The organism is Planctomonas sp. JC2975 (assembly GCF_012985205.1).
GTDB lineage: Bacteria > Actinomycetota > Actinomycetes > Actinomycetales > Microbacteriaceae > Humibacter.
Genome location: NZ_JABEKS010000004.1, coordinates 171,047 through 282,572, shown reverse-complemented (window position 1 = coordinate 282,572; position 111,526 = coordinate 171,047). Strand labels below are relative to the sequence as shown.

Genomic DNA, 111,526 nt, shown 5'->3' with positions numbered 1-111,526 from the left:
TCAAGATCCGCGTGCTCCGCACCGGAATCTGCGGGACCGACCTGCACATCCTCCGCTGGGACGACTGGGCGGCCTCCGCTGTCGCGGCTCCGCTCATCCCGGGCCACGAATTCTTCGGCGACGTCGTCGAGGTCGGTCCGCTCGTGCATGACGCCGCCGTCGGCGACCTGGTGTCGGGCGAGGGCCACATCGTCTGCGGCACCTGCCGCAACTGTCGCGCGGGGCGTCGCCAGATGTGCATCCGCACCCAGGGCCTGGGCGTGCAGCGCAACGGCGCTTTCGCCGAATACCTCACCCTGCCCGCGACCAACGTGTGGGTGCACCACTCCGCGATCGAGCCCGAGGTCGGCGCGCTCTTCGACCCGCTCGGCAACGCCGTGCACACGGCCCTCGCGTTCCCGGTGGTCGGTGAGGATGTGCTGGTCACTGGCTGTGGACCGATCGGTCTCATGGCGATCGCGGTCGCCCGCCATGTCGGCGCGCGCTTCATCGTCGGCACCGACATCAACCCCGACCGGCTGGCGCTCGCCGAAGGGATGGGCGCCGGCTTCACCGTCGACGTGCGCACCGCGTCGATCCGGGATGCGCAGACCGCGCTCGGGATGCGCGAAGGCTTCGACGTGGGATTCGAGATGAGCGGTGCGCCGAGCGCGCTGCCCCAGATGATCGAGAACATGAACCACGGCGGCCGCATCGCGATGCTCGGCCTGCCGTCGTCGCAGATCGCCGTCGACTGGAGCATCGTCGTCACCCACATGCTCACGCTCAAGGGCATCTACGGTCGCGCGATGTTCGAGACCTGGAACGCGATGGGCGCGATGCTGCAGACCAGCGAGACGTTGCGCAACGCGATCGCGTCCATCGTCTCCGACCTGTTTCCGGCGAGCCGTTGGGAAGACGGCTTCGCGGCCGCGGCCAGCGCGCACGGCGGCAAAGTGATCCTGGATTGGACGGAACTCTGATGTACGGAACGTTTCGCGAACACGTTGCAGGCCAGCTCGCCCGATATTCGAATTCCCAATCCAACCCCGAGGAGTCCGGACGTGAATGAATGGATTCTGACGAGTAGCGACGCCCGGGTGTGGCACCTGCGAACACCCATCTCCAGCTATATTGTCGGCCTTGATGTGGAGGGAACACCTCTACAGAAGTACTGGGGCGCCCAGCTACCCGCGGGAGTGGAGAACGAGTTCGCGTCGAGCCAACCGACCAGGATGTTCTCCAGTTTCCAGCGTCCGAGCGAAATTGACGAACAGTTCCCCGTCGACGGCGGCGTGCACTGGGGAGCGCCCTCACTTCAGGTCGTCTTCGCCGGCGGGGTGCGGTCGGTGGAGCTGTCATTTGTACGCTCGGAAGTCGCAGGCCGCACGCTGACACTTCACCTTGTCGACCGCAGCTTCGGGCTGCAAGTGGAGTTGCTATACACCGTGCACCACGACAGCGATGTGATCGAACGTTGGGTGACCGTCACAAACGGGGGCCCCGAACCTATCCATATCCTGAGAGCCGATTCGGCTAACTGGGTCATTCCTGACCAAATCGATTACCGCCAGTCCACCGCCCACGGCTATTGGGCTGGCGAGAATCAGGTTGAGCGACGCGAGGTCGGCCGCGGTGAACACACCATCGGCAGCCGGCATGGCACAACAGGACACCAGGCCGATCCCTGGGTCATGATCGACGATGGCACCGCAACGGAACAGCACGGAGCGGTGCACTCACTTACGTTGGCATGGAGCGGGAGCTGGCACATCACGACAACGCGACGAGCCGAAGGCGGAGTGTCCATCACGGGCGGCTTCGGACACGATGGCCTTTCCTGGCGTTTGGAGCCCGGGGAACGGCTCGAAACACCGCGCTTTCTCGGGCTTTATTGCGCGGAGGGCTTCGGCGGCACAAGCCAGGGATGGCATCACTATGTCAGAGCTCACGTCCTACCGCGCCCAGAGAATGTGCGACCGATCGAGTACAACGCATGGGAAGCGACGTGGTTCGACGTTACTGAGGAGAATCAGAGCGACCTCGCTCGACGCGCCGCAGCCATCGGCGTCGAGACGTTCGTCCTGGACGATGGGTGGTTCGGCAGCCGGAACAGTTCAGCATCCGGGCTGGGTGATTGGGCGGTCAGTACGACCAAGTTCCCCAATGGCCTCGCCTCGTTCGTCACAACGATCAGGGAATTGGGGATGAATTTCGGCCTCTGGGTAGAGCCCGAGATGGTGAACCCGGACAGCGACCTTTACCGGCAGCGGCCGGATTGGGTGCTGCACTGGCCCGGCCGCCGACGTGACGAGCAGCGCAAACAGCTTGTGCTCAACTTCGCGCGCCCCGACGTGCGGGAGTGGGCCTTCTCCTGGCTTAGCGCGCTCGTATCTGAACACCATGTCGACTTCCTCAAGTGGGACATGAACCGTTCGTTCACCCAAGCAGGCTGGCCCGCGGAGCCGGACAGGCAGGATTGGGTTTGGATCGAACACACGCGAGGGGTCTATTGGATCATGGATGAACTGCGTCGTGCCTATCCCTGGCTGACGATCGAGTCATGTGCGGGTGGTGGCGGACGTGTCGATCTCGGCATCTTGGCGCGCACCGACCAAGTGTGGCCGAGCGACGCCACCGACGCTCTTGACCGGCAGGTGATCCAGCGCGGGTTCTCGCAGATCTACCCTGCTCAGGTGATGTACGCCTGGGTGACGGATGAGGTGAACCCGTTGACGGGACGACGAATCCCGCTCGATTATCGCTTCCACGTCGCCATGGCGGGCAGCATGGGCCTTGGTGGTGACTTGAGGTCGTGGAGTGAGAGCGATCTCGCCCGCAGCGCTGAGCACATCGAAGCCTACAAGCGCATCCGCAAGACGGTGCAGATGGGCACGCTCCATAGGCTCGGTGGCGAGCCGGGACGTGATTATTCCGCCCTACAGTACAGCGACGAGGATCAGGTCGTCGTGCTGTCCTACGAGCCGCATCGATCCCTTTCGGAGACGCCCCGACGGTTGCGGCTGCGTGGCCTTGACCCCAAGGCGACGTACCGCGACGAGTCAAGCGGCGCTGAATATCGCGGCGCGCTCCTCACTGGTTGGGGCCTCCCCTTTGTCTTTGACCCGGAGTCAACGCCCGACGTGATGGCCGCCTCCCAGCCGGACTACTCGAGCTCCCTAACGGTGCTCCGACGTCTCTGAAGGTCACGGAAACCAGCCGTCCACCAGGAATGTGCAGATCCGGCGATCCAGTCAAGCGATACGAACGACGGGAAGGCTCCACTCACGGGCGCCTTTCCCGCGACAACAGCATTGCCTCGGTCGGTCGCGTCCCTCCATCCCAAAATGAGTGACAGTGAGAGGCCGCCATGCTCGCGGCGAGTGCAAAAGATTACTTCGTGTTCATCGAGGCGACGCCGACAGCGAGGAGGTTGCCGGGCGCGGGTCCAATCGAGCGCCGCGAGCTGCGAGCCACACCTGAATCTTCTGTTCGCACCCTCAGCTTTGCCGTGCTCGACGCCGTCTGCAGAAAGCGAAAATATGAGTCTCGAACGGAGGCTGCCGCTGCAGTAATTGTTTCAAGGTGTCCAAGTTATCTCGCATACCGCGTTTGAAGAGTCGTTCGGCTACCGGCCCGAGAAAGCGGGCTGGCCCCGATAGCCCGGCCGCGCTTATAGTGCCCTCGAGCTGGAGTCGCGTCCCGTGCGACGCGTTTTAGACGCGGTATCTGTAGGTAAACGGCGTCGGCCCATCGATTGATGTGAGTGTGATTTCCTGCCCATCTATGTAGCTGGTGACTTCCACGGTGTTGACGACGTCGCCACTGGTCAGCCGGCAGAGCACGGCATATCGCGTTCGAGCGCCGCCGGCCCAACGCACGCGGTCAACTCGCTTCACCGCCGTGTACCACTGGGGTGTGTTGGCAAAGTCAGCGACGAACGCGAAAACTCATCGACGACCAATCCAGGCTCGCGATCGCCTCCCAGGTGTCCTGGGGTGAGACCTCTGAGGGTGCGATCGCCGTGGTCAGCAAAGGCATGGCCGCCCACGGTGTTCCCCAGCGGCTGCTCTCGGACAACGGGGCCGCGTTGAACCCGTCCCGGCGCGGGGTGCTGGGGCAGCTGGTCGCCTACCTGCGATCGCTTGGCGTCGAACCGATCACCGGCAAACTCTACAAACCGACCACGCAAGGCAAGAACGAGCGCTTCCATCAGACCCTGTTCCGCTGGCTCGACAAGCAACCGCTGGCCGAGACTTTGGAGCAGTTGCAGGTCCAGGTCGACGCGTTCGATGTGATCTATAACACCGAGGGCTGCCGGGTCGGGTCACTCCAGCGATGGCTTGGGCTTCGACACCGGTGGTCGAACCGCCGCGGCCGATCCCGCAGCCGGATGACGGGATACGGATGACGCGGATCCACGACAACGGCACCGCACGCTTGCCGGAGCGATCGCTTATCGGGTCGAGGAGGACAACCGGTTGCTGATCATCGACGCCGACTGCACGCTCCTGGCCGAGTATCCCTGGCCTGCTCCGGGCACAAATACGTCGGCAGCGGCAACCCCCGCGGACCCCGCGGCCCACGCAAAACCCACTGAGCGTTACCGATGTCTTGAGACATGAAGTGTTACCGATGTCCTGAGGCAGAACAGTCACCGATGTCTTGAGACATCACAAGGTTCTTGCTTCTCTCGGGAACCGCGCTTGCCCACAATTTGCCCACAACTGAATGAAACCGAATGGGTTTGAGGTGACTTCATTGACCTCGAAATCCGCGGAATTCCGCGGATTTTGCTTCTGTCTCGCGTGCTTCCGGAGGCCTGAGTAGAGCACACGGCTCATAATCGTGGTGTCGCGGGTTCAAGTCCCGCTCCCGCTACTCACCTGGTAAACACTGGGAACGGCAGTCCTCGAGGGGCTGCCGTTCTTGTGTTTCAGGATCGTTTTGCCCACATTGTGCCCGCACGTGGTTCGGCCACTTCGTCGAGCCGGCGAGTACCGTGGCCTGGGACGCACACGTGCATTCGCTTGCACTGCCCAGCTCTCGTCGGCCGGTGATGCACCGGGCTGGCGGGGCGTTATGGGTGATGAGTCGTCAGGCCGGCGGGTCCGTCTCGTCGTCATCCTCGTCGTCCGGATCTTCGGGACTGCCATCGATGTCGCCGCGGAGCGTGCCGGTGACGGCATCCACGGCAGCCCCGACGGTCGGCGCGAACCGGTCCGGCGTGAACCGATCCGTCACCCCGAAGTCGCGCAGCATGTCCTTCACGGGGTCCTTCATCTCCGCGAACACGAGCCGGATGTCCTTCGCCGCGAGGGAGTCGTCGAGTTCGACGAGCTCATCGATCGCGGTCGTGTCGATGTCGGTGATCGGCTCGGCGGCGAGGATGACGGTGTGGATGCCGGGTCCTGCGGCCGCCGTCCGCTCCCGCACGAAGGCGCTGAAGCTCGAGCCGTTCGCGAAGAACAGCGGGGCGTCGAACCGCACGATCACGACTCCCGGGACGCGCGCGGCGGCGGGGTTGCGGGACAGGTCGTGGTAGCCGCGGAGCCCGGGGACGCGGCCGAGCTCGGCACGATACGGCCGCCACGTGCGGATGATCACGGCGAGCAGCGACAGGATGATGGTGAAGACGATGCCGGGGAGCACGCCAACGACGAGGACGCCGAGGAACGCGGCGAGGGACAGCACGGCATCCACGCGGTCCATCCGGAACAGCCCGATCGTGCCGCGGACGTCGATGAGCCCGATCGCTGCCGAGATGACCACGGCCGCGAGCGTCGCCGTCGGCAGGTAGGCCGTGACTCCGGGGGCGACCAGGATGAAGACGACGATGAGCGCAGCGCCGACCACCCCGGTGACCTGGGTGCGGGAACCGGCCTGCTCCGCGACCGGCGTGCGCGACGACGACGCGGAGACCGGGAACCCGCCGAGCGCTCCGCCCGCGATGTTGGCGAACCCGATGCCCGTCATCTCCTGACTGCCGTCCACGGTCTCCCCGCGGCGTGCGGCGAACGTCCGTGACAGCACTGCACTGTCCGTGAACGCGACGAGCGCGATTCCCGCCGCGGCGGGAATCAGTGCGGTCAGGTCCGGCAGCCGGAGCCCCTCGAGGGCTGGCGAAGGGAGGCCTCGGGGAAGTGCCCCGACGACGGGAAGGACATCGCCCAGCTGCAGCAGCCACGTGACGAGGATGGCGACCACGACGGCGGCGAGCACGCCCGGAATCGGCGAGCGGAGCCACTTCAGCGCATAGATGAGCGCGAGCGAACCGAGGCCGAACGCGAGCGCGATCGGCACCACCTCGCCCCTGCCGACATCGTGGACGATCGCGATGATCTCCGCGAGCGGTCCGTTCGCGTCGGTCGAGAAGCCGAGGAGCTTCGGGATCTGAGAGATGACGACCAGGACGCCGATCGCGTTGAGGTACCCGACCCGGATGGGCTTGGAGAGGAGGTCGGTCACGAAGCCGAGACGCAGGATGCCGCCGAGCAGCAGGATCGCGCCGACGAGGATGCCGAGGAACCCTGCGAGAGCGACCACGCGTGTCTCGCTGCCGAGGGCCAATGGCAGGATCGCCGCGGCGATGATCGGGGCGAGCGAGGAGTCCGGGCCGAGGATCAACACTCGCGACGGCCCGAAGATCGCGTACGCGACGAGCGGGACGATCGTCGCGTACAGACCGGTCACCGGCGGGAGGCCTGCGACCTCCGCGTAGCCCATCCCGGCGGGGATGAGCAGAGCAGTGACCACGATTCCCGCCCGCACGTCGGGCCACAGCCACGCCCGCTTGTATGTGCGCAACGTCGCGATGCCCGGTGCCCAGCGCTCGAGCCCCTTCGCTGCCATGCATCTCTTCTTTCGACTCGCACGCTTCCGGCACCGCATGAGCGCAGTATTCGTTTTTCGGGCGGTAGAAGCGGAAGGGTGCCGAACCATCCGATTCCCGGTGCGGTTTGCACCCGGTTGCCGGCGGTGACGCGATCGGGCTGTGTTGGGGCGATGTTGAGTGTGGTGGTTGCGTCGTTGGTCGAGGGTTCCGTGGGCTGGCGGCTGCTGTTTCGGTTGCTTTCAGCGTCCCGTTGTGGGCGCCGTGTGGGTTTCGTTCTCTTCTGACGGTGTTCGTCCGGCCTGACGTCTATTCGTCGTTGTCGTTGTCGTTGCTGGTGTTGTCTTGGTTTGCGAGGGCGGTGAGGAGGGCTTGGCTTGGGATGTGGCCGGAGGCGATGAGTCGTCCGCCGTTGTTGCTGACGGCTGCGGCGAATGGGGCAGCCCAGGTGTTCTCCCAGACCAGAACCCCGGCGACGCTTCCTGGTTCCATCACCGCTGCCACGTCGACCAGGTCCTGTTCGGCGACTGCTTCCGCGAGGCTCGCTTCGAGGGTTCCGAGGATGCCCAGGCCCTCTAGACCTTCGGCCTTGATGATGTTGATCGATTCGTCTTCGCCCTTGTGCACGACCACGAAGTCGAGAATGCGTATGGTTCCCGAGGCGGCCAACTCGGCTAGGGTCGCGACAGCCTCCCCGGTCAGGGTGCTCTGGCCGGCAGGGAACTCGATCACGAGGAAGTCGATCGGTCCGAGTTCGGCGTCGGCTTCCGCCATCTCCAGGGCGATCTCTTCGGCCACGAGTTCGGCGTCGTCCTGGCTCAGACCGTCGTTGCTCGTGCCGTTGCTGCTTGTCTCCGTCATCGCCGTTTTCCTCCCGCTGCCCGTTGCACTGTTCAGTGGCATCCGCCCTCGCAGGTGAACGCGGGTCACCACCTCTGCCGGCACCGCTACACCGGTGGTGCCGACATCACGGTAGACACCACGATGCGCACGGAAAGGACAGCCCTGGCGGATCACCCGTTGCAGGCGATCAGCACAACCACAACCGGACACACCACAACCACCAACACGCCAACTGCTGAGTCACCACCGCGCAGTGCGAGGAGGTCGTTGAATCGGCCTGACTTTCGTTCCGTTCTTCTAGTGGGGATGGAACACGATGAACAGGACCTATTCGCCGGAGATGCGTGAGCGGGCTCTTCGGATGCTCGCGGAGGCACGGCCGGAGCACCCGACGATGATGAGCGCTGTGCGACACGTGGCCGGGCTGCTGGGGATGAGCGCGGAAACGCTCCGGCTGTGGCAGCGCCGTTACGAGGTCGATGCAGGGGTGAAGCCCGGGGTCACGACCGATGCCGCGGCGGAGATCAAGCGGTTGCAGAGGGAGGTCGCCGAGCTGCGGAAGGCGAACGAGATCCTGAAGGCTGCGAGCGTGTTTTTCGCGAAGGAGCTCGACCGCCCCTGACCGAGATGATCCGGTTCATCAATGAACACCGGGATCGTTTCGGGGTCGAGCTCATCTGCCGGGTCCTCCGACCTGCAGTCCAGGGGTTCCTCACCTCCCGCGGTTATCCCAGCGGTGGGTCGCGCCCCATCGGCGAGACAGTTGCGTGATGACCTGCTGGTGCCGGAGGTCACCCGGTTGCACGCGGAGAACTACGACGTCTATGGGCGCCGGAAGATGCACGCGCTGATGCGCCGGCAGGGCTGGAACATCGGCCGCGACCAGACCGAACGGCTGATGCGCCTGGCCGGGGTCCGCGGGGTGAAGAAGTCCAAACGGGTGTTCACCACGAAGACCGAAAAGGCCCTGTCGTTGCCGGCGGACCTCGTGAAGCGGCGCTTCCGCGCCGACGCTCCGCGGCGGCTCTGGGTCTGCGACATCCCCTATGTCGCACATGGTCCGGGTTCGCCTACGTCGCCTTCATCACCGACGTCTTCTCGCGCCGGATCGTGGGCTGGAACGTCGCCGCGACCCTCAAAACCGAAAGCCTGCCGCTGCAGGCGCTGGACATGGCCGCCTGGGACGCCGGCGGAGACCTGGCCGGGCTGACGCATCACTCCGACCACGGATCGAACTATATGGCGATGGTCTACACCGACCGCATCGTCGAACTCGGCGCCGCGCCCTCCACCGGAACCGTCGGCGACTCGTTCGATAACGCCCTCGCCGAGGCGGTCAACAACCTCTACAAGACCGAACTGATCCGCCGGCAAGGCCCCTGGCGAACCGTCGAACAGGTCGAGCTCGCGACCTTGGAATACGTGTGGTGGTGGAACAATCAGCGCCTCCACGGCGAGCTCGAGATGCGCACCCCGACCGAGGTCGAAACCGCGTACTACGCTGACCTCGAATCAGCCAACCCGGCACCTGCCGGACAAAGCACCCAACAGGAACGAAAGTCAGGCCGAGGCACTCGGATGAGACCTGGCCGGCGATGCCTGTCATCCGGTCGCGGGGGAGGGTGCGGGGTTGTTCGGTCATGATCCAGGACGGCGGTCGAGGCCGCTCCGCCCGTCGATGGGGACGTGGCTCGGCCAGTCACCGTCCGTTGTGGTGATTGCGAGGGTCGTGAGGACGAACTTCGGGTAGCGCTGACGCCACAATGACACTCTCCGCGGTCGACGGGCGCACGAATGAGCGCCGAACCCAGGGTCGTACGAGCGTGGTCGCCGTGTCTACGGTGCGATCGGATTGCGCTCCGCGTTCACGCGTTCTCCGCCTGCTGGCGAGCTGTGGCGTTCTGGGTGGCGGCCAGGCTGCCGAGGAGGCGGAGTCGTTCAGCGGATGGGGAGCCGGGTTCAGCGGTGTAGATCATCAGGATCTTGCCGGGTTCGGCGGTGATGGCGAGCTCCTCGTAGGCGAGGGTGAGTTCACCGACGTCGGGGTGGTGGAAGCGTTTCGTGCCCGATCCGTGGGTGCGAACGTCGTGAGCTGCCCAGAGGGCACGGAACACATCGCTGCGCGTGGCGAGTTCACCGACGAGGTCTTGCAGCGCGCGGTTGTGTGGATCACGCCCGGCTTCGGCACGCATGATGCCAACACACATCTGCGCGAAGAGGTCCCAGTCGGGATAGAAGTCACGCGAAACGGGGTCCAGGAACTGGAACCGCGCGAGGTTCGGTGTGCGCCCACCGTCACCGATCAGCGGTGAGTAGAAGGCGCGACCGAGAGGGTTGGTCGCGAGAAGGTCCTGCTGCGGATTGCGTACGAATGCGACGGCGTCGGTGATCGCATCCAAAGCCCAGTTCAGCGCTGGCCGCCGCACGGGTCTGCTCGACACCGCGGCTCGGCGGGCACGTCCGGAGGTGGGGATGCCGTCGGCCGCCCTGGCAAGGTCGAGCAAGTGCGCACGTTCCGTGTCGTTCAGCTGCAGCGCGCTGCCGATCGCGTCGAGCACCGAAGCGGAGGCGCCGGCGATGCTGCCGCGTTCCAGTTTCGAGTAGTACTCGACACTGACACCGGCTAGGGCCGCGACTTCGCTGCGGCGCAGCCCGGCGACCCGGCGGTTGCTGCCGGCAGGCAGGCCGGCGTTCTCCGGGGTGAGGCGGGCGCGGCGGGTCATGAGGAACTCGCGCACCTCGGCTCTGTTGTCCATACCAGTCAGGGTAGGTCGGGCTCGGTCGGGCTGGGGTCCTCTGCCAGTACACGTCTGGAGAGAAACTCCCGCGCGGCATCGAAAGCGCGTTTGCTGGAACCACCAGAAAGCGAAGGAGAACCCCATGCGAGGTGTCGTCATGCACGCACCCGGTGATGTCCGGGTGGAAGACCGTGAGGATCCCCAGATCCTCGAGCCCACAGACGCGATCATCCGCCTGTCTGCGACCTGCATCTGCGGATCGGATCTATGGCCCTACCGTGGCGCCGACCAGGTGCACGACGCGGTGATGGGACACGAGTACGCCGGCATCGTGGAGGAAATCGGTTCCTCGGTGAACACCGTCAAGGTCGGCGACTTCGTCGTCGGCTCGTTCTGGGCCTCCGACAACACGTGCGAGATCTGCCGGGCCGGATACCAGTCGCACTGCGTGCACCGTGTACTGATGGGAGCCATCGGCACCCAGGCTGAGCGGGCAAGAATCCCCCTGGCCGACGGCACGCTCGTCGCCACGCCGGGCATCCCCGATCCCGACCTGGTCCCCTCCTTCCTCGCCCTGTCGGATGTGCTGGGCACCGGATGGTTCGCGGCGGTCGCCGCGGAGGCCGGTGCCGGCAAGACCGTTGCAGTTGTGGGCGACGGAGCCGTCGGACTGTGCGGCATCCTGGCGGCCAAGCAGCTCGGTGCGGAACGGATCATCGCCATGTCCCGCCACGCCGACCGCCAGGCCCTGGCCCGTCAGTTCGGTGCCACAGACATCGTCGAGGAACGCGCAGAAGCCGGTGTCGCACGGATCAAGGCTCTCACCGGCGGTCTCGGCGCTCACTCCGTCGTGGAGGCTGTCGGCACACAGGAAGCGATGATGCAGGCCATCGACGCAACCCGACCAGGCGGGCATGTCGGCTTCGTCGGCGTCTCTCACGACGTCACCATTCCCGGCGAGACCATGTTCAGCACCGGCATCCACCTGCACGGCGGACCGGCCCCGGTGCGCCGCTTCCTCCCCGACCTCATCCAGCTGATCTGGGACCGTCGCATCGACCCCGGCAAAGTCTTCGACCTCACACTCCCGTTGGAGCAGGCGGCCGATGGGTATCGGGCAATGGACGAACGCCGCGCCACCAAAGTGCTCTTGACGGTCTGAGCTGCGGGCTGCTCGTCTTCACGAGCGAACGGAAAGAACGCCATGACCCTCGAGGTGGCCGCACGAACCGGCGACGATATCGACACGCGCAAGCGGCTTCCGCTGTCCGTCTACCTGCTGGCGGGCGGCACATTCCTGATGCTGACGACGGAATTCGTGATCGCCGGCATCCTGCCCGAGATCGCTCAGTCGTTGCATGTGTCGCTTGCTCGTGCCGGGAACCTGATCACGGTGTTCGCGCTCGGCATGATCATCGGCGCCCCGCTGATGACGGTCGTGACGCTGCGCCTGTCGAAACGTCTCACACTCATGCTCGCCCTCGTCGTCTTCGTCGCAGGCCATGTGCTTGTCGCAATCGCCGCCGATTTCACGATCATCCTGATCGCGCTTCGTCACCGCCCTCGCCACCGGCGCGTTCTGGGCCGTCGCCGCAATCGTCGCCACCCATGCGGCCGGGCCCGGTTCCGGTGCACGAGCAATGGGCGTCATCGGTACGGGAGGCTCACTCGCCACAGTGCTCGGCGTTCCGGCGGGTACCGTCATCTCCCAAGCCTTCGGATGGCGTGGAACGTTCTGGTCACTCGCGGTCGCGGCGACCGTTGTCGCCATCTTGATCGCGTGCATCATTCCGCACGACGCTGCAGCGTCTGGACGGGGCGCCCTGCGTTCCTCGATGAGCGGACTGCTGTCTGGACGTCTATGGCTGGCCCTGCTGGCTTGCCTCACGACCAGCGGGGGAGTGCTCGCCACCTACACGTTCATCACCCCGATCCTGACCCAGCAAGCCGGGATCCCGGCCGCCTACGTGCCCGCGGTGCTCACCGGCTTCGGCATCGGATCCCTCGTAGGAACGCTGCTCGGCGGCAGATTCGGTGACGCGCACCCGGGCCTGATCACGATCCTCGTGCCCGCCACCACGAGCGTGATCCTTCTCCTCATCGCCACCGTCGCCACCGCTCCCGCAGGAATGATCGGCCTGGTCGTGCTCCTTGGGCTATTCGGACTCAGCGCCAACGGAGTCCTCATCCACCTCGCGGTGCACCACGCGGGACCTGCAGCGCCACTGGGATCCGCTCTCTCCGTCTCCGCATTCAACGCCGGCACCGCCATCACGACCCCAATCGCCGGAGCCGCACTCGGCACGCCACTCGGAATCCACGGCCCATCCATCATCGGCGCCATCATCGTGAGCCTCACACTCATCCCCACGATCACGCTTGCCGTCCTCCGAAAACGATGACTTCCAGCGCGATGCGCGTGGATCCGTCACTTGCCTTGAAGGTCGCGTCCGGGCCGCAGGAGGCCTGATTCGTAGGCGTAGACGACGGCGTGCACGCGATCGCGGAGGCCGAGTTTGGCGAGGACGCTCGTGAGATGGGATTTCACGGTGGCCTCTCCGAGGAGGAGGGTGCGTGCGGTTTCAGCGTTGGACATGCCTTGTGCGACTGCGAGGAAGACGTCGCGTTCTCGTGGGGTGAGGTCCTGGAGCCGAGTCTCGGCCGATGGTGAGGGTGCTGCCGTGTAGGCGTCGATGAGGCGGCGGGTGATGGCCGGCGAGAGCAGGGCGTGGCCGGAGTGCACGGTGCGCACCGCGTCGCCGAGGGATTCGGCGGGGCTGTCTTTGAGGAGGAATCCCGCGGCTCCGGCGCGAAGCGCCCCGTAGACGTATTCATCTGTTTCGAACGTCGTCAGCGCGATGACCTGGGTGCGGCTGGCAGCGGTGATCCTTCTGGTGGCTTCGATGCCATCGAGCACGGGCATGCGCAGGTCCATCAGCACGACGTCGGGGTCATGCAGTCGCACCTGTTCGATGGCCTGGTCGCCGTCGGCGGCTTCTCCGACGACCTCGATGTCGGATTGCATCTGCAGTATGGAGCGCAGCCCGCCGCGAACGAGTCCCTGGTCATCCGCGATGACGACCCTGATCGGTGCGTCGACCGCGGCGGATGATTCGGTGTCGTGCGCTGCGCGTGCAGCGCGCGGTCCGGTCCCGGTCATCGCGATCCGTCTGCGGGAAGCGTCGCGAGGATGCGGAAGCCGCCGTCGGCGGTCCGTTCACCCTCGAACCGTCCGTTGAAGAGGCGAGCTCGTTCTCGCATGCCGATCAGACCGTGATGCCCGCTGCCGCGACCGGATTCCTCACCTGGGCCGTTCGTGACCTCCAGGTGAACTGCGTCATTCTCGTACCTCACCCTGGCTGTCACCGGCGCGCGAGCAGCGTGTGCGGCGGCGTTGGTCAGGCTTTCTTGGAGGATGCGGTACGCCGACACGTCGACGCCGAGCGGGAGCGGGCGTGGTGTCCCTTCCACAGTGAAGTCGATACGCATGCCGGTGCCGGCCAGTTGGGCGACGAGGCGATCCGCGCGTGCGAGTGAAGGCTGCGGTGCGAGATCATCGGTGTCGTCTGCGCTGAGCAAGCCAAGCATCCTGCGCATCTCGGCGAGCGCTTCGCGGCCGGTGCCCTCGACGGCACGCAGAGCAGACTCACTGGCGTCGGGATCGTTGCGCAGAGCGAGACGAGCCGAGCCGGCCTGGACCACCATGACGGTCACGCAGTGCGCAACGACATCGTGCAGCTCCCTGGCGATGCGGTCACGTTCCTCATTGATGGCGGTGGCCGTGCGCACGGCCTCGGCCGCTTCCACCTCCGCGAGGCTGTCGCGCAGTGCGCGACGCGTGGCAGCCCAGGAGCGCAGGACCAGACCGATGCCCCAGGCGGCGACCATGAAAGTGATATCCATCTCGAGATCGTTGAGGTTGAAGAAACCCGGGATCACCACCGAGTACACGGCCAGCAAGCCGAATGGCGGAGCGATGCTCCACCATTGCAGCGGGTCACGTGCGTGCCGCGCAGCGCTGTAGACGGTGATCAGGATCACCCCCAGGCTCCACAGCACCACGGGCGTGTCTAACACGATGCGGAACACGGACATCAGTGCTGTCGCTGCGATGAGCGCGCTGAAGGGCCACACTCTCCGCACCGCGACCGGCAGTGCCGCGACGACCACAGCCGCGACCTGGACCGGGATGACGGCGCTGGACTCGTAGACGTTATCGGGACGCGTCACCACCTCGACGACGGATCCGGTGGCCAGCACAGCGGCCAGCACACCATCAAGCACAAGGTCACGCCGCCGCGCGCGCGTGAGCGCAGGTTGCGCGACTGCCTCCAAGGCGGACACGGCATCAGTGTAGGACGGGCACTCGCACAGCCGGATCCCCCTACAGGAGGGCACACCCTCACCCAACGGTCGGAGACGACGCCGGCTGTAAGTCCACCACGATTCCACCTCGAGGCGGTCAACGAACCGACCCGAGGCGCTGGGCGACCCGCATCGCCTTTGACGAGCATCGACTCGTCGCGATCGACGCAGCCTGACGAAAGGAATTGTCATGAATACCAACACGGAACTCGAGAGGGTCTCCTCGACGCGCAGGGTGCTACTTGCACTGACCATGCTCGTCGCGCCACTCGCGCTGGTGATCGGCCATCTGATCACGGTCTCTGCAAGCGAGGATTCCGACGCCCTCATCCGAGACATCATCGCCGCCGGTCCGCGATACGTTCCATCCACGATCTTGATCGCCTTCGGTGTCCTTCTCCTGCCTGTTGCATTCGTCGGGCTCATGCGCTTTGCCCCGGGCCGCGGTGGCATCCTCGTCACGATCGGCGCCGCGCTGTCCACGATCGCCGCCCTCGGCGCCGGAGCGGGCAACGCAATGTTCGGCATGGTGCTCGGATCACTGCTTCCCGGACACCCTCAACTCGCGCGACAAGTCATCGAGGTCGCCGGTAACTCATCGGCGGCGACATGGGAATGGCAGGTCTTCTACCTCTTCCCCATCGGACTCGTCCTCATGGCCATCGGCCTCATCCTGGCCAGAAGACTCCCCGTCTGGATGCCCATCATCCTCGGGGTCGGCTCGATCCTGCTGCTCATCTCGGGAGCCGGCGGTCTCTACACCTTCGTCATGCTCCTTCCCCTCGCCGTCGGTCTGGCTGCTCCCGGTGTCACCCTCCTGACACGGTCACCTGCCGGGCGGCGTCGCGCAGCGGAAGCCGCCGCGCAGGTGCAACACGTCGATTCCGAATAGGGGCCCGCTGATTCGACATGCCTCGCACACATCTCGATGAACGCGCCGGCCGTCTTCGCAGAGACGGCCGGCGCGAAATCATGCGACGCAGCAAAGAGAGCTGGACGTCTTGCTTGTGTGGGTCGGCCCGCCATGTCCTCCCACAGGATTTGTCGGCCGACACTGGTTCGGGTAGTTCTCGGTGATGCCTCTGTCGGGTAGTGGTCTGGCGCGTCTTCTAGCGCGGTCCGGTCGCGACAAGTTGCCACCCTTCGGGCACCATCGCCCGAAGCGCCGTGTACGCGGCACCGTACTCATCACCTTCGACGTCTATCTCGCGAGTTTCGAGACTGCGGAGGTGACCGACGGCCACTACAACGCCATTCGTGCTCTGTTCGGTTTCCATGTGGCTGAAAACCCATCCATCGGGAACCTGAGCATTGATGAGCTCGGCCACTCGCGATAGCGAGTCGCCCTCAACGGTCACTTCACGAGTCTCGCGAGAGCGGATCGTGCCCGTAAGGCGCATGCAATCAGACTACCCCCTTATGGGGGACATTCACTGTTGGTCGATTCTTTCGGGTTCGTCCGAATCAGCGTCTTCGCACACCAGCCGATCCGGCTGGCAGCAAATCTCACCGGGGCATTCCGCTTCGCGGTCCGCTCGCTCACCGAGCCAAGCGCCAGCTCGTCCGCGCCGAACGCCAGTCGATCCGCTTGCGAGCGCTGCGACCGGTGGGGACGTCGTAGGTTTGCGAGCGTGACAAGCTCTTCGGGCGCACCGAACTTCGCTGAGCGCGCCCGGAACCTTCCCTCCGTTCGTAGGCTTCGCCGCAGTGCTGTTCTCGTCGCGGCGATCGGTGTTCCGGTGTCGCTTCTGTGGCCACTGTCTGCCGATCTCGCTGGCCTACCGGGGTGGGCGCTGGGGTTCGGTGGTCCAACAGCGATAGCGGAGGTCTTCTCCGCGGCCGGCTTTTGGGTCAGCTCGGAGAGAATCCAGAGCCGTGCGATCGCGACCTGGACCTCAACGATGACCGCCCCGACACCACACCCGGGCGTCCACCAACCACCCCGTTACGCGCGCGGGTGCCTTTGCTTACGGAGCCTTGGGATCCGGTTCGCTGGTGGACCAGTCCTTGTCTTCGGGATGGTCTGGATCCTTGACATGCGGGACACCGTTCCAGAACACCCGGAGATCTTTGCCGCCAGCGCCGAACGGGCCCGGCACAGCCAGATTGTCGAGGAATCCCTCGCTACGTTCTCCCACGGAGTCACGCTAGTGCGGTCCTGAAGCCGATGCCAGCACGGAGCAGGATCCCGCGGCAGCCCTTTTGACGTTTCCTTGATGGGCGCTCGTTGGGTGGCCGTTGCGCTGCGGCCACTGCGTCAGTCACGGTCGCTTGTGGATGGCTCCCTGGCCGGATCGGCTGGTTCCCCGCGGGTGAGTGCGGTGAGAGTGTCGAGGAGCGCTGAACGCTGTGCTTCATCGAGTGGTGAGAACAGCTCCCGCAGCGCAGTGGTTGCTTCGATACGCCCGTGCTCGAGCACGGCGCGGCCGTGCTGAGTGAGCGTGTATTCAAGTCGGCGCCCACGTCCGGCTGATCGGTCGATGAGGCCGCGCTCGATGAGTCGGCTTGCGAGGGTGCCGAAGGACTGATCGCTTTGAAATGTTGCGCTTGCGAGGTCGTGTCCGGATGCTCCCGGCATGCGCTCGACTGCGCGCAGGGCATCCCACTGAACGAGGCTGACCCCGATACCGCGTAGTGCCGTATCCATGGTGCGGTGGTTGCGGTACTGCGCTCGCTTGATCACGAGGCCGAGGGTTTCAAGGTCCGTTGTCACGGTGCTACCGTATCAACATTCTTAAATAAAGATGTTGATATGGAGTTTTCTGTGACGGCATTGTTTCCAGACAGCGTTCCCATCTTCGAGGCCGGAGACCCTCGGACCGGCTCCGCCCTGGTCTTACATGGCGGAGGTGGGCCGCAGACTGTAGCACCCATCGTTCGGCATCTCGCCGCAACGATGCATGCCGTCGCTCCCACCCACCCGGGCTGGGACGGAACCGCGAGACCGCACTCGATCAGCTCAGTCGCGCAACTCGCCTCCAGCTACCTCGCGCATCTGCTCGAACAAGGCGCGCATGACGTCGTACTGATCGGGTCCTCCATCGGCGGATGGATCGCGCTGGAGATGGCGCTCCAGGCCAGCTCCGAGGATCGGTATGCCGGGCTCATCGTCGCCGTGATCAATATCGATGGCGTTGGAGCGGTCGTGGAAGGCGAGACCATCGCTGATTTCTTCGCGCTCGACGCACGTGCACTTGCCGAAGTGGCCTGGCACAACCCCGAACGGGGCTATCGCGATCCGGCCACGCTTACCGATCAGCAACGCGTCACTCAACAAGCCAATGCGCAGACCATGGCCGCCATAGCAGGCGCACAGATGAGCGATCCCGACCTGCTCGCACGCCTCGGCCTCATCGACGTCCCCACCCTCTTTGTCTGGGGTGAAAGCGATCGCGTGGTCACCCCGGACTACGGACGGGCAGTCGCCAGCGCAATCCCAACGGCAGAATTCGCCCAGATCGCTGAAGCCGGACACCTCCCACACATGGAGGCTCCAGAAGCAACCTGGAGAGTCATCGACACCTTCCTCGACAACCATTCGCGGTAGTCACCGACCAGAGCGGCTACCCCCGATATCAGCGCCACCACGACGCTCGCGACGGCCAAACAGTCGCAAACCGATCGGTTCATGGGCGGTCCCCACAACCAGGCCATAAACATCCCGGTGTACACATCCGACGGGACTACTCGAATCGGAAACTTCTGCGTCGGAAACGGCTGCTAGCAACAGCGCCGCGGACCCGAGAGGCGCAAAAGGATCGGTTGTCGGACGGATGAGCCGGTGTTGACGTGCACGGCTGGGACTGTGAATCCTTGGACTGTCTGCGTTTCACCTTCCCGCGGCCACGACATCTCGATGGGGGACGGGCATGCCTCACTACATCATCTACTTCAACCAGCAGTGGGTCGGCGATCACAGCTATGAGTGGTTCGCGAGCCGGGGCTCGCTCGCGAACGCCGTCGTCGAGGAGGCGAAGGACGCCGGCGTCTATGTGTGCGCCGGCGGCGTTGACGAGAACGTCGACAATGCCTTCGGCGCCGACGCGACCGGCGGCGCACTCGAGATCGATCGAGGACTCATCGCGGCGACCGAGCAGCACATCGGCGGGCTGACGATCATCGATGTCGCCGACGATGACGCCGCGAAGATGTGGGCGGGAAAGATCGCCGTCGCGTGCGGCTGGCCCCAGCAGGTGAGGCGTCTGATCTGATGCGCCGGACGTGCGAGTAGGCACGAACGCGATCAGGTTCAGGCGACCAGTGCCACCACCGACGCGATCGCCAGCAGCACGAGGATCGCGATCCACCCCGTCCGCCAGCGGATGGTGACGTCGTCGGCCGCCGCCGAACCCTGCCAGGTTGCCCGTCGCCATCCGCTGCGGATGGCGTCGACGGTGGTGGCCGGCGCTTCCGCCAGCAGTTCGGCGTCGATGATCCTCGGAAGCGCCCGGCTCTCCTCATCGGCATCCAGCTCGTCGGCCAACTTTTCGTTCTCGGCCTGCTGTTCGCGGCCGTCGAGTTGGTCGGCTCCGAGGGATCTCACGCCCAGGCCGCGGGCATTCGTCTGGAAGTTGGGCACGTTCGCCGTACGTCCGCCGATACCGGCCGCCGCCCGGAAGCGTCCGGTCCGAGTCTCGACCACGAGCGTGTACCCGGCCCGAACGTCGGTGACCGAGTTCCACGGGATGCGGATATCGCGCACGGTGTTGACCAGCACCACCCCGTCGGGCCGCACGATGATCTCCGGCCGCACGAACAGCATCCACGCCGCGAGGGCCAGGAACAGCCCGATGGGGAGTGCCCGAAGGAAGGCGACCCATTCCTCCTGCACGAGAAGCGACCCGACGCTGAACACGGCCAGGGCCCACACCACCACCGCCACCCAGATGCCGGAGCGTGCCCGCAGCCTCACCTCTGCGACGTCGGTCATCCCATCACCACATGCCACACCACAATGCTGACGACGGCCATACCACGATCATCCCCCCGCCAGCCCCCTGGCATGCAGCGCCCGATCGCATTCCGAAACGTCCTCAACCCTGCGATGGATGCGACACGATCGGTTCGGGAGAGGCTACGACGGGTCGCGTGAAGAGATTGACTGTGTTGCCGTCGGGGTCGCGGAAGACTGCGGAGCGGTTGCCCCACGGCATGGTCGTCGGCGGGAGGGCGACGTCGTCGGGATTCGGGCGCAGTCGGGCGAATTCGTCGTCGACATCATCCACGAGGAACTCGATGATGATGCCGGAGGGGTGGCCGGGAGCGGGTGCGGCGGCTCCCAGCATGCCGACGGTCGTGACGTCGCCGATGGCGAGGGTGGCCCGATCGGTACGGATCTCGGCGAACACCGGCGCTGGTCTGGTCGCGGTGCGCTGGGTGACATGTTCGTAGAAGGCGGTGAGCCTCTCCACGTCATGGGTGATGATGCGGATGGATGCGAGTTCCATGAGTGCCTTTCGTGAAGCGGATACGGCTTCAAGGCTGGACGTCGCCGGCGACACCGTCGTGTCGGTGTTTGCGGATATTGCCGTCGGGGTCATTCCGGGCCGAGCGGGCGCAGGCGTCCGTACTGGATCCCCAGGTCTTCCACGCGGATCGCACGTGCCGGAGGTCGTTCGCCGGTGGCTTCGGCTGCCATGACACGGTCACCGCGGAAGGCGCGCACGCCGCCGCGCAGACGGCACCAGGCGACGAGATACCAATCCTGTCCCTTCCCGACGTAGCCCAGGGCCTCGATGTCACGAGTCGTCTCGGTTCCGCCCGCATCGCGATAGCGGATGCGCAGCACAGTTCTGCTCCGCAACGCGTCCGCAAGTAGTCGAGGTGCGCCGGCGCGGTCGTCGTCTTCCAACAGCTGGACGCGGTCCGTCAGGGCCACGACGCGACGCACGTCCTCATCGCTCATGACGGCGCGGATCTTCTGCGACGCGCTGCGGGCGGCACCCTGGAACGGGCTCGATGCCAGCTGCCCGAGCCCCACCATGATCGCGAACGCTTCATCGACGGACAGGCCGAGCGGCGGCAGGCTGTGGTGGGCATCGATCGTGTAGCCGCCGGTGCGCCCGGCATCCGCCCAGATCGGCACGCCCGAGGCCTGGAGCGAACCGATGTCGCGCTCGATCGTCCGAACGCTCACCTCGAACCGGTTCGCCAGCCAGCTCGCGCTGCGCCGACCCGGCGCCGCGGCACGGAGCTCCTCAACGAGCGCGTAAAGCCGATCCGTGCGGGTCACCGCAAAACTCTAAACGGCGTGACCGCCCGACCCGCTGGTCGCTTAGCAGCGGGGTTCTTGCACGGGTCGGGGTCGGGAGTCGGGGTCGGGAGCCTCAGTGGAGACTCGTGTCCACGTCTTCGATTGCTCCGTTGAATCGAGTTTTGCCGCGTGCGCTACCGTCGAAACGTGCGCAACTCACCTGGCGCCGATCTGCCTGACAGTCGCGGCCGCACCGGCCTGGACCAGGTCGGCCGCAACCTCGACCGGAACTCGGACGTCCTGATTCGCGATGTCGAGATCACATCGGACGGCTGGCACGTACTGCGGCGCACGACCTTCGACATCCGCGGGCGCAACGGCCTGTGGTCGACTCAACAGCGCGAAACATACGATCGAGGCAATGGTGCGACGATCCTGCTCTACGATCCGACACGTGGCACGGTCCTACTGACGAGGCAGTTCCGCTTCCCCGTCTATGTGAACGACCACCCGGACGGCATGCTGATCGAGACCGCCGCAGGCCTGCTCGACGAGGACGACCCGGAGACGGCGATTCGCCGGGAAACTCGTGAAGAACTCGGTGTTCAGGTGCGCGATCTGACCCACGTGTTCGACGCATACATGAGCCCCGGCTCCGTCACTGAACGCGTGCACTTCTACGCCGCTGCATATACCCCAGCCGATCGAGTCACCGCTGGGGGAGGGGTCGCGGACGAGGGCGAGGACATCGAGATCATTGAGCTGTCGTTCCGCGAAGCGCTTCAGATGATCAGCGACGGGACGATCGTCGACGGCAAGACGATCATGTTGCTGCAGTGGGCAGCACTCCAAGGAGTCATGGCCTGAGCGCCTTCCGCGACGGCGCCCTCGACTCCCGTGCGACCCGTCGGCTCACGCATTCAAGTCGGGTTCGGTTCGCGGTTCGGCTGGGTCGGATGCGGCTCGTGAGGCGGTGGCGTACCACCAAGCGCAGAGTGCGCCTGCGGCGAGCAACGCCGCGAAGATCGCGATGGTCGGGATGACGCCGACGAGCGCGCCGAGCACGCCGAGGGTGACGCCGCCGCCGGTGCGCAAGCCGTTCGAGAACATTCCGTAGACGCCGAGCGTGCGCCCGCGCTCTCCGGGGGCTGCCTCCAGCTGCACGACGCTCTGCGTGATCGATAGCGAGGCGATCTCTCCACAACCGGCAAGGACGAGGGCCGCCAGAGCAACCGCATAGCTGCCACTGATCGCGAAGACCAGGGTGGCGGCGCCGAAGACGACGGTCGAGAGCACGGCGGCGCGCACGGTCGGTCGCAACACGCCGGTCGCCTCGAGCAGGATCCCGCCGGCCACGCCGCCGAACCCCATCGCGAACAGCAGCATCCCGTATGCCAGACCGCCTTCACCGCCTGCGCCCAGACGCTCTGCGAAGACGGGCATGGACACCTGCAGGGCGTTCCCGATCGTGATCGCGGTGAGGCCCGAGAGGATGATCATGGCCATGATCGTGTGGTTCCTGCGGAGGCTGCGCAACACCCTGATCGTGTCGCGGAAGCCGACTCTGCGCCGCTCGTCGACGGTCCCCGAGTCCCGCGTGTGCCCGGTGAACGGAGTTCGCCACATCAGGATCGTCATGGGCAGGTAGATCAGCACGTTCACGAAGATTCCGGCCGTCGGCCCGAGCCAGAGCAGCAGAGCGGACCCCACGACGGGGCCGAGGAGGATACCCAGGCTCTGGAACGTTGCGTTCAGTCGCACGGCGCTCGGCAGCTCGGCCCGCCCGGCGTAGTCGTGCAGCATCAACTGTTCGGCCGGTGACCACAGCGACCCGGCGGTTCCGTGCAGCACCAGAAGAATGCACGCCTCCCACACCGTCAGGCTGTGCGTGAGGAACAGCACGCCCCACATAGCCGAAACGAACATGAACAGGAGCTGCGCCGCCTGGATCAGCTTGCGACAGTCGTACTTCTCGGCGAGAGTGCCCGTCCACACAGACAGCAGAAGGAACGGCAACCAGTGACTGATCACCTGGAACCCGACGAGCAACGGTGAGTGGAATGTCTGCCACAACACCCAATACGTGATCACATGCTCGGTGTTGTCGGCCATCATCGATAGCCCGGAGGTGAAGAGATACGGCCGCGAATCCTTGTTGCGCAGCGCGGCGAAGCGACGAGGGTTGGCGGGGCCCTGATGCACCCCTGCCTCCGAATCCTGCACGCTGCCCTCCTCGCCTCTACGAGCCTCATCGCGTCGCGAACCATATGTTGAATCATTGAACATATCGCACGGGCGGGCGATCTGGACATAGATGAGGCGTCATGATCGTGCCCGAACCCCGGGCTATGGACGACCCACCGCGAACGCTGCAGGCAGCCATCTGTTGCGGACACCCGCCCGCGATCCCTGACGCGACGAGGTGGCTACCGGTCGGGGAGGACATCCGATGGCCACTGAACCGGTGCCCAGTCTCCGTTGGTGTCGGTGGTCTGCCCCACCTCGATCAGGTGACCGTCGGGATCGCGGATGTAGCAGCGGATCTCGTATTCGTGTTGTTTCGGTGGGGTCAGGAATTCTGCGCCGCGGGCGCTCCATGCGGCGTACACGGCCGCGATGTCCTTGACGCGGATATTGAGGAAGCTGCTGACCAGGTCGGGGTCGCTCGGTGCCGCCAGGGTGACGGCCGGCTTGTCATCGGTGGGGCCCCCGCCGACGTTGATGATGATCCAGCTATTCGCCAGCGCCACGTAAGTGAGTCCCCCTGGACCGGAGTATGCCACTCGGCCACCGAGCACCTCGGTGTAGAAGCGTCGAGAGCGCTCGACATCGTTCGAGACGATGAAGTGGGCGAGCACGATCTCCTCGGGAGGCGGTGGGAGCTCGGACATGTGTACCTCCGGTGATTGCTGGTTGTCGTAGTTGCTGGGATGAGTGTCGACGGTCATGCGCCGCCGGTGATGTGCCGCCGGAGGAAGGCCCCCGCGTGTTCGGTGGCCTCGGCGGCTTCAGGTGGAGGGTCAACGGGTAGACGTGCGAGCCCTCCGCCTGCCGAGTCGCCGGCGACCGCCATCGACGCGGGATCGAGCCCGCGCTCCGTGCGAAGCCACCGCCACGCCGCGATCACATCGTCGATCGCCGCCTGGTACGGATGCTCGGGCGCAAGCCGGTACTCGAGGAAGAGCACCGTCATGCCGGCGGCTCGACCTATTCGCGACGCGAGCTCGCCGTCGCTTCGCACAGACCCGAACTGAAAGCCGCCACCATGCAGGAACAGGAGTACTCGGTCGGGGTCGGCACCGGGAGGAATCAGCCAATGAGCTGAAGCGCTCCCGACCGTGACGTCCGTGACCGTGACATCTGCGGGGATCGGATGCAGGACGTCCGCAGGAACGAATCCTGCGCGCTCCTCCTCAACGGAGGCCGGTGCGGGCCCACCGGCCCGCACCGCGCGCCGCGCGAACAGGGTGTCGAGTACCTTCTGCATTTCCTCGCTGGGCATCGCCGTCACCCCCGGTCGCCCTCCGCCTCGTGACTTCAGGTTCGAGGCTCGGTCTACCACCCGGTGCCGTGAACCGCGACACGTAAGTGCGACCCCTGTGGTCATGCACGGCCCGTGTCACATCGACGGACGCAACCCGATCGGCCAGCGGCCGGTCAGGGGCGGGCCGCCGTGTTGCGACGCGGGTCAGAATGCTGTCGTGGCGCAGACACTGGATGAGACGGGCCGGCACGGGCCGATCGAGCTGGTTCGCACGTTGACTCGGTGGGCCGGCTCAACACCATGGGTGTCATGGTTGGAGTTGTCCGGTTCTCTTGGCCGTGGCGGCGGCGATGAGGGTTCCGACGTGGATGCGGGTATCGGCGTGAGCGAGCCGAACCGTCTCGACGATGTCGAGGCAGCGATCGGTGAGTTCGGTCAGAAGGTCGCCGGGTACCGTGAACCCTTCGGATCCGAGTCCACTCACCTGGTCACGGTCTACCGTGACGGGCGCCAACTCTCTCTCGTCGTCATGCCGTCGACCGCACGCGCAGGGCTTCCGCCCGAGGCTGTCGCCCTCGTGGACAAGAACCGTCGATTGCAGGCGCCGATCGATCGCGCACGCTGGGATCCGGACGATGCCCAGAAGCGACGGTGGACCTTCGCTGCCTGTCTGGCTGCCGCCGATGCGATGAAGCACTCGGCGAGAGGCAACCGGTGGCGGGCGTTACGCAGCCTCGACGAGGGGAGGGATCTGTACTTCCGGCTCCTGGCAGCAGACCAAGGCGTGGTCTTCCCGCAGTTCGGCGCGGTGAGCCTCGAAAACGCACAGCGACCGATCCCGTCCACGCTGGCAATGACCGTACCCGTCGATCTCGAGCCCAGCTCGATCGCATCCGCGGTGCGAGCACTCGTCGAGCACCTCGACGGCTTCATCGACGCCCACCACCTTCGCGGACTCGCATCCGCCCTCGACTTTCCCCTCCACTGACCGATCCGTTCGCGGGCATACGCGACGTGTTTCGACGGGTGGCCAGTGGAATAGTGGGCAGATGCAGGAACGCAGCACGCAGTTCTTCGTGGACCTCGAGTCGAAGGTCTGGGATGCGCTGGTCAACGGGGACGCGACTGCGGATCGCAACCTGCTTTCCGACGACTTCCTCGGGGTCGACCCGACTGGATTCGCAACGCGAGCCGATCACGTCGCCCAAATCGCCGAAGGGCCGAGCATCGCGTCCTACGCCATTGCGGATGCCAAGCTGATCGCCGTCTCCGCCGACACGGTGATGCTCTCCTACCGCGCCGACTATCGGCGGCCGAACAACCGCGCGGGGGAGCGCATGTTCATCAGTTCGCTCTGGGTGCAGCGCGATGGCCGCTGGTGGAACACGTTCAGTCAGGACTCCCCGGCGCAGACCGCGTAGGGGATCCCTGTCGAGCAGCCCCCTCGGGGCGCTGATGGGCGTCGTCGTCGTGCGGAGCAGGGGTTGCCTCAGCTGAGGCGTCGTGTGAGACGGATGACAGGAAGTTCGCGGTCGGTCTTCTTGGTGTAGTCGGCGAAGCGCGGGGCCTCGTGGATGATCTGCTCCCATCCTGCTTCGCGTTCAGCACCGTGGAGCTCCTCGGCCGAGACGGGGATCTCCTCGCCGGCGATCACGACGCGCGCCTCGTCGGGTGCGGCGGCGAGGTTCCTGTACCACGAGGGGTGCTTCGTTGCGCCCGCGGCGGAGGCGCAGATCAACCACGTTCCGTCTGGTTCGGACCAGTACGCGACGGGAGTCTCATAGATGTTCCCGCTCTTTCGTCCGGCGGTGATGAGGACGAGGGCGGTGAAGCCCATCATCGTCGTCTTCCCACGTCGGATTCCTTTGGCTTGGCGGGCCATGAACCATTTCATGATGCGGTTCGGCTTCATGGTGATCCCGTGCGTCCCGTTCGGCGTCGTGAAACTCATGGTTGCTCCGGTCTTCGTTCGCATGGACTCAGAATCTGATTACCTGAATACTAAATTATTGACAATTCATATACAATCTGGAGGCATGTCAGATCTGTCGGACGCGCGCGATCTGGCGCGCATGGTGGTCCAGCTGTCTGAGCGTGCACGGGCGGACTTCGCCGCGGCGATCGCGGAGCTCGATGTTCCCGTTCTCCTGGCCCGCACGGTCCTTCTGGTCGACGGACGGACCCCGATGCGTGAGATCGCGAGCGAACTGGGCTGCGACCCGTCCTATGTGACCAGCATCGCCGACCAGCTGGAGACCCGCGGCCTGGTTGTCCGTACCGCTGGAAGAGACCGTCGAGTGAAGGTCCTCGAGCTCACGGATGCCGGCGCCGAGCTGAAGTCCGCAGTCTCAGAGGCCGTCGAGCATCACGGCCCTTTCGCCTACCAGCTCGACGTCACGCAAAAGCAGACCCTGCGCGAGCTGCTGACCATTCTGCTCGCCGGCAACGACGACGTGACGATGACGAGCTGCGCCATCGATCACACGGCCGAAGGAGTGACCCGATGATCTTCACCGACAGCGAACTGCGCTACCTCGCCACGCAGCGCCTTGGCCGGATCGCGACGCAGCAGCCGAACGGAACCCTGCAGGTCAGCCCAGTCGGATTCCAGTACAACCCCGCCACGCAGACCATCGACGTGTACGGATTCCGCATGGACGCCAGCCGCAAGTACCGCAACGTCGCCGACAACGGGCGCGTCGCGTTCGTGGTCGACGACCTCGCCTCCACCCAGCCGTGGCGGCCGCGCTGCGTCGAGATCCGCGGTCACGCCGAAGCGACCGTCGGCGCGAACGCGTCACCGATGATCCGCATCACCCCGGAACGCATCATCAGCTTCGGTCTGGACGAGAGCAACGACAACGCTCACGAGTTCCACATCGACTCACGCAACGTCGACTGACAGCGAAGCGTGAGCTGGGACGATCGGCTCTCCCGTGCGTGGTCGGTTCTGCCGTCCTGGTCCAAGGGCCTAGAGACGTTGTTCGTTTCGGACGCCCGTCGGGAAGAAGAGCTGTTCGATGGGCTTGCCGAAGAGGCCGGCGATGCGGAAGGCCAACGGAAGGGAGGGGTCGTACTTGCCGGTTTCGAGGGCGACGACCGTTTGTCGCGACACTTCAAGGTGTTCGGCAAGGCCGGCCTGGGTCCACTCGCGTTGTTCGCGTTCCGTGCGGATCCTGTTGTCCATCAGGCGACGGGTGCCTTGACGAGGAGGTTCGTGAACTCCCACGCGACGATCCCGAGGAGAGCGACCGGCCATCCGGCGTTCGGCACGTCGTATCCGGCGGAACTGAGGGTTCCGAGCGTGAGAGCGGAGAACACCGAGACCGTGAAGCCGACCGCGAGTCCGGGGAAGAAGAGCTTGACCTGATATTCGTCCATCTGACGCACCCTGAGCACGGTCACGACCACGATCCACAGCATGAACGCCACCGGCAGCAGCGCCCACACGATGCGCCACGGGTTGTCTCCGTGTCCCCACTGATAGAGCGCCAGGCTCGCGAGCAGATAGCATCCCGTGCCGATCCAAACCCGCACGCGGAAGGTCCGGCGGCGTCGGCGTTCGGTTGGCGTTTCCCTCTTCGTGTCAAGGTCGCTTGTCATACTCCGAGAGTACGGAGCGAGCCCGATCATGTCAAGGAACCTTGACATGATCGGTTCGATTCGGTGGCGTCCGTTGAAGGGCTCGGTGGTCGCTGCAGTGCTGGTTCGAGAACGCATATCGCCGCCGCGACACACCCACGTGTCGGTGGATCAGCGGCGCGGCCCGCGCCGTCCGTGGCGCGCGTCGGTCAGGGAGATCACTCCGTTGCGGGAGGCCCCTCGATTGAAGACGACCCATCGTTCGCCGTTCGGTGTCTCCAGCACCCACTGCTTCTCGGCTCGCGGATCCCGACTCCACGCTCGTGCCAGATCGTCGACCGTCAGGCCGGTGGCGGAGGCCCAAGTCTGGATGAGGTCACTCGGCACAGCCTCCATGATCTGCGTCGCGCCGTCCGCGATCCGCGGGACGCCACGATCGTGTGGCCGCGGCTGCCCGGCGAATCCTGGTTCTCGTGCGGGTCGGGTGGTCCCGTCGCCGGCGCCGGCGCGGGGGCGATCTAGTTCTCCGCCGGTCGAAACTTCCGGAGTGTCCGGCGCCGGCGCAGGCGCAGACGGGGCGGCATCGGTCTGACCGCTCAGGTCCTCCTCGTCTGGAGAGGCGAGTGCTTCCGCCAGCTGCTCACGGAGTTCCGAGATCTCGTCGAGGACCTTGTCCGTGTCTCGGGCCGTGAGCAGATAGATCATCACCGCGAAGAAGAGCGCCCACAGAGTCGCGACGAGGCCCGCCACCGTGACCAGGCTTTCGTCCCCGCCAACCACGGAAACGATCACGGCCACCACGACACCGGCGGCGAAAGTGACCAACGTGACGCGACCGGGGAACTTCGCCAGATGATCGACCAGCCATCGATAGAAGCGAGACCGACGCGTCGCGGAGTCATCCGACAAGACGACATCCTCACCCAGGTGAGCGCTCATGCGCATGACGGTACAACCCGTACAACTCCCATGCCCGATACGCCGCACTGGCCGCCCTCCACGGCGACGAGCTGAACCGCATTCGGTTGCGGGAGCGAGCCATCCCTTGGAGCTTGTGCTCGCGATCCTTGGCGCAGCCGATCAGAGGGAGTATTCGCGGGAGAGGAACGGATTCGCGCCGCCGACGTCCACCATCGCGTGTGAAATCCGGCCGTCAGCGCCGTTTCCTCGTTCGACGACCTCGGCGCCCAGCGTCCGAGGGCTGAAGTCGCGGGCATCCTTGCCGCCTGAGACCGTGAGGCGCGGGGTGATCACGGTCATGCGTCGATGGCACTTGACTCCGATGAGCTTGCGAAGAGCTCCTCGAGCAGAGCTGCAACCCGGCTCTTGATGTCATCGCGGATAAGACGGACCTGGTCGATGGGTTTGCCAGCGGGGTCGGTGAGCTCCCAGTCTTCGTAGCGCTTTCCGGGGAAGATCGGGCAGGCGTCGCCGCAGCCCATGGTGATGACGGCGTCGGATTCGCGCACCTGATCTGCGGTCAGAAGCTGCGGGACAGCTGCGGTGATATCGACGCCGTCTTCGGCCATGGCTTGGACGGCGACGGGATTGATGGCATCGCCCGGTTCGGAGCCCCCGGAGAGGACTCGGATGCGTCCACGCGAGAGGGTTCTGGCGTAGCCGGCGGCCATCTGGGAGCGGCCGGCGTTGTGCACGCAGACGAACAGGATCGTGGGTGTGTCGGTCATGAAGTCCTCTCGTCGAGTGTGGACCGGCCGCCCCGGATCTGTACCACGGCGGCCGGGTGAGGGTCAGCAGCAGCCGGGCGCGCAGCATCCCTCGTCGGGGTCGCAACAACCGTTCATCGTCGTCTCCTTTCATCGATGGGTGTCGATGGACACAGTCTGCGATTAAACATCGACGAATGTCAATGTTGTGCGAGACTGGGATCATGTCCGTCACCGAACTGCTGCCGATCCGCGATCTGCAGGCGTGCTGCGCGCCGATCACGCGGGAGCCGATCAACGTGGTCAACGCCCAGTCCCTGGCGAAGTCGTTGAAGGCGCTGGCGGATCCGGCCCGGATCCGCTTGATGTCGATGGTGGCGGCGCAGGCGGATGCTGAGGCGTGCGTCTGCGACCTGACCGACCCCCTCGGCCTGAGCCAGCCCACGGTTTCGCACCATCTGAAGGTGCTGGTCGACGCCGGCTACCTCTCCGTCAGCAAGCGCGGAACCTGGCACTACTATCGGCTCGTTCCTGGCGCGCTGGACTCGGTCGCCACGCTCCTGACGACGGTCTGAATGACCAGGCGACACCGGCTTTGGCGCGCATGCGTTGCTGAGTTTCTGGGGACCGGAATGCTCACGCTCGCCGTGGTCGGGTCCGGGATTGCCGCGACCTCGCTGTCCGCGGATGCCGGAGTGCAACTGGCGATCAACGCCGCCGCCACCGGGTTGGCGCTGTATGTGATCATCACGGTGTTCGCCCCGGTATCGGGCGCTCACCTGAACACGGTCGTGTCCCTCGTCGATGCCGTGTTCGGCGGACGACCGTGGAGACATCTGGCCGGCTACTTGCCGGCACAGTTCGTCGGCGGGATTCTCGGAGTCGTCCTGGCGAACACGATCTTCGGCCGGAGTCCGGTCTCCATCAGTACAGCCGATCGGTACTCCAGTGCGCATCTTGCTGCCGAAATCGTCGCCACCGCCGGACTCGTCCTCGTGATCTTCACCCTGTCCCGCGGCGCCGCCCACAAGAACGTCTCCGTCGCGGTCGCCGCCTACATCGCCGCGGCGTACTTCTTCACGTCTTCGACCAGTTTCGCCAACCCTGCCGTCACCATCGGACGCATCTTCACCGACAGCTTCGCGGGAATCTCACCGATCTCCGCGCTCGCTTTCCTGCCTGCTCAGGTCGTCGGCGCACTCATCGGCATTGCCGCAACCGTGCTGTTGTCTCCCTCGCGCCAGGTCGCCTCCACCTCACGTGCCGATCAGACACTCGAGGATGAGCGCGCGGTCTGAGTTCGACCTAGGCACCGGCATCCGCTCAGGCCACAGTCGCGGGCCAGCGAGCGGCGATCCATTCGTGCCAATCGGCGAATCCCGCTGGCGGACTGTCGATCGGAGCGGACGCGTCCACTTCGTCAGCGGAAGGGACGTCGAAGACGGCGGCGTACTCGGCCAGTTCGTCATCCGAGATCGGCCAGGTCACGTGCGGGGTATCCGCCAACCGTTTGTCGAGACGCCGGCGTTGCTCTGCAGGGGGAACGGCGAAGTAGAGGACTTGGACGCGCGCGCCGGCATCCGCTCCGGCCTGCCGCAGAGCGGATCGTTCGTCTCGCGCCCACAACCCGAAGTCGATGACGACGTTGATGCCGAGCTCGAGGGCTCGGAGGGCGATCTGGATCAGGCGGCCCTCGATGACATCGGATGCCGCCTCCGGATTGTCACGACCGTAGAGCGCCTTCATCCACTCGTCCTTCGTCAGCCGAAGCGCATCGTGCTCCGCCTCGATGCGACGGGCAGCAGTGGTCTTGCCGGTTCCTGGAAGGCCGACGGTCAGAAACAGCGTCGGCGGGTCGGTCGGTGACACGGCCACGAAGCTAGCAGGCGAGGTCACAGACGACGTGGAGCAGGCGTCGGACTCGCGATGGATTCGCTTCGCTCCACCCTGCACAGCGCGGGGAATCTGCCCTAGCGTGACTTCTGTGACGATTTCCCTCGGATACCAGATCCCCAACTTCACCTACCCGGGCGGCGTCGAGACGCTTTTCGACACAGTGCTCGCTCAGGCGCGCGACGCGGAGGCCAGCGGATTCGACACGGTCCTCGTGATGGACCACTTCTACCAACTCCCCGGCATCGGTACTCCTGACCAGCCGATGATGGAGGCCTACTCCACGTTGGCGGCGCTCGCGGCATCCACCAGCACGATCCAGTTGTCGGCGCTCGTGACGGGCAACACGTACCGGAACCCGACGATGCTGGCCAAGACCGTCAGCACGCTGGACGTCATCAGCCATGGGCGCGCCATTCTGGGCATCGGTGCCGGCTGGTTCGAGCTCGAGCATCAGCAGCTCGGCTTCGACTTCGACACCTTCACCGAGCGTTTCGAGAAGCTCGACGAGGCGCTGCAGATCATCCATCCGATGCTGCGCGACGAGCGTCCGGAGTTCACCGGCAAGTGGTACCGCGCGCACGGGGCCATGAACGTGCCGCGCTTCAGGGACAGCATCCCGATCATGCTCGGCGGCCAGGGCGAGCGGAAGACGTTCCGGCTCGCGGCGCGCTACGCCGACCACATGAACATCATCTGCGCCATCGAGGATCTGCCGCACAAGGTGCAGGTGCTCAAGCAGCGGGCGGAGGAGATCGACCGGGATCCTGCGACGCTGCGCACGAGCTACCTCACCAGCGTTGCCTTGGTGGAGACGCAGGCCGAGGCGGATGCCATCCTGGCGAGAGTTCCTGAGGAGCGACGCAGCCGCGCCTTCGTCGGAACCGCGGATGTTCTGGCCGAGCGCATCCAGGAGGCGATCCTCGGCGCAGGCGTGGACGGCGTCGTCGTCAACGCCCCGTTCAACGGCCATGTACCTGGCGTCGTGACCGCTCTGGGCGAGACGCTCGCGCCGCTCGTACACTGACGCGTCGCATCCTCGCGCGTAGGGTGGCGCTGACGGCCCGGTCGGGCTCGTCACCGGGACAGCATGCACTTGGGGGTGCCCATGCCCGCTCGATTCGTGTACTGGATGAACACGTCGCTCGATCTCTTCATCGAGCGGACGCCTGGTGAACAGGGCGGTGGCGACTGGTTACGCATCGACGAGCCGCTGCACCGCGAGTTCAACAGACGTGCGGCGGCGATGACGACGATGGTCGAGGGCCGCGTCATCTACGAGACGATGGAGTCCTACTGGCCGGCCGCGCGCACCGACGAGTCGGCGTCCCCGGTGATGCGCGAATACGGTGAGATCTGGACCTCGGCACCGAAGTTGCTGGTGTCGCGCACGCGCACCGATGCGCAATACAACACCCGGATCATCGGCGGCGACGACGCGATCCGACAACTCGCGGCCATTCGCGCCGAGTCCGATGGAGACATCGGCGTCGGCGGCGCGACGCTCGCGACGCAACTGCTCGACGCGGGCATCCTGGATGAACTGCTGCTGTTCCAGCATCCGGTCATCATCGGTGCCGGACGACCGCTGTTCGACGGCGGTCCTCGCACGATCCAGCTCGATCTGCTGGAACAGCAGGGATTCGGCAACGGCGTGGTGATGCACAGGTACGCCGTGCGGCACGACTGAGGGCCGATCTCGACTCCGGCACCCGGACATCCGATCATGCTTCGGCGACTCGAGCCATGGCGCCGATGTCACAGGTCGGGCCGCTGTCTCGTCGCTATTGCATGGACAGGCAACGGATAGTCGTAGTGGGCGGCGGCCCTTCGAGCAGACGGCGGAAATCGCTTCCCTCCCAAAGGGTAGACCACTAGGGTCTGATCAGCCTGGAACGGTGTCGGAACCGGATTCATCCCGGCTCGAAGTGCCGGTGCGGCGCCGGCGGCTCAGGAGGAATCGTGGTCGGCGGACGGTCTCGTGGCAATGGTCCCAGTGCGAAGCGCTCGGCCCGCTGGCGACGCGTCGCCACGGTCGGCGTCGCCGTGAGCATCCTTGCCGCGCTCGCCGGGTGCGTGCCTGCGAGCAACGCGTCGGCGCATGGGACGCCGACGCACAAGCCGCACGCCACCAAGACCGCGCGACCCACGGCATCCGCTCCGAACCCTGCGCTGTCGCATCCCGCGACCGTTGAGCCGGCGAGCACGCCGGAGCCCGCGCCGACCCTGCTGCCCGTTCCGGCCGGCACGGTCGTGGCAGAGGGCGACGTCGCCTCGCCGAAGGGGAGCATCCACTACCACTATCGGGTCGTCGCGAACGGCGACAACACCTACACGGCGCAGTACTCGGGCTTCACGTCGACCGTACCGATCCCGGTGTCGGTCACACTGATCGACATCGCGCCGAACGTCGGTGACGGCCTGACCTGGCATGGGGTCGGCGACCACGTGCTCGGTGGTCCCGTCACGACGGCGACGTCGTCGACCGGATCCCTGGGGTCGGAGGACCAGCCGTCCTATCTGACCTCCATCGTGACCTATTCCTCCGCTGCATCCGCGGACGGTGTGCCCGTGGAACTCGGACCGAACAAGGTGCTCGCGGTGAACACCGTGAAGTGGTCCGTTCCGGTACGGCAGTCGAACGTGCATCCTGCTGACGGGGGATCCCGCACCTTCGCCACCGGCAAGGTGACGGCCACGACTTCCGGCGGCGCGCCGAAGAGCTATGTCGTGGCGCCTGGCGACATCACGGATGTCGTCGCTGCCCGCTTCGGCATCTCGGTCGCCGACCTCATCTGGCTCAACGCGAACCTGCAGGTGTTCGGCGACCAGCAGTACCTCTACGAGGGCACCACGCTGAACCTGGACCCGGACGGGATCTGACGCGGCGTCGCCGCGCCTGCGTCGACGGGCGTGCTACGCGACCGCTTCCCTGCGGGCCGGCCGATCGGTCCGCTGCCCTGGCGCACGACCCGCACGGGCCGGGGTGCCGTCCTCGTTCACGACGAGGAGCCCCCGCGGGCTTTCGGCGGCGAGTTCCATGGCGCGCAGCCACTGGGGATTCAGCGATGGCACCCGCGACCCGCGGTACTTGAAGTACACGGGAACCTCGCGAGCCATCCACATCGATGCTCGCCCCCCGCCAACGGAGCTGTCGTCGATCCAGGTGAGCAGGAAGGACTCGTGGCGCCGGAACTTGTTGATGATCACGATCTCGAGGTGTGTCAGCAGGCGATCATCGAATTCGACGTCCTGCGGTCCGTACAGCATGATTCCCACGGCATCCTCGCTTCCGTAAGTTCCTCGATTCCTGGGCAACGGGATTCAGGCCGCAGCGGGCCGGCCGAGGAGACCGACGCGCCGAGCGTCTCGCTGTTCGTGCCGCCTGGCGGCGAAGAGGTCGCGCCAGCCGCCCCGCCACAACGGTCGTCTGCTCGGTACGAGTGCGAGCCCGCACGCTGCGTTGGACACCGCGCTGCCCGCCGGCTTCGGGATCGCGCCAGGCCCGTCGATCGGGTCGGATGCCTCGAGCATCGCCGTCATGGTCATTGCGGTCTCGCTCATCGTCGTCTCCGTTCAGGCTGCGTGGGTCAGGGGGTGCACTGTGGCGGGGCGCTCGCCCAGGGCATCCGGCTCCGGCACGATCGTGAGTCCGCTCGTACCGGACGCGCACGCCATCAACGACTCGAGCCAGGCCCGGTTGATATCGCTCACGGGCTCGTCGTACTCGAACGACAGTGGGATTCCATCGCTGAGCCAGACGGCGCTGCGCGCTCCCTCTTCACTGGTCCAGGCGAAGTGGAACGACTCGTGCCGTCGCATCTTGCCGACTATCACCCGCTCCAGATGCGCGAGCGTCCGATCGTCGAAGTCGGCGTGGAGCATGTTGTTGTAGTTGAACACTGCCATCGGGTGCTCCTCCTTCAGGGGCGGGCGGAGTTGCTCGCCGCTTCAATGCCAAGACATGTGTATCACGAAACCCAAGTGATTTACTAGATGTATCACTTCCTGATTTAGACAACTATGGTGAGAGTATGATGCTGAAGGAGATTCGATGATGACTGTCTTCCAGTGCGCGCCCGCCGCGATGCCCGACCGCCCGACCAGGGCCCTCGGTGCTGATGGTGCGACGTGGATAGAAGCCGACACGGGGCTCTGGGTCGGCACTCGGGAGGGGGACTTCGTCGGAACCATCGAGCACACGAGCGATCGCTACCTCGCGCGGAACTCGCGAGGGGAACTGATCGGTTCGGGTGCCACGGTGGCCGAGTCGCAGGACATCCTCGCGCTCGTTGACTGAACTGACCGCCGACCGGGGGAGATGTCGTGCCGCAGACCGTTGTCCGACATGAACGCGAACACCTGTATGCCGCCCAGCCGAAGACCGAGAGCGGTCGAGCGCTGAGCGACGCACTCCTCGCCCTGCGGCGCGCCGAGAACGCGCAGGCAGACCGTGCTCTCCACTCGACGCGGCTGGGCACACTCGACTTCACGGCGCTCCGCTATCTTGTCCAGGCGCAACGAGACGACCGACGGATGAGTCCCAAGGACGTCATCGTGATGCTCAACACGTCGAGCGCCACGGTGACGAACGTGATCGAGCGGCTCGTCGGGCGCGGATACCTGGTTCGCGTGAGTCATCCGACGGACCGTCGCGCTCACTTCCTCGTCCCGACGGACGCGGCAATCGAACTCGTCGACAGCGCGTACCACGACCATCATGCGACGATCGTGAGCGCGATCGACACGCTCACGCCCGCCGACACCGAGGTGGCGGCCAAGGTCATCGAACTGATCGTCGGGGCACTCGATGGAATCCCCGTCCCGCCGCAGGGCGAGGGCCTTCGTGCGGACAACCCGTCTGAGGCACCGCACGACGCCTGACGCGTCGCCATCGGCAACCCGGGGCAAGCCGGAGCTCTCCGATCATCCGGCTGTACGTGCATCGCACGACGACGGTGACGTCTTCTACTCTGTCCCCGTGCCCGACCTCGAAATCGTCCCGGCGACGGATGCCGACGCCCCTGAGCTCCTCGTTCTCACGCGCGCATGCTGGGTGCAGGAGGCGCTCGCCAACGAGACCCTCGACATCCCGGCGCTGCACGAAAGTCTCGACCAGGTTCGGTCCGACATCGAGCGATGGGACACGTATGTCGTCCGGGCGGGTACCCGCCTGGTGGCGTCGGTACGGGGACGGCTCACCGAAGGCGAGGACGGCCGACCGGTGTGGGACATCGGCAGACTGATGGTCGCGCCCGATCTGCAGGGATCCGGTCTCGGACGTCGTCTGCTCGACCACATCCAGAGCGTCGCGCCGGCCGAGGCGGTCGGGTTCGAGCTGTTCACCGGTGAGCGCAGTACGCGCAATCACCGGATGTACCTGGCTGCGGGTTTCGTGCTGCGTCCCGAGGTGCCGGCGCCGCCGTCCGCAGTGATGCTGACGAAGGCCAGGTAGCGCCGCGGCTGACGGACGGATGTCGTGCCGCACGGATCGCAAGCGTGCACGTGTCGTCAGTCGGCGTGCACGAGTCCTTGCCGCGTACTCCGATCTGCTGGACGGCGCCATCAAGCGAAGCGCCGGATCGCAGCCGAGCGTCGAGTCGGCGAGTGCTGCGCTTCTCGCGATCTTCCTCGACGGCGCCGGGAGAGACGCCGGTGCCTGAGGGCGCGGATTCGGCGCCCGGATCCGCGCCGCTTATGATTCGAGCACGATGCTTGAGAACTTCCAGCCCCAGCCCGGCAGCCAGGTCGTTGTCGTGAACAACACGCCGTTCACGCTGGTGCAGTCCGAAGACGGCGAGCAGTGGAACATCCTGCGCGGCGAGACCGTGCTCGGTTACCTGTATCGCAACGACCAGCACGGCTGGGCGGTCTGGCCGCTCTACGAGGGATGCACGTACATCCCGACGGCACCGACCCCTGGCGAGGCGCTGCGTCAGGCGCTCTGATCCGGCTCGCTTCGCTGCCCGCCGTCGCCGGTCGTCGGCCGAGCCGTGGCGGCGAGCCGTTGGAGGAAGCCGATGACCACCTCCCGCTCCTCGGGAGTGAGTGAGGCCGCGACCTCCCAGCGCTGGGCGTGAGTGCGTCCCACGCTGTCGCGCACCCGTTCGTGCGTTCGGCGCGTGATGGTGATCACGAGCGCGCGGCGATCGGTCGGATGCGGCGCCCGTTCGATGTGGCCGGCCGCCGCAAGCCGGTCCAGGAGCTTGGTCGTGGAAGCGGTCGAGATGCCGAGGTGATCGCTCAGCAGTTTCGGGGTGACGATCGTGCCCTGGTTCTTCGCGGCGACGAGGAACCGCAGCGCCTTCATGTCGGTCTCGTTGAGCTTCATGTCGCTGCGGGAACGGAATCCGATCTCCTGCTCGGCTTCCCGCCAGTCTCTGATGCCGGCGAGCACCCGCACGATCTGCTCGATCTCCTCGTCGGCCAAGCCGCCGTGGCTCACGAGCTCCTGCGCGGGATCGATGATGCGCGGATCGAGCAGCGCGTTCGCGTGCTGCACGTCCGGTTCGCGGGGCGCATCCATACGCGTATCGTAATCCTGGGAGATTGCACGATAGGCTAGCTAATCGCCGGGCGAGATAAATCATGGCCCGATCCAACGGTCGTCCGACAGCGCGCCGAGCATGGCCGTCGACGACGCTCAGGCACCGAGAGGAAGCAGCACTCGATGAAGGTTCCAGCGCCGAACGACGACCGAAAGGGCGGCCGCGTGCCTCGTTGGCTCAGGATCCTGCTCCCGGCCGTCCTCATCGTGGTGTGGCTTGCGCTCGCCGGCGTCGGCGGCCCCTACTTCGGGCGCGTCTCCGAGGTGTCGAGCAACGACCAGGCGAGCTACCTTCCGGCCAGTGCGGATGCCACGCAGGTCGCGAACCTGCAGGCGAAGTTCAGCGGCAGCGATGCGGTCCCGGCCATCGTCGTCTACGAGCGTTCCTCCGGACTCACTAAGGACGACCTCGCCGCCATCACGGATGACACGAAGGACATCGCCGACCTGCCCGGCGTGCACGGCGACGTCTCGCCGCCGATCGCGTCGAAGGACGGCAAGGCGGCCGAGGTCTTCGTTCCGTTCGCGGACGACTCGGATCTCGACACCAACGTCGCCGGCCTGCGCGACCATCTCTCGACGAGCACTCCGGACGGCGTCACCTCCTACGTCACCGGACCTGCCGGGTTCACCGCAGATCTGGTCGCCGCGTTCGGTGGGATCGACGGGATCCTGCTCGCGGTGGCGCTCGCTGCGGTTTTCCTGATCCTGGTGGTGGTCTACCGGTCTCCGCTGCTGCCGATCCTCGTGCTCGCCACGTCGATGTTCGGCCTCTGCGTCGCGCTGCTCGTGGTGTGGTGGCTGGCAAAGTGGGGAGCGGTGCAGCTCAACGGGCAGGTGCAGGGCATCCTGTTCATCCTCGTGATCGGCGCTGCGACCGACTACTCACTGCTCTATGTCTCGAGGTACCGGGAGGCGTTGCGCGACGAGCAGAGCAGGTGGCGGGCGACGTGGATCGCCATCCGCGGGGCGTTCGGGCCGATCGTCGCGTCCGCGGGCACCGTCATCGTCGGTCTCCTGTGCCTGTTGTTCAGCGACCTCAACTCGAACAAGGCGCTCGGGCCCGTCGCGTCCATCGGCATCGTCTTCGCGTTCCTCGCAGCGATGACCCTCCTGCCATCGCTGCTGCTCGCGTTCGGACGAGCGGCATTCTGGCCGGTGCGGCCGAAGTTCGGATCCGAGCACCCGCAAGTCGTCGGCCCGCACGCCAAGGGTTTGTGGGCGCGTGTGGCCGGATGGATCCGCCGAGCGCCCCGCATCATCTGGGTCGTCTGCACCATCGCCCTGCTCCTCGGCGCCACCGGCGTGCTGCAGCTGAAGGCGGATGGGGTTCCGCAGAGCGACCTCATCCTCGGCCACTCGGATGCCCGTGACGGCCAGCAGGTGCTGGCCGATCACTTCCCGGGCGGATCCGGAAGCCCCGCACTCGTCGTCGGCCCTGCATCGGAGCTCCAGCCCATGGCCGACGTGCTGCTGAACCACGACGGCGTCTCGTCCGTCGCGGTCGTCGCCAAGGATTCGCCGAGCGGCACGGCACCCGTGACCGCGGACGGCGTCCAGCCCGTCGGCGCGCCCGGTTCCCCGCCGCCCGAACCGACGACGGTCGACGGCGACGTCATGCTGCAGGCGACACTGAGCGACCCGGCGGACTCCGACGCGGCAGAAGCGACAGTGCGGTCGCTGCGCACCGACCTCTACAAGGTGGACGACGGCATCCTGGTCGGCGGCGTGACCGCCGTGGCCATCGACTCGAACGACGCGTCGATCCACGACCGCAACACGATCATCCCGATCGTGCTCGTCGTCATCCTGCTCATCCTGATGCTGCTGCTGCGGGCGATCCTCGCGCCGGTGATCCTCGTGCTGTCCGTTGTGGTGTCGTTCGCGGCGTCGCTCGGCGTCTCCGCGTACGTGTTCGACCACGTGTTCGGATTCCCCGGCGCGGATCCCGCAGTGCCGCTCTACGGATTCGTCTTCCTCGTCGCCCTCGGCATCGACTACAACATCTTCCTCATGACACGGGTGCGCGAAGAGACGCAGCTGCACGGCACGCGGCAGGGGATCCTGCGCGGCCTCGCCGTCACCGGTGGCGTGATCACTTCGGCCGGGCTGGTGCTGGCGTCGACGTTCGCGGCGCTGGGCGTCATCCCGATCCTGTTCCTGGCGCAGATCGCGTTCATCGTCGCGTTCGGCGTGCTCGTCGACACGCTGATCGTGCGCTCGCTGCTCGTGCCCGCGCTCTCGTATGACATCGGGCGGGCCATCTGGTGGCCGTCGAAGCTCTGGCGAACGGATGCCGCGATCCTCGCGTCCGACTCCGACCCCGAGCGGCTCGTCGAGGAGCAGATCGACGCGATCGGGGCCGGGGGCCGCCCGTCGCATCATCACGAGCACCTGCACCAGGGCGACCGCGAGCATCCGGCGCCGTAGCGCTCTCGCCCCAGGACTCCCTACCCCCAGCACCCCCGGCGTCGGCGCTCAGGCTGGTGTTCCTAGCGTGCGACCTCGGTCGGGGCCGGATCGGTCGAGGCCGCGCCGTCCGAAGCAGGGTCAGTCGAAGCAGGGCGGGCGGAGCTCTGGTCGGCATCGCCGAACGTCCATGCGGTGCCCGGTCCGAGCAGCACCTGCCACAGCCACGTGGCGGCGGTCTCGACCGGAGGCCGCGGATCCCGTTCCAGCCAGGCCCGCACCACGCCCATTGCGGATCCGGTGATGCCGGCGGCCACGATCTCCAGTGGCACGCCGTCGTAGGCCGGAACGGTCGATCGGCTGATGCCCTCCAGTGCGACCCGCTCGACACGGTCGCGCACGCGGGCCGTGACGATCGCCGATCCGCGGTCGCCGAGCACGCGCGAGTAGAGGTTCGCGTTCTGCTCGATGTGCTTCAGGTAGGCGAGGAGGTCATCCGGCGGTCCTGACACCGGGACGGTCAGCTGCACGAGACGCTCGCCCGCCTGCTCGACGGCGGTGTCAAGGGCATCGGCGAGGAGCACGTCCTTGTCGGAGTAGTGCTGATAGAAGGTGCTGCGGTTCACGCCCGCGCGGTCGACGATGTCCGCAACCGTGATCTCGTCCAGGCTGCGTTCACGGGCGAGCTCCAGCAGGGCGTCCTGCAGGTGCGTGCGCGTACGGGCGATGCGGGCATCCATGCTTCGCGATTCTGCCATGAGGGGGACGGCAACTGAGGGGTTCGCTGGGAGTTCTCCGACATTTGACGGATAACCAACAGGTGTCGGATATCGTGGACGCCGTCGCCACCGTTCACCGTCGCACCGTCGCGCGCACCCACAAACCCTCTGAATCGAAAGGGCTCGCCCGTGGCAAATCTGCTCAACCGCCTCGGACTGTTCTCGGCGCGTCGACCGTGGACCGTCCTCGTGGGATGGCTCGTCGCCCTCGGCATCGCCGCTGGCGCGTTCCTCGCCTTCGGCGGCACGCTCGCCACCAGCTTCGACATCCCTGGAACGGAGACGTCGAAGGTCACGGCTCAGCTGAAGTCGGAGCTGAACCAGACCGGTGGTGCGACGGGCACCGTCGTCTTCCAGACGACGAACGGCTCGAAGCTGGACGACTCCCAGAAGTCGGAGATCAGCGATCTGCTCGACTCGGTCGCCAAGGTCGACGGTGTCGACAGCATCGTCGATCCGTTCACGACCGCCGCCCAGCGGGACCAGCAGGCGAAGAAGCTGAGCGACGGTCAAGCGCAGATCGATGCAGGCAAGGATCAGCTCGCGCAGGCCCAGGCCCAGGTGACCGCGGGTCGCCAGCAGGTCGACACCGGACAGCAGCAGCTCGACGCCGCCATCGCACAGGCCAAGGCGGCCGGAACGTATGACCAGGCATCCGCTCAGTTCCAGGCGCAGCAGCAACAGCTCGACGCCTCGAAGGCGCAGCTCGACGCATCGCAGAGTCAGTTGGACGAGTCGCAGAAGAAGCTCGAGGCATCGCAGAAGCAGCTGGATGCCGGCACGCAGCTCATGGCTGCCGCCGCCGACATCAAGACCGTCTCCACCGACGGCACGACCGCGATCGGCTTGGTGCAGTTCGAGGACGACATGTTCAACCTGCCGCAGTCGGTGAAGACCGCTGTGGCGGACGAGCTGGACGCCGCGCACATCTCCGGTGTCGAGGTGAACTACTCGTCTGAGATCGCCACCTCGATCTCCGGCCTCATCGGCCCGGGCGAGATCACCGGTGTGGTGATCGCGCTCATCGTGCTCATCGTGATGATGCGAGCCCTGATGCCTGCCCTGATGCCACTGATCTCGTCACTCATCGGTGTCGGTGTCGGCGTGGCCGGTTCGATGGCGTTCTCCGGCGTCGTGGACATGTCGTCGGTCACCCCGGTGCTCGGACTGATGCTCGGGCTCGCCGTCGGCATCGACTACTCGCTCTTCATCGTCAACCGACATCGCAGACAGCTGCTGGCAGGCATGGAGTTGAAGGAGTCGATCGGACTCGCCAACGGCACGGCCGGCAACGCCGTCGTGTTCGCAGGGGCGACGGTGCTCGTCGCGCTCCTCGCCCTGAACGTGAGCGGCATCGGATTCCTCGGTGTGATGGGCACCGTCGGCGCTGCGTGCGTGCTGGTCGCGGTGCTCGTGGCCGTCACCCTGACGCCGGCGCTGCTCGGCATGCTCAAGCACCGCGTGCTCAGCAAGAAGGCTCGCGCGCAGATCGGACACGAGAAGCACCGCACCCCCGACGTGCGTCCGATGCGCACCGGACGAGTCGTGGTCTCCGTCATCGCCTCCGTGATCGGGCTGCTGATCGTCGCGATCCCGGCGCTGTCGATGCGACTCGGCCTTCCCGACGGCTCCTCGGAGCCCACGAGCTCGACGCAGTACAAGGCGTACGAGGCCGTTGCCGACAAGTTCGGCGCGGGACAGAACGGTCCGCTCATCGTTACGGCCACGCTGCCGAAGGGTGTCACCGAGGCGAACCTGGTGCCGACCGAGGCAGCGCTCGCCGACAAGCTGATGGCCGTCCACGACGTGGTCGCCGTGGCACCGATCGGCGCGTCCGACGCCCGCGATTTCATCGCGTTCGAGGTGGTGCCGCAGGACGGCCCGAGCAGCGAGTCGACGGAGAAGCTCGTGCACAGCCTGCGCGAGGGGACCGTGTTCGGATCGGATGTCGCAGTCGGCGTCGCCGGTCAGGCCAGCGCGAACATCGACGTCTCCGACAAGCTCGCCTCGGTGCTCCCGCTCTACCTCGCGGTGGTCGTCGGTCTGTCGCTGATCATCATGATCATCGTGTTCCGCTCGCTGCTCGTGCCGCTCATCGCCACCGGCGGCTACGTGCTGTCGCTGTTCGCCGCGTTCGGCGGCATGACGGCCGTCTACCAGTGGGGCTGGCTGAGCGGAGTCTTCGGGGTGCACGATCCCGGGCCCGTGCTGAGCTTCGCTCCGATCATCGTGATGGGCGTGCTGTTCGGCCTGGCCATGGACTACCAGCTGTTCCTGGTCTCCGGCATGCGCGAGGCGTACGTGCACGGACTGCCGGCCAGACAAGCGGTGGTCTCCGGGCTCCGCGGCGGCCGAGCTGTCGTCACTGCGGCGGCGATCATCATGATCTCGGTGTTCGGTGGATTCGTCTTCTCCGAGCTGAACATGGTGCGCCCCCTCGGATTCGGCCTCGCGTTCGGTGTGCTCTTCGACGCGTTCGTCGTGCGGCTCGTGCTCGTGCCGGGCCTCATGCACCTGTTCGGCAAGGCGGCGTGGTGGATCCCGAAGTGGCTGAACCGCATCCTTCCGGACGTCGACGTCGAGGGCGCATCCCTGGAACGCAGCCATCCGCTGCACGGGGTGACCGGGGGAGCCGACGCCAACGCGGATGCCGTCGAGTCGGACCCCGCTCGCACGCCGGTGCACACCGCGGGCTGACAGCGCCGACCGAGCAGGCGCATCGCACGCTCGACCATCGGTCGCAGGCTCGACCTGCGCTACTCAGACCACGAATCGGCCATCACACAAAGGAGAATGACATGGCAGAGGGACGCAAGCCGTTGACGGCGAACAGCACGATCGGCGAGTGGCTGGACGATCCGGAGGGCGGACAGCTCGTCCGTGGCCTGCTGGCCGCCAGCGGAGCGGACGAGTCGACGCTCGCACCGATCAAGGGGCTGCCGCTCCAGCAGCTCGTCGCGCTGAGCCAGGGGCAGATGCCGCAGTCGGTCGTCGACGACCTGGTGCTGAAGGCCAACGGCGGTGTCATGCCGGAGGAGACGGAGTCGAGCGGATGGACCGAGGTCGTCACCCCTGGTCGTTTCGCCGGCAAGACCGTCGTCATCACCGGCGCGGCATCCGGGATCGGCAGGGCCACGGCATCCCGCGTCGCCCGTGAGGGCGGTCGCGTGGTCGCCGTCGACGTGTCGGCCGACGGTCTGGCGGAGTTCGCCGCGTCCCTTCCGGATGCACAGATCGTGACGGTCGTCGGCGACATCACCAAGCAGGACGACGTGGAGGCCATCGTCGCGGCAGCCGGAGAGCGGATCGACGCCCTCGCCAACGTCGCGGGCGTGAACGACGACTTCTCGCCGCTGCACGAGACGTCGGATGCCACCTGGGATCGCGTCATCGGCATCAACCTCACGGGAGCGTTCAAGCTGACCAGGGCGGTGCTTCCGGCGATGATCGCGGCGGGCAAGGGATCCATCGTCAACATCGCGTCGGAGGCGGGCCTGCGCGGCAACGCATCCGGAAACGCCTACACGACGTCGAAGCACGCCGTCGTGGGACTCACTCGCAGCGCCGCCTTCATGTACGGACCGCAAGGCATCCGGGTCAACGCGGTGGCGCCGGGCGGTGTGGCGACGGGCATCCCGTTCCCGCCCAACGTCTCGCAGGCCGGCTCGGCTCGGCTGCAGCCGTTCCAGGCGATGATCCCCACGGTCGCGACCGCGGAGAACCTCGCCGCGTCGATCACGTTCCTGCTGAGCGACGACGGCGTGAACATCAACGGCGTCGTGCTGCCGTCCGACGGCGGATGGTCGGTGCAGTAGCGCCCTGGCCACCGCTGGTTGAGCTCGTCGAAGCCGGCCCTCACGGGCAGTGGTTTCCGCGGCCCAACCGGCGGTGGCCGCGCCGCCGCGTGGCCCGTCTATGCGGATTCGCGCACCACGAGCGTGTGCGGCACCGTGCGCCGCAGGTCACTGCCCGACTTCCCGCTGAACAGCGCGTCCGCGAGGTCGAGCGCGTGTCGTGCCACCGTCCCCATGTCGATCGCCAGCGTGGTGAGTTCCGGCGTGACCAGTGTTCCGATGTCGAGGCCGTCGATCCCGATCACGGCGATGTCGTCGGGAACACGGATGCGCGCCCTCGCGAACCCCTTCAGCGCCCCTACCGCGATCACGTCGTTGAAACAGAGCACGGCGTCCGTCTGGGGTGCGGCCTCCAGCAGTCGCGTGATGGCGGCCACTCCGCCCATGTGGGTGTCCGGCGCGTGGATCACGGCGGCAGGCGGCAGTCCGCGCTGCTCGAGTGCCTCCTGCAGCAGACGGGCACGCAGTGACCCTCTCGTTCCGCCGTCGATCATCGTGATCCGTCGTCGCCCACCCGCCATGAGGTGCTCGACGGCGTCGCGCACGGCGCCCTCGTAGTCGAACTGCACGTTGGCGACACCGTCGACCGGATCATCCGTGAGGAAGACGCTGGGGATGCGCGGTGCGACGAGCCCACGATGAGCGGGAACGAGGTGACCGATGACCGCGTCCACCCTGGAGACGACGGAGTCGACGCGTTCGGCGCCGCCTTGCCCGCCGATGTCCGAGACGACGACGCCCCAGTCGCGCTCGGCGGCCTGGCGCGTGAGCTCGGCGGCGAGTTCCGGATAGTACGGATTGCGGAGGTCGCCGACGACGAACCCGACGGTCACGTCTCGCCCGCGCACGAGCCGCTGCGCCGCCCGGTTGGGTCGGTAGTGCAGGGCGGCCGCGGCATCCTGCACCCGCTGCTTGGTGACGGCGCTCACATCCGGCAGATCGTTGAGCGCGCGGGTCACGGTCTGGCGCGAGACCCCGGCCGCGGCCGCGACATCGTTGATCGTCGCGGGCTTGACTGCCGACCCGGCCGCCGGCCCGGCCGTTTTCAGGACATTCGGCGACGTATCGACCCGGTCGGGGTATCTCGCCGAATGTCCTGAAAACAGCCCAGGGTCTGCCGTCGTCCGACGCGGTCCGGGGTTCGGCTTGCGGTCCGGCGCCATCGCTCCTTCGTCGCGCCCACCTGTTGCCATGGTCGGAATCGTACTGGTAATCTCGCAAACCGTGAACGTTCACGGTCAAGTTCGACGCTGACCGCCGCACGTCTGCCGCCGGAGCATGTCCGGTCCATCACCCGAAGAACCGATCGACGACGACGGAGGAACAGCCATGGCCGACTCACCCGACAAGCAGGGTCCGCTGCAGCACGTGAGGTGGGGCATCGCCGGACCGGGCGGGATCGCCCACCGTTTCGCGGAGCAGCTTCCGCACAGCCGCACCGGTCGGCTCGTGGCGCTCGCGAGCCGCAGTCCCGAGCGGGCGAAGGCGTTCGCCGCGGAGTTCGAGAACGCCCCGGGGGCGATCCGCATCCACGAAAGCTACGAATCGCTCTTCGCCGACCCGGACGTGGACGCGATCTACATCGCGACGCTGCACGTCGATCACGTGCGGCTTGCCATTCAGGCGTTGGACGCCGGCAAGCACGTCGTGTGCGAGAAGCCCCTCTCGGTGGATCACGCAGGCGCCATGGCCGTCGTCGAGGCGGCTCGCCGCAACGGACGCTACCTGGCAGAGGCGTTCATGTACCGCTTCCACCCGCAGACGGTGCGACTGGCCGAGCTCGTGGCATCCGGCGCGATCGGTGAGGTGCAGCACATCGAAGCGTCGTTCGCGTTCCGCGCGGACGTTCCGGCAGAGCACCGGTTGGTGAACGCGGAGCTCGCGGGAGGCGGCATCCTCGACGTCGGCGGATACTCCGTCTCAGTGGCGCGACTCGTCGCCGGCGCAGCGACCGGCGCGCCGTTCGCCAACCCGGTCTCGCTCACCGCCAAAGGCACTCTCGGCGAGACGGGCGTGGACGAGTGGGCCACAGCATCCCTGGTCTTCGGGTCGGGCATCACAGCGCACGTCACGAGCGGCGTTCGAGTCGCGGATGACAACCGCGTGGTCGTCAGCGGATCGAAGGGCCAGATCGTCGTGCCCCAGCCGTGGCTTCCCTCGACGACGGAGCCGAGCTTCATCGAGGTGCGCACGACGGATGCCGCTCCTGGCGGTTCGGGGGTGGAGAGCATTCGCATCGAACCCGCATACCAGTACGCGTTGCAGGCGGATGCCGTCGCCGAGTTCGCAGCCGCCGGCCAGAGTCCGAACATGAGCTGGGCCGACAGCCTGGGCAACGCCGCCGCGCTCGACCGGTGGCGCGCTGCGCTGGGACTCGAGTATCCGTTCGAGAGCGCAACCACGAACATTCCGCCGGCGAGCGGCCATGCGCCGCGGCGCCGTTCGGATGCCTCGATGCGCTACGGCCGCGTCCCCGGGTTGGACAAGGACGTGTCGCGCCTGGTCATGGGCGTCGACAATCAGGAGACGCTCGGCCACGCATCCGCCATGTTCGACGACTTCGTGGAGCGCGGCGGCAACGCCTTCGACACCGCCTACATCTACGGCGGCGGACGCTGCGAGCGGTTGCTCGGCCAGTGGATCCAGAACCGCGGTCTGCGCGACGACGTCGTGATCATCGGCAAGGGTGCGCACACCCCGCACTGCGACCCCGAGTCGATCGTGCGCCAGCTCGATGAGACGCTGGATCGGTTGCAGACCGACCACGTGGACATCTACATGATGCATCGCGACAACGAGGAGATCCCGGTCGGGGAGTTCGTCGACGTGCTCGACGAGCAGGCGAAGGCGGGACGCATCCGTGCGTTCGGCGGCTCCAACTGGTCGATCGCGCGCTTCCAGGAGGCGCTCGAGTATGCGGATGCCAACGGCCGGCAGCGCTTCTCCGTGCTGAGCGACCACTTCGGCCTCGCGCACGCGCTGGACGTGCCGTGGGCCGGATGCCGCTACGTCACCGATGACGAGGACCGCGAATGGCTGGAGCGCACCGGCACCACGCTGCTGCCCTGGTCGTCGCAGGCGCGCGGCTTCTTCGCGCGTGCTGACCGTGCGGACACCTCGGACGAAGAGCTCGTGCGCTGCTACTACAGCGACGACAACTTCGAGCGGCTCGCCCGGGCTCGTGAGCTCGCCTCTCAGCTCGGCGTGGCGCCGACAGCCGTCGCGCTCGCTTACGTGCTCGCGCAGGAGTTCCCGACGTTCCCGCTGTTCGGTCCGCGCAGCATCGAGGAGACCCGCACCTCCATGGCCGGCCTCGACGTGACGCTCACACCGGAGCAGGTGCGCTGGCTCGACCTCCGCGCCTGATCGCGCACCGGGTGCCGCGCGAAGTTCGGCACCCGGCGTTCCATCCAGACCGCGTCTCACAAGCAGGAAATGCTCTTCGTCACGGTGACGAAGAGCATTTCCTGCATTTCACACGGATGGTGGGCGCGGCTGAGCCGGTCGAGCGCTCGCCCGATACGGCGTGGGTCGGCATCACGTCCAGGTCTGGTGATCGCGGCCGGGCAGATGTCGCGCCATCCACCTACTGCGGATGCTCGACCGTCGCGTCCGCCCCCGGGTACACGAGCGTTTCGTGCCCGTCGTCGAATCGCACGAGGTACGGCGGCGCGCCGTTCTCGCCCCTCACCTCGACGATCTCGCCGTGCCTGTCCGGCGTCTCCACCGTCATTCCGCGGATGACAATGCGCTCGCCTGCTTCTGCACGCATGGTGACCATCTCCCTCGGTCTTGTCGCCCCATCGCGACGCCTCCAGGCTACGTCGCGGCCTCGCGGGTGCCGAGGTCGTCGTCCGAATCGTTGCACCGGTCCCGCGGCCGACGACGGCCGCGGGACCGTCTCGCGCCGACCGGATCAGTTCACCGACCCGTCTGCGTTGTGCATGAGCTGCAGGATCTGCGCCGGGAACCAGGCGCCGGCATCCGGGTCCACCTGTCCCCACAGCGGGTCGAAGGATGCCTGCCCCGCTGCATCCATCGGCCACCCGGGCTGCGTGTAGGCGCTGTAGTCCCAGACGCGTCCGGCGCCGGACGCGTTGCAGGATCCGTCCGACTGGCCCGGCGTCTTCACCCAGAGGAAGGCATCGACCAGCGCGACTCCGGTGTCGGTCGTCGGGGATGCGCCGAGCCCGGCTCCCGGCGGGTTGCACCAGTTGCCGCCGGCCAGCGCAGCCACGTTCGAGGCCGGCTGGTCATAGGGTGCGGCGGTGTAGGCGGTCATCGGATTCGGACCCGTTCCGTTGCGACTGGTGTCGATCACGAAATGCGCACTCGGGGTCACGTTCGCGGCGGCGAGCGCTCCGGAGTACCTGGCGTTGATGCCGCTCGTGTTCAGTGCCGGGTCATCGGTCGTATCCGACCATTTTCCGTAGTTGTCGAGGGCGCCGGTCGCCGAGCCGCCGGTCCAGGGTCCGACGAGGTCCGCGATCTTCGTGCCCTCCGGTCCGCCGTTCCAGTACTGGTTGGGGCAGTCACCTGGTGCGGTGCCCGCACCGAGCAGGGCGATGCACTCCGAGATCCAGGTGCCGTACTGCTCGTTGTTGACCGTGTACTGGTAGTTGGACACGTTGAGGAAGAAGCCCTGCGCCGCGTTCACGCCGGCCTCCACCAGCCGCGTCGAGATGTCGCCGACATTGAGCCAGGCGCTGTGGGTGCCGTCAAGGTAGACGGTGGTGTTCGGTCTCGCCTCGAGGGCGCTCACCGCGTAGTTGAGCTCGGTGAAGCGCTCCGCGTCGGTGAACGGGTACGTGTCGGGGGAGAGCCCGTGCGTCGCGATGCAGTCGGTCTGCGGCAGCAGCCCGAGCCCGTCCGGTTCGACAAGGACCACGGCCTTGTCGGATCCGATCCCCTGCGCGATGCCGTCGATCCAGGCTTCGTAGGCGGCCGTGGTCGCCGCGCCACCCGCGGAGTACTGACTGCAGTCGCGGCCCGGGATGTCGTACGCGACGAACACGGGAGTGGTGTGCGACACCTTGGCGAGCGCCATCGTGTTCTTCACGGTCCCTTTGACACGACCGGGCGAGCCACCCGTGAGCCACACGGCCTGGGGCGTCGACTCGACCGCGGCGAGGGCCGCGGCATCCGCGGGCGAGCTCTTGCGAAGTTTGACCTCTTGCAGCGCAGCGGCGGAATCTGCCTTCGGCACGTAGAGCCTGGTCGACGTTCCGAGGGCATGCCCGCCGGATTCTGATCCGTGGCCGGCATCCGAGCTCGCTGCCTGAGCCGGGAGGCTCAGTGCTGCGGCGACGATCGCGCAGGCGGCGCCGGCCACGGCCGCCGTCATTCCACGCGTCAAGGAGCGTTTCATGTGATCTCCCCATCGAGATAGGGGTCGCTCGGACAGCGGCCCTCGGATGATCGTGCTCCCGCTGATGCCGACCGTCAAGAGAGCGCTCCCACGAAACGCATCCGGCCTTTGAGGCCCGGCAGAAGAGTGCAGTCGTATTCGGACGAGGGCCTCGGCAACGCTTGACAACCCTCGCCGGCCGGGACCAAGCTCGTCTTGGGCCGTTCATTGCTCTCCGTGGGGGCGGTGAGCAAGCGGCCCATTCGATAACTCGCCCGCTTACCCAACTCCAGCCCGATGAGCCGACATCTTCGGCCCATCGGGCTTGCTGTTTCTGCGCACGCTCTTCGTCGGTTTCGGCGCTCGTGCGGTCAGCGTGCGGCGTCGAGGCGAGCGCTGACCGACGGCCCATCGAGTCCGAGCTCGCGCACGAGTGCGGCGGCGGGATCCGGTGCCGGCCGGTCGAGCACGGCGAGGAACAAGTGACGCGTCGTGATCCTGCGCGACCGCTCGGAGACGGCCTTGGTGACGGCGGACTGCAGCACGGCCTTCGCACCGACCGTGAACGGCACGCGTCGCCCGAGCGCGGCGCGACCGGCGGGCAATCGGTCGGTGAACGGAAGCCCGATGGATGCCAGGGCAGCGCGATCGAGGTCGTCGGCGGCTGCGCGCGCGGCCGCGGCATCCGCTCCGACCGCGTCCGCGAGTGTCTCATCGTTCAAGAGGGCCGCGAGGAGGTGCTCGGTGCCGATCCGTCGATCGCCACGTCGGCTCGCTTCTAGTCGGGCGTCATCGACCGCCTTGCGCGCCTGAGCCGCGAACTGCTCGAACATCGGCTGATTCCTTTCCGTACTTGGCGTGGACGGATTGGCGGGTCACGCCGAGCGCTTCGCCGATCTGTTCCCACGACCAGCCCAGCCGGCGCGCCTCCGCGACGTGCTCCGCTTCGACGCGTTCGGCGAGGCGGCGCAGTGTCTCTGCCGCCCGCAGGCCGACGGCGGGGTCGGTGACGCGCAGGTGCGCGGCGAGGTCGACGGGTTCCACGGTGTCAGTCTGGCTTGACAACCTCGCTGTTGTCAACTCAAACTGACGTCATGTCCACTGTCGCAGATTCCGAACACCCGTCGCAGTCCGGCCACGAGGTCGCCGTCGTCGGAGCCGGCCCCGTTGGACTGCTGCTGGCGGGCGATCTCGCCGAGCGCGGCATCCGGGTCGTCGTTCTCGAACGGGAGAACGAGCCGCACAGCGGACCCAAGGCGAACGGCATCGTCGGCAGCGCGGCGGTCGCGCTGGCGAAGCGGGGAATTCTCACCGGAACGCGGCTGCGCGTGATGACGCCTCCGCGATTCCAATTCGGCTCGCTGCCGCTGCGCCTCGGCTTCGGTCCAGGCAATCCGCTGCACATCCTCCCGGTGCCGCAACGTCGGCTCGAAGAGTTGCTGGAGCGGCGTGCTGTCGCCGCCGGCGCTGTGATCCGGCGCGGATGCGAGGTGCTCGGCTTCGCGCAGGATGCTGACGGCGTTGACGTGGACGCGCGAGAAGACGGGGCCACCGCATCCGTCCGGGCGTTGTATCTCGTCGGTTGCGATGGCGCCCACAGCGTGGTCCGCAAGAGCGCCGGCATCGGATTCCCGGGCTTCACGAGCGATCGGATCGCCCGCATAGCCAGGGTGTGCATCCCCGCTGATGTGATCACGGTCATGCGTACGGCCGACGAGCTGACGATCCGTGGAGTCGGCAGCGTCGCACCGATGCGGCCGAATCGGATGCCGGGCGGCAGCTTCTCCATCGCCCCCGTTCGCGCGCTCGACCCCACGGCCCCTGACGACCTGTACCTGATCAACACCCATGAACCGCGAGGCCAGGCCGAGCCGACGGATCCGCTCCCCGTCGAGGAGCTCAGGGCGAGTCTCCGCCGTGTGCTCGGTGCTGATCTGTCGTTCACGGATGCCACCGCTGCGCGCAGCATCGTCGCGAACAGCAGGCAGGCGGATGCCTACAAGGTCGGGCGGGCGTTCGTCGCCGGCGACGCGGCGCACATCTTCAACGCGGGCGGATCCGCTCTCAACGCCGGCCTGAACGACGCGATCGAGCTTGCGGTGCGGCTCGCGGCAGTGCTGCGGTCCGGTGCGCCCGTCGGCGAACTCAACGGCTACGAGACAGTGCGTCGCGCGGCGGGGGAGCGCACGCTGGTGCACACCAGGGCGCAGGCGGCGTTGGAGCGGGATGACGACGGAACGAACGCTCTTCGCGACATCGTCGGCGAGGTGCTGAACGGCCGAGGCGCGTCCCGACGGCTGGCGAGACTTATGGAACAGGGCTGAAGCCGGGCGCGCGGGGTGGACACCGCATCCCGGTGATGGGATCGTGACACGTGGACGCGCGGCGTCGCTTCGGCGCCCGACGACACAAGCGGGGTGGCTCATGTTCAGTGCGATCGATTCGTTCAGCGGATTCAGCGTCGACGATCTGCAGAAGGCCAAGGATTTCTACGGGACGGTCCTCGGGCTCCAGGTGGAGAGCGAAGGCGACATGGGCATCCGGATCACGCAGCCCAGCGGAGCCGAGGTGTTCATCTACGGCAAACCGAATCACACGCCGGCATCGTTCACGATCCTCAACTTCGTGGTCGACGACATCGACACCGCGGTCGACGAGCTCAACGCGGCGGGCGTCACGACCAAGATCTACTCGGATTCGGAGTTCCCGACGGATGCCAAGGGCATTGCGCGTCCGGAGAAGCCGGAGTGGGGACCCGACATCGCGTGGTTCCGCGACCCTGCTGGCAACGTGCTCGCGGTCATCCAGGCCTGAGGCGGACCGGCAGCGCTCGCCGCGGTCTCCTTGCCGCTGCGCGAACGTTCGGCGATCCGCGCGCGGATGCACTGAAGCGACCCCACGTCGCGCTAGCTGAAGCGACGTGAAGGCACTCAGCCGGTTCGGCGCGTCGAGCTCTGGGCGCGCGTCAGCGGGCTTCGAGCGGATGCTGTGCCCGAAGCCCGCTGACGACCGGCTCAGGCTCGAGTCACCCGTCGTGCCAGGAGCAGAGTGCCCAGCCCCGCCACGAGGCCGAGCAGTGCAGCGGCAAGCACACCAAACGGATCGGACCCCGTGTCGGCGAGCGCACCGGATGCGCTGACATCGCCCGTCGCCTCAGCGGCGACCGGGATCACCGACGAGGCGGGCACGATACCGCCGGAGGTCCCCGGTGTTCCAGGAGTTCCCGGTGTTCCAGGAGTTCCCGGTGTTCCAGGAGTTCCCGGGGTTCCCGGGGTGCCGGGCGTTCCCGGTGTTCCCGTGTCGGATCCCGTGGTCGTGGTGTCACCGATCACGCTCACGGCGTTGCCGCCGACCGTGACCGGTACGTTCACGCCGATCGGAGCCAGCAGCCCGCCGAGCACCCCGCCGTCGCCGGAGGTGGATCCGCTGGGGTCGGAACTCGCAGCACCACCTGTGGTGACGGCACCCGTGCTGGTGGAGTCGCCGACTGCGCTGAAGGCGTTGCCTCCAGCGGTGACGGGTGCGTTGGCGCCGACGTCGGCCAGGAGGCCGCCGATGGCGCTGTCGTCGCCAGCGGTCGTTCCGCCGGAAGGATCGCTTGATCCGCCGCCGCCTGTGGTGGCGGCACCCGTGCTGGTGGAGTCGCCCACCCCGCTGATGGCATTTCCTCCAGCGGTGACCGGTGCGTTGGCGCCGACGTCGGCCAGGAGGCCGCCGAGGGCGCTGCCGTCGCCGGTCGTGGTGCCGCCCGAGCCTCCGCTCGAACCGACCTCACCGGACGTCGCGCCCGGTTCGGACGCGGTCGTCCCCTCCGTCGTGGTCGAGTCGCCGGCCACGCTGATGGCATTCCCGCCCACAGTGATCGGCGCATTCACGCCGATCGGCAGCAGGAGCCCGCCGAGCAGGCTGTCGTTGCCCGACGTGGACTGCGCCGGCGTGGACGCCGACCCGGCAGTGGCAGCGGACCCCCCGGTGCTGGTCGACGTGTCCGCCTTGTCGGATGTCGAGTCGCCAAGCACACTGATTCCGTTGCCACTGACCGTGATCGGCGCGTTCACAGTGATCGGTGCGACGAGGCCGCCGAGCACGCTGTCGTCACCGCCCGACCTGCCGCCGGCCGGAGTCGACGTTCCTTCGGATGACGGTGCCGTCGTCGCGTCGGTGCTCGTCGAATCCCCGGCGACGCTCACTGCGTTTCCGCCGACCGCGATCGGCACGCTCACGGTCGGCGACACGATGTCTCCAGACGCGATGCCGCCGTCACCAGAGGTCGCCGGCGCCGATGGTGCCGATCCGGTGCCCGATGCTCCGGACCCCGTCGAGGCCGAGGATGCCGAGGCTGGAGCCGACGGTGCGGCCGTCGTCGCCGCGTTCGAAAGCGCATCCCCGATGCCGCTGATGGCGTTGCCCGCCAGCGAGATCGGAGCACTCAGGTTGATGCCGAGCACGTCGCCGGAGCCTGCTCCGTCGTTGCCGCTCGTTGAGGGTTCGGCGGCGTTGGCCGCTCCGATCCCCGCCAGTGAGATGCCGCCGAGGATGACCGTGAACCACAGCCCTCTCGACACAATTCTGTTCATGGTTGTAACTCCCTGAATAGAGCGTTCTGCTGCTTCCCGCTGCAGTGCGTGCCGCGACCGATGCCGGTGGGCATCCGTTTTCAGGCGCGGGCGCACCCCACGAAGCGGGGAGACTTCGGTCCCGTCTTCCGCCGGTCGGGCGCAGGGCATCGCGGTGGATGCCGCACCTGGGAACGACGGAGCTGACCAGCTCAGTCGGGTGAGGAGTCGGTGTCGAAAGTCGGCGTCGAGGGAAGCCTGTCGTCGCCAGGCGCGGCGCCCAGAGCGCCACCGTTGCCGTCAGAGGCCACGAGCTCCGGGAGCCCGGCGACGGCCGAGCCGCCAGACGTACCCCCGGTGCGCGCGCCGAATCCGGACGCACTGCTCCCCGAGGGAGGAACGGATGAATCGCCCGCCGGCCACGGAACGCCTTGGCCTCCCGTGTCGATGCCGACGCCGCCGGACGACGCGGCGGATCCCAGCAGCGCAGAAGCGGGCGCCCGATCGAACCCGGAGGAGAGCTGACCGGACGTGCTCGTGGCAGCGACCGCGGCCGGCGTCGAGCTGCCGTCCGCGGCGCCGAGAGTGGCTCCGACGGAGTCGGGCGGAGCGGTCGAGGAGGACGGCGGACCGAACACGTCACCGGTCGTAGATGCGATATCGCCAAGGGAGGTGTCGATCGTGCCGGTCACCGGTGCGGTGACTCCGGAGACGGATCCCAGGGTGGAGCCGAGCGTTGGCCCCACGACCGGGACCGCGTTCACCAGCTGGTCGACGGCACTTGTGACGGGCGCGAGGGTCTGCGTGACGGAGACAGACGACGTGACGGTGGTGACGGCATCCGTCACGGGCTGCACGACGTGCCGTACGGGCGCAGGAAGCGCCTGCACCACGGGAGCGACCGCTGAGGTCGCCGTCGAGGTCACGGCACCGACGGTTTCGGCGACGGGCGCGGTGACCGTTCCGACCACGGATCCCAGGGTGCCGAGCAGTCCGGCATTCGACGACGTGGACGTCGGCGCAGAGGGAGTCGGCGATCCGCCCGGCTCGTCTGCTGAAGCGGAGAGCGCCCCGAACGCGAGACCGAGCAGCACGAGCCCACCGGCGACCCCGAGCCCGCAGAGCAGCAGGCGCAGGAGTCTCCGCGGCGGCAGTGCCTCGGTGCGATCCACGTACGGACTCCTTTTTGCGAACCTTCGTTGACGCTACAAGCCACCCCGAAGACTGAAAAGGGACAGCACCGTCATGGCCCCCATTTTGGGGCACCACGTGCGTTCCATGGTCGCAGGCCCGCCGAATCGGTCTGCTTCAGCGGTCCTGGTCAGTCGATCCGAGGGCATCGGGGCAACACGCCGTGCGGATCGGCGACACGCCGAAATACGACCTGCGGACCGTCTGAATCGGGCGTGCAGAGGAGGTGCCAACCGCGGAATGTCGGGGGTTGCGGCTACCGTCGTGATTGAGGACGAAAAACTCTCCAAACACAACATCTAGTGGAATGACAATCGTGTGATTCACGTTATATAGTGGGTGAACACCGCACGGAACATTGGGCCGGAGTCATTGGGGGGCCGGTTTCCGCACCCGAATCGCGGAGTGGAGTATCGGGCGAATTCCGTTCCGGTCGAATATTCAGGGGAGGTCATCATGGACTACGAAAACGACACCGTCGGCGGCTACGCAGTTCCCGTCGACCCGATGGACCTTCTGCAGTGCGACAGCTGCCAGTAGACACGGTCTGCAGGCGCTAGACGCACAGCAGTAGCAGAGCTGCGAAGAAGCCTCCGGCCTTTCGGTCGGGGGCTTCTTCGTTGTGTGATGAGGCGAGGGCGGAAGCTCCGGACGTCAGGCCAGCGGATCCTTCAGCAGCAGTTCCGTGTTGCGATCCGTATTCGACCCGGCTCGGCGCGCCGCTCCTCCGCTCGCCGACCCGAGGTCGTTGAACGCGAGTTCGCGATAGAGCGATGCCAGCGCGGACTGACTCCCGTCGTCGTAGGGCGCTCGGTGGGGAGCAGCCGACTCGACGAGCGTGGTGAAGATCGAGAGAGTCCCGTCTCCGTTGCGGCACACCTCGATGACACGGGCCTGTTGAGGGAAGTCGATGTGCGAGGCCGTCGTGATCTCCCAGAACGCGTGCCGTGGCGTGGACCCGGTGTGCGCGGTGATCCGGTTCGCATGCGTGTGGCCGTTCACCCACGCGACGACATTCGGATGACGCCCGAGCAGGGAGAGCACCTCGGCTCCCGTGTGTCGCGTCTCGTGCGGAGACCTCGGATCCGGTCGCAGATTGTCCATCGAACCGCTCGGGTGGTGGCTGAACACCACGACGTAGCGATCGGATGCCTTCACGAGCTCCGTCTCCAGCCAGCGGAACTGCGCTTCACCCAGCGATCCGTGCGTGAAGCCGGCGGCGTTCGTCGAGTCCAGGGCGATGCCGAGAACGTCGTCCGAGATCGGGAACGAGTACCAGGAGCGGTGCTGTGCGAGCGCCTCAGGCGTGAATCCGTGTCCGGCGGGGCCGGGGCCAACGGCATCCGCCAGCAGGTGCGCGGCCATGAACTGCGTCGGAGTGAAGGGCGCTCGCCGATCGTCGGCGGTGACGGTCCAGTGCCGGTCGAGGGCGGATGCGGCATCCGGCGGCAGAGCAGTGCGTGAGCTGAACGCGTCGCGCACCGCCTTGTTGCCGCGATCGTCGGCGAACCCGGTGAACTTCACGGATCCCGTGTAGGCACTCTCGAGCGCCGACCACGACAGGGGCACGGTGCCGCCGATCGAGTCGTCGTGGTTACCGAACACGGTGTACCAGGGCATCGTCAGGCCGGGGCTCGTGTGCGGCTGGATGGCGGCCGAGAGCATCCGCTCGATGACCGGGAACCCGGCAGTCTTGTACACGTCGCGGTCGTCGATCGACGGGCGGTAGAACCGCGGATCGTCGGCGTTCTGCACCCCTTCCCAGTCCCGGGCGTGACCTGTGTTGGCGGTGAGCTCGCCGCCGTTCATCAGGGCGAGGAACCACTGGAGCTCGATCGATTCCCCGTTGTCCGTGTTGTCCCCGGTTGTCACGGCGCAATCGAGCGGACGTCCGGTGAACGGTCCGCCATCGAGGTCGTCGATGCGTCGGATCAGTTGCGCCGCACCGTGCGTCCCGAGCGCTTCCTGGGGTCTGAAGGCCGCCTTGTCGACGTCGACGAAGGATTCGAATCGCATGGGCGACTGCGCGTCGACGATGTGCAGGTCGGTGAGCTGCGCGAAGACGCCGACGCCCTCGCGGCGGTCGTCGCGTCCTGCGATCGCCGGGCACAGCTCCGTGCGCACCACCAGTGGCACACCGGCGCCGGTGCCGAGCCGCCGGTACGCACCCGACCCGAGGGGCGCGGACGCCGACTCCAGCGTGGTTCCCCGCGGCATGAGAGCACGCGACAGCGAGAGGGCGAGCGCGCGGTCCCGGCTGCGGGAGACGTCTCCGACTCCGAAGCCGACGAGTGCGAGGGTGGCGACGCTGCCGAGAAGTATCGAACGACGGGTGAGGTTCGCCACGGCGGTCCTCCCGGAGAGTGGTGCGCATGCGGGTGTCGGGATCCAGGCTCGATCGCGGGCGTGGCGCGTCCATGAATGGGGCGTCCGGCACAGGTGAACAGACGCGAACGGGGCGGTGCGGCCGGTGGGACTGCCGCCGGAGCACTTGCGGACGGGGCGGCAAGTGGGGCCGGGTGCGGCATCCGTAGAATGAAACGCGTGCCTGTGAACCCCGAGATTCAAGGGCGGACGTACCCGCCGACGCCTCCGTACCTGGTCGGAAGGGAGAAGGTGCGGGAGTTCGCCAGGGCCGTGTTCGCGACGAACCCGATCAACTTCGATCCGGAGGCAGCGCGCGCCGCCGGACACGCCGACGTCGTCGCGCCGCCGACGTTCCCGGTCGTCGTGCAGGAGCAGGCGCTCGCCCAACTGCTCGCGGATGGGGATGCCGGCATCGACTTCGCCCGAGTGGTGCACGGCGACCAGCGCTTCGAGTACTCCAGGCCGGTCGTGGCGGGAGACGAACTGACCGCGCAGCTCACCGTCACGTCGGTGAAGCTGCTGGGCGGGAACGCGATGGTCACCGCTGCCACTGCCATCCATGACGCTGCAGGCGAGCACGTGGTGACCGCCACGTCGTCCCTCGTCGTGCGAGGAGACGACTGATGCCGAACACCCCCGACGTTTCCGAGTTCGCCGTCGGCGACGAGGTGGCCAGCGCCGAGCATCTGCTCGAGCGGGGCTCGCTCGTGCGCTATGCCGGAGCATCCGGAGACTTCAATCCCATTCACTACCGCGACGACGTCGCCGAGTTCGTCGGGCTCCCAGGCGTGCTCGCCCACGGGATGCTCACCATGGGAATCGCCGTGCAGACGGTCGTCGACTGGGTGGGTGACCCCGCGCGGGTCGTCGACTACCAGGTGCGCTTCACGCGCCCGGTCGTCGTGGACCGCAACGACGGCGCGACCGTCTCTGTCGTGGCGAAGGTGGGCGCTCTCGACGCGGACAACGCCAAGGTGCGCGTGGATTTGACCGTCACGTTCGGCGGACAGACCGTGCTCGGCAAGGCCCAGGCCTGGGTGTCGCTCGCGTGACGCCCGGCAGTTGTAGCGCGTTCATCGTTCGTGGGCGGAGGGAAGCCTCAGCATGACCGAGGCACCGACGTTCGCCGAGCTGACGACCATGCGTGTCGGCGGGCCGGCCGCGAACCTCCTGACCGCGACGGACGAGCAGGAACTGATTGCGCTCGCCGCCGACGCGTATGCGAGCGGCGAGCCCGTGTTGTTGCTCGGCGGCGGATCCAACACCGTCGTCAACGATGACGGCTTCGACGGCACGGTGGTGCGCATAGTGACGCGTGGCGTCGAGCGTGTGCCGGGCGGATCCGGTCCGGATGCCGTTCGCCTTCGCGTGCAGGCGGGAGAGAGCTGGGACGGTCTCGTCGCTCTCGCCGGCCGCAACCGCTGGGCGGGGATCGAAGCGCTGTCCGGCATCCCCGGCAGCGTCGGCGCGGCTCCGGTGCAGAACATCGGCGCCTACGGGCAGGAGCTCAGCTCCGTGCTCGTCGCTGTCGACTTCCTCGATGCCGCGACCGGCGACGTTCGCCGTATGACAGCATCCGACCTCGAACTCGGGTACCGCACCTCGGTGCTCAAGCGGGGCCTCGAGGGCGTGGTGATCGCCGTCGAGCTGGAGCTGACGCAGCGGCCGGAGGTCGGTGCAGCACTTGCCGAGCCGATCGCGTATGCGCAGCTGGCGAACGCCCTCGCCGTCGAAGTGGGCATGCAGGTGTCGTTGGGCGAGATCCGTCGCACGGTGCTGTCGCTGCGGGCGTCGAAGGGCATGGTGCTGGATCCCGACGATCCGGACTCCGTGAGCGCCGGTTCGTTCTTCACCAACCCGATCGTCTCGATGCACTTCGCGCGCACTCTTCCCTCGGACGCGCCCCGCTGGCCGCTCGCCGAAGAGGAACCGGATCTCGTGGCACGGCTCGACGGCTCGACGGCGGAGGAGAGCACAGCGGTGGGCATCCTGGCGGATGCCGCGGCCGACAGGGAGCGGCGCCGCACCCGCTCGGAATCCGCGGGCGTGAAGCTCAGCGCTGCGTGGCTCATCGAGCACGCCGGAATTTCCAGAGGCTTCGGGTTGCCGGGCTCGCGCGCGGCCATTTCGAACAAGCACACGCTCGCGATCACGAACCGCGGTGGAGCATCCGCTCTGGAGGTCGCGCAGCTGGCGTCTTACGTGCAGTCGCGTGTGCAGTCCGAGTTCGGAGTGCTGCTGCACCCGGAACCGGTGCTGGTGGGTCTCGAGCTGTAAGTCGTTCGCCCCTCCTCCCGTCGAGTAGCGCAGAAAACGTCCTTCGTTGGATTTCGAAGGGCGTCCTCTGCACCCTCGCAGGGGTGTCGAACGCACGGGCGCTGTGCTGCGCCGAACTGGCTACCAGCAGCGCTGGCTCAACCAGTGTCAGCACGCGCTACTGGGGGAACGGACTGACCAGCGGACTGAGCCTCAGCGGCCTCGCTCGGCTGCGCGTCGCTGCGCGCCGCGGATGGCGGAGAGTCCGGCGAGCAGAAGCACGAACGCTCCGACGACGACGACCGCCACGATGGCGAGTCCTGCGGGCGTGAGCGAATTGGCCCATGCTTCGAACCAGCGCGCAGCTGCCGGGACCGCGGTCAGGGCGATGAGCGCTGCCGAGGCGAGGATGACGATCAGTCCCCACGCGATGGCGCCCGAACGCACGCGGGGGCGGGCCGGGGGGACAGCGTCCGCGACGGAGCCCGTGCCGAACAGGGTGTCCATCGGGATGGTGGACTCCCCGGTCGCCGAGTCGTCCACGGACCGTGGCGTCCCGATGCTCTGCGCTCCACCGACCGGCGTGGATTCCGTCGGCGGCACGTGCGGCGCCGTGCCGAGGCGTTCGGTGTCGGCATCCTGGTTCGCGTGACCGCCTGAGCCCGACGACCCCGACGTCGAGCGGGAGGTCAATGGAACCGTCGGGAGGGTGGGGTTCTCATCGGTGTCGCCGAAGCCGAGCGGAGCCGCCGAGGCGGTGCTGTCGCCGGCGTCATCGGAGGAGCTTGGTCGTGTGGAGTCGGACATCGGTCGTCCTTTCGTGAAGTCATCGTGCCCGCCGGCGCCGGCGGGATCGGCGGTGCTGAGCGCGTCGCGCGGTTTCCGGAGGGATCAGTTCGAGGCCGGCAGGTACCGGATGGTGACGTTGCCTGCGCCCTGATCGATGTGCACGTTCGCCTGTGCCGGACCGTCGCCGAGCACGTACGTGTGCGTGCCGGTCGACGGATCGGAGTTCGAGGCCTGAAGGGAGTTCGAGCCGTTGCCGCCGATCGGGACCGTGTACGCGTCGATGTCGCTGCCAGGCGTGTGCTGAACGACGGTGATCCGTGCAGTGACGTCTCCTGTCACGAGGACCGTGACTTCGCCGGCCGACTGCGTCACGTCGGCGACGTACGAGCCCGTGGACTCGTAGCGCAACTGCGTCGCCCCGACCGGCTGGTAGATGTGAACGGAGGCGTCATCCGTGTACGAAACGGCCGGCCACACGAGCCCGCCGCCCCGTGGCGGCAGCGCCGTCCCGATTGCGAGCAGCACGAGAACGATCGAGACGAACGAGAGGAACCCGCTTCGCCTGCGCAGGATGCCCGCCGTCACGATTCCGACGCCGGTCACCGCTGCAGCGCCGGCGATGCCGATCGGCAGCGCGTATGCGGCACCGGAGCCCGCCAGTGCGACGGCACCCGCGACGCCGCCGCCGATGAGTGCCAGCCCGAGCACGATGAAGACGTAAGCAGCGCTCGTGCGGGGATTCGCCGCTCGTCTCCGGCGACGCGCCTCGTCCGCCTCCGCCGTCAGCACCGCGGCCTGTGCACGCAGTTCGGCCGAGCGCTGCTCGCGGATCGCCCTGGCATCCTCCTGCTGGGCTGTCCACGCAGCGTAGTCGGCACGCCAGGCATCCTGTCGGGCGCGCCAGTCGGCCATGTCCGTGGTGCCCTGCGGCGCGCCCTGCTGGGTCGATGCCGGGGCGGCGTCTGCGGAACCCGAATCCGTGGCGCCGCCGCCGGCATCCGTCAGTGAAGTCGATGAAGCGAAGTGTCCAGCAGCTGTCCCCGCCGTCGCAGCGGCGCCCGCCGCGGCCGCGGCATCCGTCGCCGCGGCACCGTTCGTCGGGGCGGGGGCGGACCACGAGTTCTGAGCCGTTCCGTATCCGGCCCGGCTGCCGCCGGCAGGGCCGTACGCCTGCTGGGGCGAGGCGGGCGGGACGCGACCGTTGCGCACCGCCCACACGATGAAGGCGACGATGAGACCGATGATCAGCAGACCCCACAGTGCTCGACCGAGGGTCGCGAACCAGGAGAACCCGGTCCAGAACTGGGCGCCGGTCCACCAGAAGCCCTGCGAGAAGGGCAGGAAGGCGAACAGGGCGATCACGATGATGCCGACCATGGCCGGTTCGAAATGACCTCTGATCAGCCGTTCCAGATGAATCTCGCCCTGCCGGTCCGGCAGCATGAGCCAGGCGGCCGCATACACGAGAAGCGCAGGCCCGCCGAGAACGGCGATGACGACGGCGATGCCGCGCACGATGAGCGGATCGATGCCCAGCCGCGCCGCGATGCCGCCGCAGACTCCGCCGATCCACCCGTTGCCACGTGCGATGCCGAGGCTGCGGAGCCAGCCGAAGAAGCGATCGGAGTTCCCGCCGGACGCCGGCTTGGCATCCGGGGAGGGTGATGGGGTGCTGCTGTGATCCGACATACCTCGATCGTGCCGGATCGCGCTGGCTCGGCGCGATCGGGGATACCCCTGATCCGTCCCTGAGATCCGCCACGGAGGGCGTCGGCCGCGACCCTCGGATGATTGGATGCCTGTATGTCCCCTCTGTCCCGTTCCGCGCCCGATCCCGGCGGGTCGGATCCGGGCGCGCGCGGTGCGGGCGGACCCGGTGCGCTTGCGCGGCCTCCGTTGATGCGCCCTAGGGACAGCGTGCTCGGCGGGGTGTGCATCGCCACAGCGCGCCACCTCGGATGGGGCGTGACGGCCACCCGTTGGCTCGCGGTGGGACTGGCGCTGTGCGGCGGGGCGGGCATCCTGCTCTACGGATGGCTGTGGGCGCTCACGCCCCTCGAGCCCGAGCCGGATGGCACGCACGGCATCGTGCACCGTCGCGTCTCAGTGCCCTGGGTGCTGGTGGCGCTCGCCGTGGTGTTCGCGCTCATCGTGTTCGGGTTGGGTGGCGCGTACCGTGCGGGCGACGTCGGTTCGGCGACGCTGCTTCCCGCGATCATGGGCGCGATCGTCTTCGGCGCGGCAGCGGTCGTCTGGGACCAGCTCGTTGACGCACAGGCGCCACGCACGCCGACCGCCGCGCGGTGGCTCAGGGTGTCGAGCGGCGCCGTGCTCGTCGCGGTCGGATTCCTCGGCCCCTTCGCGTGGGGCAGTGCAGCGCCCGGATGGGCCTGGCTCCTGTTCGTGGCCGCACTCCTGGCCGGCGTCGCGGTCCTCGCAGGACCGTGGGCGCTCCGGCTCTGGCGAGAGCTCATCGCCGAGCGGACCAAGCGCGTGCGCGAGGAGGAGCGCGCCGAGATGGCGGCCCACTTGCACGACTCGGTGCTGCAGACTCTGGCGCTCATCCAGACGCGGGCCGGGGCATCGAGCGAGGTGGCGCGGCTGGCGAGGGCTCAGGAGCGCGAGCTGCGGGAGTGGCTGTACTCGGGCGAGGCACGCGCCGACAGCGACCTCGTCAGCGATCTGCGCGACGTCGCCGCTGCCCTGGAACTGGACTACCCCGTGCGCTTCGACATCGTCGCGGTGGGGGAGACGAGCGAGCGGTCGAGCGGTGAGGTGGCTGCCGCGGCGAGGGAAGCGATGGCCAACGCCGCACGCCACGCCGGCGGCGACGTCAGCGTCTACATCGAGAGCACGGCGACGTCTCTCGACGTCTTCGTGCGCGACCGCGGTCCCGGATTCTCGCTCGACGGCGTTCCCGCAGACCGCATGGGGGTGCGAGAGTCGATCCTGGGGCGGATGCGCCGCGCGGGCGGAACGGCATCCGTGCGCACCGCAGAGGGCGAGGGCACAGAGGTGCGACTGCACTACGACTACGGGGAGGAGCGCGCGTGAGCGGGAGCGGAGACGACACGTCACCCGACCAGCGGATGGCGGCCGGATCCGACGACAGCGTCGCGGCAGAACCCGCCGATGCTGCCGATCCGGCGGCCAGCGTGACGGTCGTCATCGTCGACGACCACTCGATCTTCCGCTCCGGACTGCGGGCCGACCTGGGTGACGGGATCCGGGTGATCGGTGAGGCGGATGCCGTCGACTCCGCCGTCTCCACCGTCACCACCCTGCACCCCGACGTCGTGCTGCTCGACGTTCACCTGCCAGGCGGATCAGGCGGAGGCGGCGCCGAGGTCGTCCGCCGCGCCGCGCCCCAGGTTCCGGCAACGCGGTTCCTCGCGCTCAGCGTCTCGGACTCCGCAGAGGACGTGGTCGCGGTGATCCGCGCAGGCGCTCGCGGATACATCACCAAGGGCAGCTCCGGCGCCGACGTCACGCGCGCCGTGCACGCGGTCGCTGGAGGCGACGCCGTCTTCTCGCCTCGGCTGGCCGGGTTCGTGCTGGATGCGTTCGGTGCGGCATCCGGAGAGCAGGCGGAGAGCGTCGACGAACTCGACCGGCTCACCGCCAGGGAGCGCGAGGTGATGCGGCTGATCGCCCGCGGATACGCCTACAAGGAAGTCGCCGGCGAGCTGTTCATCTCGGTCAAAACCGTCGAGACCCACGTGTCGGCCGTGCTGCGCAAGCTGCAGCTCTCGTCCCGCCATGAGCTCACGGCCTGGGCGCTCGCCCGCCGGCTGCTGTGATGCCGCGCATCGCTTCCAGGTCCGACGGCGCCTCGGTGCACGGCCCCCTTGGTGATGGCGGTCGGCGCCGCGGGTTCGCCGTGACCGGGCGGTGCAACCACCGTGGACGCGCGGCTTTGCACAACCCGGCACGGCTCGCCTACACTTGACCGAGGTTGTTGAAGTCAGCCAAGCTTTTTTGCGCCCTTTTTATTGGACGCGAAAAGGACTGGTGACGACGCCCCTCCCCGAGTCCGCCGGTCACCGATCCAGCGTTCACCCAGGGTGGGACCGTCAAGATTTCTTCGCCGAAGGGCGGTGGCTCAATTGGTAGAGCAGCGGTCTCCAAAACCGCAGGTTGCAGGTTCGAGTCCTGTCCGCCCTGCAAGTCGGTGCTGTGGCTCCGACCCACGAAAGGTATGAGGTGGCCCGAAAAGTCATCGACGAGCCCAGCGAGGATGTCGTCGCGAACGCCAAGAAGGAGCGGGATGCCAAGCGCAACCCCTTCTCTCGGATCGCGCTGTTCATCCGGCAGGTGTTCGGCGAACTCCGCAAGGTGGTCACGCCGACTCGCAAGGAGCTGTTCAGCTACACGGGCGTCGTGCTGGTCTTCGTGATCATCATGATGGCGATCGTGTACGGACTCGATCAGCTCTTCTCGTGGCTCGTCATCCTCGTCTTCGGAACCTCTGGCTCCTGACAGCCGACAGGCCGGCGGGGGTGCGAGTCGCGTTGCGACGGGGCCTGAGATGAGTCGGCGGCGCGGGCCGTACCGCGCAACAACAGGAATGGATAGGGATCGAACAAGTGTCTGAACGAGAGCGCGACGACGTCGATTGGGCGACCGCTGCCGAACAGGCCGCGGGAGACGACGAAGCCCAGGAGGGCAACGAGTTGGCAGCCGAGGAGAAGTCAGTGGATGCCGCCGAGCGCGAGGCGCTGCACGTGACCGATGCCGACGGCAACGAGATCGACCTGGATGCCGTGCTCGACGCCATCGCGGAAACCGCCGATCCCGAGGCCGACGCCGCCGTGGACGAAGCACTCGAGATCGACGACGCCGACGAGGCTGAGGCCGCATTCGAGGCGATCGAAGACGAAGAAGAGGTCGACGGGGATTCCGCCGAGGGCGAGGCATCCGCCGAGGATTCCGGCGAAGCCGAAGACGTCGAGGTCGACCCGTACGACGAGTTCAAGCGTGAGCTGCGCTACCTGCCTGGCAAGTGGTACGTCATCCACTCGTACGCCGGATTCGAGCGTCGCGTGAAGCAGAACCTCGCGAACCGCACCACCACCATGGGCATGGAGGACTACATCTTCCAGGTCGAGGTGCCGATGGAAGACGTCGTCGAGATCAAGAACGGCCAGCGCAAGATGGTCAACCGCGTGCGCATCCCCGGCTACGTGCTGGTGCGCATGGACCTCAACGAGGACAGCTGGTCCGTCGTGCGCCACACCCCGGGCGTCACCGGATTCGTGGGCAACGCGCACAACCCGACGCCGCTGCGCTTCGACGAGGCGTTCAACATGCTCAAGTCCCTGGTGCAGGTCGAGCCGGCACCCGCGGGCAAGGCTGCCGCAGGCAAGGGCGCGAAGGCCGCGACCCGCGTCGCGCCCATCGAGGTGGACTTCGAGTTCGGCGAGACCATCACGATCAAGGAAGGCTCGTTCGCGGGTCTGCCTGGCTCGATCAGCGAGATCAAGCCGGAGAGCGGCAAGCTCACCGTCCTCGTCTCCCTCTTCGAGCGCGAAACGCCCGTCGAGCTCAGCTTCGACCAGGTCACCAAGCAGTAGCAGGCGTCACCGTAAGAGACTCCGCACGAAGGGGCTGCCCACCACACGGTGGGCAGCCCCTTCGTCATCCGTCGCCGGCAGCTCGCCTCGCCTCGCGGGCGTCCGTTTTCAGGACATGTACGGGGATGTTCTCCCTGGCTGGACATCCCCGTACATGTCCTGAAAACGGCAGGCGGGGGCGGCCGGGCGGACACAGTGGCCGGGCGGACAGGCGGCTGGGCGGACCCGGTGGACGGGTGGACCGGGCGGCCGGGTGGATTGGGCGGCCCGGGCGGCCGGCCGGACTGGGTGGCCGGGCGGACTGGGTGGCCGGATGGACCGGGTGGCCGGGTGGACGGGCGGTTCCGGAAGCGGTGTGCGGATGCTGCCGGCCGAGGACGGTTGGCTGGTCGGCGCTGACATTCCGATCAGGTAAGATTGTGTGGTTTGTGCGCCAGCACAGATCTCACCACGCCCCGGAAAGGCCGGGACCGTGGGAGAGCGGAAGCCGCAGGCATCCGCTCGAGGAAAGGAAAGCACATGGCACCGAAGAAGAAGGTCACAGGTCTGATCAAGCTTCAGATCAAGGCCGGCGCCGCCAACCCCGCCCCGCCGATCGGCCCGGCGCTGGGTCAGCACGGCGTCAACATCATGGAGTTCTGCAAGGCGTACAACGCCGCGACCGAGTCGCAGCGCGGCAACGTCATCCCGGTGGAGATCACCGTGTACGAGGACCGCTCGTTCACGTTCGTTCTGAAGACCCCGCCGGCTGCTGAGCTCATCAAGAAGGCCGCGGGCGTGGCCAAGGGATCCGGCGTTCCGCACGCCACCAAGGTGGGCAAGCTGACCGCAGCCCAGGTTCGTGAGATCGCCGAGGCGAAGATGGTCGACCTCAACGCGAACGACCTCGACGCGGCATCCAAGATCATCGCCGGCACCGCCCGCTCCATGGGCATCACGGTCGAGTAGGAAAGGTAGGTCAGAAAATGGCACAGAAGTCCAAGGCCTACCGGGCCGCAGCCGCCAAGATCGAAGACGGCAAGTTCTACAGCCCCGACGAAGCCGTTGCGCTCGCACGCGAGACCGGTTCGGCGAAGTTCGACTCGACCGTCGAGGTCGCACTCAAGCTCGGCGTCGACCCCCGCAAGGCGGACCAGATGGTGCGCGGCACCGTCATCCTGCCGCACGGTACGGGCAAGACCGCCCGCGTCATCGTCTTCGCGACGGGCCCCGCAGCCGAAGCCGCCATCGCGGCCGGTGCTGACGAGGTCGGTGGCGACGAGCTGATCGAGAAGGTCGCTGCCGGTTACACCGACTTCGACTCCGCGGTCTCCACCCCCGAGCTCATGGGCAAGGTCGGTCGTCTCGGTAAGGTGCTCGGCCCCCGCGGTCTCATGCCGAACCCGAAGACCGGCACCGTGACGCCGGATGTGGCCAAGGCCGTGTCCGACATCAAGGGCGGAAAGATCGAGTTCCGCGTCGACAAGCACGCCAACGTGCACTTCGTCGTCGGCAAGGCCGGATTCAGCCCGGAGCAGCTCCAGGAGAACCTGAAGACCGCGTTGGACGAGGTCGTGCGCCTCAAGCCGTCAGCGGCAAAGGGCCGCTACATCCAGAAGGGCGCCGTGTCGACCACGTTCGGCCCCGGCATCCCGCTGGACGTCAACGCGATCTGAGTCGACTCGCACGGCGGTCTTCGGCCACGTGCACGCAGTCAGCTGAGCGCACGTTTCGGTTCGGTGGCGAGTGGATCGCCGCCGGTACGCACGGCGCACTGACGAGGCCCCACCCGGTTCGTCCGGGTGGGGCCTCGTCGTATCCGCGCGCGTGTCTCGGGCGCGGGATCAGGCGTTGACGCCGACGATCATGATCCAGTGCAGGCTCAGCACGATCCACAGTGCGGTGAGCACGAGCGAGATGATCGCGACTGCGAAGTTCAATCGACCCATGATCAGCCCGACGATCAGAACGATCAGCAGCACGATCGCCAGCGTGAGCGAACCGAACGGAATGCCGGGCAGGAAGAGCGAGAGCAGGAAGAGCGCCGCGACGATGATCTCGATGATGCCGAGCACGGAGGCCCCGCGCCCGCGCACCCGCCAAATGCCGTCGATCACGCCGAGTGCGCCTGCGACGATCGCGATGAGGAGAAGCCAAGACAAGGTGAACATGTCCGCCTTTCGGTAGGGGCCCGACCAGTGGGGTCTGATCGGGCGGCCCCGCTCGGGAGCATCGGGGGGCGATGTCTGCGGGGTTTCGCCAGGCTAGCGACTCAGGAGGCGCCCGAGCGGAATCCGACGGGGGGCTTCCGTCGCCTCGATTCGATCCGCTATGCAGCGCGTTCGCACCGGAAGATGCCGGCCGAGACCCTTCGATGAGCATTTTGCGGGTCCGTTTCAATGTCCCTCTTGTGAGGGTCATGTGTGCGGGCATAGCGTTCGAATCACGCGTGTCCGAGGGGTGGCGCGCGAGCGAATCGAAGGGAATCGATCGGATGACTATACGAGTCGGCCGGGCGGCGCTCACAAGGCGTACGACGGCCATACTCTCCGCGGCGGCGTGCATCGTGGCACTGTCCGCCGTAGGAATGCCTGCGGCACAGGCGACGACACGAGTCGACTACGCGGGCTCGGTGCCCGCGTGGGCGACGAGCGCCAATGACGCGGGAGCACCGGCCGCCGACACCACTGTCGAAGGCGAGCTCTACCTCAATCTCCGGGATGCGCAGGGCGCGGCGAAGCTGGCCATCGCGGTCTCCACTCCGGGCAATCGGCAGTATCGGCACTGGCTCAACCCGAATCAGTGGATCAACACGTACTCGCCGACGCAGAAGGACTACAAGTCGGCGGTCGCGTACCTGCAGTCGCAGGGATTGACCATCACCGGAACACCGGCCAGCCGGCTCTATGTCGTGTTCCGCGGAACGCCTGACCAGTTGAACGCCGCCTTCGACACGACCCTGCACTCGTACGAGCACAGTGGTCGCCAGCTGATCGCGCCGTCGACAGCGCCGTCGCTGCCTGCGGAGGTCGGGGCAACCGTGAGCGCGGTCAGCCTCGACCAGTCGCGCACGCTGACGCGGCCCGACTCGATTCAGCAGGGCGACATCCCGGCCTCGACGAGTACCGCCGCGCCTCAGGCTCGATCGTTCGCCGCTGCGACGCCGACCGTCAACGCACCGTGCTCGACCTACTGGGGACAGAACACGGTGACAGTGCCGCCGGCGTACAACGGGCAGACGCAGTATCCGACGAACATCTGCGGGTACGTGCCCAGCCAGCTCCGCTCCGCCTACGGCCTCGACACCTGGTCGAAGCTCGGAGTGAACGGCTCTGGACAGACGGTCGCGATCATCGACGCCTACGCATCGCCGAGCATCCTCTCCGATGTCAACCAGTACTCCGCACAGAACGGCGAGCCCGCGATGGCGAAGGGTCAGTACTCGCAGATCGTGCCCGATCCGAGCCAGTTCACCGATCAGGAACTGTGCCAGGAGCCCAGCGGATGGCAGACCGAGCAGACGCTCGACGTCGAATCGGTTCACGCCATCGCGCCGAAGGCGAACGTGCTCTACGTCGGCGGCAACAACTGCGGCGGTGGTCTCGACCTCGCAATGTCGACCATCCTCGACAAGAAGCTCGCCAACATCGTGAGCAACAGCTACGGGAACGTCGGTGAGGACGTTCCGGCCGACGTGATCACGGGAGAGCAGAACATCCACCTGCAGGCAGCGGCCGAGGGTGTCGGTCTGTACTTCTCCAGCGGCGACAATGGTGACGAGGCTGCCACGCTCGGGTACGCGTCTCCGGACTTCCCGGCGTCGTCGCCCTACGTCACCTCGGTCGGGGGCACCTCGATGGGTATCGACCGGAATGGCAAACTGGCCGTGGAGGTCGGCTGGGGTGTGCAGGGCGATGTGATCGTGAAGGATGCCGCAGGCAACCTCCAGTACACCGACCCCGTGCCGGGGTCGCTGTTCGCCGGCGGCGCCGGTGGCGGCGTGAGCGCTGTGAACGCCGAACCCGACTACCAGAAGGGCGTCGTTCCTGACTCGCTCGCGAAGGGGCACCGCGTCTCACCGGATCTCGGCGCCCTGGCCGATCCGTACACCGGGTTCGAGATCGGCTTCCAGCCGATCGTCGACGACTCGACGCTGGAGACCGGCCCGTACGTGAACGAGACGTATGGCGGAACCTCGCTGGCGACCCCGCTCACGGCGGCGCAGATCGCACTTGCGCAGCAGCTCACCCACACGACGATCGGGTTCGCGAACCCGACGTTGTACGGCTTGAACCGTCTGGCACCGTCGGCATTCCGCGACGTGCAGCCGCCGTCCTCGCCGGTGGCCGTGGTGTACACGAGCAAGACGAGCGGCCGCTCGTTCCTGATGACCCTCAACACCGACACGTCGTTGAAGGTCACGAAGGGCTACGACGACGTCACGGGGATGGGTGCGATCTCGTTCGATCTCGCCCACCAGATGGCTCTCGGCAGACACTGACCAACGAGGTCGCCTAGCGCACCAGGGGCCGGTCCTTCGGGGCCGGCCCCTCGTGTCTGCGGTGCTGCTGCTCGGGCGTCATGGCCGGAACAGTCGCTTCAGTCCGTCGGTCAGCGCGGTTTCGGCCCGTGCCCTCGGTATCGCCCTTGCGGCCACAGCCTCGGCCGTGGCGTGAGCGAGCGCCACTGTTGCGGATCGGATCCAAACGGCAGGAAGTGACGGATCGAGGGATCCGTCCGCCTGTCCGCGCCGCACGATGATGTCCAGACGGTCGAACACGGGCTCATGGCGTCGACGGTCGCCCGCGCGGGACGGATCCGAACCCATGGCGAAAAGGAACTGCGCGAACGGATCCCGCGACGTGAACGCGATGTGCACGAGGGCCACGAGCGCTTCCGGTGCCGGAAGCTGTTCGAGCGCTGCCCGATCGAACAGGGCGATCATCCGCTCGGTGGCGTCGTCGAGCGTCTTCTCGATGAGCCTGTCACGCGTGCCGAAATGGGCGTAGACCGTCTGCCGGGTCACCCCTGCCGCCGCGGCGATCTGCTCGACGCCTGCGGTCGGATCGAGGGCGAGCCGGCGCGCGGCGGACTCGAGGATCGAGGACCGGCTGCGCACGGCATCCGCTCGTCGATGGGTTTCAGCGGAGGCCGTGCGGGCGGCGCCCTCGGATAAATCTGACACGATTGACAAGGTAACACTCTCGCGTAATTCTGACGACGTAGTCAGAGTTATTGCGAAAGGACACCTGATGAACCTGTTCGAGATCCAGTACCCCCAAGGGGCGCTCGACGAGCGCGACCGCGAGGCGATCGCGGAGGCCATCCTCGAGAACCTGCTCGTGGAACCGGATGCTCCGCCCGCGGCCCTCGAGAGAGCCGGCGGCATCACGCAGGTGTACTTCGTCCCCGTACAGACGTGGCGCACCGGAGTCGATGCACGACCGGCAGCACAGCCGTGGCCGCTGGTCGTGAACGTCACGGTGCCCGAGGTCTGGCTGGACGACCTCTCGCGACGCACGATCGGCGCGGTCCGCGCCGCGATCGCGTCGCGGGCGCCGCAGGTCGACCTCGGCGCGGAACCGAAGGTCTGGATCAATGTGTTCGGCGTCGCCGAGGGCAGCATCGGAATGGGCGGGCGTCCGTCCAGCAGTACGGACATCGTGCGCTACTTGACCGAGGAAGTCGTCGTGCCCGGCGAGCAGTCGCTCGGCGACGGCGTCTACGTCGACCCGGTCTGCGGCATGCACGTGCGCGTGGGTGATGGCGCCGTGACGCTCGATGATCACGACACCCTCGTGGCGTTCTGCGCCACGGGATGCCGCGACGTGTACGCCGAGGACCACGGGCTCGTCTTCGCTTCGTGATCACGGTCCCGTCCGGCCATGCCCCCGTAGGCTGGCGCGCATGGGGGATGTGACCGAGTACTACGCGACGCTGCCCGCCGACGTGCGCGAGCTGTTCGACGGCATGCGGCGTCGGGCACTGGAACTCGTGCCCGACGCCGTCGAAGGCCGCAGCTACGGCATGCCGGCGTTGCTCTACCGCGGCAAGGGGCTGCTGTCGACGATGCAGGCCAAGACTCACCTGGCCGTCTATCCGTTCAGCGGAACCGTCGTCGGGCAGGTGGCGGACCGCCTGCCGGGATTCTCGCTCTCCAGCGGCACGATCCGCTTCAGCGTGGACCATCCGCTGCCGGCCGAGGTGGTGGACGATCTCATCGAGCTGAGGGTGCGGGAGATCGACGGCGCGTGACCGACCCGATGCACTTCGACGGGCGCGTCGACGATTACGAGAGTGCACGGCCGCCGTATCCGCACGAGCTCTGGGAGACGTTGCGCGGCAACGGGCTGCTGAGACCGGGGCTGCGCGCCCTGGACTTGGGTGCCGGCACGGGGCTGGCGACCGGCCCGCTACTGGATGCCGGGCTCCACGTGACCGCCGTGGAGCCCGGCGAGCGGCTCGCCGAGCGGCTGCGGATGCGCTACCCCGCGGCATCCGTCCTGGTTTCGCGCTCCGAAGACCTCGACCTTCCGGATGCCTCGTTCGACCTGGTCGTCGCCGCGACCGCCGTGCACTGGTTCGACCTCGACGTCGTGCTGCCGATGGTCGAGCGGGCCCTGGCCCCGAACGGGACGTTCGCCGCGTGGCGCAACGTGTTCGGCGACCCTGACGTGCCGACCCCGTTCCGTGACCGAGTCGAGGCGATCGTGCGACGGCGCGCACCGCAGCCGGATGGGCGGAGCGAGGCGAACCAGCGGCACCCGGATGCCGAGAGCCTGGACGCCACCATCGAGCGCCTGACCCGTGACGGAAGGTTCAAGGTGGAGCGGGCGACCTCATACCGCTGGAGCATCGACCTGGATGCCCACCGAGTCGAGCTCTTGTTCGGCACCTTCAGCGACTGGTCGGCGGATGAGGCGGCGCAAGCGGGCGACGCCGTCCGGCAGCTGGGCGGGACGGTGCTCGAGCACTATCAGTCGTGGCTGATCCTGCTACGGCCGGTGCGGGCCTGAGCGGTGTACGGCGCCCACTGTGCGCCGAGAGCGACGCGCCGTTCAGCCGATGCGGATCAACTTCTTGTTCACGAACTCGTCAGCGCCGAGGCGCCCGAGCTCGCGGCCGGTGCCGGACCGCTTGACGCCGCCGAACGGGAGTTCGACGCCGTCCGCGAGCACGAGGTTCACGAACACCATGCCGGCTTCGATGCGATCGGCCACGCGCTGGGCCTGCTCGGGATCCGTCGTGTACACGTACGAGCCGAGGCCGAACGGGATGTCGTTCGCGATCGTGATCGCCTCGTCTTCGTCTGCCGCTCGATACACCGATGCGACGGGCCCGAAGAATTCCTCGCGGCGCACGGGGTTGTCCGCACCGATGTCGGTGAGCACGATCGGAGCGAAGAAGTTGCCGTTGCGGTCGCCGGTGGAGTGCAACGTTGCACCGGATGCGACCGCCCGGTCGAGCTGATCCTGCAGCCGATCCGCCGCGGCGGCGGACGACAGGGGCCCGAGCTTCGAATCCTCGCGTTTCGGGTCGCTCGGCTGGGATTCGGCGAGTTTCGCCGTCAGCTTGGCGACGAACGGCTCGTACAGGTCGTCCACCACGATGAACCGCTTGGCTGCGTTGCAGGACTGGCCGCTGTTGTCGAGACGGGCGGCGGCGGCATCCTCCGCGACCTTGTCGAGGTCGTCGGCGGACAGCACGATGAACGGGTCGGATCCGCCCAGCTCGAGCACGACCTTCTTGAGATTGCGGCCGGCGATCTCCGCGACGGCGGCGCCTGCGCGCTCTGACCCGGTGAGCGAGACACCCTGCAGGCGCGGATCCGCGATGAGTCGCTCGACCTGGACGTTCGTGGCGAAGATGTTGACGTACGCGCCGTCGGGGAGTCCGGCGTCGCGGAAGATCCGTTCGATGGCGAGAGCGGACTCCGGGCACTGCGGAGCATGCTTCAGCAGGATGCTGTTGCCGATGATGAGGTTCGGTCCGGCGAACCGCGCCACCTGGTAGTACGGGAAGTTCCACGGCATGATCCCGAGCAGCACGCCCAGCGGACTGCGGCGGATGACGGCGCTGCCCGAGCCTGCGAGCAACTCGATGGGCTCGTCTTCGAGGACCTTGGGCGAGACATCCGCGTAGTACCGGTAAATGTCGGCGGCGAAGTCCACTTCGCCGTACGCCTGCTCGATCGGCTTGCCCATCTCGCGCACGATGATCGCGGCGAGTTCGTCGCGCCGCTGCTCGTGCAGGTCGCCGACCCGACGGATGAGCGCGGCGCGTTCCGCGGGCGTCGAGGTGCGGCCCCAGCCGCGGTAGGCGGCGTCCGCTCGTCCGATCGCCTGGCCCAACTCGTCGTCGGTGATGGTCGGGTATTCCTGGACGGTCTCGCCTGTCGCGGGGTCGACCACGGCGTAATCGCTCATGGGAGTCCTTTCTCCGGCTGCGGCGACGTCGCGGCATGGTCCGCCACGTCGTCGTGCGATGCGGATGCCTCCGGCCGGCTTCGTGCGCAGGTCACGGCATCCGCTTCCACCCTAGGGGCGCGTCGGCGCGTGCGCCTGCAGGAACTCGTACACCTCGGTCTCGTCCACACCGGGGAAGCTCCCGGTCGGCAGCGCCGCAAGGAGCGAGGTGGGCGTGCGGGCCGCCGGCCAGGCGTGCGCGGCCCAGGTCTCGGCGAGTTCGGGCGGCGCCGTGCGGCAGCACGACTCGTCCGGGCACAGGGACCGGGCACGGTTGGTCGTCTCCCGTCCGCGGAACCAGCCGACGTGCGCGAACGGCACGCCGACGCTCACCGAGTACTCGCCCTCCTTCGCCTTCTCGATGCGGGAGGTGCACCAATACGTGCCGGTCGGGGTGTCCGTGTACTGGTACCACGGGCTGAACCGGTCGGATGCCTCGAACACGGTGCGCGCCGTCCAGTTGCGGCACACCGTCGTGCCCTCCACGGCACCGGTCGCATCCGACGGGAAGCGTACGGAATCGTTCTCGTACGCCTTGATGATGGTGCCCGACTCGTGCACCTTCATGAAGTGCACCGGGATCCCGAGTCGCGTGGTCGCCAGGTTGGTGAAGCGGTGCGCCGCGGTTTCGTACGATACCGCGAACGCGTCGCGCAGGTCTTCCATGGAGATGCGGCGGAGGTTCTTCGCCTCGGAGAGCAGGCAGACGGCATCCTTCTCGGGCAGCAGGATCGCGGCCGTGAGGTAATTGGTCTCCACGCGCTGGCGCAGGAAGTCGGCGTAGCTGCGCGGTTCGTCGTGGCCGAGCACCTGACTCGCCAGTGCTTGGAGCACGGGCGAGCGGGAGTCCCGCGACGACGACTGCTGCACCGGCAGGTAGATGCGGTGGTTGCGCTTGTCGGTCACCGATCTCGTCGCGTACGGCAGGTCGCCCACGTAGTGCAGGGTGAAGCCGAGGCGCCCGGCGATGTCGCTGACGGTCTGCTGCGACACCGGACCGCCGGTGTGGCCTGCCGCGGCGAGGAGCTCTGTTGCCTGCCGTTCGAGCTCCGGGTAGTAGTTGTCGCGGTCGCGCATCTCGCGGCGCAGCTCCGCGTTCGCCCGTCGTGCCTCCTCGGGCGTCGATGCACGTTCGCGGTGCAACCGCTCGATCTCGCTGTGCAAGCCGAGCAGCGTCCTCAGAACGTCGTCGCTCATTCCCTTTGACGCGCGGATGCCGGGCAAGCCCAAAGAGGCGAACACCGGTCCCCGCACGGCGCGCTCCACCGCGATCTCGAGGGCTGCGCGCTCGGTGGGGGCATCGGGTCGCATCAACTCGTCGACGGATGTCTGCAGTGCGGCTGCTATGGATCGCAGCATCGTCAGCCGCGGCTCGCGCTTGCCGTTCTCGATCATGGACACCTGCGAGGGCGCCCGGTCCACAGCGCCGGCCAGCTGGTCGAGGGTGAGGCCGAGGTGCTGGCGGCGCTCGCGGATCCGGCGGCCGAGCGTGAGGGCATCCAGCTCGTCGCTGCCGTGCTCGTCGCCCGCGTGCTGCTCGCTGCGCTGGCCGGCGACGCGATCCAGGGCAGGAGACACGGCTGCTCCCGACCTGCCCGAGCCGTGCTGGGGAGCGGCGACGGGGGAGTTCGCGCGCCTGCGATCCGCGGTGATCATGCACCGATGTTTCCACCGTCATCCTGAGCGGAAGCCCGACGTCAAGCAGAAGAATCGGCGTTCTTCTGCGATCGGGGGAGGAGCCCGGGATTTTCCGGGGCTCAGAAGTCGGCGGCACCTTCTTCTTCCGAATCCGGTACCGGCGGGCCATGCCGCCCGCAGTGTTGAGGCAACGACCCGAGAACGAGCGGCAGGAGAACACCATGACCGAGCAGAACAGCTCCCGCACCACGTCGGTGCGCCCAGGCGACCGGCGCCAGACCGCCGTCGAGCTGGAGCTCGAGTGGGGCGCCGACCCGCGCTGGGACGACGTGCGCAGGGACTACACGGCCGAGGACGTCGTCGCGCTGCGCGGTCGTGTCGGCGAGGAGCACACTCTCGCCCGACGAGGTGCGGAGCGCCTGTGGGAGCAGCTGCAGCGCACCGAGGTCCCTCGGGCCGGCGAGCCGATCGACGACCCGCAGTGGGTCGCCGCGCTCGGCGCACTGACTGGCAACCAGGCCGTGCAGCAGGTGCGTGCGGGCCTGGACGCCATCTACCTCTCCGGATGGCAGGTCGCGGCCGACGCGAACCTGTCCGGCCAGACCTATCCGGACCAGAGCCTCTACCCGGCCAACTCGGTGCCCGCCGTGGTGCGACGCATCAACAACGCGCTCCTGCGTGCCGACCAGATCGACTCGACCTCCGGCTCGGCTTCGACGAAGTCGGCGGGCGAGAGCATCGACTGGATGGCGCCGATCGTGGCGGATGCCGAGGCCGGCTTCGGCGGACCGCTGAACGCGTACGAGCTGATGCGCTCCATGATCGAGGCCGGCGCGGCGGGTGTGCACTGGGAGGACCAGCTGGCCAGCGAGAAGAAGTGCGGACACATGGGCGGCAAGGTGCTCGTGCCGACGTCGCAGCACATCCGCACCCTGAACGCCGCGCGTCTGGCCGCCGACGTGGCCGGTGTGCCGACCGTCATCGTCGCCCGCACGGACTCGCTCGCGGCGACGCTGCTCACGAGCGATCACGACGAGCGCGACCGCGAGTTCCTCACGGGCACGCGCACGGCCGAGGGGTTCTACGAGGTGCGCAACGGGATCGACCCGGTGATCGCGCGCGGCCTGGCGTACGCGCCGTACGCCGATCTACTCTGGGTCGAAAGCTCAGAGCCCGACCTGGAGCTTGCGCGACGATTCGCCGAGCGCATCCACCAGGACTTCCCGAACAAGCGGCTGGCATACAACTGCTCGCCGTCGTTCAACTGGAAGCGCCACCTGGACGACGACACCATCGCCTCGTTCCAGCGGGAGCTCGCAGCGATGGGATACGCGTTCCAGTTCATCACGCTGGCCGGATTCCACGCCCTGAACCATTCGATGTTCACGCTCGCCCGCGACTACTCGCAGCGGCAGATGAGCGCGTACGTCGAGCTGCAAGAAGCCGAGTTCGCATCCGAACCCGACGGCTACACCGCCACCCGCCACCAGCAGGAGGTCGGCACCGGCTACTTCGACCTGATCGCCACGGCACTGAACCCGTCGAGCGCCACGCTCGCGTTGGCGGGTTCGACCGAAGAAGAACAGTTCGCCGCTCGTTGACAGGAAGTCATTCGGGCATAACGAAGGAACCGACACATGAACACCACAGAACAGCACGAGCCGCGCATCGAGGTGACAGGACCGCTCCGCGATCGCTACGACGAGATCCTCTCGCCCGGCGCGCTCGACTTCCTCACGGAACTGCACGACCGGTTCGCGAGCCGTCGCCACGACCTGCTGGCCGACAGGATGCGCCGCCGCGTCGACATCGCGAACGGCCGCGATCCGGAATTCATGCCGGAGACGGCATGGATCCGCGAGGATCGCACGTGGCGCGTCGCAGGCGCGGCGCCCGGCCTCGAAGACCGTCGCGTCGAGATCACTGGGCCGACGGATCGCAAGATGACCGTCAACGCGCTGAACTCCGGTGCGTGCGTCTGGCTCGCCGATCAGGAGGACGCGACGAGCCCGACCTGGGCGAACGTGATCGAGGGCCAGCTGTCGCTGTACGACACGGTGCGAGGCACCATCGGATACACGTCTCCCGAGGGCAAGGAGTATCGCGTCACGGCCGACCGCACACCCACCATCGTGATGCGACCACGCGGCTGGCACCTGGCGGAGAAGCACCTCGTGTTCGTCGATCGTCAGGGACGGGGGCTGCCGGCATCCGGGAGTCTGGTCGATTTCGGCCTCTACTTCTGGCATAACGCGCAGCGGCTGGTCGACGCGGGCCGCGGCCCGTACTTCTATCTGCCGAAGCTCGAGCACCACGAGGAGGCGAGGCTGTGGAACGACGTCTTCGTCTTCGCGCAGGAACGCATCGGGATGCCGCAGGGCACGGTGCGCGCGACGGTGCTGATCGAGACCATCCAGGCGGCGTTCCAGATGGAAGAGATCCTCTTCCAGTTGCGCGACCACTGCGCGGGGCTCAACGCCGGACGATGGGACTACCTGTTCAGCATCATCAAGACGTTCCGTTCGCGCGGTCGCCGTTTCGTGCTCTCGGACCGCTCGCGTCTCACGATGACGCAGCCGTTCATGCGTGCGTACACGGAACTGCTCGTCGCGACGTGCCACCAGCGCGGGGCATATGCCATCGGGGGCATGAGCGCATTCATCCCGAACCGGCGCGATCCGGAAGTGACGGAGCGCGCCTTCGCCAAGGTGACGGAGGACAAGCGACGCGAGGCGCAAGACGGATTCGACGGCACCTGGGTAGCGCATCCTGATCTCATCCCGATCGCTCGAGCGGAGTTCGACGCCGTGTTGGGCGAGCGGCCGAATCAGCTTGAACGCACGCGGGACGAGGTGCGGGTCAGGGCATCCGACTTGCTGGATCTGACGGATGCAACCGGCGAGGTGACGATCGCCGGCGTGCGCGACGACATCTCGGTGACCCTGCGCTATGTCGAGGCGTGGCTGCGTGGCACGGGCGCCGTGGCGATCGACAACCTCATGGAGGACGCCGCGACGGCGGAGATCTCGCGTTCGCAGCTGTGGCAGTGGATCGAGAACCGCGTCACCACCGCGGAGGGCGAGCTGGTGGACGTGCCTCTCGTGCAACGGCTGCGCGCCGAGATCGTCGCCGAGCTGCCGCGCTTCGTCGGGGATCGGTTCGATGATGCCGCGCGCATCCTCGAACAGGTCGCCCTGCGGCCGGAGTACCCGGCCTTCCTCACGGTCACCGCGTACACGCGGTACCTGTCCGACGACGAGACGGCGCAGGCTCCGGCCGCCTCTCCGAAGCCGGCGCGCGAGCACACCCGCGTTCTGGCTGACGCCGCGCGGGCCGCCTAGCCGCGAGCTCCCCGGGCGAGCGGAGCGAGTCGAAGGGCGGCACGGCTACCGCCCTTCGGCTCGTTTCGCTCCGCCTCGCTCGGGGAGCCGGTGTTCGATCGGCTCGGCCTCGCCCAGGGGCTCGGGCGGTTCGGCACCCTCGGTATCGTGAAGCCATGACCGACGTGACCATCCGCAGAGCCGCAGAGTCGGATGCCGACGCGCTCGCCTTCCTCGCCGCCGTCACGTTCCCGCTCGCATGCCCTCCGCACACCACGCGGGAGGATGCGGCGTCCTTCGTCGTCGCGAACCTCTCGCCCGACGCCTTCCGCGAATACCTTTCGGATCCCGATCGCGTCCTCCTCGTCGCCGAGCAGAACGGTCGTGCCGTCGGCTACACGATGGTGGTCTTCGGCGAACCGCACGATCCGGATGTCGCCGCCGCCATCACGCTGCGCCCCGCGAGCGAGCTCAGCAAGTGCTACGTGCTGCCAGGGCATCACGGTCAGGGCGTCGCGGCCCGTCTGATGCTGTCGTCGATGGAGGCCGCCACCGACCGCGGTGCCGCCGGGATCTGGCTCGGGGTGAACCAGGAGAACGAGCGTGCACAGCGCTTCTACACCAAGAGCGGATTCACGAAGGTCGGCGCCAAGCGGTTCCTGGTCGGTGACAACTGGGAGGACGACTTCGTCTTCGAGCAGGCTCTGACCGCCGCGGGGAACGGCTGACATCCGCGGTCGGATTGCGGGCTTGACCCGCGTTCAGGGTCACGACGCAGGTCGCAACCGGCGGCGGCACCAGCCTTAGACCCGTCCGGATGCCAAGGTCGCGATCAGCTGCGTGGCGAGAGAGACCAGAGCCTCGATCTCGTTCTCGTCCCTGTCGATCCACTTGCACTCCGGATCGCCGACCGGCACGAACCCGTCGTGCCGCTCCCACACGAAGAGCGTGCGCTCGGCGCCCAGCACGTATTGCTGCCACCACACCTGACGCAGGTAGTGCCGAGGGATGCTCCGCCACGGCTTGTTCGTGGTCTTGATCTCCGCCAGCACGAGATGTCCGTCATCGCGAAGGGCAAGGCCGTCGGGCGTGGCGAGATGGCGGCGATCGCGTTCGGCGTGGAACAGCGCATCGCTGTGCTCGATGCCGTGTTCGCGCAGCATCCATTTCGCGATCTGCGGCTCCCTGGCCTTGCCGTGCTCGGTGTAGACGTTGCCGGTGAAGCCGGATCCGTGCACCTTCTGCCGCGCGGCCGCCAGAACCGACGCCGGTGTCGACAGCTTCGCGACGTCCGTCGCCGTGATGCCGCGGGCGCGGGCGCGCAGCCACGGGACGCGGTCGGAAGAATGCGCCAGGATGCGCCGTTCGTGTGGGGGCAGCGGCACCGCGGCCGGCCGGATGACGGCATCCTGGCGGCCGCCGACCGGACGGAGGGTGGCCTCGAGCTCCTCGTCGAACAGAGAGAGCATCGTGTCGGTCACCGGTCCATTCTGCCGTCGTTGCTGCGCGGCCGACGATCCGGATCCGGGGTTTCGGCATCCCGGATCCGGATCGGCGGCGCGCCGGCGCCGTCAGGCGGGCAGCCGTTCGGCGAGGAACCGGCCGGCGGTCGCGAGCTGCCCGCGCGTGTCGGGATCCACGATCTCGGACATCTCCGAACCGTGGGTTCCTGAGGGGACCACCGTGAGGGTCGCGGCCACATCAGCGCGCGCTGCTCGCGTCACGAGGCGGATCGCGTCATCGAGCAAGATCTCGTGCGAACCCACGACCACCGTCAGCGGCGGAAGCCCGGTCAGGTCAGCGAAGACGGTGCTGAGGCGCGGATCCGAGGGGCTCGCCTCTCCGACGTACCACTCGGACGCGTTGCGCAGAACCTCGGGCGAGAGCACCGGGTCGAGTGTGGCGCGCTCGGCCATGCTGTCGCCCTCGAGCGAGAGGTCGACCCAGGGCGAGAGCAGGACTGCTGCGGCCGGTAGCGGATCGCCGGCATCTCGAAGCGCGACCATGGCAGCCATCACCAGGCCGCCGCCTGCTGACTCCCCGCCGAACACGATCCGCTCGGCCGGGACTCCGCTCGCCAGCAGACCGCGGTACGCAGCGAGCACGTCGTCCAGCGGTGCCGGGAACGGATGCTCCGGAGCAAGCCGGTACTCGACCGAGACGGCTCGCACGTGCGCTGCGCGTCCGACTGCGGCCGCGAGGCCGGTGGCCGCTGCGGCGAACCCGGCGATGTACGCGCCTCCGTGCACCCAGAACAGGACGGCATCTTCCCGCACACCCGCCGTGCGCACCTCGACCGTTGGGATGCCGCCCAGCGAACCGGGTGAGACCGTGACGTCGTCGGCGTATGGCCGCACCCCGAGGTCTGTGCGATAGAACGCACGGGTGCCGATCACCTGCTCAGGGAGGCTCTGGTCGCGAAGGCTCTGGTCCCGGAGGCTCTGCTCCGTCGGAGCGGCGTGCCTCGGCACACTGTCCGGCTCGCGTGCCTCGGCGGTTGTCGTCGTTGTCATGGTGTCTCCTTCTCGCGGTGACCACGTCGGGCGCGGTGCTCGTCGCACCGGGTCCGGCCCAGCGGTCGGTTATAGAATCAGGAACATGCTTCTCGAGAAGATTATTCCTGGGAATGAAGATTATGAAATCGGCTGACTCCGCACGGATCGACTACGGCGAGCTTCTGGCCGACCTCGTGTTCGTGCAGGTCGATCAGTTCAACGTCGTCGACAGACGGCTTCGATCGGATCTCGACATGGTGCTGATCGAATACCTGCCGATGCGGGTGATCGACGGCACCCCGAACTGCCGCGTCCAGGACCTCGCCAACGGAGTGCGCATCACGGTCGGCGGCGCGAGCAAGGCCGTCGACCGCCTGTCGAAACGTGGCTGGGCGGAGCGTGCGCCGCATCCGGGCGACAGGCGGTCGTCCATCCTGCGACTGACACCGGAAGGGGAGCGGATGCTCGCTGCCGCATCCGGCGTCGTCTCGGAGGAGACGTCCAGGCGGCTGGCCATCACGCTCGATGCAGCGGAGACCGCAACGCTCGCCGATCTGCTGTCGCGCCTGCGTGCCGACGAGGACGGCAGCACCATCGAAGGCGACTGACGGCGCCCTCGATGGTGTCCGGAACGGGCACAGACAGGTTCACGAGGCGGTCCGCATCCGCGGTGGAGCGGGAGGCCGGAGGGTGCTACGCCGGCTCGAGCAGATGTTGCGCCACCATGATGGCGGCGCCGAGCACGCCGCCGGTCTCGCCGGCAGCGGCTGGCACGATCTGCAGGTGCTCCGTGGCCAGGGGCGTCGACTGCCGGTAGACGACCTCGCGCACGCCGGCGAGCAGGTGTTCGCCGGCGCGTGCGATGGATCCGCCCACCACGATCACCGACGGGTTGAACAGGTTCACGCAGGTGGCGAGCACTTCGCCGAGGTCGCGGCCGGCCTGCCGGATGCCGGCAACGGCATCCGGATGTCCGCCCCGCGCGAGCGCCAGCACATCCGCACTCGATACGGCCGGTGTGCCCCGCTCGGCGATGTATCTGGCGATGGCCGGTCCACTGGCCAGCGCCTCGAGGTCCGCGTTCTCGTCGCCGTGGCGTGGGGTCTCACGGCTGAACGGCACGCGCACGTGACCGAGGTCGCCGGCGGATCCGGCGGCACCGCGCTGCAGGCTGCCGCCGGCGATGATGCCGAGGCCGATTCCGGTCGAGACCTTCACGAACAAGAGGTCGTCTTCGGTGGGCCAGGAGACGGCGTGCTCGCCGAGCGCCAGCACGTTGACGTCGTTGTCGACGAGCACGGGCACGTCGAACGTTCGGCGCACGTAGGCGGGAACGTCGAAGCGATCCCAGCCGGGCATGATGGGCGGGTTGATCGGCATGCCCGTCGAGTGCTGAACGGGGCCGGGCAGGCCGATGCCCACCCCGGCGAGTTCTGACCTCGGACGCTTGGATGCCTTCACGAGCCGTTTCGCCGTCGCGAGCGCCCAGTCCAGCACGGCTTCGGGACCTTCCGAGATGGTCAGCGGGGCCGTCTCGGAGAACAGCACGGTTCCGGCGAGATCGCCCAGCGCTATGACGCCGTGCGTCGCCCCGAGGTCGACGGACACGATGTACCGGGCCCCGGCGTTGAACGTGACCCTTGCCGGCGGGCGACCTCCGGATGACGCTGCGTCGGTCGCAGCGGTGATGAGTCCGGCATCCATCAGCGCGTCGAGTCTCGAGGACACGGTGGATCGTGCCAGGCCGGTCTGCTCGGCGAGCTGGGCGCGTGTGCGGGGGATCCCGTCGCGCAAGATGCCGACCAACTCCGCAGCATCGCTCGGCACCAGGCCGCCGCGAGGGGCGCCTGATGGTGCAGACGGGGCCGACATAGACCGATTGAACCACACCGCCGAACGGGTGACGGAAGTTGACGGATGTCTATCAACTTTTGCTTGACTGACGGCAGAAGTGTGATTCAATCGATTCGACCCCAGGGAAATCCGTGTGCATGCCCAGTGCATCGCGCGGGCGTGCCCTGACGACAAACCGGCCTCCACCTGGCGACCGCGGCCATGAGTCCGTGCACCCGTATCGAGGCTCTCGACGAGGAGAATCGTGACCACCTCACCTGTTTCCGTACAGCTCTACACGGTGCGTGAAGCGCTGCGGGACGACCTGCAGGGAACCCTGAACAAGCTCGCCGAGGTGGGCTTCACCCAGGTCGAGCCGTTCAGCTTCACCGACTTCGTCGGTCTCGGCGACGCGCTCGTCGCCGCCGGTCTCACCGCTCCCACCGTGCACGTGCACTTCCTGGGCGAGAGCGACGAGCAGCTCGGCTCCATCTTCGACGCCGCCCGTGAGCTCGGCATCCAGACCGTGATCGATCCGCATGCGGCCGACGAGCGCTGGAAGAGCGCGGAGTCCGTCGAGGCGATCGCCGCCGAGCTGAACCACGCTGCGAAGATCGCGGCCGAGCACGGCGTGCGCGTCGGCTACCACAACCACGCCCACGAGTTCGAGAACAAGATCGACGGCCAGAACGCCCTCGAGTACTTCGTCTCCAAGCTCGACCCTGAGGTCGTCATCGAGCTCGACACGTACTGGGTCGCCGTCGGCGGCGAGGATCCCGTCGAGGTGCTCGGCCGACTCGGAGATCGCGTCGTGGCCCTGCACATCAAGGACGGCCCCGCGACCAAGGAGACCAAGGATCAGGTGGCCGTCGGGTCCGGCAGCCTGCCGATCCGTGCGATCATCGAGGCCGCGCCCACCGCGCTGCGGGTCATCGAGCTCGACGACTCGCACGACAACCGTTTCACCGCTGTCGCGGACAGCTTCAGCTACCTCACGAAGGAGGGCCTCGCGTGAGCGAGCAGACCAAGACCGGACCCGTCGGCGTCGGCGTCATCGGCGCAGGCAACATCTCCACCCAGTACCTGACGAACCTCACGTCGTTCCCGGATGTCGAGGTGCGCTTCATCGCGGACCTGATCCCCGAGGCGGCACAGGCGCAGGCCGAGAAGTTCGGCATCCCCGCCAACGGCACGGTGGAGGAGCTGCTGGCGGATCCCGAGATCGAGATCGTCGTCAATCTCACCATCCCCGCCGTGCACGCCGAGGTGGCGCTGCAGGTGATCGCCGCGGGCAAGAGCGTGTGGAGCGAGAAGCCCATCGCCCTCGACCGCGAGAGCGGAAAGCGGGTGCTGGAGGCGGCGAAGGCCGCGGGCGTGCGCGCAGCGTGCGCGCCAGACACGTTCCTCGGTGGCGGCATCCAGACCGCGCGTCGCCTGCTCGAGTCCGGTGCGATCGGCGAGCCGCAGACCGCCCTCACGCTCGTGCAGGGTCCCGGCCCCGAGTCGTGGCACCCGAACCCTGCGTTCCTGTTCCAGCAGGGTGCCGGTCCGCTGTTCGACATCGGTCCCTACTACGTGACCACGCTGATCCAGCTGTTCGGACCGGTCAAGCGCGTCGCCGCTGTCGCCTCCAAGTCGAAGCCGATCCGCACCATCGGTTCCGGCCCGCTGGCAGGACAGACCTTCGAGGTCACCGTGCCAACGCACGTGAGCACGGTGTTCGAGTTCGAGAGCGGCAAGACGTCGCAGAGCATCTTCAGCTTCGACTCGAAGCTGCCTCGCACGCTGTTCGAGGTCACGGGTGTCGACGGCGCTCTCGAGGTCAACGACCCGAACATGTTCGTGGGCGATCTCGTGCTGCACGCAGACGGCGAGCCCAAGACCATCACCGTCGAGGGCGAGAAGGCTGCGCGCGGAACGGGTGTCGTCGAGCTGGCCCGCGCCATCCGCGCCGGCGTGCCGGAGCGTGCCAGCGGCGAGCAGGCCTACCACGCGCTCGACATCATGGTGTCGACCATCGAGGCGGCCGAGAGCGGCGAATGGGTCGACGTGGCGAGCACCTTCGTGCCCACCCCGGCAGTGCCCGAAGAGTGGGACCCGGCCGAGTCCACACTCTCCTGATGGCGGAGAGCACCGCGCCGTCGCACCTCGGCGTCGGCATCGTCGGCGGCGGATTCATGGCGACGGTGCACTCCAGGGCGGCCCGCGCCGCCCGTGCCCAGCTGACCGGCATCGTGTCGTCGCGGCCCGAAAGGGCCGCGACGGCGGCCGCTGAGCTGGGCATCGCGCGGGCGTACGACACGTTCGACGACATGCTCGCGGACGACGGCATCCACGTCGTGCACATCACCACGCCGAACGCCTTGCATGCCGAGCAGGCCCTCGCGGCGCTCGAGGCGGGCAAGCACGTCGTCTGCGAGAAGCCGCTGGCCACGACCGTGGCGGATGCGCAGAGGCTGGCGGATGCCGCCGCATCGGCCGACCTCACCGCCACCGTCCCGTTCGTCTACCGCTTCCACCCGCTCGTCCGCGAGGCCCGAGCGCGCTTCGCCGCCGGAGAGGCGGGCCGGCTGCTCACCATCTCCGGCACGTACCTCCAGGACTGGCTGCTGGATGCGGATGACGACAACTGGCGAGTCGACGGCGCCGCCGGCGGTCGCTCAAGGGCGTTCGCGGATATCGGCTCGCACCTCGTCGACCTCATCGAGTTCGTCACGGGCGACCGCGTCTCCAGCGTCGCCGCGACGAAGCGCACCTTCTTCGACGCTCGCGCCGAGCATTCGGCGATCACGACGGAAGACGCCGTTGCCGTTGCCGTGCAGACCGCAAGCAGCGCCATCGGCACCCTGCTCGTGTCGCAGGCGGCGCCAGGACGCAAGAACCGGCTGCAGATGGAGCTCGCCGGATCGGTCGAGTCCATCGTTTTCGACCAAGAGCAGCCGGAGACGCTCTGGGTCGGCCGCCGCAAGGGCTCGCTCCTGATCCCTCGGGACGCGGACCAGCTGGCACCGGATGCCGCACGCCTGGTGATGACGCCTGCTGGACATCCGCAGGGCTACCAGGACGCGTTCAACGCGTTCGTCGCAGACACGTACGCGGCGATCGCCGGTGCGGAGCCCGACGGGCTGCCGCGCTTCGCGGACGGGCTGCGAGCGGCAGTGGTCATGGATGCCGTCATCGACTCCGCCGAGTCCGGCGGCTGGGTCGACATCGCGTCCTGAGCCGGGCGACCACCACGCCCGGGGCCCCCGCCCCCACAGGCATGTCAGGGTGTCGCCGTCCTGTTCCCGGTCAGACGAGGCTGTACTCGGGGATCGCGTCATCGGTGGCGAACTTGTCGGTCATCCACATCATGGTGCGCATCATGGAGCGGTTCGCGAACGTCCAGTCGCGCATGCGTATGCGCGCCCGCGTCGGCGGAGCGAGGAACGGTCCTGCGTTGCCGGAGCGGGCGACTTTCGTGAGGCGTGCCATCCGCTCGTCATAAGCGGCGAAGGCGGAGGCGTGGTCGCCCTGCGCGGCGACCAGCTCTCCGGCCAGAACGTACGCGCCGACGAGCGCGAGTCCGGTGCCGAATCCGCCGAGCGTGTTCGCGTATCCGGCGTCGCCGACCAGCGCTACCCGACCCTTCGTGAACGCGGTCATCTTCGTGCGTGCCAGCGCGTCGAGATAGAAGTCGGACGAGTCCCGGCTCGCCTGCAGCATCTCTGGCACACGCCAACCGACTCCCTTGTACTGCGACTCGAGGAAGCGGCGCTGCGAGTCGGTGTCCCGTCGGTCGTAGTCCGGACGCTCCGCGCGGAACACGAACAGGCTCGGCGCCTTCTGCCCGCCGAGCACCGCCAGTCGCCCTGGCACGTTGTATCCGTATGCGACGGCACGGCCGTCTGGCAGGCGCGTCAGCAGTCCGGCCGACGACGCGGAGGCGTTCGCCACGGCGTAGTACCAGCCGAGCGGCTCGACGAATGCCGACTCCTCGCCGAAGGCGATCCTGCGCACAGCTGAGTGCACGCCGTCCGCGCCGACGACGAGGTCGAAGCGCTCGGCCGGCCTGCATGCGAACTCCACGTCGATGCCGTGCGCGCTTTCGCGCATGCCGACGATCTCGTCATCGAACACGTACTCGGCGCCCTCTGCGCTGCGTCGGTACAGGATGCGGGCCAGGTCGCCGCGCAGGATCTCGACATCACCGCCCAGGAACTCGCCGGGCACAACGGCCTTGACCCTGTCGTGCTCGTCCACGATGCGCCAGTCGGTCTTCGCGGTCTGCGCAGCATAGACGTCGTCGATGATGCCCATCCGCTCCAGGACCCGTCGATGGGTCCGTCCCTTGAAATCGACGGCCTGCCCGCCCGGGCGTACGTCCGTCGCCTTCTCCACGACGGTGACGTCGTAGCCGTTGCGTGCGAGCCATCCGGCCAGCGCGGGGCCGGCGATGCTCGCACCGGAGATGAGGACCTTGGTTCCGTTCATGATGTCTGCCCTTCGATTAATTGCGTCTCGCGGACACAATAACTAATAGCGTACGCTGGACGCAATTACTTTTCGGAAAGGGCGGAGCGGTGGCGGCATCCGAGAAGCGCGACGAAGCGGCGGTCGACGGCGTTGCTGCCCTGCTCTGGACCGAACCGACGGCGGTGCGCCGCGGTCCGAAACCGAAGTTCACCCTCACGCAGGTGGCCGACGCTGCTGTCGTCATCGCAGACGAGGAAGGACTCGAAGCCGTCACCATGCAGCGCGTGGCGGAACGTCTCGGCGCAACCAAGATGGCGCTCTACCGCTACGTTCCTGGGCGCGTGGAACTGAACGCCGTGATGCTGGAGCGAGCCATGGGCGAGCCTGAGCCGTCAGGGGCATCCGACTGGCGCACGGCGTTGCGGGACTGGGCGGTCGACCTGCACGGCCGGGCGGTCGCCCGCCCTTGGGCGGTCGAGCTCGTGCAGCGCCCGCATCTTCCGGGGCCGGTCGAGCTCGAATGGTTCGAGTCCGGCCTGCGGATCATGACCGGGTTGCACCTGACCGGGGCGGAGATGCTGGATGTGCTCGCCTTGCTGGTCGGGCACGTGATGGCCGTCGTGCGTCAGCAGTCGGGCACGGGGGCCCCCGAAGACCAACTCCTGCGGGCTTTGGCGCCCGTCCTCGCATCCCGCGCTGACGACTTCCCGCTGACCACCGCGGCGTTTACCCAGGATGAAGGCGCCCGCGACGACGCGCTCCGATTCGGGATCGGGCGAGTCATCGCGGGCGTCGATGCGCTCCTTGCTGAGCGAGACGTGTGATCGGTCTCACCGACCGCTGCCGATGCGGTCGGAGCAGGGGGACAAGTCAGGCGACCTCTTTGACCTTGCCTTGCTTGATGTGCAGTCGACGCTGAGCGCGGCGGGCGACAGCCGAGTCGTGCGTGACGATCACCAACGTGAGGCCGCGGTCACGCCACAGGCCTTCGAGCAGGTCCATGATCTCGTCGCGCGTCTCCTCGTCGAGGTTTCCGGTCGGCTCGTCCGCGAGCAGCACGTCGGGTTCTTTCACGAGCGCACGAGCGATCGCGACGCGCTGCTGCTGACCGCCGGAGAGCTCCGCCGGACGATGGTCGCCGCGGTCGGCGAGTCCCACGGACTCGAGCGCACGCGTCGCGCGTTCCTTGCGCTCGCTCGCCGAGATGCTCAGCGGTACGAGCGCCGTCTCCACGTTCTCGAGCGCCGTGAGCGTCGGAATGAGGTTGAACCCCTGGAAGACGAAGCCGATCTCCTTGCCGCGAATGGCCGTGAGCTTGCGGTCCGCTATGCGCCCGAGGCTGGACTCCTCCAGCTCGACGGTTCCCGAGGTCGGGCGGTCCAGAGCGCCGAGCATCTGCAGCAGCGTCGACTTTCCACCGCCCGTCGGCCCCTGGATCGCGACCAGCTGGCCGTCCGGGATATCGAGCGTGACGTCGTTCAGCGCCACGACTTTGCGTCCCTTGCCCGGGTACTGCTTCGTGACGTTCCTCAACTTGTACATGGTGTGGTCCTTAGGTCTGTGGTGGCGAATCCTGGATGACGGATGCCGGTGCCTGCCGCACGCGTCGGCTACTGCACCGACCGCAGCGCCTCTGCGGGGCGTAGACGCGATGCGCGCCATCCGCCGATCGCACCGGCGAGCAGACCGCCCAGGATGGCAAGGCCCACGGCGATCACGATGATCCACACGGTGATCGGAGCGCTGAGATCCACCTGCGTGGAAGCCGAGCCGGCAGCGGATCGAGCCGCAGCGCCGAATCCGCCGCCGCCCGCGGCTCCACCGAATCCGCCGCCGGTGCGACCGGCGCCCGTCGGCGCGGCGCCACTGCCGCCGTTGAACGCGCGGCGGGCCCCTTCGGCGATCGCACCGCCGAAGCCGCCGCTGCTGGAGACGCCGCCCGTGAGCGTGGGGGAGATGACGTTGACCACGAACACGCCCACCAGGCCGATCACGATGCCCGCGACGCCGCCGATGACCCCCTGAACGACCGACTCGCCGGCCACCTGGCCGACGATCCGCCGGTTGGACCAGCCGATCGCCTTCAGCGTGCCGAACTCGCGGGTGCGGCGGGTGACGCCCGAGATCGTGAACAGGATCGCGATGAGGAACGCTGCAGCGAGCACGATGACCGACAGCCAGGTTCCGAGGTTGGACACCAGCTGGCTGGCACTGCCGAGGGACCCGGAGACGGTGGACGCCAGGTCGGCCTGCGTCGACACCGTGGTGCCGGGGAGGGACTTCTGGAGGGAGGACTTCAGCGTGTCGACATCCGTGGCGGATTCCGCGGACACGTAGATCGAGGAGACCTTGCCGCTTTCGCTGGACAGCGACTGGGCAACATCGAGCGGGATGTACACGTTCGAGGCGGTGGCTGAGTCGGATCCGGTCGGCTTGACGGTTCCGACCACCTTGAAGTCCTTGCCGCCGACGCTGAGTGTGTCACCGACCGCGAGGCTCTTCGACTTCGCGTAGCTCGCGTCGAGCACCGCGACATCCTTGCCCTTGTCGGAGGCCGCGAGAGTCCGGCCCTTGGCGAGTGCCGTTGAGGCGATGGGCCCGACCGCCTTGCCCCCTGGCGTGATGCCCATCACGGAGAACGAGTTGACCTGGAAGGAGCTGCCGCCCTTGCCGTCGGCGCCACCCGACGGAGCCGACGGTTGCTGCGTCGACGAGGATCCACCCTGCTCGCGCTCCTGGCGCAGCTGGCTGAAGTCGGGAAGCGTGCCGTTGAAGCTCGTGTTCTGCAGCGAGAGCACGGCCGAGGCGCCCGCGACACCCGCGGTGTTCTGCACCTTCGTCAGCGAGGAGTCCGCCATCGTGTTGGTGCCGAATCCGACGCTCAGTCGCGAGGAGTCCACCTTGCGGCTTCCGTCGCTGCCTTCGGTGCCGGAGTTGGCGCCGAAGTCGAAACGGGGACCCTGCGCCTGAGCCGATCCGGCAGTGGGGGCACTCACCGGCTTGGTGACCGTGATGTCCGTTCCGACCCCGTACACCGACTGCAGCACCTGTGCTTGTGCGTTCTTGACGCCGGCGGCGACCGAGTTGACGATGATGACCAGAGCGATCGCGAGCGCCATGCCGATGGCGATGATGATGGTCTGCCTGCGTCTGCCGAGCAGCTCTCGGCGCAGGTACGTTCCGAACATAGTGGTCCTCCGTCGTGGGTCAGGAGGAACCCTAGGCATTCGCTTTGTGGTGGAGCTATGCCGAAGTTGTGGGATTGGTTAGTGATTCGGCGCGCATGAGAGCCGGATGGCAGGCTCTCAGAATTCGCATAAGTCGGCCACAGCGGTCTTGGACCGAGCTTTCGATAATGGAAAACATGTCCAGCCCTGCAACCGCCGCCGAGCGCGGCCAACTCCGGCCAGCGCCGGCGCCCCTCCACCACGCGGACGGCTCGCCCATCCGCATCCTCGTCGTCGACGACGAGCGCACCCTCACCGACCTCCTCCAGATGGCGCTCCGCTACGAAGGCTGGGAAGTGCGTACGGCTGCGACCGGTCAGCAGGCTCTGACGGCAGCGCGCGAGTTCAACCCGGATGCGGTCGTGCTCGACATCATGCTGCCCGACATCGACGGACTCCAGGTGATGGGACGGATGCGCGACTCCGGCGGCGAGACCCCTGTGCTGTTCCTCACGGCGAAGGACTCGCTCGACGACCGCATCGCTGGACTGACCGCAGGCGGCGACGACTACGTCACGAAGCCGTTCAGCCTGGAGGAGCTCGTGGCGCGGCTGCGCTCGCTGCTGCGCCGCTCCCGTGCGCTCATCGCGGACACGCAGGATCCGCGAATCGTCGTCGGCGACCTCGTGCTCGACGAGGATTCCTACGAGGTGACGCGCGGCGGGGAGGCGATCTCGCTCACGGCGACGGAGTTCGAGCTGCTGCGCTACCTCATGCGCAACCCGCGGCGCGTGCTGTCGAAGGCGCAGATCCTGGACCGTGTGTGGAGCTATGACTTCGGCGGCACCTCCAGCGTCGTCGAGCTCTACATCTCGTACCTGCGCAAGAAGATCGACGCAGGTCGCCCCGCGATGATCCACACGGTCCGCGGTGCTGGCTACATGATCAAGGCCACGGAGTAGCGCGACGCCGACCACGGCCGGCGCGGAAGTGAGATGAGAGTGAGCACGGGGAGTGCCAGGGGGCCGGGCGACGGCGGTGGGGGTGACGCACCGCGCGCCGCGTGGTGGCGCCGGTCGTTCGTGATGCCGTGGCGTCGCGTGACGTTGCGCACCAAGCTCGTCATCGCGGTCGTTTCACTGGTCGCCGTGCTCGGTGTGGTGATCAGCCTCGTCGGAGCGCTCTTCTTCCGCGACTATCAGGTGAACAAGCTCGACGAGCAGCTGGACCAGGCCGCTCGGCGCGGCTATTTCGTCGCGCTCCAGGCCGTCAATCAGCCGGGCGGTGTGTCGGGCAAGCAGCTCGCCGGCGCCGCGGCGACCGCCCCGGGGCTCAGCGCAGGCACAGTGGTGGCCGTGGTGACGAACGATGGAACGACGTACTCCGTCTACCTCAGCCGGGATCCGAGGGCCACTCAGCAGTCGGCGTCGCCGGACGCGAACGCGAGGATCGCGGCGCTTCCCGCCGATGGCACGTACACCGATGTCGACCTCGGCGGCACTCTCGGCGACTATCGCATGGTGTCCGTACAGCTGCCGAATTCCGGGGCGCTGGTGGTCGGGCTCCCGCTGGCGGACGTGAACGCGGCGACGACGCGGCTGCTGACGATCATCTTGCTGGTCACGGTGGTCGGAATCGCGATAGCGGGTGGTCTCGGCCTCCTGATCGTTTTCGTCGCGTTGCGACCGCTGGGCAGGGTCGCCGCGACGGCCACGGCCGTTTCGCGACTCGAGCTGGACAAGGGCGACGTCGCGCTCGCTGTGCGAGTGCCTGAGGCGGACACGGACGAGCACACCGAGGTGGGGCGGCTGGGGGCCGCGTTCAACAACATGCTCGGGCACGTGGCGTCCGCTCTGACGGCCAGGCAGGCCAGCGAGAACAAGGTGCGGCAGTTCGTGGCGGATGCCTCGCACGAACTTCGCACTCCGCTCGCGTCCATCCGCGGTTACGCCGAACTCACCCGTCGGGCGCCGGAGCCGCTGCCGGAGGACGCTGTGCACTCCCTGGGGCGGATCGAGTCGGAGGCCGAGCGGATGACGGCGCTCGTCGAAGACCTGCTGCTGCTCGCCCGTCTCGACGAAGGCCGCGAACTGGATCACGAGCCCGTTGACCTGTCGCGTCTGGTGATCGACGCCGTCTCGGATGCCCACGCCGCGGGACGCGACCACCGCTGGAGCATGGACCTTCCGTCCGAGCCGGTCACCGTGCTCGGCGACGGACCGCGCCTCTACGAGGTGATCGCCAACCTGCTGACGAACGCCCGCGTGCACACGCCGGAGGGCACGAACGTCGCGACCGAGCTCAGCGTGGACCGCACGCCGGACGACGGCAGCGGCATCCCGCAGGCGGTCGTGACCGTGACGGACGACGGCCCCGGCATCCCCGACGACCTGCAGCCGACGCTCTTCGAGCGGTTCGCGCGCGGGGACTCATCCAGGTCGAGGCACACCGGGTCGACCGGCCTGGGGCTGGCCATCGTGCGGGCGGTCGCCGTCGCGCAGGGCGGATCCGTCGAGGTCGACAGCGAGCCGGGGCGCACGTGCTTCACGGTGCGGCTGCCGCTTGACGAGTCGACGCCGGTGACCGACGAAGCGCCCGAGATCGATGTGCCGGAGGACGAGGTGTCGGAGGGCGAGGTGTCAGAGGCCGAAGGACCGGAGGCCGAGAAGCCGCAGGTCGACGTGCCGGAAGCCAATGGGCCCGAAACGGAGGTGTCGGAGGCCGAGGTACCGGAGGTCGAGGTACCGGAGATCGAGTCGCGGGCGACCGATCGGTCGGCGGCGGGAGCGAGCGACGAGGTCTCCGAGTTCACCGAGCGCGGCTCAGTCGCTCCCTGAGCCGGCGGCGAGTCGACACCTCGTCATTCAGGACTCGCATGGCGTCCGTACCGGTCCCGACATCGCACGGTCCCGCGGTGGAAGACTGGGCGGCATGCGCATTGCACTCACCGGCGGTTCTGGAAAGCTCGGCCGTACGGCCGTTCGCGTGCTTCGTGAAGCGGGGCACGATGTCACCAACTTCGATGTGGCGGGCAGTCGTGGTCCCGGCTTCCTGCAGGTCGACCTGAAGGACTACGGGCAGGTGGTGGACGCCCTCGCCGGCGTTCGCGACGGTGCGCGCCAGCCCGGATACGACGCCATCGTCCACCTCGGAGCCATCCCGGCGCCGGGCATCCGCAGCGACGTCGCCACGTTCGAGAACAACATCCTGAGCACGTATCACGTGTTCCAGGCGGCCCGGACGCTCGGCATCCGCAACATCGTCTACGCGTCGAGCGAGACGGTGCTCGGTCTTCCGTTCGACATCGATCCGCCCTACCTGCCGATCGACGAGGAGTACCCGGGACGCCCTGAGTCGACGTATTCGCTCGTCAAGCACCTCGAAGAGACGATGGCGAAGCAGTTCATCCGGTGGGATCCGCAGCTGAAGATCATCGGCCTCCGGTTCTCCAACGTGATGGATCCGGATGACTACGCCGCCTTCCCCGGATACGACGTCGACACCTCGAACCGGCGCTGGAACGCCTTCGGATACATCGACGCGCGCGACGGCGGCCAGGCCATCCTCAAGGCGGTGGAGTCGGATCTCACCGGCTTCGAGGCGTTCATCATCGCCGCGGCCGACACGGTCTCGGACCGGACGAACGCCGAACTCGCCGCCGCGGAGTTCCCGAACGTCGAGATCGCGCGCGAGCTCGGCGAGCACGACACCATGCTGTCCGTCGACAAGGCGCGACGCCTGCTCGGCTACGACCCGCAGCATTCCTGGCGCGACCACGTCTGAGTCCGGGCCTGGCGCCGGAAATGAACGATGCGCCGTGAGAAGGTGTCGCTTCTCACGGCGCATCGCCGGTTCTCGGCTCGCCTCGTCCCCGCCGATCCGGCACGGACGACAAGCGCCGGCTCAGAGCTCGTTGAGCCGGTGCATCAACTGGGCGAACAGGTGCAGGTCGCTCACGTCCCAGTCCGCGAGCCCGCTGCGCATCTCGGCGCGGTTGCGGTTCGCGATCGCTTCCAGCCGGCGTCGTGCCTCATCGGTGGCGGCGAAATAGGTCGCCCGGCGGTCGACCGGATCCTGCTCCCGTCGCAGCAGACCGAGCTGCTCGAGCTGGCTTGCCTGTCTGCTCACCAGGCTCTTGTCCGCGTACAACTCCTCGGCGAGAGCGCCGGCGTGCATCGGACCGGAGCGCGCGAGCGCACCGAGCATGATGTAGCCGAACGGCGGCAGCTGGGGGTCGACTTCGAGAGCCTGGGCACGCATCCGGGTGCGGAGCTTGACGAACAGCGAGCCGAACTCGCGCTCGACCGAGGCGATCGCATCGTCGAGGTCCGAGGCGCCACGGTCACGGGCGTCGCCGCCTGCGGCGCGGTCGCTCTCGGTCATGGTCGGCATCATAGCGACGCGCTCTCCTCCACCCCTGCGCGGCGGATGCCCGCCGCCTGCGCCGCACGCCGTCGCGAGTCATCCTCGTGGTCGGCATCCGCGAGGGACTCCGCCACCTCCAGCGGCTCACCTCCGATCAGCGCCTCCGCGTCGTCGATGACCTCCGCCGCGGCGAGGGCGATCGCGCCTTCGCTGTCGAGAGAGGCTGCATCCTCGTCGTGCTGGCGCTCGATGGCGGTCTTGGTGCCGAGCCGCTTGTTGGGCAGCAGGCACACCGCGATGAGGGTGATGATCGCGAGCGGCGCCGCGATCAGGAAGACGAACGCCACGGACTGTCCGTAGGCGGACTCGACGATCACCCGCACGCTGTCGGGCAGCGACGACACGGCCGGGATGGTGCCGGCCTGCAGCGACTTGGCGATCGGTGCACCGGCGGGACCGAGGTCCATGATCGCCTTGGTGAGGTCCGGACCGCTGTCGCTGATGTGGTTCGCGACCTGCGTGCCCAGCACGGAGCCCAGCACCGAGACGCCCGCTGTGCCGCCGAGGCTGCGGAAGAATGTCACACCCGCGCTCGCCGCACCCATCTCGCTCGGCGCGACGACGTTCTGCACGATCAGCACCAGGTTCTGCATGACCATTCCGACGCCGGCGCCGAGCACGAACATGTAGATCGACAGGAGCACGTAGTTCGTGTCGTAGGTGATGGTTCCCATCAGGAACAGGCCGGCGATGAGGAGCACGCTGCCCACCACCATGAAGGCCTTCCACTTGCCGGTACGGCTGATGATCTGGCCGACCACGATCGACGACAGCAGGATGCCCGCCATCATCGGCAGAGTCAGCAGACCGGACTGCGTCGGGGTGGCGCCACGGGCCAGCTGCATGTACTGACCGAGGAACACCGAGGTGCCGAACATCGCGACACCGACGGAGATGCTCGCGATCACCGCGAACGTGAAGGTGCGGTTCTTGAAGAGACGAAGCGGGATGACCGGCTCCTTCGCCTTCAGCTCGACGATGACGGCGAGGATCAGCGCGAGCGCTGCTCCGGCGACCATCCAGAAGCTGGTGGCGGACGCCCACTCGAACTGACCCTTCTGGCCGGCGAGCGAAACCCAGATCAGCAGGATCGATACGCCCGCGGCGATCAGCACCGCACCGAGGTAGTCGATCGACACCTTCCGCTTCGGCCGCTTGGGCAGACGGAGCGTGACCTGCAGCAGGATGATGGCGAGCACCGCGAACGGGACGCCGACGAAGAAGTTCCAGCGCCATCCGATCGAGTCGGTGAGCAGGCCGCCGAGCAGTGGTCCGCCGACGGTGCCGATGGCCATGATGGCCCCGAATATGCCCATGTACTTGCCGCGCTCACGCGGGCTGATGATGTCGGCCATGATGACCTGGCTGAGGGCGGTGAGACCGCCGGCGCCGACACCCTGCACGACGCGGAAGCCGATCAGCATCGACGGATCCTGCGAGAACCCGGCCAGCGCGGAACCGATCACGAAGATGGCGAGCGAGAGCTGGATCAGCAGCTTGCGGTTGAACAGGTCGGACAGCTTGCCCCAGATGGGCGTGGTGACGGTGGTGGCCAGAAGGGTGGCGACGACGACCCAGGTGTAGGCGGTCTGATCGCCCTTGAGGTCGGAGACGATCTTCGGCAGCGAGGTGGAGACGACGGTACCGGCGAGGATCGACACGAACATGCCGAGCAACAGGCCGGAGAGCGCCTCGAGCACCTGCCGCGGCGACATCTTGGGCGATCCGGAAGCGGATGCCTCCGGCTCGGCCTTCGTTGCGGCGTGCGACATAGAGGAGAACTCCAAACGATGGATGTGTGGACGGGTGGCGAAGCGGATGGCTGTGGCTCGACGCTGCGCCCGAGATCCGTTGATGAATGTCAACTATAGATAATTGCTTCACATTCGTCAACTAATGCAGTTGGTCAACTATTCCCAGCTGGCCAGTAGGTCCCCTCACGCACTGCGCGGTGCGCGCGGACCCGTGTGAGGTGTCGGAGCGGTGCCGATTTGAGCATCCGCGAACCGTCGCGTACCATTGACGGAGCCCAAGACCGCCGGTCTTCGTCGTGCGTGCATGACGAACGAAGGTTCTCGGGAGCGAAGCACTCAGGTGCATCGCTCATCGGGACGGCCCGCGCAGGTGAAGAACGAGACGATTCCGGTTTGCGAACCGAATCCGACACGCTCCGCGCCTGTGCGAGGAGCGTTTTTTTGATTTCCGTACCGAGTCCTGGGCGACGCGGGGCATCCGCCGCGCGTCTCGTATGTAAGAGGAGTGGCCATGGCGAACAAGGAAGCCGCGGTTGCCGAGCTCGAGGACAAGTTCAAGAGCTCGACTGCCGTTCTGCTGACCGAGTACCGCGGTCTGTCTGTTGCGCAGCTCAAGGAGCTTCGCAGGTCTATCAGTGCAGACGCGACCTACGCCGTGGTGAAGAACACGCTGACCAAGATCGCGGCGAACAACGCCGGCATCACGGCTTTCGACGATGAACTCGCCGGACCGTCCGCGATCGCCTTCGTGCACGGTGACCCCGTGAACGTCGCGAAGGGTCTTCGTGACTTCGCCAAGGCGAACCCTCTTCTCGTGGTCAAGGGAGGGTACTTCGACGGTGCCGCCCTTTCCGCCGAAGAGGTAGGCAAGCTCGCCGACCTCGAGTCCCGTGAGGTGCTGCTGGCCAAGCTGGCCGGTGCCTTCAAGGCCTCGCTGTTCGGAGCCGCATATCTGTTCAACGCACCGCTGTCGAAGGCCGTTCGCACGGTCGACGCGCTGCGTGAGAAGCAGGAGTCCGCAGCGTAGGCATCCGTTCCCCCTATCGGGGTTCGGGATGCTCGCCGCGGTGAGTAACGACAAGAAACCAAGGAGAAGAAAATGGCTGCAAAGCTGTCCACCGAGGAGCTGCTCGAGCAGTTCAAGGGTCTGACGCTCATCGAGCTGTCGGAGTTCGTCAAGGCGTTCGAGGAGACCTTCGAGGTCACCGCTGCTGCGCCCGTCGCCGTTGCCGCCCCGGCCGCCGGTGGCGCCGGTGCCGCTGCCGAAGAGGTTGAGGAGAAGGATTCCTTCGACGTCATCCTCGAGGCTGCCGGTGAGAAGAAGATCCAGGTCATCAAGGTCGTGCGCGAGCTGACCTCCCTCGGCCTCGGTGAGGCGAAGGCCGTCGTCGACGGTGCTCCGAAGGCCGTGCTCGAGGGCGCGAACAAGGAGACCGCCGAGAAGGCGAAGGCGTCCCTCGAAGAGGCCGGCGCGACCGTCACGCTCAAGTAGTAACCGCCCCGGTTGGGGCATCCGTTCCCGAGGGCATTCGCCTGACGGAACAGTTCCGCATCTTGCGGAACCATGTCGCAAGGGCGTCATCCCGTCAGGGGTGGCGCCCTTCGTCGTGTCTGGTCGTGCGCCTGTGTCGACTCCCGGGTCGGAGCAGGGCACCTCGACAACAGGACATCCGCTCGACAACAGGACATCCGGCTCGAAAATACGACATCCGGCTCGAAAACACGACATCCGCCCGAAATCAGGCCATCCGCTCGAAAACAGGCGAATTCGGCCTGTTTTCGGCGCGAGAGCGCGATCAGTCCTGTTTTCGGCGCAGGCCGACGAACGGTGAGCAGGGGAACGGGCCACTTGCGTTTATATAGCCTGGCTATATATAATGGTTACATGCTTACCGAACCGATCTCTCTTCCCCTGCGGGACGAGACGGGGTCCGAGGCCGAACTGCGGTTCCTGATCAGTGACCTGGCGCAGCTCTCCGGCCGGATCACGCGCCTCGCCCACCGCCTCTCCGGAGGGCCGGAAGGCCCCGCAACGTGGCGCACGCTCGCCGCACTGCAGACGTCGGGGCCGATGCGCCTCGGCGAACTCGCTGCCGTGAGCCAGGTCGCTCAGCCGACCATGACCAAGATCGTCGCGGGCCTCGTCGAGCGCGAGTGGGTGAAGCGCATCGCGGATGCCGACGACGCCAGGGCGTGGCAGATCGGCATCTCCGCCAAGGGCATCATCCAGCTCTCCGAATGGCGCAACAACATGGCGACCGCGTTGCTCCCGCTCTTCGAGGATCTCGACGACGAGGAGCGTCGCACCATCCAGCGTGCTGTCGAGCTCGTGCAGCCCCGCATCACCAAGGCCTATGCCTCCCCGGAAACCCTGACGCGAAAGACGAACGACTGATCTCGATGACGCAGACAGACACAGCACCCGATACCAATTCCATCTCCCTCCCGAACCACGGCGCAGCGCACAACGCGCCCGCGGGGCACTCCGGCGGGGCAGGCATCCTGAACCAGCCCATCGCCGTGTGGGCCGTCGCATTCGCCTGCGTCGTCTCGTTCATGGGCATCGGCCTGGTCGACCCGATCCTCCCTGCGATCGCGAACAGCCTGAAGGCCACGTCGGCGCAGACCGAGCTGCTCTTCACGACCTACCTGCTCATCACCGGTGTCGCCATGTTCTTCACGAGCTGGCTGTCGACCCGCATCGGCACCAAGAAGACGTTGCTCATCGGCCTGGCCGTCATCGTCGTCTTCGCGGCACTCGCCGGTTCCAGCGGATCCGTGTGGGAGATCATCGGATTCCGCGCCGGCTGGGGACTCGGCAACGCCCTGTTCATCTCCACGGCGCTGGCCGCCATCGTCGGTGCAGCGTCGGGCGGCGCATCGCAGGCCATCATCCTGTACGAGGCGGCGCTGGGACTGGGCATGGCGCTCGGCCCGCTCGTCGGCGGCCTGCTCGGCAACGTGTCGTGGCGCGGCCCGTTCTTCGGCACGGCCACGCTGATGGCCGTCGGCTTCATCGCGATCATGACCATGCTGCGCAGCAAGGGCGAGGCGAAGCTGACACCCACCAAGCTCACGGCGCCGTTCCGTGGGCTGGCCAAGCCGGGCCTGCGCGTGATGGCCTCTGCCGCGCTGTTCTACAACATGGGCTTCTTCGTGCTGCTGGCCTACACGCCGTTCGCGCTGGCGGATCTCGGACTCGACGCAGCAATCCCGCTCGGTCTCATCTTCACCGGCTGGGGCATCGCCCTCGCGATCTCGTCCGTCTGGATCGCGCCGGCACTGACCAACAGGATGCGCCGCACCACGGTGCTCATCACGGTCATTCCGCTGCTCGCCATCGACCTGCTGATGGTCGGGCTGTTCGTGAAGTCCATCGTCGCGATCATCGTGTTCGTGATCATCGGCGGCATCTTCCTCGGCATCCTCAACACGGTGCTCACGGAGTGCTCGATGGAGGCGACCGACCTGCCGCGTCCCGTGGCCTCGTCGGCCTACTCCGGTGTGCGATTCATCGGCGGTGCGGTCGCGCCTCCGATCGCAGCAGCCCTTGGCGGCGCATTCGGTGCAGCAGTGCCGTTCTTCTTCGGAACGCTCGTGCTCGTGATCGCCGCCATCGTCATCGTCTTCGGTCGCCGTGCCTTGCGCCGCGCCGACGGGATGATCGAGAGCGCACAGGCCGAGGCCGAGGCCATCGGACTGGGCGACGCGGCCTGATCGGATACCGCAAGCGGCTCCTTGTGAGCGGTCGGCTCAGACGATCCGCTCTCGCAGGAACTCGACGACACGCCGCCGGGCAGCGAATGCGCTGTTCGGCGGCGTTTCGCGTACCTCGGTGGTGAGCACGGAGTGAGCGCGGCCGGAGTAACCGTCAGGGTTGCCGGGGGAGGAGTCCAGCTCGATCACCTCGAAGGCGTCGCCGAGGCGCTCTCTGAGCGTCGCGAATCGGGCGACGGGCGCCGACACATCCCGGCTGAAGCGCAGTCCGAGCACGCAGAGACCGTCGTCGCGGGCCCGGGCGGCCACGCGCTCGAGCTCGTCGGGGCCGACGCCGGCATCGGCCCGGCGCTGCGCGCTGACCGGGAACGGGACGGCCGGTTCGGCGAGCACCGGGGCGAGCACGGCATCGTCGGTGGCCGTCGCGAGGGCGAACCCGCCAGTGAAGCACATGCCGATGACGCCGACACCGCGCCCCGGCGTGCGGGTCGCGAGGTCGGCGGCGACGGCGCGCAGGAAATCCGTGATGGGTCGATGCGCGTTCCGAGCGAAAGCCCGCATCTCGGCCGAGACGCACAAACGGACGACGGTGCGCATCGTGTATCCGATGGTGGGCTCTCGCCCCGGCTCTCCGAACGGGGACGGGATGACGACGGTGAACCCCTCACCTACGAGGTGGTCCGCAAGCCCCAGGACCTCCGGCGTGATGCCCGGAGCCTCCGGGATCAGCACCACGCCGGCTCCGGAGCCCTTCTCGAAGCAGTCGTACGTGAGGCCGCCGCCGGTGAAGGGATGCCGAATCCATCCATCCAACGTCGATGTCGGCGCGCTGGCCGCCTCATTCGGGGACGGGGCTTCCGGCATGCGTCCTCCTGGTCGTCCGACCGGTCGTCCGCCGGTCGGAGTCCGCTCACTCTAGAACCGGAAAGGGCATGCGCGACAGAGCAGGTGGAACCCGACGCGGGCAGTCAGTGCTCCGCGGGTCCAGGTCCGGCGGCACAGCTGGGGTTCGTAGCTACTGCGAGGCGGTGGGTGCATCTGTGCATTCGCACGTTCACTTGCACCGCCGCGTGAGGCCGGCGGCGCGCTGCGTCAGACGGATGCCCGCGGCTGGATCGCCGCGACCGCACTGATCTCGATGAGCGCGCCGGGCACGCCCAGTCCTGCCACACGAGCACCGGTGACGAGCGGCGGGGCGCCGTCGCGAGCGAGTTTCGGGGCGATGGCGCCGTAGGCGGCGTTCAGATCGGCGCCCTCCTGGAACAGGATGAGCCATTGGATCACGTCGTCCAGTGACGCCCCGGCAGCGGCCAGGGCGACCTCGGCGTTGGCGAGGGCTCTCGCGGCCTGCTGTCCGATTTCGGCAGAGACGAGGGCACCGGCCCCGTCCACTCCGTTCTGGCCGCCCAGGTAGACGGTGGCGGCCCCAGGCGGAACGATCGCGACGTGACTGAATGCGGGGCTCTTCACGAGCCCATCCGGTTGCAGCAGCGTGGCAGACATGCATTCAGCGTGCCAGCCGCCACCGACAGCAGTGATGCTGTCCAGCGAGCCCATCGCTCACGAATCGACGGCAGGCGGTGCCGTGCTCCCGCGCTCGACGAAGCGCACCGGATGCCGCGTCGAGCGCGCCCTCGTGCGTCGGCCGGCCAGCTCGGCCAGCAGCATCCGCGCGGCAGCCGCGCCCTGCTCGAACGGATCCTGCTCGAACGTGGTCAGCCCGAACGCTTCGCCGAGCCGGTGTCCGTCGATGCCCACCACCGACATGTCCTGCGGGACCCGCAGCCCGTGCGACCAGAGCGAGAGCATCGCGCCCATCGCCATCTCGTCGCTGCCCGCGAAGATGGCGGTGGGCCGATCGCCGCCGAGATCCAGCAACTCGTCGACGGCTCGCCTGCTCGTCTCCGCGTCGAAGCGGCCCGGCAGGAAGCGGTCGGCGCGCACGGGGAGTCCGGCGGCATCGAGGGTCCGTTCCCAACCGGCGCGTCGCGCAGCCGGCACATGGTGGTTCAGGCCCGCCTCGTCCTCGCCGCCGAGGTGCGCGATGTCGGTGTGGCCGAGATCGATGAGGTGCTGGGTGGCGGCTGACGCGACACCGAGGTCGTCGATCCCGATGTGTCTGAGGCCTCGCACCGGTCCGCCGATCACGACCGTCGGATGCCCCGTCGACGCCAGCTGGCGACGCTCCTCGGCGCTGAAGTCCAGGCACAACGCGACGAGGGCATCCGTGCGCTTGCGCAGGATGGAGCGGTGGAACACCCTCGATCGATCCGTGCCCCTACCGCCGAGGTTGAATAGGATGAGGTCGTAGCTCGCCGCGCGCAGCTCGCTGTCCAGACCCTCCAGCACGGCCGTGTAGAACCAGCGGCTCACGGAGGGCACGACGGCGCCCATCGCAAGGGTGCGACCGGATGCCAGTCCCGACGCGCTCGACGATGCGACGTATCCGAGGTCGTCGGCGGCCCGGCGCACCGCGGCGCGGGTGGCATCCGACACATTGGGCAGCCCGCGCAGCGCCCGCGAGACGGTCGCCGTGGACACGCCGCACGCTCGTGCGACGTCGTCGATACCGGTCATGACGCTGCTGCCCTACGGGCGGATGACGTCCGTCTTCTCAGGCGCGGCGCCCGGCCGTTCCAGGCGCGCCGGCCGCGCACGCATCCTCGTCGTCACGCGATGGCGGGCTGCAAGGAGCAGCGCCAGGAGCACGACGAACGCGAGCAACGTGAGCGCCCAGCCCAGGGCATCCTGGCCGGTCACCTCCGCAATGGCCGCGATGACGAAGAAGGCGAACGTGAAGAATGCGACGATGCCGACGAAGACGTCGAGGGTCTCGCGCGGATCCCGCTGCGACTCATTGTTCAGTATGCGGATGCGCATGCCGGATCACCCCTTCACGCCACCGGCCGTGAGGCCGGCGACGATGCGGCGCTGGAAGATCAGCACCAGGATGACGAGCGGGATGGTCACGACCACGCCGGCGGCCATCACTGCGGTGTACGGCTCCTGGTGCGGCTGGCTGCCGGTGAAGCCTGCGATCGCGACGGTGACGGTCTGCGTGGCGTCCGTCGTCAGCTGGCTGGCGATCAGATACTCGTTCCAGCTGGCGATGAACGCGAGGATCGCCGTCGTGAACACCGCCGGCGCCGCCAGCGGCAGGATGATCTTGCGGAACGCCTGCGCCGAGGTGCAGCCGTCGATGCGGGCGGCTTCTTCGAGATCCCACGGCATCTCACGGAAGAACGACGTGAGCGTGTAGACCGTGAGCGGCAGCGCGAAGGAGATGTCCGGCAGGATCAGCGCCTGATACGTGCCGATCCAGCCCCAGTTGGTGAAGAGCTGGAACAGCGGCGTCAGCAGGGCGACACCGGGGAACATCGACGCGCCGAGGATGATGCCCATCACGATCCCCTTCATGCGGAAATCGAGTCGAGCGAGCGCGTAGGCGGCGAAGATGCCGAACAGGAGGCAGACGATCGTGGTGACGCCGCCGATGATGAGGCTGTTCAGCAGGGCGAGACCAAGATGGTTGCCCAGGTTCGTGGAAAGCGCCGTCACGTAGTTGTCGAAGGTGAAGTGCGTGAACCAGAACGAGTTGTCGAACGTGTAGCCCACGTCTCGGAACGAGGTGACGATCATCCAGTAGAACGGTGCGACGCACCAGACGACGATGATGATCGCGCTGATCCCGGTGCGGATGCTCTGGTTGCGCCGTCTGCGCCGCCCCGTGCGGTTCGCAGTCCTGGTGCCGCTGCCGCGGAGCGCGCTTCCTTCGGTCGTTGCCGTGGCCGGACCCGCGATGGTGCTCATAGCGTGCCCTTCTGCTGGGACTCCTGTGTTCGCACGACGTTCGCGCCGAGGAACCGCACGAAGATGAAGGCGACCAGGAAGATGATGATGAACGTGATCGTCGACAGCGCCGATGCGCTGTTCGGACCCTGTCTGATCTGTTGCACCACGAGGATCGACAGCGTCGTCGTCGCGTTGCCGCTGCCACCGCCGCCTCCGGTGAGGATGGCTGGCAGGTCGTAGATGCGCAGCGCGTCGAGGATGCGGAACAGCACCGCGACCATGAGCGCCGGTTTCAGCAGAGGCAGCGTGACGCGCCAGAACCTCTGAATGGTCGTGGTGCCGTCGACCTTCGCGGCCTCGTAGAGCTCCTCAGGGATGAGCTGCAGCCCAGCGAGGATGAGCAGCGCCATGAAGGGCGTGGTCTTCCAGGTGTCCGCGATGATGATCGCCCACCTCGACGACCATTCGCCGCTCACCCACAGCACTCGTTGTCCGATGAGAGCGTTCGCGATGCCCGCCGCAGAGAACACGAAGTACCAGAGCTTCGCGGTGACCGCCGTGGGGATGGCCCACGGGATGAGGATGGCCGCGCGCACGATACCGCGTCCGTGGAACGCGCGGTTCATGATGATGGCCATCCAGAGCCCGAACAGCGTCTCCAGGATCACGGTCACGACGGTGAAGAAGAACGTCACGCCGACCGCGTTCCAGAACTGGGCGCCCAGGCTTCCCGGCGGACAGGCCACCGTTCCGGTCGGGGACGAGCACTGCTGGAACAGCCAGTGCGTGTAGTTCTGGAAGCCCGCGAAGCCGCCCTGGACGAACATGCCCGTTGCGGGGTCGAGGCCGGCATCCTTCTGGAACGACATCACGATGGCGCTGACGATCGGGTAGCCGATCACCACCGCCAGAAGGGCCATGGTGGGCAGGATCAGCCAGATCGCCCAGCGCGCCTGCCCGCGCTTGTGCGATTCGTCGGACCGAGGTGGTCGACGCGGGGTGCTCACGGGTGTTGCTGTCTCCGTTGACATGCACGCCTCTTCTCACGTGAAGCCGTCGACCATGCGGCCGATCGTCGGCGGGGTCTGGGTGGAGCGGACCGGCGGCGAGCGGATGCCGCGCCGCCGGTCCTGAGTGACGTTGCCGTACTCGATGCCCGAGTACGGCACCGTGCCGTACGGCTCGCCTAACTGCCTGAGCTGGCCGCCTTGATCGCTGCTTCCATATCGCTCATCGCCTGGTCGACCGTCTTGTCACCCTTCAACGCCGCGTAGGAGTTGTCCTGGATGGCCTTGGTGACGGCCGGGTAGAACGGCGTCACCGGACGGGGGACAGCGCTCTCGATCGACTTCTTCAGCGTGCTGAGATACCCGAACTGCTTGTTCAGGTCGGGGTCGTCGTACAGCGAGGCGAGCACCGGCGCCAGCGAGCCCTGCGTCATGAAGAACTTCTGGGTCTCTTCGGTCTGCAGGAACTCGATGAAGTCGTGCGCCGTCTGCTTGTGCTTCGAGTACACGCTGATGGCCGCGTTGTGACCACCGAGGCTGGACGCGCCAGGGGTGCCGTCGCCGTTGCCCGGCAGCGGTGCCACAGCGAACTTGTCCTTCACGACGCTGGATCCGTCGGTCTTGGCCAGGTTGTAGACATACGGCCAGTTGCGCAGGAACAACAGCTTGCCTGCCTCGAACGCTTGCCGGCCCTGCTCCTCCTGATAGGTGATGGCATCCGCCGGGATGTTGCCGTCCTTGAAGCCGTCGACCAGACGCTGCAGGCCCTTCTTGGCCTCGGACGAATTCACGGTCGGCGTCTTGCCGTCCTTGGCGACGATCGTGCCGCCTGCGGTGTTGACGGCCTCTGCGGTGTTCACCGTGAGGCCCTCGTACTGCGCGAACTGGCCGGCGTAGCATCCGATTCCCGCCTGCTTCGCGATGGTGCAGTCGTTCATCATGTCGTCCCACGACGTGGGCGGCGTCTTCACCAGGTCGGTGCGGTAGTACAGCAGGCCGCCGTCACTGGTCTGCGGCGCAGCGTACTGCGTGCCGTTGTACGTCGCGGTCGCCACGGTCGGCTTGAACAGCTTCGACGTGTCCATCTTCAGCGACCCGGTCAGCGGTTGAAGCCATCCCTTGGCGGCGAACTCCGCCGTCCACACGACGTCGACGTCGACGACGTCGTAGTTGGCGTTCTTCGCCTGGAAGTTCTGCACGAGGTCGTCGTGCTGCTGGTCGGCCTGGTCGGATTGCTCCTTGAAGGTGACCTTCTCGTCAGGATGCGCCTTGTTCCACTTGTCGAGCAGCGGACGGACGACGTTGCTGTTGTCCTTGCCCTGCACGTACGTGATGGGACCCTTGCCATCCAGATTCTCGCTTTGCGGATTGGAACTTCCGCCACCCGAGCAACCGGCCAGTACCAGGCCGAGCACCGCGACGCCGGCGAGACCCGACAGACGCAGGGGCGTGATGCGCGCTCTTCTCATGTCCACTCCTCTTCGAGCGTGGTGCTTCGTGTGCTGTGCATTGACTGCGGAGTTCCTCATGAACGCCGCGGCATTCCCGGATGCTTCATCACCCACGCATGACGGGCTCGAAGGACATCCGTGTAACGCACGATAAGCACGATCGGGCACGAAATGTAAGCGTTTGCGTTAACCGCTTACAGGGTGTACTGGCGTGTCATTCGCCGACGATGCGCAAACCTCTGGCACCGAAAGCGCGCCGATCGGACCGGATCGAGGCCAGCAGACGCTCGAGGTTGGCATGGCTGTGGCGGGCGATCGCGGCGGCGGCGGCATCCGTGTCTCTGGCGCGGATGGCGTCCACGATCGCGGCGTGCTCTTCCCATGCGGATGCCCGGCCCTCCTCGGTGCGCATCTCGAGCCAGCGGGCGCGCGCCATGCGGGTGATCGCATCAGAGACGGCCTGCTCGATGAACGGATTCCCGCTCAGCGCAGCCAGTCCCTCGTGGAAGTCGGAGCCGCGGCGCATCCCGGTGTGCTCGTCGTCGGGGTCCTCGCCACGCGCGGTGACGGCAGCGGCGAAGGCGGCGAGATCATCGTCGGATGCACGTTCGCACGCCAGCCGTGCTGCCGCCGACTCGACGGCCTCGCGGTACTCGGCGAGCGCCGCCACCTCGTCCAGGTCGATAGGCGTCGCGTGCCAGTTGCGTCCGTCCCTGGCCACCAGCCCCTCGGCCTGCAGACGCATCAGGGCGGCCCTGACCGGCGTGCGGGACGCCCCGAATTCGCCCTCGAGCCCGCGTTCGCTGAGCCGCGCTCCCGGCACGATGTCCAGCGACAGAATGGCCTGGCGCACCTGCTCGTACACCTGCTCGGTCTGGGATGCAGTGGGCATGGGGGATTCGATCTGCTTTCGTGGGTTCGGCGATGGATCCGTCCGAACAAGTATGAGCGTCGCCGGGTGCGCGGCGGACATCTCTTCCCACCAGGTCGCGATGCGTCACTCGAAGTGTTCGTGCGCTCTGCCGGTCCTCGTCGGCGGCGTTGCCCGACGGACGCGGTCTCGAGCGAGTCGTGTTGCAATGCTTGGTGGTATACCAATATGGTATCCCGTACACGAACATGAGCCACGGCCGATCCGGCCCCGAACGGCAAGGAGAAGCCCTCATGGCGACGAGGCGACCAGCACACCCCGCATCGACGCCCCGAACGGGGTCGGTCCGGCCGTGGCTCATGCTCGCGACGGCGGTGCTGGCACAGGCAGCAGGCACTGTGTTCCAGTCCGCTCCGGCGTTCCTGATCCCGCTGTTGCACACCGAGCGGGGCATCCCGCTGGCGCAGGCCGGCCTGCTGGCATCTGCGCCGACGTTGGGCCTGGTCTTCACACTGGTGGCCTGGGGGGCGCTGACCGACCGGGTCGGGGAGCGCTGGGTGATCGCAGGCGGCATGGCGCTGACGGCGCTCGCCGCAGCAGGGGCGATGACGGCGTCGGGATATCTGGGGCTGGGCGGATTCCTGCTGCTCGGCGGTGCGGCATCCGGCAGCACGAATGCGGCGAGCGGACGGGTCGTCGTCGGCTGGTTCCGCAAGGAACGTCGCGGGCTGGCGATGGGCATCAGGCAGATGTGCCAGCCGCTGGGCGTCGCGGTCGCAGCGATCGCGATCCCGCCGCTGGCAGCATCCGGTGGAGTTGCGGCAGCGATGACGTTGCCGTTGGTGCTGACCGCGGTCTTGGCCGTGCTGAGCGCCGTGGTGATCATCGATCCGCCGCGTCCGGCGCGCAAGGGAGCGGATGCCGGCGACCGTCCCGCGAACCCGTACCGGTCGACAGCGGTGCTGGTGCGCATCCATGCCGCCTCCGCGCTGCTGGTCGTTCCGCAGTTCACCGTGTCGATCTTCGGGCTGATCTGGCTGACATCGGACCGCGGGATGTCGGCGACGGCGGCAGGCATCGTCGTCGGTGTCTCGCAGTTCGTTGGCGCGCTGGGACGCGTCGCCGTCGGCGTCTGGTCGGATCGCGTCGGAAGCAGGCTGAGGCCGCTCCGTCAGGTGGCGTGGGCAGCGGCAGCCGTGATGGTCGTGCTGGGCCTGAGTGAGCTGGCACCGGCGTGGACGGCAGCGGCAGCACTGATCGTCGCCGCAACCATCACCGTCGCGGACAACGGGCTGGCGTACACGGCGGTCGCCGAGATCGCCGGACCGTTCTGGTCCGGCAGGGCGCTCGGTGCGCAGAACACCGGACAGTTCCTGGCGGCGTCGATCGTGGGGCCGGCCGTCGGCGGGCTCATCACGCTGGTCGGATATCCGCTCGCGTTCGCACTCGTCGCCCTGGCGCCGGTGGCCGCGGTGCCGCTGGTGCCGCGCGAGGCGAAGGACGCCGAGGACGAGCTCGTCTCCATTGCGAGTCCCGGACTGGACACGTCACCGACAGCAGGTCGAGCCTGACGACGCCGACGCCGCTGCTCGCGCTCGTCGAAACCAGGCTCGAGCAGCGGTCGTGAGGCTCACGCCGGCAGCGGCATCAGGCTGCTGGCGACACCCAGATCGCGTTCGCGGCCACCGAGCCCGCGGTGATCGGGTCTCCGCCGTCGATGGAGACGACCAAGTCGCCCGCGAACGGTCGTGCCTCGAGCAAGGAGATGCCGGCATCCAGCCGGACACCGAGCTCGGCCAGATACCGCAGCACGGCCGGATCCGCGTCCGAGATGCGCACGACGGTGAGGCGCTCGCCGGCCGCCGCATCGGTGAGCGGGACGGCGTGCGGTGTCCGCGGGTCGCCGTCGGCGG

General features: G+C 67.3%; 115 protein-coding genes, 1 tRNA gene and 3 pseudogenes (2 of these 119 cut by a window edge). 60 read left to right on the top strand and 59 right to left on the bottom strand.

Annotated features, from left to right (window positions below):
- The 3 genes and pseudogenes from tdh to HII28_RS19325 form a co-directional block, all read left to right on the top strand.
- A pseudogene (gene tdh, locus HII28_RS19335) lies at nt 1-962 on the top strand (L-threonine 3-dehydrogenase); it begins 81 nt to the left of the window's first position.
- Nucleotides 963-1,043: 81 nt separating this feature from the next.
- Nucleotides 1,044-3,182, top strand: coding sequence for an alpha-galactosidase (locus HII28_RS19330; protein WP_205865091.1), 2,139 nt, complete (start codon nt 1,044-1,046; stop codon nt 3,180-3,182).
- A 659-nt stretch (nt 3,183-3,841) separates the two neighbouring features.
- Nucleotides 3,842-4,371: pseudogene (locus HII28_RS19325) on the top strand (integrase core domain-containing protein); the annotation flags it as partial.
- 705 nt (nt 4,372-5,076) lie between these two features.
- Here the strand turns inward: HII28_RS19325 and HII28_RS19320 are convergent.
- Nucleotides 5,077-6,831 carry a SulP family inorganic anion transporter gene (locus tag HII28_RS19320; protein WP_170027483.1) on the bottom strand — a complete coding sequence of 585 codons (1,755 nt, stop codon included), beginning with the start codon at nt 6,829-6,831 and terminating at the stop codon, nt 5,077-5,079.
- Nucleotides 6,832-7,120: 289 nt separating this feature from the next.
- On the bottom strand, nt 7,121-7,672 hold the full coding sequence (locus HII28_RS19315; protein WP_205865090.1) for a DUF6325 family protein: 552 nt from the start codon (nt 7,670-7,672) through the stop codon (nt 7,121-7,123).
- Between the two features lie 298 nt (nt 7,673-7,970).
- On the opposite strand from HII28_RS19315, the pseudogene HII28_RS19310 reads away from it, so the two are divergent.
- A pseudogene (locus HII28_RS19310) lies at nt 7,971-9,157 on the top strand (IS3 family transposase); the annotation flags it as partial.
- Between the two features lie 362 nt (nt 9,158-9,519).
- Here HII28_RS19310 and HII28_RS19305 read toward each other — a convergent pair.
- Nucleotides 9,520-10,410 carry a helix-turn-helix transcriptional regulator gene (locus HII28_RS19305; RefSeq protein ID WP_170027482.1) on the bottom strand — a complete coding sequence of 297 codons (891 nt, stop codon included), beginning with the start codon at nt 10,408-10,410 and terminating at the stop codon, nt 9,520-9,522.
- A 124-nt stretch (nt 10,411-10,534) separates the two neighbouring features.
- On the opposite strand from HII28_RS19305, the gene HII28_RS19300 reads away from it, so the two are divergent.
- Nucleotides 10,535-11,554, top strand: a complete 1,020-nt coding sequence (locus HII28_RS19300) for a zinc-dependent alcohol dehydrogenase family protein (protein WP_170027481.1) — start codon at nt 10,535-10,537, stop codon at nt 11,552-11,554.
- Nucleotides 11,555-11,572: 18 nt separating this feature from the next.
- Here the strand turns inward: HII28_RS19300 and HII28_RS19960 are convergent, their stop codons facing one another.
- Nucleotides 11,573-12,043, bottom strand: coding sequence for a hypothetical protein (locus HII28_RS19960; RefSeq protein ID WP_205865113.1), 471 nt, complete (start codon nt 12,041-12,043; stop codon nt 11,573-11,575).
- Between HII28_RS19960 and HII28_RS19295 the strand changes: the two genes are divergently transcribed.
- Complete coding sequence (locus HII28_RS19295) at nt 11,988-12,794, top strand: MFS transporter (RefSeq protein ID WP_346769422.1); 807 nt, start codon at nt 11,988-11,990, stop codon at nt 12,792-12,794. The two genes, HII28_RS19960 and HII28_RS19295, sit on opposite strands and share 56 nt — an antisense overlap.
- Nucleotides 12,795-12,820: 26 nt before the next feature.
- Here HII28_RS19295 and HII28_RS19290 read toward each other — a convergent pair whose 3' ends face one another.
- A complete protein-coding gene (locus HII28_RS19290; protein WP_170027480.1) occupies nt 12,821-13,552 on the bottom strand; it encodes a response regulator transcription factor in 732 nt (243 codons plus the stop codon).
- Complete coding sequence (locus HII28_RS19285) at nt 13,549-14,736, bottom strand: histidine kinase (protein WP_170027479.1); 1,188 nt, start codon at nt 14,734-14,736, stop codon at nt 13,549-13,551. The genes HII28_RS19290 and HII28_RS19285 overlap by 4 nt, the downstream gene beginning before the upstream one ends.
- Before the next feature lie 211 nt (nt 14,737-14,947).
- On the opposite strand from HII28_RS19285, the gene HII28_RS19280 reads away from it, so the two are divergent.
- Nucleotides 14,948-15,649, top strand: coding sequence for a hypothetical protein (locus HII28_RS19280; RefSeq protein ID WP_170027478.1), 702 nt, complete (start codon nt 14,948-14,950; stop codon nt 15,647-15,649).
- A gap of 217 nt (nt 15,650-15,866) precedes the next feature.
- Here HII28_RS19280 and HII28_RS19275 read toward each other — a convergent pair whose 3' ends face one another.
- The 3 genes from HII28_RS19275 to HII28_RS19265 form a co-directional block, all read right to left on the bottom strand.
- Nucleotides 15,867-16,115 (bottom strand): hypothetical protein, encoded by a 249-nt coding sequence (locus tag HII28_RS19275; protein WP_170027265.1) that lies wholly within the window; start codon nt 16,113-16,115, stop codon nt 15,867-15,869.
- A gap of 609 nt (nt 16,116-16,724) precedes the next feature.
- On the bottom strand, nt 16,725-16,895 hold the full coding sequence (locus HII28_RS19270; protein ID WP_170027477.1) for a hypothetical protein: 171 nt from the start codon (nt 16,893-16,895) through the stop codon (nt 16,725-16,727).
- Nucleotides 16,896-17,014: 119 nt separating this feature from the next.
- Complete coding sequence (locus HII28_RS19265; RefSeq protein ID WP_170027476.1) at nt 17,015-17,470, bottom strand: MarR family transcriptional regulator; 456 nt, start codon at nt 17,468-17,470, stop codon at nt 17,015-17,017.
- A gap of 39 nt (nt 17,471-17,509) precedes the next feature.
- On the opposite strand from HII28_RS19265, the gene HII28_RS19260 reads away from it, so the two are divergent.
- Both HII28_RS19260 and HII28_RS19255 read left to right on the top strand, forming a co-directional pair.
- Nucleotides 17,510-18,304 (top strand): alpha/beta fold hydrolase, encoded by a 795-nt coding sequence (locus HII28_RS19260; RefSeq protein ID WP_170027475.1) that lies wholly within the window; start codon nt 17,510-17,512, stop codon nt 18,302-18,304.
- A gap of 322 nt (nt 18,305-18,626) precedes the next feature.
- Complete coding sequence (locus HII28_RS19255; protein ID WP_170027474.1) at nt 18,627-18,968, top strand: YciI family protein; 342 nt, start codon at nt 18,627-18,629, stop codon at nt 18,966-18,968.
- 38 nt (nt 18,969-19,006) lie between these two features.
- On the opposite strand, the gene HII28_RS19250 is transcribed toward HII28_RS19255, so the two are convergent.
- From HII28_RS19250 to HII28_RS19240, 3 genes are all read right to left on the bottom strand, one after another.
- Complete coding sequence (locus tag HII28_RS19250; RefSeq protein ID WP_170027473.1) at nt 19,007-19,687, bottom strand: PH domain-containing protein; 681 nt, start codon at nt 19,685-19,687, stop codon at nt 19,007-19,009.
- Between the two features lie 103 nt (nt 19,688-19,790).
- Nucleotides 19,791-20,204: a VOC family protein gene (locus tag HII28_RS19245; RefSeq protein WP_170027472.1), complete on the bottom strand. Its 414-nt coding sequence runs from the start codon at nt 20,202-20,204 to the stop codon at nt 19,791-19,793.
- Nucleotides 20,205-20,293: 89 nt separating this feature from the next.
- The gene (locus HII28_RS19240; protein WP_170027471.1) at nt 20,294-20,989 is read right to left on the bottom strand and encodes a YafY family protein; all 696 of its coding nucleotides are present in this window, start codon (nt 20,987-20,989) and stop codon (nt 20,294-20,296) included.
- A gap of 168 nt (nt 20,990-21,157) precedes the next feature.
- Between HII28_RS19240 and HII28_RS19235 the strand changes: the two genes are divergently transcribed.
- Complete coding sequence (locus HII28_RS19235; RefSeq protein WP_170027470.1) at nt 21,158-21,817, top strand: NUDIX domain-containing protein; 660 nt, start codon at nt 21,158-21,160, stop codon at nt 21,815-21,817.
- Between the two features lie 45 nt (nt 21,818-21,862).
- Here the strand turns inward: HII28_RS19235 and HII28_RS19230 are convergent, their stop codons facing one another.
- The 3 genes from HII28_RS19230 to HII28_RS19220 all read right to left on the bottom strand — a co-directional run bounded on the left by HII28_RS19230 (nt 21,863) and on the right by HII28_RS19220 (nt 24,452).
- Nucleotides 21,863-23,173, bottom strand: coding sequence for an MFS transporter (locus HII28_RS19230; protein ID WP_346769418.1), 1,311 nt, complete (start codon nt 23,171-23,173; stop codon nt 21,863-21,865).
- Between the two features lie 203 nt (nt 23,174-23,376).
- Entirely contained in the window at nt 23,377-23,898 is a 522-nt protein-coding gene (locus HII28_RS19225; protein WP_240978399.1) for a VOC family protein, read from the bottom strand.
- Complete coding sequence (locus HII28_RS19220) at nt 23,895-24,452, bottom strand: alpha/beta hydrolase fold domain-containing protein (protein ID WP_240978398.1); 558 nt, start codon at nt 24,450-24,452, stop codon at nt 23,895-23,897. The genes HII28_RS19225 and HII28_RS19220 overlap by 4 nt, the downstream gene beginning before the upstream one ends.
- 199 nt (nt 24,453-24,651) lie before the next feature.
- On the opposite strand from HII28_RS19220, the gene HII28_RS19215 reads away from it, so the two are divergent.
- Nucleotides 24,652-25,422, top strand: a complete 771-nt coding sequence (locus HII28_RS19215; protein ID WP_170027468.1) for a hypothetical protein — start codon at nt 24,652-24,654, stop codon at nt 25,420-25,422.
- A gap of 61 nt (nt 25,423-25,483) precedes the next feature.
- The gene (locus HII28_RS19210) at nt 25,484-25,855 is read left to right on the top strand and encodes a nuclear transport factor 2 family protein (protein ID WP_170027467.1); all 372 of its coding nucleotides are present in this window, start codon (nt 25,484-25,486) and stop codon (nt 25,853-25,855) included.
- 68 nt (nt 25,856-25,923) lie between these two features.
- Here the strand turns inward: HII28_RS19210 and HII28_RS19205 are convergent, their stop codons facing one another.
- A complete protein-coding gene (locus HII28_RS19205) occupies nt 25,924-26,274 on the bottom strand; it encodes a nitroreductase/quinone reductase family protein (RefSeq protein WP_240978397.1) in 351 nt (116 codons plus the stop codon).
- On the opposite strand from HII28_RS19205, the gene HII28_RS20770 reads away from it, so the two are divergent.
- The gene (locus HII28_RS20770) at nt 26,261-26,941 is read left to right on the top strand and encodes a MarR family transcriptional regulator (RefSeq protein WP_346769417.1); all 681 of its coding nucleotides are present in this window, start codon (nt 26,261-26,263) and stop codon (nt 26,939-26,941) included. The genes HII28_RS19205 and HII28_RS20770 overlap by 14 nt on opposite strands.
- Nucleotides 26,938-27,336: a PPOX class F420-dependent oxidoreductase gene (locus HII28_RS19195; RefSeq protein ID WP_170027464.1), complete on the top strand. Its 399-nt coding sequence runs from the start codon at nt 26,938-26,940 to the stop codon at nt 27,334-27,336. Before HII28_RS20770 ends, HII28_RS19195 begins: the two co-directional genes overlap by 4 nt.
- 69 nt (nt 27,337-27,405) lie before the next feature.
- Here the strand turns inward: HII28_RS19195 and HII28_RS19190 are convergent, their stop codons facing one another.
- The 5 genes from HII28_RS19190 to HII28_RS19170 form a co-directional block, all read right to left on the bottom strand.
- On the bottom strand, nt 27,406-27,621 hold the full coding sequence (locus tag HII28_RS19190) for a helix-turn-helix transcriptional regulator (RefSeq protein WP_170027463.1): 216 nt from the start codon (nt 27,619-27,621) through the stop codon (nt 27,406-27,408).
- Entirely contained in the window at nt 27,621-28,037 is a 417-nt protein-coding gene (locus HII28_RS19185) for a hypothetical protein (RefSeq protein ID WP_170027462.1), read from the bottom strand. Before HII28_RS19185 ends, HII28_RS19190 begins: the two co-directional genes overlap by 1 nt.
- Before the next feature lie 150 nt (nt 28,038-28,187).
- Entirely contained in the window at nt 28,188-28,955 is a 768-nt protein-coding gene (locus HII28_RS19180; protein WP_170027461.1) for a hypothetical protein, read from the bottom strand.
- 141 nt (nt 28,956-29,096) lie between these two features.
- Nucleotides 29,097-29,276, bottom strand: a complete 180-nt coding sequence (locus tag HII28_RS19175; protein WP_170027460.1) for a hypothetical protein — start codon at nt 29,274-29,276, stop codon at nt 29,097-29,099.
- Nucleotides 29,273-29,704, bottom strand: coding sequence for an arsenate reductase ArsC (locus HII28_RS19170; RefSeq protein WP_170027459.1), 432 nt, complete (start codon nt 29,702-29,704; stop codon nt 29,273-29,275). Before HII28_RS19170 ends, HII28_RS19175 begins: the two co-directional genes overlap by 4 nt.
- A 203-nt stretch (nt 29,705-29,907) precedes the next feature.
- Between HII28_RS19170 and HII28_RS19165 the strand changes: the two genes are divergently transcribed.
- Together HII28_RS19165 and HII28_RS19160 are read left to right on the top strand one after the other, a co-directional pair.
- A complete protein-coding gene (locus tag HII28_RS19165; RefSeq protein WP_170027458.1) occupies nt 29,908-30,258 on the top strand; it encodes a metalloregulator ArsR/SmtB family transcription factor in 351 nt (116 codons plus the stop codon).
- Nucleotides 30,259-30,981: an aquaporin gene (locus tag HII28_RS19160; RefSeq protein ID WP_170027457.1), complete on the top strand. Its 723-nt coding sequence runs from the start codon at nt 30,259-30,261 to the stop codon at nt 30,979-30,981. It abuts the gene before it with no gap.
- Between the two features lie 25 nt (nt 30,982-31,006).
- Here the strand turns inward: HII28_RS19160 and HII28_RS19155 are convergent, their stop codons facing one another.
- Nucleotides 31,007-31,552, bottom strand: a complete 546-nt coding sequence (locus tag HII28_RS19155) for an ATP-binding protein (protein WP_346769416.1) — start codon at nt 31,550-31,552, stop codon at nt 31,007-31,009.
- Between the two features lie 115 nt (nt 31,553-31,667).
- Here HII28_RS19155 and HII28_RS19150 point away from each other — a divergent pair, with 115 nt between their 5' ends.
- The 3 genes from HII28_RS19150 to HII28_RS19140 all read left to right on the top strand — a co-directional run bounded on the left by HII28_RS19150 (nt 31,668) and on the right by HII28_RS19140 (nt 34,459).
- Nucleotides 31,668-32,603: an LLM class F420-dependent oxidoreductase gene (locus tag HII28_RS19150; RefSeq protein ID WP_170027456.1), complete on the top strand. Its 936-nt coding sequence runs from the start codon at nt 31,668-31,670 to the stop codon at nt 32,601-32,603.
- Nucleotides 32,604-32,684: 81 nt separating this feature from the next.
- On the top strand, nt 32,685-33,266 hold the full coding sequence (locus HII28_RS19145; protein ID WP_170027455.1) for a dihydrofolate reductase family protein: 582 nt from the start codon (nt 32,685-32,687) through the stop codon (nt 33,264-33,266).
- Nucleotides 33,267-33,538: 272 nt separating this feature from the next.
- Nucleotides 33,539-34,459, top strand: a complete 921-nt coding sequence (locus HII28_RS19140; RefSeq protein ID WP_170027454.1) for a LysM domain-containing protein — start codon at nt 33,539-33,541, stop codon at nt 34,457-34,459.
- A 33-nt stretch (nt 34,460-34,492) separates the two neighbouring features.
- Here the strand turns inward: HII28_RS19140 and HII28_RS19135 are convergent, their stop codons facing one another.
- Genes HII28_RS19135 through HII28_RS19125 form a run of 3 tightly spaced genes read right to left on the bottom strand, consistent with a single transcriptional unit; the run spans nt 34,493 to nt 35,485 of the window.
- The gene (locus HII28_RS19135) at nt 34,493-34,846 is read right to left on the bottom strand and encodes a hypothetical protein (RefSeq protein WP_170027528.1); all 354 of its coding nucleotides are present in this window, start codon (nt 34,844-34,846) and stop codon (nt 34,493-34,495) included.
- 54 nt (nt 34,847-34,900) lie between these two features.
- Nucleotides 34,901-35,140 (bottom strand): hypothetical protein, encoded by a 240-nt coding sequence (locus HII28_RS19130; protein ID WP_170027453.1) that lies wholly within the window; start codon nt 35,138-35,140, stop codon nt 34,901-34,903.
- A 12-nt stretch (nt 35,141-35,152) separates the two neighbouring features.
- On the bottom strand, nt 35,153-35,485 hold the full coding sequence (locus HII28_RS19125) for an ATP-dependent DNA ligase (protein WP_170027452.1): 333 nt from the start codon (nt 35,483-35,485) through the stop codon (nt 35,153-35,155).
- Nucleotides 35,486-35,630: 145 nt separating this feature from the next.
- Here HII28_RS19125 and HII28_RS19120 point away from each other — a divergent pair, with 145 nt between their 5' ends.
- The 5 genes from HII28_RS19120 to HII28_RS19100 all read left to right on the top strand — a co-directional run bounded on the left by HII28_RS19120 (nt 35,631) and on the right by HII28_RS19100 (nt 37,524).
- A complete protein-coding gene (locus HII28_RS19120; RefSeq protein WP_170027451.1) occupies nt 35,631-35,876 on the top strand; it encodes a hypothetical protein in 246 nt (81 codons plus the stop codon).
- A gap of 26 nt (nt 35,877-35,902) precedes the next feature.
- The gene (locus tag HII28_RS19115) at nt 35,903-36,460 is read left to right on the top strand and encodes a MarR family transcriptional regulator (RefSeq protein ID WP_170027450.1); all 558 of its coding nucleotides are present in this window, start codon (nt 35,903-35,905) and stop codon (nt 36,458-36,460) included.
- Between the two features lie 97 nt (nt 36,461-36,557).
- Nucleotides 36,558-37,031 carry a GNAT family N-acetyltransferase gene (locus HII28_RS19110; RefSeq protein ID WP_205865088.1) on the top strand — a complete coding sequence of 158 codons (474 nt, stop codon included), beginning with the start codon at nt 36,558-36,560 and terminating at the stop codon, nt 37,029-37,031.
- A 19-nt stretch (nt 37,032-37,050) separates the two neighbouring features.
- Complete coding sequence (locus HII28_RS19105; RefSeq protein ID WP_170027448.1) at nt 37,051-37,239, top strand: hypothetical protein; 189 nt, start codon at nt 37,051-37,053, stop codon at nt 37,237-37,239.
- Nucleotides 37,240-37,287: 48 nt separating this feature from the next.
- A complete protein-coding gene (locus tag HII28_RS19100; protein ID WP_170027447.1) occupies nt 37,288-37,524 on the top strand; it encodes a hypothetical protein in 237 nt (78 codons plus the stop codon).
- Here the strand turns inward: HII28_RS19100 and HII28_RS19095 are convergent.
- The gene (locus tag HII28_RS19095) at nt 37,512-38,102 is read right to left on the bottom strand and encodes a MarR family transcriptional regulator (protein ID WP_170027446.1); all 591 of its coding nucleotides are present in this window, start codon (nt 38,100-38,102) and stop codon (nt 37,512-37,514) included. The genes HII28_RS19100 and HII28_RS19095 overlap by 13 nt on opposite strands.
- A gap of 144 nt (nt 38,103-38,246) precedes the next feature.
- Between HII28_RS19095 and HII28_RS19090 the strand changes: the two genes are divergently transcribed.
- A complete protein-coding gene (locus HII28_RS19090; protein ID WP_170027445.1) occupies nt 38,247-40,553 on the top strand; it encodes an MMPL family transporter in 2,307 nt (768 codons plus the stop codon).
- 62 nt (nt 40,554-40,615) lie between these two features.
- Here HII28_RS19090 and HII28_RS19085 read toward each other — a convergent pair whose 3' ends face one another.
- Nucleotides 40,616-41,290 carry a TetR/AcrR family transcriptional regulator gene (locus tag HII28_RS19085; protein WP_170027444.1) on the bottom strand — a complete coding sequence of 225 codons (675 nt, stop codon included), beginning with the start codon at nt 41,288-41,290 and terminating at the stop codon, nt 40,616-40,618.
- A 150-nt stretch (nt 41,291-41,440) separates the two neighbouring features.
- Here HII28_RS19085 and HII28_RS19080 point away from each other — a divergent pair, with 150 nt between their 5' ends.
- Nucleotides 41,441-44,008, top strand: coding sequence for an MMPL family transporter (locus HII28_RS19080; protein WP_170027443.1), 2,568 nt, complete (start codon nt 41,441-41,443; stop codon nt 44,006-44,008).
- A 101-nt stretch (nt 44,009-44,109) separates the two neighbouring features.
- Entirely contained in the window at nt 44,110-45,126 is a 1,017-nt protein-coding gene (locus tag HII28_RS19075; RefSeq protein WP_170027442.1) for an SDR family oxidoreductase, read from the top strand.
- A 98-nt stretch (nt 45,127-45,224) separates the two neighbouring features.
- Here HII28_RS19075 and HII28_RS19070 read toward each other — a convergent pair whose 3' ends face one another.
- On the bottom strand, nt 45,225-46,358 hold the full coding sequence (locus HII28_RS19070) for a LacI family DNA-binding transcriptional regulator (protein WP_170027441.1): 1,134 nt from the start codon (nt 46,356-46,358) through the stop codon (nt 45,225-45,227).
- Nucleotides 46,359-46,494: 136 nt separating this feature from the next.
- Here HII28_RS19070 and HII28_RS19065 point away from each other — a divergent pair, with 136 nt between their 5' ends.
- On the top strand, nt 46,495-48,531 hold the full coding sequence (locus HII28_RS19065; RefSeq protein ID WP_170027440.1) for an aldo/keto reductase: 2,037 nt from the start codon (nt 46,495-46,497) through the stop codon (nt 48,529-48,531).
- Between the two features lie 220 nt (nt 48,532-48,751).
- On the opposite strand, the gene HII28_RS19060 is transcribed toward HII28_RS19065, so the two are convergent.
- The 4 genes from HII28_RS19060 to HII28_RS19045 form a co-directional block, all read right to left on the bottom strand.
- A complete protein-coding gene (locus tag HII28_RS19060) occupies nt 48,752-48,937 on the bottom strand; it encodes a DUF1918 domain-containing protein (RefSeq protein ID WP_170027439.1) in 186 nt (61 codons plus the stop codon).
- Nucleotides 48,938-49,081: 144 nt separating this feature from the next.
- Entirely contained in the window at nt 49,082-50,533 is a 1,452-nt protein-coding gene (locus HII28_RS19055; RefSeq protein ID WP_205865087.1) for a glycoside hydrolase family 6 protein, read from the bottom strand.
- A 350-nt stretch (nt 50,534-50,883) separates the two neighbouring features.
- Complete coding sequence (locus HII28_RS19050; protein ID WP_170027438.1) at nt 50,884-51,345, bottom strand: Clp protease N-terminal domain-containing protein; 462 nt, start codon at nt 51,343-51,345, stop codon at nt 50,884-50,886.
- A complete protein-coding gene (locus tag HII28_RS19045) occupies nt 51,302-51,556 on the bottom strand; it encodes a helix-turn-helix domain-containing protein (RefSeq protein WP_170027437.1) in 255 nt (84 codons plus the stop codon). The genes HII28_RS19050 and HII28_RS19045 overlap by 44 nt, the downstream gene beginning before the upstream one ends.
- Nucleotides 51,557-51,606: 50 nt before the next feature.
- On the opposite strand from HII28_RS19045, the gene HII28_RS19040 reads away from it, so the two are divergent.
- A complete protein-coding gene (locus tag HII28_RS19040; protein ID WP_170027436.1) occupies nt 51,607-52,836 on the top strand; it encodes an FAD-dependent monooxygenase in 1,230 nt (409 codons plus the stop codon).
- A gap of 100 nt (nt 52,837-52,936) precedes the next feature.
- Complete coding sequence (locus tag HII28_RS19035) at nt 52,937-53,326, top strand: VOC family protein (RefSeq protein ID WP_170027435.1); 390 nt, start codon at nt 52,937-52,939, stop codon at nt 53,324-53,326.
- A gap of 200 nt (nt 53,327-53,526) precedes the next feature.
- On the opposite strand, the gene HII28_RS19030 is transcribed toward HII28_RS19035, so the two are convergent.
- The 3 genes from HII28_RS19030 to HII28_RS19020 form a co-directional block, all read right to left on the bottom strand.
- Entirely contained in the window at nt 53,527-55,089 is a 1,563-nt protein-coding gene (locus HII28_RS19030) for a hypothetical protein (protein ID WP_170027434.1), read from the bottom strand.
- A gap of 191 nt (nt 55,090-55,280) precedes the next feature.
- The gene (locus HII28_RS19025; protein ID WP_170027433.1) at nt 55,281-56,240 is read right to left on the bottom strand and encodes a hypothetical protein; all 960 of its coding nucleotides are present in this window, start codon (nt 56,238-56,240) and stop codon (nt 55,281-55,283) included.
- Nucleotides 56,241-56,913: 673 nt separating this feature from the next.
- Nucleotides 56,914-58,605, bottom strand: a complete 1,692-nt coding sequence (locus HII28_RS19020) for a TIGR03767 family metallophosphoesterase (protein WP_170027432.1) — start codon at nt 58,603-58,605, stop codon at nt 56,914-56,916.
- A gap of 198 nt (nt 58,606-58,803) precedes the next feature.
- Here HII28_RS19020 and HII28_RS19015 point away from each other — a divergent pair, with 198 nt between their 5' ends.
- From HII28_RS19015 to HII28_RS19005, 3 genes are read left to right on the top strand one after another with little or no spacing between them, the layout of a single operon-like run.
- Nucleotides 58,804-59,250, top strand: coding sequence for a MaoC family dehydratase N-terminal domain-containing protein (locus HII28_RS19015; protein WP_170027431.1), 447 nt, complete (start codon nt 58,804-58,806; stop codon nt 59,248-59,250).
- The gene (locus tag HII28_RS19010; protein ID WP_170027430.1) at nt 59,250-59,678 is read left to right on the top strand and encodes a MaoC family dehydratase; all 429 of its coding nucleotides are present in this window, start codon (nt 59,250-59,252) and stop codon (nt 59,676-59,678) included. The genes HII28_RS19015 and HII28_RS19010 overlap by 1 nt, the downstream gene beginning before the upstream one ends.
- A gap of 52 nt (nt 59,679-59,730) precedes the next feature.
- Nucleotides 59,731-60,903, top strand: coding sequence for a UDP-N-acetylmuramate dehydrogenase (locus tag HII28_RS19005; RefSeq protein WP_170027429.1), 1,173 nt, complete (start codon nt 59,731-59,733; stop codon nt 60,901-60,903).
- A gap of 192 nt (nt 60,904-61,095) precedes the next feature.
- On the opposite strand, the gene HII28_RS19000 is transcribed toward HII28_RS19005, so the two are convergent.
- Both HII28_RS19000 and HII28_RS18995 read right to left on the bottom strand, forming a co-directional pair.
- A complete protein-coding gene (locus tag HII28_RS19000; RefSeq protein ID WP_170027428.1) occupies nt 61,096-61,689 on the bottom strand; it encodes a hypothetical protein in 594 nt (197 codons plus the stop codon).
- An 84-nt stretch (nt 61,690-61,773) separates the two neighbouring features.
- Nucleotides 61,774-63,360, bottom strand: coding sequence for a PspC domain-containing protein (locus HII28_RS18995; RefSeq protein WP_170027427.1), 1,587 nt, complete (start codon nt 63,358-63,360; stop codon nt 61,774-61,776).
- A 210-nt stretch (nt 63,361-63,570) separates the two neighbouring features.
- On the opposite strand from HII28_RS18995, the gene HII28_RS18990 reads away from it, so the two are divergent.
- From HII28_RS18990 to rplA, 7 genes are all read left to right on the top strand, one after another.
- Nucleotides 63,571-64,725: a PspC domain-containing protein gene (locus HII28_RS18990; RefSeq protein WP_240978419.1), complete on the top strand. Its 1,155-nt coding sequence runs from the start codon at nt 63,571-63,573 to the stop codon at nt 64,723-64,725.
- 35 nt (nt 64,726-64,760) lie between these two features.
- Nucleotides 64,761-65,471, top strand: a complete 711-nt coding sequence (locus HII28_RS18985) for a response regulator transcription factor (protein WP_170027524.1) — start codon at nt 64,761-64,763, stop codon at nt 65,469-65,471.
- Nucleotides 65,472-65,762: 291 nt separating this feature from the next.
- A tRNA-Trp gene (locus tag HII28_RS18980) sits at nt 65,763-65,835 on the top strand.
- Nucleotides 65,836-65,874: 39 nt separating this feature from the next.
- Complete coding sequence (secE, locus tag HII28_RS18975; protein ID WP_170027425.1) at nt 65,875-66,150, top strand: preprotein translocase subunit SecE; 276 nt, start codon at nt 65,875-65,877, stop codon at nt 66,148-66,150.
- A gap of 107 nt (nt 66,151-66,257) precedes the next feature.
- Nucleotides 66,258-67,244 carry a transcription termination/antitermination protein NusG gene (nusG, locus tag HII28_RS18970; protein WP_170027424.1) on the top strand — a complete coding sequence of 329 codons (987 nt, stop codon included), beginning with the start codon at nt 66,258-66,260 and terminating at the stop codon, nt 67,242-67,244.
- A gap of 519 nt (nt 67,245-67,763) precedes the next feature.
- Nucleotides 67,764-68,192, top strand: a complete 429-nt coding sequence (gene rplK, locus HII28_RS18965; protein WP_170027423.1) for a 50S ribosomal protein L11 — start codon at nt 67,764-67,766, stop codon at nt 68,190-68,192.
- A 17-nt stretch (nt 68,193-68,209) separates the two neighbouring features.
- Nucleotides 68,210-68,899: a 50S ribosomal protein L1 gene (gene rplA, locus HII28_RS18960; RefSeq protein WP_170027422.1), complete on the top strand. Its 690-nt coding sequence runs from the start codon at nt 68,210-68,212 to the stop codon at nt 68,897-68,899.
- Nucleotides 68,900-69,067: 168 nt separating this feature from the next.
- Here the strand turns inward: rplA and HII28_RS18955 are convergent, their stop codons facing one another.
- Nucleotides 69,068-69,394 carry a hypothetical protein gene (locus HII28_RS18955; protein WP_170027421.1) on the bottom strand — a complete coding sequence of 109 codons (327 nt, stop codon included), beginning with the start codon at nt 69,392-69,394 and terminating at the stop codon, nt 69,068-69,070.
- Between the two features lie 323 nt (nt 69,395-69,717).
- On the opposite strand from HII28_RS18955, the gene HII28_RS18950 reads away from it, so the two are divergent.
- A complete protein-coding gene (locus HII28_RS18950) occupies nt 69,718-71,724 on the top strand; it encodes a S53 family peptidase (protein ID WP_240978395.1) in 2,007 nt (668 codons plus the stop codon).
- 78 nt (nt 71,725-71,802) lie between these two features.
- On the opposite strand, the gene HII28_RS18945 is transcribed toward HII28_RS18950, so the two are convergent.
- Complete coding sequence (locus HII28_RS18945; RefSeq protein ID WP_170027420.1) at nt 71,803-72,408, bottom strand: TetR/AcrR family transcriptional regulator; 606 nt, start codon at nt 72,406-72,408, stop codon at nt 71,803-71,805.
- A 67-nt stretch (nt 72,409-72,475) separates the two neighbouring features.
- Between HII28_RS18945 and HII28_RS18940 the strand changes: the two genes are divergently transcribed.
- The 3 genes from HII28_RS18940 to HII28_RS18930 are packed head-to-tail and all read left to right on the top strand — an operon-like array spanning nt 72,476 to nt 74,239.
- Nucleotides 72,476-73,090, top strand: a complete 615-nt coding sequence (locus HII28_RS18940) for a hypothetical protein (RefSeq protein WP_170027419.1) — start codon at nt 72,476-72,478, stop codon at nt 73,088-73,090.
- A gap of 40 nt (nt 73,091-73,130) precedes the next feature.
- Nucleotides 73,131-73,478, top strand: a complete 348-nt coding sequence (locus HII28_RS18935) for a DUF1801 domain-containing protein (protein ID WP_170027418.1) — start codon at nt 73,131-73,133, stop codon at nt 73,476-73,478.
- Nucleotides 73,475-74,239, top strand: coding sequence for a class I SAM-dependent methyltransferase (locus tag HII28_RS18930; protein ID WP_170027417.1), 765 nt, complete (start codon nt 73,475-73,477; stop codon nt 74,237-74,239). The genes HII28_RS18935 and HII28_RS18930 overlap by 4 nt, the downstream gene beginning before the upstream one ends.
- A gap of 42 nt (nt 74,240-74,281) precedes the next feature.
- Here the strand turns inward: HII28_RS18930 and HII28_RS18925 are convergent, their stop codons facing one another.
- Nucleotides 74,282-75,649: an NAD-dependent succinate-semialdehyde dehydrogenase gene (locus HII28_RS18925; RefSeq protein ID WP_170027416.1), complete on the bottom strand. Its 1,368-nt coding sequence runs from the start codon at nt 75,647-75,649 to the stop codon at nt 74,282-74,284.
- Between the two features lie 111 nt (nt 75,650-75,760).
- On the bottom strand, nt 75,761-77,344 hold the full coding sequence (locus HII28_RS18920; protein ID WP_170027415.1) for a helix-turn-helix domain-containing protein: 1,584 nt from the start codon (nt 77,342-77,344) through the stop codon (nt 75,761-75,763).
- A 203-nt stretch (nt 77,345-77,547) separates the two neighbouring features.
- Between HII28_RS18920 and aceA the strand changes: the two genes are divergently transcribed.
- The 3 genes from aceA (at nt 77,548) to HII28_RS18905 (ending at nt 81,374) form a co-directional block, all read left to right on the top strand.
- Nucleotides 77,548-78,927, top strand: coding sequence for an isocitrate lyase (gene aceA / locus HII28_RS18915; RefSeq protein ID WP_170027414.1), 1,380 nt, complete (start codon nt 77,548-77,550; stop codon nt 78,925-78,927).
- Between the two features lie 36 nt (nt 78,928-78,963).
- The gene (gene aceB, locus HII28_RS18910) at nt 78,964-80,667 is read left to right on the top strand and encodes a malate synthase A (protein WP_170027413.1); all 1,704 of its coding nucleotides are present in this window, start codon (nt 78,964-78,966) and stop codon (nt 80,665-80,667) included.
- A gap of 155 nt (nt 80,668-80,822) precedes the next feature.
- The gene (locus HII28_RS18905) at nt 80,823-81,374 is read left to right on the top strand and encodes a GNAT family N-acetyltransferase (protein WP_170027412.1); all 552 of its coding nucleotides are present in this window, start codon (nt 80,823-80,825) and stop codon (nt 81,372-81,374) included.
- A 75-nt stretch (nt 81,375-81,449) separates the two neighbouring features.
- Here the strand turns inward: HII28_RS18905 and HII28_RS18900 are convergent, their stop codons facing one another.
- Together HII28_RS18900 and HII28_RS18895 are read right to left on the bottom strand one after the other, a co-directional pair.
- Nucleotides 81,450-82,127, bottom strand: a complete 678-nt coding sequence (locus tag HII28_RS18900) for a YqaJ viral recombinase family protein (protein ID WP_346769415.1) — start codon at nt 82,125-82,127, stop codon at nt 81,450-81,452.
- Between the two features lie 90 nt (nt 82,128-82,217).
- Nucleotides 82,218-83,159, bottom strand: a complete 942-nt coding sequence (locus tag HII28_RS18895) for an alpha/beta hydrolase (protein ID WP_170027411.1) — start codon at nt 83,157-83,159, stop codon at nt 82,218-82,220.
- 122 nt (nt 83,160-83,281) lie between these two features.
- Here HII28_RS18895 and HII28_RS18890 point away from each other — a divergent pair, with 122 nt between their 5' ends.
- On the top strand, nt 83,282-83,749 hold the full coding sequence (locus HII28_RS18890; protein ID WP_170027410.1) for a MarR family winged helix-turn-helix transcriptional regulator: 468 nt from the start codon (nt 83,282-83,284) through the stop codon (nt 83,747-83,749).
- A gap of 85 nt (nt 83,750-83,834) precedes the next feature.
- Here the strand turns inward: HII28_RS18890 and HII28_RS18885 are convergent, their stop codons facing one another.
- The gene (locus tag HII28_RS18885; RefSeq protein ID WP_170027409.1) at nt 83,835-85,013 is read right to left on the bottom strand and encodes an ROK family transcriptional regulator; all 1,179 of its coding nucleotides are present in this window, start codon (nt 85,011-85,013) and stop codon (nt 83,835-83,837) included.
- A 226-nt stretch (nt 85,014-85,239) separates the two neighbouring features.
- Between HII28_RS18885 and HII28_RS20410 the strand changes: the two genes are divergently transcribed.
- From HII28_RS20410 to HII28_RS18870, 3 genes are read left to right on the top strand one after another with little or no spacing between them, the layout of a single operon-like run.
- On the top strand, nt 85,240-85,989 hold the full coding sequence (locus HII28_RS20410) for a sugar phosphate isomerase/epimerase (RefSeq protein WP_170027408.1): 750 nt from the start codon (nt 85,240-85,242) through the stop codon (nt 85,987-85,989).
- Nucleotides 85,986-87,095 (top strand): Gfo/Idh/MocA family oxidoreductase, encoded by a 1,110-nt coding sequence (locus HII28_RS18875; protein ID WP_170027407.1) that lies wholly within the window; start codon nt 85,986-85,988, stop codon nt 87,093-87,095. Before HII28_RS20410 ends, HII28_RS18875 begins: the two co-directional genes overlap by 4 nt.
- Nucleotides 87,095-88,195, top strand: coding sequence for a Gfo/Idh/MocA family oxidoreductase (locus HII28_RS18870; RefSeq protein ID WP_170027406.1), 1,101 nt, complete (start codon nt 87,095-87,097; stop codon nt 88,193-88,195). The genes HII28_RS18875 and HII28_RS18870 overlap by 1 nt, the downstream gene beginning before the upstream one ends.
- A 70-nt stretch (nt 88,196-88,265) precedes the next feature.
- Here HII28_RS18870 and HII28_RS18865 read toward each other — a convergent pair whose 3' ends face one another.
- Entirely contained in the window at nt 88,266-89,447 is a 1,182-nt protein-coding gene (locus tag HII28_RS18865) for an FAD-dependent monooxygenase (RefSeq protein WP_170027405.1), read from the bottom strand.
- Between the two features lie 89 nt (nt 89,448-89,536).
- Here HII28_RS18865 and HII28_RS20555 point away from each other — a divergent pair, with 89 nt between their 5' ends.
- A complete protein-coding gene (locus HII28_RS20555; RefSeq protein ID WP_170027404.1) occupies nt 89,537-90,253 on the top strand; it encodes a TetR/AcrR family transcriptional regulator in 717 nt (238 codons plus the stop codon).
- 46 nt (nt 90,254-90,299) lie between these two features.
- Here the strand turns inward: HII28_RS20555 and HII28_RS18855 are convergent, their stop codons facing one another.
- The gene (locus HII28_RS18855) at nt 90,300-90,971 is read right to left on the bottom strand and encodes an ABC transporter ATP-binding protein (RefSeq protein ID WP_170027403.1); all 672 of its coding nucleotides are present in this window, start codon (nt 90,969-90,971) and stop codon (nt 90,300-90,302) included.
- A 68-nt stretch (nt 90,972-91,039) separates the two neighbouring features.
- Nucleotides 91,040-92,617, bottom strand: a complete 1,578-nt coding sequence (locus tag HII28_RS18850; RefSeq protein WP_170027402.1) for an ABC transporter permease — start codon at nt 92,615-92,617, stop codon at nt 91,040-91,042.
- A 176-nt stretch (nt 92,618-92,793) separates the two neighbouring features.
- Here HII28_RS18850 and HII28_RS18845 point away from each other — a divergent pair, with 176 nt between their 5' ends.
- From HII28_RS18845 to HII28_RS18835, 3 genes are all read left to right on the top strand, one after another.
- Nucleotides 92,794-93,558: a response regulator transcription factor gene (locus HII28_RS18845; RefSeq protein WP_170027401.1), complete on the top strand. Its 765-nt coding sequence runs from the start codon at nt 92,794-92,796 to the stop codon at nt 93,556-93,558.
- A 39-nt stretch (nt 93,559-93,597) separates the two neighbouring features.
- Entirely contained in the window at nt 93,598-95,433 is a 1,836-nt protein-coding gene (locus HII28_RS18840; RefSeq protein ID WP_346769414.1) for a HAMP domain-containing sensor histidine kinase, read from the top strand.
- Nucleotides 95,434-95,527: 94 nt separating this feature from the next.
- A complete protein-coding gene (locus HII28_RS18835; RefSeq protein WP_170027400.1) occupies nt 95,528-96,379 on the top strand; it encodes an NAD(P)-dependent oxidoreductase in 852 nt (283 codons plus the stop codon).
- A 120-nt stretch (nt 96,380-96,499) separates the two neighbouring features.
- Here HII28_RS18835 and HII28_RS18830 read toward each other — a convergent pair whose 3' ends face one another.
- Together HII28_RS18830 and HII28_RS18825 are read right to left on the bottom strand one after the other, a co-directional pair.
- On the bottom strand, nt 96,500-96,979 hold the full coding sequence (locus tag HII28_RS18830; RefSeq protein ID WP_170027399.1) for a MarR family transcriptional regulator: 480 nt from the start codon (nt 96,977-96,979) through the stop codon (nt 96,500-96,502).
- 8 nt (nt 96,980-96,987) lie between these two features.
- The gene (locus HII28_RS18825) at nt 96,988-98,736 is read right to left on the bottom strand and encodes an MDR family MFS transporter (RefSeq protein ID WP_170027517.1); all 1,749 of its coding nucleotides are present in this window, start codon (nt 98,734-98,736) and stop codon (nt 96,988-96,990) included.
- Nucleotides 98,737-99,286: 550 nt separating this feature from the next.
- Here HII28_RS18825 and rplJ point away from each other — a divergent pair.
- The 4 genes from rplJ to HII28_RS18805 all read left to right on the top strand — a co-directional run bounded on the left by rplJ (nt 99,287) and on the right by HII28_RS18805 (nt 102,492).
- Nucleotides 99,287-99,802 (top strand): 50S ribosomal protein L10, encoded by a 516-nt coding sequence (gene rplJ / locus HII28_RS18820; RefSeq protein WP_170027398.1) that lies wholly within the window; start codon nt 99,287-99,289, stop codon nt 99,800-99,802.
- Between the two features lie 72 nt (nt 99,803-99,874).
- Nucleotides 99,875-100,267, top strand: coding sequence for a 50S ribosomal protein L7/L12 (gene rplL / locus HII28_RS18815; protein WP_240978393.1), 393 nt, complete (start codon nt 99,875-99,877; stop codon nt 100,265-100,267).
- Nucleotides 100,268-100,660: 393 nt separating this feature from the next.
- Nucleotides 100,661-101,170, top strand: coding sequence for a MarR family transcriptional regulator (locus HII28_RS18810; RefSeq protein WP_170027397.1), 510 nt, complete (start codon nt 100,661-100,663; stop codon nt 101,168-101,170).
- A 5-nt stretch (nt 101,171-101,175) separates the two neighbouring features.
- Nucleotides 101,176-102,492, top strand: a complete 1,317-nt coding sequence (locus HII28_RS18805) for an MFS transporter (RefSeq protein ID WP_170027396.1) — start codon at nt 101,176-101,178, stop codon at nt 102,490-102,492.
- Nucleotides 102,493-102,528: 36 nt separating this feature from the next.
- On the opposite strand, the gene HII28_RS18800 is transcribed toward HII28_RS18805, so the two are convergent.
- From HII28_RS18800 to HII28_RS18765, 9 genes are all read right to left on the bottom strand, one after another.
- Nucleotides 102,529-103,356 carry a dienelactone hydrolase family protein gene (locus HII28_RS18800; RefSeq protein WP_170027395.1) on the bottom strand — a complete coding sequence of 276 codons (828 nt, stop codon included), beginning with the start codon at nt 103,354-103,356 and terminating at the stop codon, nt 102,529-102,531.
- A 228-nt stretch (nt 103,357-103,584) separates the two neighbouring features.
- Entirely contained in the window at nt 103,585-103,995 is a 411-nt protein-coding gene (locus tag HII28_RS18795; protein ID WP_170027394.1) for a RidA family protein, read from the bottom strand.
- 57 nt (nt 103,996-104,052) lie between these two features.
- On the bottom strand, nt 104,053-105,069 hold the full coding sequence (locus HII28_RS18790; protein WP_170027393.1) for a LacI family DNA-binding transcriptional regulator: 1,017 nt from the start codon (nt 105,067-105,069) through the stop codon (nt 104,053-104,055).
- 12 nt (nt 105,070-105,081) lie between these two features.
- Nucleotides 105,082-105,372 carry a hypothetical protein gene (locus HII28_RS18785; protein ID WP_170027392.1) on the bottom strand — a complete coding sequence of 97 codons (291 nt, stop codon included), beginning with the start codon at nt 105,370-105,372 and terminating at the stop codon, nt 105,082-105,084.
- A gap of 6 nt (nt 105,373-105,378) precedes the next feature.
- Nucleotides 105,379-106,302 carry a carbohydrate ABC transporter permease gene (locus HII28_RS18780; RefSeq protein ID WP_170027391.1) on the bottom strand — a complete coding sequence of 308 codons (924 nt, stop codon included), beginning with the start codon at nt 106,300-106,302 and terminating at the stop codon, nt 105,379-105,381.
- Nucleotides 106,299-107,315, bottom strand: coding sequence for a sugar ABC transporter permease (locus HII28_RS18775; RefSeq protein WP_170027390.1), 1,017 nt, complete (start codon nt 107,313-107,315; stop codon nt 106,299-106,301). Before HII28_RS18775 ends, HII28_RS18780 begins: the two co-directional genes overlap by 4 nt.
- 12 nt (nt 107,316-107,327) lie before the next feature.
- A complete protein-coding gene (locus HII28_RS20550; RefSeq protein ID WP_277348512.1) occupies nt 107,328-107,453 on the bottom strand; it encodes a hypothetical protein in 126 nt (41 codons plus the stop codon).
- A 17-nt stretch (nt 107,454-107,470) separates the two neighbouring features.
- Nucleotides 107,471-108,760 (bottom strand): ABC transporter substrate-binding protein, encoded by a 1,290-nt coding sequence (locus tag HII28_RS18770; RefSeq protein WP_170027389.1) that lies wholly within the window; start codon nt 108,758-108,760, stop codon nt 107,471-107,473.
- A gap of 196 nt (nt 108,761-108,956) precedes the next feature.
- Complete coding sequence (locus HII28_RS18765; RefSeq protein WP_170027388.1) at nt 108,957-109,634, bottom strand: GntR family transcriptional regulator; 678 nt, start codon at nt 109,632-109,634, stop codon at nt 108,957-108,959.
- Between the two features lie 272 nt (nt 109,635-109,906).
- Here HII28_RS18765 and HII28_RS18760 point away from each other — a divergent pair, with 272 nt between their 5' ends.
- Nucleotides 109,907-111,184, top strand: a complete 1,278-nt coding sequence (locus tag HII28_RS18760) for an MFS transporter (protein WP_205865085.1) — start codon at nt 109,907-109,909, stop codon at nt 111,182-111,184.
- A gap of 76 nt (nt 111,185-111,260) precedes the next feature.
- On the opposite strand, the gene HII28_RS18755 is transcribed toward HII28_RS18760, so the two are convergent.
- Nucleotides 111,261-111,526 carry the end of a metal-dependent transcriptional regulator gene (locus tag HII28_RS18755; protein WP_170027387.1) on the bottom strand. The gene runs 409 nt beyond the window's last position, so 266 of the gene's 675 nt are visible here — the last part of the coding sequence; its start codon lies off the right edge, out of view — the gene reads right to left on this strand; its stop codon occupies nt 111,261-111,263.

Excerpts from the sequence above, each read along its gene's own strand:
- HII28_RS19320 (WP_170027483.1), bottom strand. The coding sequence starts at position 6,831 with ATGGCAGCGAAGGGGCTCGAGCGCTGGGCACCGGGCATCGCGACGTTG.
- HII28_RS19315 (WP_205865090.1), bottom strand. The coding sequence starts at position 7,672 with ATGACGGAGACAAGCAGCAACGGCACGAGCAACGACGGTCTGAGCCAG.
- HII28_RS19305 (WP_170027482.1), bottom strand. The coding sequence starts at position 10,410 with ATGGACAACAGAGCCGAGGTGCGCGAGTTCCTCATGACCCGCCGCGCC.
- HII28_RS19300 (WP_170027481.1), top strand. The coding sequence starts at position 10,535 with ATGCGAGGTGTCGTCATGCACGCACCCGGTGATGTCCGGGTGGAAGAC.
- HII28_RS19960 (WP_205865113.1), bottom strand. The coding sequence starts at position 12,043 with ATGACGCCCATTGCTCGTGCACCGGAACCGGGCCCGGCCGCATGGGTG.
- HII28_RS19290 (WP_170027480.1), bottom strand. The coding sequence starts at position 13,552 with ATGACCGGGACCGGACCGCGCGCTGCACGCGCAGCGCACGACACCGAA.
- HII28_RS19280 (WP_170027478.1), top strand. The coding sequence starts at position 14,948 with ATGAATACCAACACGGAACTCGAGAGGGTCTCCTCGACGCGCAGGGTG.
- HII28_RS19260 (WP_170027475.1), top strand. The coding sequence starts at position 17,510 with ATGGAGTTTTCTGTGACGGCATTGTTTCCAGACAGCGTTCCCATCTTC.
- HII28_RS19255 (WP_170027474.1), top strand. The coding sequence starts at position 18,627 with ATGCCTCACTACATCATCTACTTCAACCAGCAGTGGGTCGGCGATCAC.
- HII28_RS19250 (WP_170027473.1), bottom strand. The coding sequence starts at position 19,687 with ATGACCGACGTCGCAGAGGTGAGGCTGCGGGCACGCTCCGGCATCTGG.
- HII28_RS19245 (WP_170027472.1), bottom strand. The coding sequence starts at position 20,204 with ATGGAACTCGCATCCATCCGCATCATCACCCATGACGTGGAGAGGCTC.
- HII28_RS19225 (WP_240978399.1), bottom strand. The coding sequence starts at position 23,898 with ATGACCGTCGACACTCATCCCAGCAACTACGACAACCAGCAATCACCG.
- HII28_RS19220 (WP_240978398.1), bottom strand. The coding sequence starts at position 24,452 with ATGCCCAGCGAGGAAATGCAGAAGGTACTCGACACCCTGTTCGCGCGG.
- HII28_RS19210 (WP_170027467.1), top strand. The coding sequence starts at position 25,484 with ATGCAGGAACGCAGCACGCAGTTCTTCGTGGACCTCGAGTCGAAGGTC.
- HII28_RS19205 (WP_240978397.1), bottom strand. The coding sequence starts at position 26,274 with ATGATGGGCTTCACCGCCCTCGTCCTCATCACCGCCGGACGAAAGAGC.
- HII28_RS19195 (WP_170027464.1), top strand. The coding sequence starts at position 26,938 with ATGATCTTCACCGACAGCGAACTGCGCTACCTCGCCACGCAGCGCCTT.
- HII28_RS19190 (WP_170027463.1), bottom strand. The coding sequence starts at position 27,621 with ATGGACAACAGGATCCGCACGGAACGCGAACAACGCGAGTGGACCCAG.
- HII28_RS19185 (WP_170027462.1), bottom strand. The coding sequence starts at position 28,037 with ATGACAAGCGACCTTGACACGAAGAGGGAAACGCCAACCGAACGCCGA.
- HII28_RS19180 (WP_170027461.1), bottom strand. The coding sequence starts at position 28,955 with ATGAGCGCTCACCTGGGTGAGGATGTCGTCTTGTCGGATGACTCCGCG.
- HII28_RS19175 (WP_170027460.1), bottom strand. The coding sequence starts at position 29,276 with ATGACCGTGATCACCCCGCGCCTCACGGTCTCAGGCGGCAAGGATGCC.
- HII28_RS19170 (WP_170027459.1), bottom strand. The coding sequence starts at position 29,704 with ATGACCGACACACCCACGATCCTGTTCGTCTGCGTGCACAACGCCGGC.
- HII28_RS19165 (WP_170027458.1), top strand. The coding sequence starts at position 29,908 with ATGTCCGTCACCGAACTGCTGCCGATCCGCGATCTGCAGGCGTGCTGC.
- HII28_RS19160 (WP_170027457.1), top strand. The coding sequence starts at position 30,259 with ATGACCAGGCGACACCGGCTTTGGCGCGCATGCGTTGCTGAGTTTCTG.
- HII28_RS19145 (WP_170027455.1), top strand. The coding sequence starts at position 32,685 with ATGCCCGCTCGATTCGTGTACTGGATGAACACGTCGCTCGATCTCTTC.
- HII28_RS19135 (WP_170027528.1), bottom strand. The coding sequence starts at position 34,846 with ATGCTGTACGGACCGCAGGACGTCGAATTCGATGATCGCCTGCTGACA.
- HII28_RS19130 (WP_170027453.1), bottom strand. The coding sequence starts at position 35,140 with ATGAGCGAGACCGCAATGACCATGACGGCGATGCTCGAGGCATCCGAC.
- HII28_RS19125 (WP_170027452.1), bottom strand. The coding sequence starts at position 35,485 with ATGGCAGTGTTCAACTACAACAACATGCTCCACGCCGACTTCGACGAT.
- HII28_RS19120 (WP_170027451.1), top strand. The coding sequence starts at position 35,631 with ATGATGACTGTCTTCCAGTGCGCGCCCGCCGCGATGCCCGACCGCCCG.
- HII28_RS19105 (WP_170027448.1), top strand. The coding sequence starts at position 37,051 with ATGTCGTGCCGCACGGATCGCAAGCGTGCACGTGTCGTCAGTCGGCGT.
- HII28_RS19100 (WP_170027447.1), top strand. The coding sequence starts at position 37,288 with ATGCTTGAGAACTTCCAGCCCCAGCCCGGCAGCCAGGTCGTTGTCGTG.
- HII28_RS19095 (WP_170027446.1), bottom strand. The coding sequence starts at position 38,102 with ATGGATGCGCCCCGCGAACCGGACGTGCAGCACGCGAACGCGCTGCTC.
- HII28_RS19090 (WP_170027445.1), top strand. The coding sequence starts at position 38,247 with ATGAAGGTTCCAGCGCCGAACGACGACCGAAAGGGCGGCCGCGTGCCT.
- HII28_RS19085 (WP_170027444.1), bottom strand. The coding sequence starts at position 41,290 with ATGGCAGAATCGCGAAGCATGGATGCCCGCATCGCCCGTACGCGCACG.
- HII28_RS19075 (WP_170027442.1), top strand. The coding sequence starts at position 44,110 with ATGGCAGAGGGACGCAAGCCGTTGACGGCGAACAGCACGATCGGCGAG.
- HII28_RS19070 (WP_170027441.1), bottom strand. The coding sequence starts at position 46,358 with ATGGCAACAGGTGGGCGCGACGAAGGAGCGATGGCGCCGGACCGCAAG.
- HII28_RS19065 (WP_170027440.1), top strand. The coding sequence starts at position 46,495 with ATGGCCGACTCACCCGACAAGCAGGGTCCGCTGCAGCACGTGAGGTGG.
- HII28_RS19060 (WP_170027439.1), bottom strand. The coding sequence starts at position 48,937 with ATGCGTGCAGAAGCAGGCGAGCGCATTGTCATCCGCGGAATGACGGTG.
- HII28_RS19055 (WP_205865087.1), bottom strand. The coding sequence starts at position 50,533 with ATGAAACGCTCCTTGACGCGTGGAATGACGGCGGCCGTGGCCGGCGCC.
- HII28_RS19050 (WP_170027438.1), bottom strand. The coding sequence starts at position 51,345 with ATGTTCGAGCAGTTCGCGGCTCAGGCGCGCAAGGCGGTCGATGACGCC.
- HII28_RS19040 (WP_170027436.1), top strand. The coding sequence starts at position 51,607 with ATGTCCACTGTCGCAGATTCCGAACACCCGTCGCAGTCCGGCCACGAG.
- HII28_RS19035 (WP_170027435.1), top strand. The coding sequence starts at position 52,937 with ATGTTCAGTGCGATCGATTCGTTCAGCGGATTCAGCGTCGACGATCTG.
- HII28_RS19030 (WP_170027434.1), bottom strand. The coding sequence starts at position 55,089 with ATGAACAGAATTGTGTCGAGAGGGCTGTGGTTCACGGTCATCCTCGGC.
- HII28_RS19010 (WP_170027430.1), top strand. The coding sequence starts at position 59,250 with ATGCCGAACACCCCCGACGTTTCCGAGTTCGCCGTCGGCGACGAGGTG.
- HII28_RS19005 (WP_170027429.1), top strand. The coding sequence starts at position 59,731 with ATGACCGAGGCACCGACGTTCGCCGAGCTGACGACCATGCGTGTCGGC.
- HII28_RS19000 (WP_170027428.1), bottom strand. The coding sequence starts at position 61,689 with ATGTCCGACTCCACACGACCAAGCTCCTCCGATGACGCCGGCGACAGC.
- HII28_RS18995 (WP_170027427.1), bottom strand. The coding sequence starts at position 63,360 with ATGTCGGATCACAGCAGCACCCCATCACCCTCCCCGGATGCCAAGCCG.
- HII28_RS18990 (WP_240978419.1), top strand. The coding sequence starts at position 63,571 with ATGCGCCCTAGGGACAGCGTGCTCGGCGGGGTGTGCATCGCCACAGCG.
- HII28_RS18985 (WP_170027524.1), top strand. The coding sequence starts at position 64,761 with ATGGCGGCCGGATCCGACGACAGCGTCGCGGCAGAACCCGCCGATGCT.
- rplK (WP_170027423.1), top strand. The coding sequence starts at position 67,764 with ATGGCACCGAAGAAGAAGGTCACAGGTCTGATCAAGCTTCAGATCAAG.
- rplA (WP_170027422.1), top strand. The coding sequence starts at position 68,210 with ATGGCACAGAAGTCCAAGGCCTACCGGGCCGCAGCCGCCAAGATCGAA.
- HII28_RS18955 (WP_170027421.1), bottom strand. The coding sequence starts at position 69,394 with ATGTTCACCTTGTCTTGGCTTCTCCTCATCGCGATCGTCGCAGGCGCA.
- HII28_RS18950 (WP_240978395.1), top strand. The coding sequence starts at position 69,718 with ATGACTATACGAGTCGGCCGGGCGGCGCTCACAAGGCGTACGACGGCC.
- HII28_RS18940 (WP_170027419.1), top strand. The coding sequence starts at position 72,476 with ATGAACCTGTTCGAGATCCAGTACCCCCAAGGGGCGCTCGACGAGCGC.
- HII28_RS18935 (WP_170027418.1), top strand. The coding sequence starts at position 73,131 with ATGGGGGATGTGACCGAGTACTACGCGACGCTGCCCGCCGACGTGCGC.
- HII28_RS18925 (WP_170027416.1), bottom strand. The coding sequence starts at position 75,649 with ATGAGCGATTACGCCGTGGTCGACCCCGCGACAGGCGAGACCGTCCAG.
- HII28_RS18920 (WP_170027415.1), bottom strand. The coding sequence starts at position 77,344 with ATGATCACCGCGGATCGCAGGCGCGCGAACTCCCCCGTCGCCGCTCCC.
- aceA (WP_170027414.1), top strand. The coding sequence starts at position 77,548 with ATGACCGAGCAGAACAGCTCCCGCACCACGTCGGTGCGCCCAGGCGAC.
- aceB (WP_170027413.1), top strand. The coding sequence starts at position 78,964 with ATGAACACCACAGAACAGCACGAGCCGCGCATCGAGGTGACAGGACCG.
- HII28_RS18905 (WP_170027412.1), top strand. The coding sequence starts at position 80,823 with ATGACCGACGTGACCATCCGCAGAGCCGCAGAGTCGGATGCCGACGCG.
- HII28_RS18895 (WP_170027411.1), bottom strand. The coding sequence starts at position 83,159 with ATGACAACGACGACAACCGCCGAGGCACGCGAGCCGGACAGTGTGCCG.
- HII28_RS18890 (WP_170027410.1), top strand. The coding sequence starts at position 83,282 with ATGAAATCGGCTGACTCCGCACGGATCGACTACGGCGAGCTTCTGGCC.
- HII28_RS18885 (WP_170027409.1), bottom strand. The coding sequence starts at position 85,013 with ATGTCGGCCCCGTCTGCACCATCAGGCGCCCCTCGCGGCGGCCTGGTG.
- HII28_RS18870 (WP_170027406.1), top strand. The coding sequence starts at position 87,095 with ATGGCGGAGAGCACCGCGCCGTCGCACCTCGGCGTCGGCATCGTCGGC.
- HII28_RS18865 (WP_170027405.1), bottom strand. The coding sequence starts at position 89,447 with ATGAACGGAACCAAGGTCCTCATCTCCGGTGCGAGCATCGCCGGCCCC.
- HII28_RS18855 (WP_170027403.1), bottom strand. The coding sequence starts at position 90,971 with ATGTACAAGTTGAGGAACGTCACGAAGCAGTACCCGGGCAAGGGACGC.
- HII28_RS18850 (WP_170027402.1), bottom strand. The coding sequence starts at position 92,617 with ATGTTCGGAACGTACCTGCGCCGAGAGCTGCTCGGCAGACGCAGGCAG.
- HII28_RS18845 (WP_170027401.1), top strand. The coding sequence starts at position 92,794 with ATGTCCAGCCCTGCAACCGCCGCCGAGCGCGGCCAACTCCGGCCAGCG.
- HII28_RS18835 (WP_170027400.1), top strand. The coding sequence starts at position 95,528 with ATGCGCATTGCACTCACCGGCGGTTCTGGAAAGCTCGGCCGTACGGCC.
- HII28_RS18830 (WP_170027399.1), bottom strand. The coding sequence starts at position 96,979 with ATGACCGAGAGCGACCGCGCCGCAGGCGGCGACGCCCGTGACCGTGGC.
- HII28_RS18825 (WP_170027517.1), bottom strand. The coding sequence starts at position 98,736 with ATGTCGCCGCGGCAGGTGCTCGAGGCGCTCTCCGGCCTGTTGCTCGGC.
- rplJ (WP_170027398.1), top strand. The coding sequence starts at position 99,287 with ATGGCGAACAAGGAAGCCGCGGTTGCCGAGCTCGAGGACAAGTTCAAG.
- rplL (WP_240978393.1), top strand. The coding sequence starts at position 99,875 with ATGGCTGCAAAGCTGTCCACCGAGGAGCTGCTCGAGCAGTTCAAGGGT.
- HII28_RS18810 (WP_170027397.1), top strand. The coding sequence starts at position 100,661 with ATGCTTACCGAACCGATCTCTCTTCCCCTGCGGGACGAGACGGGGTCC.
- HII28_RS18805 (WP_170027396.1), top strand. The coding sequence starts at position 101,176 with ATGACGCAGACAGACACAGCACCCGATACCAATTCCATCTCCCTCCCG.
- HII28_RS18800 (WP_170027395.1), bottom strand. The coding sequence starts at position 103,356 with ATGCCGGAAGCCCCGTCCCCGAATGAGGCGGCCAGCGCGCCGACATCG.
- HII28_RS18795 (WP_170027394.1), bottom strand. The coding sequence starts at position 103,995 with ATGTCTGCCACGCTGCTGCAACCGGATGGGCTCGTGAAGAGCCCCGCA.
- HII28_RS18790 (WP_170027393.1), bottom strand. The coding sequence starts at position 105,069 with ATGACCGGTATCGACGACGTCGCACGAGCGTGCGGCGTGTCCACGGCG.
- HII28_RS18785 (WP_170027392.1), bottom strand. The coding sequence starts at position 105,372 with ATGCGCATCCGCATACTGAACAATGAGTCGCAGCGGGATCCGCGCGAG.
- HII28_RS18780 (WP_170027391.1), bottom strand. The coding sequence starts at position 106,302 with ATGAGCACCATCGCGGGTCCGGCCACGGCAACGACCGAAGGAAGCGCG.
- HII28_RS18775 (WP_170027390.1), bottom strand. The coding sequence starts at position 107,315 with ATGTCAACGGAGACAGCAACACCCGTGAGCACCCCGCGTCGACCACCT.
- HII28_RS18770 (WP_170027389.1), bottom strand. The coding sequence starts at position 108,760 with ATGAGAAGAGCGCGCATCACGCCCCTGCGTCTGTCGGGTCTCGCCGGC.
- HII28_RS18765 (WP_170027388.1), bottom strand. The coding sequence starts at position 109,634 with ATGCCCACTGCATCCCAGACCGAGCAGGTGTACGAGCAGGTGCGCCAG.
- HII28_RS18760 (WP_205865085.1), top strand. The coding sequence starts at position 109,907 with ATGGCGACGAGGCGACCAGCACACCCCGCATCGACGCCCCGAACGGGG.